Source organism: Domibacillus sp. 8LH, from assembly GCF_038806185.1.
In the GTDB taxonomy this organism is placed as follows: domain Bacteria; phylum Bacillota; class Bacilli; order Bacillales; family Domibacillaceae; genus Domibacillus; species Domibacillus indicus_A.
In genome coordinates this window covers 1-88,838 of the sequence record NZ_JAVJNG010000015.1, presented here as the reverse complement: position 1 = coordinate 88,838, position 88,838 = coordinate 1, and the positions used below count along the sequence as shown (strand labels likewise).

The following is an 88,838-nucleotide window of genomic DNA, read 5'->3' as shown; positions in this document are numbered from 1 at the left end:
TTCCAATTCGGACACATCCTCTCAAAATAATTGTAAGGACTTAATTAAACTGTGTCCATGAAACTATACTAACTCCAAGTCTTATTCCGAAAGCGCGCCTCAAAGAGTGATGTTTACAACATTAATTTGACTAAACTAGTTCTGTCCAAAGGTTAGTTTTCTCTCCGATTATATAATCCTATTCGCTTTTAATTAGCTATGGTTTAACGATAAAAAATCTTGTAAACTCTGCTTATTTTGATTTAAATGAATTTTAAGTACCTCCCCGACACTTACGGTTTCATTCTCATATGAACCTTGAAGAGGTATCCGAATGCTCTCCATTTCCTTTGATTTCCCTGCAACCAACCCTTTGCCGATTGATAACAGGGCACGAGTGTCTACGTTTGTATCAATATACGGATCCGCTGCTCCAAGCAACTTTGGGATATTCGCTAAGTTATGTATGCTCACTGCCTGTTCCTTTAGCTTAAACATCACTTCCTGCTGCCTTTCCACTCTTCCAAAGTCACTTAAACGATCATGGCGAAAGCGCACATAGGCCAATAAATCATCGCCATACAGCACTTGCTTGCCGGGCTGAAGTGTTGTTCCAATTCCATAAGACATTTTATATGGTATATCTACTTCGATTCCATTAGGCGCCATTATATCTGCTAGTTTTGAAAACCCTTTGAAATCAATAACAGCATAGTAATGAACATCTACCTCAAAATTTTTTGCTATTGTTTTTCTGACTAATTCCGGACCTCCAAACGCGTAAGCAGCATTTATTTTCTGCATTCCATGCCCGGGAATATCTACATATGTGTCTCTCATAATGGAAGCAACCTTCATATTATGAGTATTTTGATTATAGTGGGCGATCATTAAGGTATCAGCGCGTGAATGCTCTTCACCCCTCGAATCACTTCCAACCAGTAAAATATTCATCTCACCAAATTGTGGTTCGCTGCCCTCGAACTCATCAAATGTTTTTTGATCTTCTTTGTAGCTTCCATCCTCTGCCTCAGATAACCCTTTCTGGTATTGGTAAATACAATAATCCATTACAAGCGCCAATAACAAAAAAATAAGCAGTAAAAGGTTTCTGATCCGTTTTCGTTTTCTTATAGCTTTTTTCTTTTTCTCCATTTCTTAAATCACCTATATTTATTTTCTTTGGTTTAGCTCCCTGTCTTTGTTGATAAGAGACTTAACGCAAGTTTTACTGAGATGGCATCATCTAAATATCCAATTGGAAAAATATAATCAGGGATTACATCCAAAGAGACAATAAAATACATCAGTACACTGCCCATAACAGCAAGGTCTGCAGAAGTCCCTTTTTTCAGTCTATAATGTTTAAACATTTGCTCTAACTCTCCGATAAAGGGGCCGCCACTGCCGACTTTCTTTATTTTTTCTTTAAAGCTCTTAAGAATAGTGTTTCTGGCTTCTTCACTCTGCAGCTCATGTTGATATTGTTTTAACTGCTGTTCTACACGTTCAATCGTAAATGTCCCATTATAGAGATTAGAGGTGGCAAGGATGCTTTGAATACTGTCGAGAGAAGCGTGAATGTCCGACTGATGGTCTTTTTTTGCTTCATTAATGGTATAACCAGCAGCGGTAAATAAGTCAGCACTTGGAATACCTAGACAATCAGATAATGTTTGTAAGTGTTCGGGTGTTGCTCTCCTTTTACCGCTTATGATGCGTGAAATGGTTGCAGTATCTATGCCAGTAATCTCACTGAGTTTTCTCATCGATAAAGAATGTTCTTTTAATAGCTGTTTTAATAGCACACCAAGTTCATTAGTTTTTAACTCATTTCCCACTTTAAAATCCCCCTTCAGACTTTAAAATACTTGGTCTTTTAAAATAAAACTCTACTGGACTATATTAAAGTGTTGACATTTTGTCAACAAAAAGCACTTCTCGTTTTCCAAAGACAACTATTTTTTCAAGTGTTTCAGTTGAGAAACTATTTCTTTTAACACAATGAAATCATTAGGAAATAAAAAATCTGTCTATAAGTTAAAAGCCCGGAAGAATATTCTTCCGGGCTTTTTAACATAGTTTTTATAAAGTGGTTATTTATTTTTGAAGCAGTTCATACTGACGCAGCACTTCCTGGGTAATCTCACTGTTTTCATTCAGTCCGCTCACCTGTTGAAGTACTGCAGCCACTCCATTCTCTTGAATCATTTCCTGCAGTTTTACTGCTTCTTCGTCTTCGTTGTAGTCAAACAGCAGGGCTGCTGCAATGGCTTTCGCTAAGTTTGTATAGGAAAGACCTGCTTTTTGAGCTTCAACAGCTGGACGAACCAGGCGGTCATCTGGACCAAGCTTGCGAATTGGAGAACGCCCTACTCTTGTTACACCATCATTTAAATAAGTATTTTTAAAACGGTCAATGATCTTGTGAATATACTGCTGGTGCTCTTCTTCATTTAAGCCGTATTGCTTGATTAAGTAAGCGCCGGTTTCATTCAACGTCGCCTGTACCTGCTTTTCAATGGCTTCATCTGCGAGTGTTTGATCGATCGTTGATTTGTTTTCAAGGTAACCAAGATACGCAATCACTGCGTGTCCTGTGTTTACGGTAAACAGCTTTCTTTCAATAAAAGGCGCAAGGTCTGCCACGATCTTCATGCCCTCGATCGCAGGAATATCTTCTGTTGTTTCCACTACCCACTCGTGATATGGTTCCACAAGAACGTCTAGTGACCCTTGGTTGTTTTGAATCGGTACAATACGGTCAACAGCAGAATTGAAGAAGAACACTCTGCCTTCTAAACGGCTTTTTGTCTCTTCATCCAGATTTTCCAGTATATATCCTTTTAATAAGTCCGTTGCTGAAATTTGGTTTTCGCAGGCAATGACATACAGCTTTTCATCGCTTGTCTTAACTCTTTCTGTAAGTCCCTTTGCAATTAACGGCGCAATACGAGGAAGAATCGTCGGTCCAATCGCCGTTGTTAAAAAGGCAGCATGCTGGATGGCAGCCACAACTTCCTCTTCCTGCTTCATGTTATTTAAGCCGGATACGTTCGTAATAGTCATCTCATCCTGCTGGTCTGTTGCCAGCTTTACACGATATTGTTGATCTTTGTTTAGGTGATCGATGGTTTGATCGGCAATATCAACAAACGTCACATGGTAGCCGGAATCGGAGAAAAGTGCTCCGATAAATCCACGCCCGATATTCCCTGCGCCAAAATGTACAACTGTTTTCATATTCATCATTCCTTTATCAAATTAGTGTGAAGGTAATCTAAAAAAATCGATTCCATCTTTGTACGGATCATTTCTTCATTCGAAGAGGAAAAAATCATAATTGCCTCGTTGCTTTCAATCAAGCTGGTACTCAGTAAACTGATGATTTCCTGCTCTTTCGCACTTAATTTTTCCGGGGCCAGCATCAGCAGCAAACTTTTCATATACATCTCATTTCCATCCATTCCTTTGATTAAACAAGGATGATGTAAATGCGCAATTTGAAAAATAAGTCCGTGAATATGTTCGTTTCTGCAGTGAAAGAGGCCCATTCCTGTGTTAGGAATACCAAGACCGCCCTTTCTTTCACGATCCTTCAACGCCTGGAATACAACAGGTGCATTAGATAAGAGCTTATCTTTCTCTGCTTTTTCTAACATTTCTTTTATCGTTTGGTCATAGTCCTGTGCCTGAGCGATAGGGTGTACGCGAAAATGTCCGATCAACGCTTCAATACTTTGCTGCGTATCTTTAAGTTCTTTAAGCAATTCTGTTAAAGGCCGTTCTGCTTTTACAGGTGAAGCGGCCTCTTTCGGCAGTGATTTTTTATACTTTTTGTTTTTGGTTAATTTTTCGACGTTTTTCCGTAGAAAATCCTTAATTGCCGTGATGTCTTCCGTGCTCAACAGCGGATTCACCAATATATATTCGGTATGCATAAGCGGCAGGCGGACGGTAGAAATAATGACATCAAATGTATGTACGTTCTGCTGCCCAATTTCTTTCAATGATTTAATTTCCACTGAATCAATCTCAATAATTTCTTTTTTGATTCGGCTTGCCAGCATTCTCGACGCACCAATCCCTGTTGGGCAAACGACGAGCGCTTTTAGGGCAATGTTTTCTTCCTGCATGACTAGCGCCGAACCGAAGTGAAGGACAATAAATGCAATTTCATCATCAGGAAACGGTTCAATTTCCTTGAACTCTTTTTCTACACTGTTTTTTACCGCCAAAAATAAAACCGGATATTTCCGCTTGATTTCCTCTGTTAATGGATTGAAAAGCCCCATTTGCTGCTTCAGGCGAAACAAAGCGGGTTCCATATGGGCAAGAAGGCCTTGAAACAAGGAAAAATCATGTGTTAAATCAACATGGAGCTGAGAGGATACATCTTGAATCACACGCTTAATCATTTGGCCCAAAACCACACTGTCATAAGGAACAGCCGCTGCTTCCTGCAGCTTGGATCCCTTTAAAACGGTGGTTAAATACTCGACATCTTCTTTCGTAAATGAAACAGAGAAGAATTCTTCGAGCTGTGCACATATCGCCATTACCTGGCTGTGTTCATCTGTTTCTTCGCTCAAAAGCGACTCCTCTTCCAGGTAAAAGCCCGCTTCTGTTCTTTGCATCGTAATGCCAATATGAACAATAAGCCCGATATAGTCACTGTCCGCCAAGCGGGAATAACGGTTATTCATTGTTTCATTCACCAGCCGGTCAATTGCACGCACATAATGCGGAAGGAAATAATGCAGGACTTTTTCCTGCTGATATTTTCCCTCTTCCAGTAAAAAGAGACTTTCAATCATTTCTTCATTAAAATCCATGAGAAAACAATGGGCTAGAGCTTTACGCTTGCTCTCTTCGCTTCCTTTCAGTTCTACCCCGACGCCTCGTTTCCGGCTCAGTTCAATGTGGAACGGCTGGAGCCACTCGGTCAGTTCATCTAAGTACACGGATAGTGTGGTGATGCTGACACCTAAATCGGATGCCAAAGCTTGAATCTTAAATGATTCTGCTTCCTCCATCAAGACTAAAAGCAGCAGCAGCTTTCTTTCCTTCGGTGTTTGATCCACTGGATGGCTGCCTGTTAAGTGCTGAATCAGCCGAAAGATTTGTTCATTTCTGCCTTCAATGATCAAGCCTTCATTTGTATTTCTTTGCAGATGGAGATCAAAGTGCTCTAGAATTTTTTCAACCGATTTTAAATCACGCTGAATGGTTCTCACACTTACACTTAAAGAAGAGGCAATGGAAAAAGCTGTATGCTTCCCTGATGTTTTAATGATAAGCTCAATGATTGCTTTTTCCCTCGAAGTAATAAACATGCTGCCACCTCCTTTTATCTTATTCCTTGAGAAAACAGGAAGTAGAAAAGCGCACGAAGCACTTTTCTACTGAATAAAAAGCTTATTCTTTTGAACCATTGAGAATAGCGATGATTTCTTTCGCTGTTTGAGCGTTCACCAGCTTTTCGATATTCTCCATTTCCGAGCATGTAACAGCGATGCCAGACAGGATTTCTAAATGCGTGCCATCCTTACCCGCAATACCAAAGATCAAGCGGACCAGGTTGCCGTCAAAATCAACGCCTTGAGGAACTTGAATAACCGTGAATCCAGATTTTAATACTTCTTTCTTCGCTTCTTCTGTTCCGTGCGGGATTGCCACATCATTGCCCATATAAGTAGATGTGATTTGGTCACGTTCAATCATGGCTTCAATGTAGTTTTCTTTCACATACCCTGCTTTAAACAAAGCATTACCCGCAAAACGAATCGCTTCATCTTTTGTTGAGAAAGATTGATTTAAGAACACATTTTCCTCTAACAATAAACCGTCTTCTGTTCGTCCATCGTTATTTGGAACGTTATCTTCCGCATCTTCCACAATTTCCTCTACAGGGTCTTGTCCGCCGTTTTGGAGACGGTCAATTAACTTTTCATACTCAGGGCTGGACAGGAAGTTGTCAACAGATACGTGGTATGCATCTGGGAGTTTGTTTTGTGCCCGCGGCGTTAATTCTTCCTGAGTAATGACAATTTGTGCATCCGCTGGCAGGTTGCTGATCGCTGTGTTTGTTACTGACACATTCAAGCCTGCTTCTTTTACTTTTTTACGGAGAAGCGAAGCACCCATCGCACTTGAACCCATTCCCGCATCACAAGCAAAAACGATTTTGTTTACGTTTTGCGGGAATTCTCCAGGGTTTGAAGCAAATACATCGGCAACAGAGCTTTTCTTCCCTTTCATTTCCTGCATTTTTTGAGCTGCATCTTCAATGTTTTCTTCTGTCTGCTTGCCTGTTTTCAACACAAACGAAGCAACGACAAAGGACACTACTGCTGCGACAAGCACAGCTGCAAAGTTTGCAGCAAATGCACTTGCATTATGTGGCGTTACAGCAGCAATCGCAAGGATACTGCCCGGTGAAGCCGGCGCAAACAAACCGCCGCCTAAAAGAACCAATGTGAACACACCGCTCATGCCTCCAAGAATGACCGCTAAAAACAGCAGTGGACGCATTAAGATGTATGGGAAGTAAATTTCATGAATACCTCCGAGGAAGTGAATAATTGCTGCTCCCGGAGCTGATTTTTTTGCAGTGCCTTTTCCAAAAATACAGTATGCAAGCAGAACGCCAAGTCCTGGTCCAGGATTGGATTCAAGCAAGAACAAAGCCGACTGGCCTGCTTGTTTTACTTGTTCAATCCCAATTGGTGATAATACACCGTGATTGATTGCGTTGTTTAAGAAAAGTACTTTTGCTGGTTCAATCAGGATACTTGTTAAAGGAAGCAATCCTGTTGCAATCAGCCAATCCACACCGTCTACCAGCCAGCTTGTTAAAGCTTTTACCGCTGGACCAACCGCTAGAAAAGCTAAAATCGCGAGCAGCCCGCCTAAAATTCCGGCAGAGAAGTTGTTTACAAGCATTTCAAAGCCAGATTTTACTTTTCCTTCAATCCATTGATCAAACTTCTTAATCACATATCCGCCAAGCGGACCCATTGCCATCGCACCGAGGAACATTGGAATATCCGTACCGGCAATAACCCCCATGGTAGCAATAGCGCCGACAACCGCTCCGCGCTGGTCATGAACGAGCTTACCTCCTGTGTACCCGATTAAAAGCGGGAGAAGGTACGTAACCATCGGGCTGACCATTTTGGCAAGGCTTTCATTTGGGAAAAACCCGGTAGGAATGAAAAGCGCCGTAATCAAGCCCCAGGCAATAAAAGCGGAAATGTTCGGCATAACCATTGAACTTAAAAAGTTACCAAACTTTTGAACAGCGACTTTTATATTAGATTGAGCCATTTATTTTTCTTCCTTTCAAATGGGATAACATACTTTCATCTTAAAGTACGTTTTTTCTTCATTCAATAAAGAAGAAAACTACCTTTGTCGTCACACAATCGACAAATTTAGCGTTTTGTTCACTGTTTACCGTTTTGTTTTGTGCCAATCACCTCACAACGTCTTCACATTAGTACAAAGGCAGCCGATATTCCGACCGTCACGGACCTTTAGCCTTTGCTTATAAAGGTTAAACGACGGTCTCTGGATGCCCGCCCTTTCTTTTCCGCAAATGAAAAACCACTCTCATTACGACAAGCAGTCCGACCATTTCACCGAGTGAAGCAGCAATCGCACCAGCACTGCCGTTTAAATGAGGCACAAATTGAACGAGTAAAAAGCTGCTGATGGTCACAGCGGCTAAATTATATACCTGCGGGGCGACCATACTTTTTGTGTTTTTATGCAGCATAAGAATGCCCCCAAAAAAGTCCACCCAGGGAAAAAGGAATGTTTTTAAAATAAAAAACTGCAGGACCGCCAGAGAAGACTCTGCCAGGGCCAGATTTGTGCCCATCACATTCATCATAAACCAGATGCCTGCCGGACTGTAGCAAAGGAAAGCTAGAAGCAAAGAAGGCACAATGCTGAACACAATGACACATTGGATAACAGCCCGTCTGTTTTCTTTGAAAAACTGCAAAACGATTTGATGGGTATACATAAAAAAACTAAGCACTAAATTTGTAATACTGAGGGCCATGGCAAAAGAAGCCATGCCTGTCTGGGCATCTTTAATATTACCAAGAAAAGCATAAATAACCGGAATGATTACCGTTTGAAAAGATAAGTAAAAAACAAGCGGCGTGTAAAATGCGTAAATGTCTCGTTTTTCTACAGCCGGCTCCCTTCTTTTCATTTCTCTTTTGACAATTCGATGGCCCCGCCAAACGCTAATGATGCATTCAATCGCCATACCGGTTAAAAAAATAATGGCTCCTACAATGCTGTGGTTCACATGGCCGGACCAAACAAAGTAATAAGCCACTAAAAACATGCCAAAAAGCCGGACCACGACGCCAATTGTCACCCATTTTGTTTCAAAATGATTAATGATAATTCCTTGATACAAACAGCGGAGGCCTGAAAAGAAAATCACAAAGGTAATGACCCTGAATGTAGAAGTGACAGACGCCAGCATCGTTTCATCCGTATTAAACAAATGCACAAATGTAAAATGGCCGAGCGGTGTGTAGCCTATCAAGGCGCACATGACAAAAATCAAAAGCGAAACTTGAATAAAAACGCTGCTTAAAAGCCGGAAAGAAGCTTCATTCTTTACAAGAGCAGAACAGGTCTGGCGAAATACCAGGACGGGCCGTTCTATAATTCCAAATAAAGAAAGAGCGATGGCATAGCTGGCAATGACCACTTCGGCGTGATCTGCCCTGCTTAATGTCCCATTGATGATTAAGTGGGTAATAGCCGTTAAGCTGGCCGAAAAACCGAGCGGAATAAAAAAAATGAGCATATTTGTAAAGGAATACGGACTGATGGCTTTTTCCATGTATAAACTCTCCTTCTTCGTTACTGTCTCAGCTTGCGTTTTACAATCCTTCACCCTAATGTTAACGTTAACATTTTTCGGCAGTACTTCTTGGCTCAACCTGCTATGTCAGCATACTTTTCGGCATATCATATTAATAACACTTTTAACGTCCCGCTCCCTCTTGTTCACGCTTACATTTTCCAAAAAAATAAATAAGAATAGACTTACCTTTCCGCCAAATACTGGTCTTTTCCACTATTTGAATGGGTACGATTATATCATTCCCGGCATCATTAAACAATTTGAATGCTTACAGCTGTTTAAAGCGAAATCAGTTCTTTTCGTTAAAAACCCGCCCATTCCATTCAAGAAAAACGCAAATGGTTACATAAGTTTCACATAATCCCGCAGAATAAATAAAAAAAATCAGTTCATTATACATACTCTTCGCACCCGCTGGCACGTTTAACGACTTGAAATGAGGTGAATGACCATGAAAAAAAGCGATTGTGACTTTTCTCCATTAAAATTGAAATTAATCCAGCAGCTTGAAGAAATTGTTTTTCATATGAAGGAAGGTATTGAGACCTTAAAAGCGGACGATGGGTGTGCTTTAAGCAAACTTGAAGCCATTAAAGACCAATTTGAAACGGTAGAAAGAATGGCAGCTTCTTTTTACTTAAACTGTTACCTGTCTCCTTTTACAGATAAGTATCTGGATATCTCCACCTGCATTCAGCACCTGTCTAATCAGCGGCATGGAGCGCTGATCGTGATCGAGCGTAAAGACGCGGTGGACCCTTTTATTCACACCGGAACGCTCATGCAGGCAGCCCTGACTCATTCATTGCTTGAATCTATTTTCTATCCTGGCAATCCACTTCATGATGGAGCGGTGGTGATTCGTGAGAACCAAATTTTTTCAGCAGCAAATACCCTGCCCCTATCCGCGCAAAACTGGTCCGGTAAAAAGTTAGGCACGCGGCACCGTGCAGCGATTGGACTAACAGAAAGATGTGACGCACTTGTACTTGTGGTGTCTGAGGAAACAGGCAAAGTATCGTTCGCCGTGGACGGAAAACTTCATCCAATCATGACAACCAGCTCTCCTTTATAAAAGGAAGAGCCTGCTTAATAAGCAGGCTCTTCTACGTTCCATTTCACAATAAGGCCTAGATGAGTAAGCCCTCCTCCAAATCCATACAGCAGCAATGTATCTCCAGCTTTCACTTTTGCTTCTTCCACTCCCCCGTTTAAAGCGAGCGGGATGGATGCAGCCGATGTATTTCCAAAGAGTTTCATGCTCGTTAATGTTTTTTCGAGCGGAAATCCTGATTTTTGGCAAATCGATTCTATCATGCGCATATTCGCACTGTGTGGGATAAACCAGTCGATATCCTCGGCACGGACATTTGATTTTCTAAGCAGTTCTTCTATGCCTTCAGGAAGCGTGCGGGTAGCCCACTTGTACACTTCACGGCCGTTTTGAACCATTTTGCCGCTTGTATTCAGCGCTTTTCCATGGATAGAATCTGCGAGCGCGGTCCGGTACAAATGGCCGCCGCCTTCTCCCATTGTACCCATGTGTACACCCCAAAAGCTTGGCTGATCCGGATTATACTCTACGAGTAAAGCACTGGCCCCGTCTCCAAACAGTATACAGGTTGTTCGGTCGGTAAAGTCTGTTACTTTGGACAATGTTTCCGTCGCTATAACCAATATTTTTTTGTGCACGCCGGATGTAACCATTGTATTAGCTAAATGCAGGGCATAAGTAAAGCCGGCACAAACGGCATTAATATCAAAAGCACCCGTTGCTGGAATGTGAAAGTGGTGCTGCACCTGGGCGGCAACACTCGGAAAAGCGTGATCCGCAGTTGAAGTCGCTACAATAATACCGTCAACGTCATGCAGCTCTTTTTTGTATCTTTCCACGAGGTTTTCAACAGCACGAAAAGCAAGCTGGGAAGCATATTCGTCTTTTCCAGCTATTCGTCTTTCTTTTATTCCGGTCCTCTGAAAAATCCATTCATCACTCGTATCTATCATTTTTTCAAGATCATCGTTGGTTAACTTTTCCTCGGGAACATACACACCGAGAGCCGTTATACGTGCTTTAGATCCATTCATCTCTTTGCACCTCGTTTACTTTTATATACGCCTATTATAACACCTAATTATAGCACCTGGTATTAAATTAAAAGGAAATTCTAAAGTAAGCGAGGCAGCTTTAAACTAATTAGAAATAAAAGGAGCTTGATGGATATACCGCTCCCCTTCCAGCTGGCTGACAAGAAAGCGGGCAATATCCTTGTTACCAATAGTCAGCCCCGGCATATCCGCGGCGTTTACCTTCACGGCAGCTGCTTTCTCACACTCTTTCACAAACGGAAGCCGGACAAGTGTCCAGTCGAGCTCTTTCGTTTGAAAAAGCAGATCTGCCTCTTTTTTCTTATCTTGCAGCATCTCTGTATAAACTGTCTCAAACAGTTTAGCGCCCGCTTTATTGAGCAGGCTTTTTTTATCATTTCTTAACGTCAGCGAACCGCCTGTTACGCCTATGTACCGATTGATTTGAAGCTCACTCATGATCTCAAGAATCTGTTTTGTTACATTGCTGTACAACGGCACTGCCTTCGGCGGCTGACCAAATGTATTGATGACCGCCTGACAGTCTTTTAACAGCGTTTGGATTGTATCCCTGTTTTCCACGGTTCCTTCCAATATGTCAATACTGCCGTTTTGCTCATTTATTTTCTGGGGATTTCTCACAAGCATACGGACGCTGTAGCCATGTCTCACAGCCTCACCTGCTATATGCCGCCCTACTATTCCAGTTCCGCCGATCAGCGCTATTGTACCTCTTTGACTCATATCCATGCCTCCATCTCTAATCTCAGAGCCCATTTTTTCAAGAAAACAAGGTTACTTATCTCTTCGGATAAGAAAGCAGCGCAATGGCTTCTTTTAACAGCGTAATATCGCTTACTATTTGTTCTTTTATTCTTTTATCCTCACAGCGTTCATAATCGCTCGTTAAGCGAGTCATTTCTTGAATAAACATGAACCAATCGCTGTTTGTACTCATGGCGATGGTACCGTCCATTTCTGCAGCCCGGCTATCATGATTCTATTGAATTTTAGATCCGCAGCTTTGCGTCCTAACCTTTCGATTAGTTTGCCTTTAATTATTTATAAATATATTTTATCCAAATCCCCCCAAAAAAACAGCAAAATCTTTGATCTTTTAAGATGGTTTCTCCTTGTATCTTTATGCTATTTTAAGCTAGTATCGCTGTTGTTTTTCTTTCAAAAAATCAAGCACCTGTTTGTCCAATCCATGCTCACGCTGCGCCTTCATAAAACTGAAATTGGAGAAGGGGTGTTTCCTCAGGTAATGGATCGAATGGTAAAAATGATTGCAAAGGCCTCACCAAAAAGCAGCATTTTTCAGAAGGCAAGAAAAATTCGCGAAAAATTTATGAGAAATTTATTTTTGTTCATTATCCTTTCACTATACCGTGAAAGGAGTTTTGTATGAAAACATTGATGAATACAGTCAAGAAAATAGCAGCTGGATGTCTCGTTCTTGTGCTTGTTGTAACGGCCTTCGTCTATTTGTATCATCATGATCAGCTGAGTAAGGAAGCGGCACTGCTCGAACATAAAGGCAAATATGTTGAATTCGGCGGCCAAAAATTGAATATATACAGTGAAGGCAGCGGCCCGGAGACATTTGTGTTTATGCCAGGTTCCGGCATTGCGGCTCCTATTTATGAAATGAAAGGGTTATACAGCAAATTTTCAAAAGAAAGCACCATTGCTGTCGCTGAGCGTGGTGGATATGGATATAGTGATGTATTAAACGATCACCGTGATATAGATACGATCGTTGCCCAAACAAGAGAAGCGCTGCTTCAAAGCGGTCATCAGCCTCCCTATATTCTTGTTCCCCACTCTCTTTCTGGACTGGAAGCTATTTATTGGGCACAGATATATCCGGAGGAAATCAAAGCAATCATTGCGCTGGATATTGGATTGCCTCATGAATATGCGAATCATCAATGGAGTACGGCTGACTCACTGATGATAAAGAGCATGAGCCTATTAACGAAAATTGGATTTCACCGCCTGGCTCCTTCAAAAGTTTACGATCCTGAAGTGATCCATCAATCCTTTTTAACGGAGAGTGAAAAAAATCAGTTTAAAGCGCTGTCCTTTAAACAAATGTTTAATGACAATATGGCACAGGAGCTGCTTCAAAGTACGGAAAATGCACAAAAATCAATGGCTCTCCCCCCTCCGAAACAAACATCTGTCTTGCTTTTATCCGCTTATACAGAGGAAAATAAGCATTCAAAGTACACAAAAGCACAAAACAAAAGTTATCAAGCATTTGCCCGGCAGCTAGAGCACGCAGAAGTAAGAAAATTAAAAGGAAAACACTCTATCTATTTATACGCATCTGACGAGATCTACGAGCTGACTGTTGATTTTTTAACCGACATAAAAACTGATTAATCATTTCCACTATAAAATGAAAAGGTGACGGAATGAAAGGATTTACGATTTTAATTGTAGAAGATGACACCATGATTGGCGGCCTGCTGCAGAAAATTCTGCAGCGGGAAGGCTATGAGGTCCGCTGGAAAAAAGACGGAGCAGGCATATGGAACGAGCTGCGGCATATTGACCTGGTGATTATGGATATTATGCTTCCTGGCGAGGACGGGTATCAGTTGACACAAAAAATCAAAAACGCCGGGCTGAACATCCCTGTCCTCTTTCTCTCTGCCCGGCAGGATATAGACAGCAAGCTGCAGGGACTAACATTAGGAGAAGATTATCTAGTCAAGCCCTTTGATCCGAGAGAACTACTCCTGAGAATGCAAAAAATGCTCAACCATACATACGGAACCTTTATGCAGATTAACCATTTGTATATTGATGCCGAGCGAAAAAAAGTATTTAACGGAGGCTTTCATCAGGAAGTCATGTTTACAGCGACCGAGCGAAAAATCTTTTTTTATTTATACGAGCATAGAGACCGTATTTTAACAAAAGATCACTTTTTTGATTATTTATGGCCGTTGGAAGAGCGAAACCAAAATATTATAAATGTACACATAAAAAAAGTCAGAGCAAAAATTGATGACAATGAAGGCAGCATTATTCAAAACATTTATGGAGAAGGATACCGATTAAATACATGTACAAAGAAATGACATTAAAACGAAAATACCAGCTTCTTTTGTTTTTAGTCGTTATTAGTGTTCCTTTATCGTTATTTGCCATTAATTTTATCATGGTCATCATTTACCGTCTTATAGATCCAGCAGAGCTTGTTCCTTTTCATGAATCGTTTGCTTATCCGACGATGATGACCGCCTTTTGTTTATCTTTCTTTTTACTGTCTTTTTTGTTTTCCAAGTCCATCCACTCGCTGCTTCGTAAAGTAAACAAATTAAATGAAACGGTGCGGAATTTAGCCAGCAGCGAACAGCTCCCGAGCAAGCTGGAAATAAGCAAGAAAGATGAAATAGGAGAACTTATTCAGTCTGTGAACCTGTTAATTGACCGAACGGCTTATAGAGAGCTGGAACTCCAGCAGCAGGAAGAAATAAAGAAAGAACTTTTGCAAAAGCTGCAGCATGACATTAATACACCCTTAACGGCTCTTCGGCTGCAGTTGTTTTATTTAGAAAGCCAGTATCCAGATCAAGAACCCCTGTTTGAATCGCTTTATAAGCAAATCCACTATATTTCCGAATTGACGACTGAATTGGATGTACAGTCTGGAGAAACGCTGGAGGATTCCTACCTCCTAACTCAGGACATAGTGGTAAGTGACTTGTTACACAGTATGGTCACCAAATGGAGTTACTTGTACACCGTGCAGGGGATTGAACTCGTTTATCATGCCAATCATCATTCATTAATTTGGACAAGTAATGAGTTATGGCTGCAGCGTCTGTTTGATAATGTATTTCAAAACACCTTAAAACACTCAAAAGCCGCAAAGCTCGAAGTGAAGATCGAGAATCAAGTTGTTTCCCTTTGTGATAATGGCGTCGGCTTTGATGACAGCCAGGCTCAGAACGGCCTTGGATTGAAAATTATTCACGATGTGGCCCAGCTGCTTCATCTCGATTACGATCTTCAATCCAATCAGAACGGAACCTCGTTTTATTTTAAAAGCCAGGAGCCGTTACCGATCAAGGAAGAGTAAAAGAAACGAATCGTTTAGTTCTTTTGTTCTTCTATACAGAGATCATGAAGCTGCTCTGCTCCATTTCGAGTATGTAAAAGAGATACCGCCTTATGCCGCTGTATCTCTTTTTACAGTTCTTGAGATTCTGTATAATACTGTTATTTACTTTTCTCAAAGGCAGCGATATCGTATTAATTCTTTTCTCCATACATACATATACGATGGACAGGGCATCTTTTATTTTCAATAGAAAAAGGAGAAACTTATGATTCCACCCATTCGTCTTCATCCATTCACGATCACACTGTCTGCCGCCCTTCTTTGTATGGCATTATTTGTATTCTTTCAGCCTTTCTTCAAAAAAGAAGATCTCTCTTCGTCTTTTCCTTCTTCACTTCTACAGCTGAATACGATTTTTTTAAGTATCCTGATAGAAGCGATTCCGTTTGTTTTAATTGGTGTGTTCATTGCTGGTTTTATACAAATATTTATTCGTGAAGAACAAATCAAAAAGTGGATGCCGAAAAACCGGTTTACAGCCGTTTTGGCCAGCTGCCTTATCGGCGCCTGCTTTCCAGCTTGTGAATGCGGCATCGTACCGATCGTCCGGAGGCTGGTTGCCAAAGGAGTGCCCATTCACGCTGGAGTGGGGTTTCTCCTGACGGGACCGCTCATTAATCCGATCGTTCTTTTTTCAACTTATATGGCTTTCGGGCAGGATATGAAGATGGCCGGCCTGCGAATGGGAGTAGGCTTTATCGCAGCAGTTCTCATTTCTTTGCTGATCGGCCTTTTTTTCAAGCACAATCAGCTGAAGGAGCAGCCCGTAGAACAAGAGGCTTCAGCCATACCGTCTAAAATCGCCTTTGGTGCGCGCTTATGGGGCATGCTGACTCATTCAATTGATGAGTTTTTCGACATGGGGAAATACCTTGTGATTGGAGCTTTTCTTGCCGCGTTTGTTCAAACGTATGTTTCAGCGCAGTCTCTCCTGCAGGCGGGAGGCGAAAAAATTCCCGCCGCTCTTGTGATGATGGGGCTTGCTTATGTTCTCTCTCTTTGCTCAGAAGCAGATGCATTCATTGGCGCTTCTTTTCGTCATTTGTTTCCTCCCTCTTCTATTTTGGCTTTTTTAATTTATGGCCCCATGATCGATTTAAAAAATACCTTCATGCTTCTCAGTGTATTTCGGATCACCTTTGTTCTTAGTTTACTCGTTTTGATCACGGTCATTGTTTTTCTCTGTACAAACTTTTTACCTTTTCTGTAAAGGAGGCGGCTTTTATGGTATTTCAACCCCATCAAGCGTTCAAGGCTCTCGCTTTAACGGCTTTCTCTCTTTTTTTCCTGAATCTTCACACAAGCGGAACCATCTCAAAATATGTAAATCCTGACTATGCGTGGCTTAGTTTATGTGCCGCTTATCTTTTTTTCTTTCTTGTTTTTATTCAATTTTTTCGCCTGTGGAGCCCTAAAAACAAGGACAGCCCGTCCTGCCAGCATGACTGCCATCATCATTCCAGGCGGAAATATATCTCTTATTCTGTTTTAACTTTTCCCTTGGTGACAGGCTTTCTACTGCCGCCCCAAACATTGAATGCAACGATCGCGGCCCAAAAAGGAGCCGGTTTGCTTTTGCAAGCAGAGAATAAAAGCCTTCCGTCGGAACACGAAGAAATAGCCGTGGACCGAAAAGAAGTACAGCCGGCAGAATTCGACCAAAGGATCAATGCTCTTGAACGCAGCCGTGTGATTCACCTGACCGACGGGGTGTTTGAGCCTTATTACGGGCGAATAAATGCAGATCCCCAAAAGTACAATGGTCGTACGCTCAAAATGACGGGCTTTGTTTTCAAAGAAAAGAGTCTTCAAACCAACCAGCTTATTTTGTCGCGCTTTTTGATTACACACTGCGTAGCGGATGCCAGCCTGATTGGTTTTCTAGCAGAATTCGATAGAGCTGCGCACTTGAAACAGGATATGTGGGTTGAAATAGAAGGAACCTTAGCTGTCACCTCCTATAAAGGAATTTCCATCCCCGTCGTCAACATCACTTCATGGAAAGAGATTGCCGAGCCCAAAGAGCCCTATGTATATCCGCTTTACATTAAACTTGCCTTCAAGCATCATAATGCCTCTTTCTCTTAGAAAAATAGCCGCAATCCAGCGGCATTTCTTTTGCTTCTTCCTATGTATATTTTATGTACGAAGAATAATTTGCCCTTTTTATGAATAAACTAACACCAAAGTGGAAAGACTCTTCATATCTATCGCCAGTCAGTTAGATTTTACTATAACTATGAAAACGAAATGGAGTGACTTACATTGAATATTCGTCAGGATGCCTGGTCAAAAGACAATGATCTTTTCCTAGCCAATACGGTGTTAAAGCATGTGCGGGAAGGAAGTACACAACTGAAAGCTTTTGAAGAAGTAGGAGAAGTATTAAACCGCACAGGAGCAGCATGTGGGTTTCGCTGGAACGCCGTTGTCCGCCAGCATTATATTCAAGCGATGGAAACAGCCAAAAAAGAAAGAAAGCAGCGGCTGCGCGCTCAAAGTAAACAGCGGGCAGATATGAAATCAGAAAACGCAGCTCTTCCTTCCGGCAGTTCAGACAGCTATATGACGATGACTGATGTCATTCAATATTTGTCATCGATGACACCTGAAGAAAATACTGCCTCCCTTCAGGAAGAAAACAAGCGGCTCCAGCTTGAACTTGAAAGCGTCACAAAAGAGCTCGATCAGCTGAAAGAAGTGTATAACTCTATGCAGGAAGATTATGAATCTCTTATGCAGATTATGGAGCGCGCTCGCAAGCTTGTCGTATTTTCCGAAGAGTCTCCTTCTTCTGTTAAGTTTAAGATGGAGCGAAATGGTAATCTTGAAAAGGTAGCGGAATAAAGAAACAGATCACTATTTTCCTTGAAACGAAAACAAGCACATGATCCGTCATTCGAATCGTGTGCTTGTTTGGCGCTGCCGCTTTGATTCCCTCAGCGGCTGGCTTCTTCCGCCGGGAGAGCCGTTGTATCGATCAGTGTTTGGACCGTGACACGCATATGAGGAGGTATATGTTTCTTCTCCAAGCCTGCTCTTTTTCTCTTGAAAGAGTTCGGCAGATCAATATGAAACTCAGGTCCGTTTTGTTCATCTTCCGATGCCAGCCGAATAAACCCTTCACTCATCACGTAATCTAAATAGGAACGCTCTAACCGGTAGAGCTGTTTTTTATACGTATACCCCACGACCATTCTTCCTTCTTTCTCTCTTACACTCAAGATCTCATTATACCAAAAGATCCCTTTGCCGCGTAGGCTTTTTACCAAAAATAAAGTAAACTTCTTGGCTGAGAAATCCTATCTATCAGATTTTACTGAAAGAGTACCCCCGCATCAATTTCGTTAAGGGCGCAGCCCAGAAATAAGCGGTGGGGTGAATGTCAGTTTTGCGAAGCAAACGTTTTTAGTTTCATCTTTCTTTTGGTATAATTTGTATTATATCTACTAAACGAGGTGTTTAGAATGCTGGTGAACAAAGCCTATCGCTTTCGCCTATATCCAAACAAAGAACAAGAAGTGTTGATTGCGAAAACCATCGGCTGCTCGCGTTTTGTGTTCAACCGCTTCCTTTCCTTATGGAATAAAGCCTATCAGACAACAGGAAAAGGCTTAACGTACAGTGCCTGTTCAGCCCAGCTTACAAAACTCAAGAAAGAACTAGATTGGCTGCAAGAAGTTGACTCACATTCATTACAGTCCTCTTTGAAAAACCTTGCTGATTCTTTTGACCGTTTTTTCAAGAAGCAAAACAAGGCTCCGCAATTCAAAAGCAAGAAAAATAAAGTGCAGTCCTACACGACAAATATTGAAAAAAAGAATCAGCTTCCGGAGGTAAGCATTTTGCGTAATCGTATGAAACTGCCTAAGCTGGGCTGGGTTCGTTTTGCGAACAGCCGCGACGTGCAAGGCCGTATTTTAAATGCAACGGTACGGAAAAACCCTTCCGGCAAATACTTCGTTTCCTTGCTTGTTGAAACAGACGTGCAAGAGCTGCCCAAAACAGATTCTACTGTTGGTATTGATGTCGGCTTAAAAGACTTTGCCATTCTCTCGAATGGGAAAGTGTACAAAAATCCGACATTTTTTAGAGCGTTAGAAGAAAAGCTGGCCAAAGCACAACGCATTCTTTCCCGCCGCCAACGCCTAGCGATTCAGCAAAAAAAAACCTTTATCAGAAGCGAAAAATGTGCAAAAGCAGCGTATCAAAGTGGCACATATTCATGAACAGATTGTGAACGCACGGACTGATTATTTACAGGAAATCACGACCGAGATCATCAAAAACCACGATGTTATCGGTATTGAGGACCTGAACGTATCAAACATGTTGAAGAACCGTACATTATCCAAAGCAATCAGCGAAGTTTCCTGGTCGGCATTCCGCACAATGCTGGAATACAAAGCGAAATGGTACGGCAAGAAGGTGATCGCGGTTGATCCTCGTTACACTTCCCAAAAGTGTCACTCGTGCGGACATACAGCAAAGGAAAACCGTCGAACACAAGCGACATTTATTTGTGTCTCCTGCGGTCATTTCGAAAAAGCGGACATCAATGCTTCCCGGAATATCCATGATTTAGCCATTGTTTAGTCACACAATTTGATTTTCCGCAGGAGACTTGCTGCAAAGTCGTTCGTACTGCCAACCGTCGGAGTGACGGGTGTAGCCTAATGAATTAGGGGCCGATAGGTTCCTGTACTTAGGAATCCCCTATGTTCAACGAACGTAGGGAGTAACTAGGGGTAATTCAAACATTGCTCTTTCCTTCACTTTGCTTTTTATCGTATTAAAATAAAAAACGGTTTAACGAGTCAATGAACTACAGAATGAGCTTCCCGCTCGGTATGTTTAAAAAAGTACTTTTATTTTTACGAGATCTTGAATACTCCCATCTTTAGCGCTTCTTGTGAAAATACGAAGTTCTCCTGTACTTGCTGTAGGGAGTTTGTCGAACGGCAATGGACTTTTGAAATTCCCGTATTCAGGAGCTCCTGCATCGGCTGTTGTAAAACGCTCTTTAGAAACGATCACTCCATTTGCATCTCTTAGCTCATGGTGAAGAGCGGCTTCAAATGCTCTTGCTTGTCCCTGGACTTGCTGTCCGCTAACTACTTTAGCTCCGGGAAGGGGGGACCATACAGCAATATTGCGAGATGTTGGCAGAGGAAGAATCAAGTAAAACTTCGACCAAATAAGATCTTCTTGATAACCTGGTCGTCCCTGATTTGATTTGGTTATGCTTGAAAGTGAAATTCCAAATTTGCGTGAAATGCCAGAAAGCGTATCCCCGGATTTTATTTCATAGATAAACACCGGAACTTGCAGCTGTTGATCCGGTATGATTGGTTTGTTCAATTTGTTTATACCGGAAACTAGATCTGTAAATGTGCTGAATTTTGACGCGATTCCACTGACTGTATCTCTGTCTTTTACAATATAAGATACTCTCCCTGATTCTAAAATACTAGGGACAACCAACATATTCCCAGGATAAATAAGCCCAGGATCTGTCACGGGTGAAGTTAAATGGTTTGCTTCCTCAATTGCTTTAACAGAGCTTCCGAATCTGCTGGCTATTGAAAAAAGAGTGTCTCCTTTTCGTACTGTATAAATAAAATTTTTTTTCATAACTATCAATTCTGTCACCTCCGTTCTCTTGGAATTCTCTTTATCTTATGCATCTGCAACCAAACTGGCTTGGATGTTCTTATTAGAACAAAATGGAAAAGTGGCTATTAACACCTATAAACCCTTTATCATTTTGAACCATTTTCTTTTTAAAAGGTTTTTCTTTATCGGTTAGAACGACAAAAAGAACATTGCTATGATATGTATTAAATTTTCTACATATGATAACAAGATTCTTTTTAATGGTTTTAAACATTAGCGATATTCATCCTCTACGGGAGGCAAAGCCTAAAGACGAATGACGGGATGAATAACAGCTTTGCGAATTTGTTTTCCACAGCTTAAATTAGCCTTCTATTAAGAAAGCAGCCAGCTCAGTTAACTGAGCTGGCTGCTTTTTCTTCGGCTTGTACTGGCTTAATCCAATGGCCGCCTGGCTGCTCGGGTAAGATCGCACCCTGGTCATATACAATGCGCCCGCGATTAATCGTTTTCTTCACCGTGCACGGGAAAGTGTGTCCGATATACAAGCTGATTTTGTTTTTGGCAAGGAAGTTTTCTTCAGTAACGGTAAACGACTCATCCGTAGCCAATAACACAAAATCGGCGTCATATCCTTCTGCAATTTCTCCTTTGGAAGCAAGGCCAAACCGTTTTGCCGGATTCGATGCTGTCCACTGTGCTACATGTTCAAATGGAATCTTATACTGCAAGGCAAGCTCCATTATGGAAAGCAAAGAAAACTGGCCGCCGCTGATACCGCCCCATGCTTGAAACAGATTGTACGTGGCTGGATCTTTTAAATCACTTGTACATGGTGAATGATCAGAAGAAATCATATCAAACTTTCCAGCAATCAAAAGCTCAATCAGCTTTTTCTGCTCTTCTGGCAGGCGAAGCGGCGGCGCACATTTCGCAATGGCCCCTTTTTCCTGGAGAGCATGATGATTAAACATTAAATAGTGAGGGCACGTTTCAACGGTTACATTCATGCCTTTACGTTTTGCTTCTTCAATTTTCTCAATGGCTTCTGCGGAGCTGATATGAACGAAATGAAGCGGGCATCCCGTTACTTCTGCATAATAAAGAGCACGCTGTACCGCTTCTGCTTCAGCCGCTATTGGCCGTGTTTCCAGGTAATCATCTGCTGATACCTTTCCGGCCCGTTCTTTTTCTTCTTTGAGCCAGTCGGTAATCGGTCCGCTTTCAGAATGAAGAGCCAGCACCTTGCCCAGCCCCGCGATGATTTTCATTCCTTTTAAGAGTGTTACGTCATCCACGTTTTCAAATTCCTTATTTCCTGTTGTAGACAAGAAGGCTTTGAATCCAATCACACCTTCTTCTGCAAGTTCGGCTAAATGCGGTTCATTGCCTGGCACTAGTCCACCCCATAAAGCAAAGTCGATCCAGGACGTTTGATTGCCTTTTTCCGCTTTTTCGAAGAGAGCGGCTTTGTCAATTGTAGAGGGAATCCCGTTGAGCGGCATATCAAAATAGGTCGTGCAGCCTCCTGCAGCCATCATTTGAGAACCTGTATGGAATCCTTCCCAATATTCACGACCCGGGTCACTAAAATGGACATGGACATCAATCATGCCAGGCAGCACGTATTGGCCTTCTGCATCGATCATGTGCTCCGCTTCGCCGGAAAGCGTGTCGCCGATCGCGGCAACCTTCCCCTCTTTAATCGCAATGTTTGTTTTTTTCACCTCATTCGAGAAAACCACGTTTCCATTTTGAATGATCGTATCAAATTGTTTCATTGCTCACTCCCCTATCTCTGGCTCTCCAGCTTTATTTCATTTCAATGCTCGTCTTTTACAGCGGACGATCTTCCGTCACTTCTTTCACCTATGTCACGTTTTGTGACACAGTGATATTTAGTTTGATTTTACAATATTCAAACCCTTAATTCATCAGTAAATGTGTGCTTTTTTTTCTGTGATTTGTACACATTCTCCAATAAAGCTATCTATTCGTACCAATGAGTATGAGCATCTATGGTAATAACAAAGCTGCCTGCATTATCCTTAAAAATAAAAAAGTGAAAATGAGATAATAAGAAGTCATATGCTTTTTGTAGTCAAAGAGGATGTTATTTTGGGAGGTGATTTGTGCACATTCTAAACACTATTTTGCATGCCCACACTAAAAAGCAAATCCTCCCTTTAAGAAAAGATTGCTTTTCATGTTAGCTCAGGTTAGTAAATGTATTCAATATAGACGGACTGTTGATTAGGAAGAACCATTCTTTTTATCACTTTGTTTATTTTGTAGTAGTTTTATATGATCATCAAAATGGAAAGCTCCCTTATATGTTCCAGGCAGCTTTCAGTTTTTTTATCCCTTCTCGTATGTTGTCTTTAGAAGCTCCAGCGAATCCAATTAATACTGTAGTTGTCGGAGGTTGTTTTGTATAAAAAACGGATGCCGGATAAATTTTCACGCCATTCTCTCTTGCTTTCTCTATGAGCTCTTTTTCACTGAATGGCGAGTATACGTCAAGTAAGATGTGCAATCCCGAGTTTTCTCCTCGAATCTTTACGTGTTTTCCTAATTCGCTTTGTAAGGTCTCTAATAAAATGGCTCTTTTTTTTTGGTACAGCTTTCTCATTCTGTTGATGTGTTTTTGCCACCCGCCATTTTTTATAAATTCAGCCAGTGTCAGTTGACTGTGGCAGGACACCGTTTGCTTATACAAAGAAGTGATTTCACTGCCTTTTTCTAAAAGAGGTGCAGGAAGAATCATATAACTGATACGCAGTGAAGGAAGAAGGGATTTAGAGAAAGTGCCCATGTAAATGACACGGTTATGCTGATCAAGCCCTTGCAAGGACGGGATCGGCTGTCCGCTGTATCTAAATTCCCCGTCATAATCGTCCTCAATAATAAATGTTTGATTTTGGGCTGCCCATTTAAGCAGTTCTATTCTTCTGTTAATCGTCATAATTGTTCCGAGCGGAAACTGATGAGAAGGCGTTACATATAAAAGGCTTGGCCGCTCTTTTTGGATTTCCTCTATACAGATTCCTTCATGATCAACTGGTATAGGAAGAATCTTCATATGATTGACTTCAAAAATCTTTCTCGATCTCGCAGAACCCGGATCCTCATACCCTATGGTACTATTCGGGCCGAAGACTTGGCACAAGAGATGCATCAAAACAGGACTGCCGGCCCCTATGATGACTTGTTCAGGCAGACAATGGACACCGCGCGATTGATACAGGTGCTCTGCAATGAGTGTTCTTAGTTCAAGCTCTCCTAAAACACCTCCTGGACGATAGAGCACGTGCCCATATTGGTCTAAACTATTGACCATGCTTTTTCGCCAGGCGGAAAGCGGGAAGTGAGCGGAATCCACATTTCCATAATGAAAATCAATCATTTGTTCATTTTCTTGTGCTTTTAACTTAATAGATGACGTGCTTGGCATTTTAATATGAACAAAATCAGAACCATCATAATCAGCAAACCAGCCACTTCTTGGTTTGCTCACAATGTAGCCTTCGGCAGCAAGCTGTTCATAAGCACGTTCTACAGTCGTTTGACTAATAGAAAGCTGTGTTGCGAGCAGCCTTTTTGAAGGGAGTTTCATTCCTTTTTGAATACGTCCCTCGTGCATATTTTCTTTTAAAAGCTGATAGAGCTGCTGATAAAGCGGAATATCTAGATTTCGATTTAAGAAAAACGTGATATCCATTTGAGGTATTTCTCCTAACTGGCATGGTTTTATTTAAGGAAACTGGCTATTTATGAAAGATCAATTCCAGTTTATAGTCATTGTAATCCATGAAGAAAGGTTTGATAAGACAACCCAAATAAAAAATAATTTAGTCCTTTAAAGGAATTCAATCAAGTAGAAACATGATTTGGAGTGACTGGCAATGAACAAAGCAACAAATGGCTGGATGAATGGTTTTTTGGGCGTACTGATCTTCAGTGGCTCGCTGCCTGCGACACGCTTAGCTGTAGCGGATTTTGATCCGTTGTTCCTCACCGTCTGCCGCGCCGCAATAGCAGGTGTGCTGGCAGGCGTTCTCCTTCTCATCTTCCGGCAGCAGCGGCCTGCCAGCATCGACATAGGTCCACTGTTGGTGGTGGCATTTGGCGTGGTAGTTGGTTTTCCGCTTCTGACTGCGTTGGCCCTTCAATATGTCACGTCCGCGCATGCCATTATCCTTGTTGGGCTTCTTCCGCTCTCAACAGCGATCTTCGGGGTAATTCGGGGTGGTGAACGACCTCGACCCGCCTTCTGGATCTTTTCCGCAGCAGGCAGCTTTCTGGTCGCAGGATTTGCTCTCATTCAAGATGGGGAATCATCACCGATGGGCGACGCATTTATGCTTGCTTCTATTATCGTATGCGGTCTCGGTTATGCAGAAGGAGCCAGGCTCTCGCGCAGGCTGGGGAATTGGCAGGTGATCTCTTGGGCGCTCGTTCTGTCGCTTCCCCTTATGTTGCCGTTATCATTTTACTTAACACCCGACTCATGGGCGGGCATTGGTCAACCTGCTCTCTTCAGCCTTGCTTACGTCTCTTTATTCAGCATGCTTATCGGCTTCATCTTCTGGTATCGAGGTCTTGCGCAGGGAGGCATAGCAGCAGTTGGACAGCTGCAGCTTCTCCAACCTTTTTTCGGACTGCTGCTTGCCTCTATCATTCTGCATGAGAAAGTTGGCTGGGCACTTATAGTAGTGAATATTGCCGTTGTGCTTTGCGTAGCAGCCGCTCGGCGATTCGCAAAGTAGCAGACAGCCCTATTAAAACGAGCCGGAACAGAATGATGATCCTGCTCCGGCTCGTTTATCATTTTGGAGTAACCTTAAAGAGATGCAGCTTTACAAAAATATTCAAACCTCCTACAACCAAAGTCACGATTGTGTGGGCGTTGTTCATCAAATGGACCCTTATCCTATCGAAAATATGAACAGAGGCGTTGTAGGGTTTAAAATCAACGTAGATAAATTGGAAGGAAAGGCGAAGCTGAGCCAAAACTAATCAACTGAACGCCAAAACATATGATCGAACAGTTAGATCAATTAGTCACTCGAACTATCTGCCCTGACTATTCTGTTTCTTCTCTCTTGTTTTGCCCTATATAATGCTTGGTCAGTTATATTCAATAACTCTTTAAAATGAGATCCGGGTGATAGATAATGTGGCCTTTAGAATCCACTACATATACATATGAACCGCTTTCATGCTGTGGATGTTTGCCAAGTATATCAGATAGACTGTTATTTTCATCTAAATTGATGGATCCACCCACCAAGAAACCCTGCGTAAACTTCATTTTCACCATAACCCGGAAAAGAAACGAGCATAATGAGATGACCATTAAGACCTACATAAGATTCAGATATTAAAGGAACTCTTTTTTTGAGCGCTTCCCTTGCGCCGACTCTATTCGCCTTTTGACCTTCTAAATCCATATGCGGTGCTGTTGAAACAACATGGCCTGTGTCATCTATAAACCAAACAGTGTTAAAAAAACGAGTAGCATTTAAAATAGTGTTTAATGTATGTTGGATCGTTTCCGTACCTTTCGTCAGGAGTGTCTCTTCTTGTGACTCTACACGGAGATTTTGTAACATGCTTTTAAAAAGAGAATCTGTTGAAGAAGCCAGCTTTTGAGCATAAAATTTATTGTCTACTAAATAGTTTTTCTCTAAGTTGCTTTTACTACTAAGACACTAGAAACGGAACTTCCAATGGAGGTGCTCAAAATGGCAAATGTCAATAATGTCATTGACAGAATACTTATACTCAGTTTGATAGGTTTCATAATAGATATAGTATATATAATCAGCTTGTTTCACTGCAATTGTATCTTCATATGAGCCGACCGCTTTGATTCAAACTTTTCAGCGCAGCAGGCTTTTCATTCTTCCAGCGTTCACTTCTTTTTAATTATTGCTCTTCGATATGCCATTTTTTAAGCCTTCGGTCAATTCTTCAAACCATTCCTTGTCTTTCGTCATAAGGGCTAGATCAATGAGCGTGGTTTTGTCCTGTATATCATCCAGCAGTGTACCCATCGGTTCTAGACGATGCTCCTCAAATAGTAACCTCGTTGGCATTCCCCACTGCATAATACCGTTTTTGATTCTGCCGACGATTACTAACTCAATTTGACTATGGTAATAACCAATGCGACTGACATATCCAATGACCATGACATGCCCAATTTTGACTTTTTTCCACTCTCCAATCTCCAAGGCTGCCTCCCCCTTTTTGAATAAGCAAAACACACAATATATGAGGGGTAAAAAGGTGGTCATTTTATGGATTTCCCATAAAACCTGCAAATTTTACTATTGTTTCTGCGAACATAAGGTCACCGCTTCCACCTTCACTCCCCTTGTTTATATTCTATTACCGCGGCTTCCTGCCCGATCCCCTGCTCTAGAAGATTTCTCCGGAACGAGAAATCCCGTGAAGCTGCCTCGCCACCAATATCGAATGATCTAATCCCTAACTCTTACCAAGGCAAGGGCTCCATCCCTTTTCAACAAACTGTCGAGAAGAACAATGAAGTACACGCTATATTAAAGTTAAAATATAAAAACAGCGAAAATTTTTTGACTTTCCTTCGTCACTTTTCTTTGATTGGAAAAGAGAAATAGAATGTCAATCGATAGTATAAAAACGATGTTGGAAACGCTGTGTTACTATAAAGATGTGGAGATTACTCATACATTCAGCAAGGATGAACAGCCTTTATTAAAAATAAGTTGTGTGAAAAACACCGACACACTAAAAGTGGCATTTATCCAAAACGAAACGATTGAATATTATGAAAATGCAAAAGAAGCTGCATGTATCATCGGTAAACTAGTAGATTAATAGCCTTTTTTATAAATCTCTAGAAATTTTAGAGTTTTTTTTCTATTATTTCAGCCACTGGCTGATGAATCTCTGTTGTAACTCTTCAATCAGTACTTCTACTCTTGGCGATTCGCTATAGAAATTGAAACTACTCAGCGGCTGTCCTCTTTCCAGATCATCTCGTTCAGCGCATCTTTGATATTCCTCTTGACTACTTTTTCAATAAATTCATACAAAATTTAAAAAAATGGTTAATCCACTTATAATGATTACTGGAATAAAAAAACACAATTCGGTCGGCAGTCCGAATGCGTCAGTTCATTGATGTGAGTAACCTTCCCCGACATGCAAAAGACTTTTTTACGTTTTTACGAATAAACACCCCTAAATTGGCAACCATTCTAATAAAGAAAATTTTAGGAGGGGTTATCATTTTTACTCAAACAACCTTTTTTCTCATGTTTTTTGTCGTATCTTTTGTTGTTATCGCCTGGCTTCTTTACCAAGGCTTCAGCCCGAACAGCAAACTTAATAAACCTGAACCAAAAGATCAAACTAATCAACAGAATGGATCGGGAAAGCAATAATGCTCACCGCTGTCTCGGTCAACTGTTAGGAGGGAGTTCTTCTCCCCGGTTATTTAAACAGTCCTGACCTTGCCCGTCTTTCTTTTCCTGCAGTATGCCGTCGCTCCGTAAGAAACAAATCCCCACCCTTATAGTAAGCATCGCATCCTTCTTTCCATTCGCCTGTCAGCTTGCTGTTGACTGGCCGGTGTTCCTCTTGTGTATGCAAGTCGACCGGGCGGATTCAATTGTCACTACAATAAATATAACCAAATGAAAAAAGCTGTTTCAGAAACGGCCCTTCCGCCGGTTTCTGAAACAGCTTCTTATTTTCTTATTTGCGCTTTTTGACTGGATTTGTTAAATGGGGAAACCCGGTGATCCGGCACTCGATCACATCCCCTTCACGGATAATAGCCGATCCCGGTGTTCCGGTTAAAATCATATCTCCTGGCTGTAGTGTCATGATTTTCGAGAAAAACGACACAATAAAAGCCGGTGAATACATCATATTGGCAATGACGTTTTCGTGACAGACTGAGCCGTTTAGTACGGTTTCAACTTTGAGTGAGGCCAGATCCGTCACTTCATCCGCTGTTATCAAATACGGACCAACGCTGCAAAACGTATTAAAGCTTTTTGCCCGCTGAAGAAAACGGGGATTTTGATTTTGGATATCTTTCGCGGTCATATCCAGGCTGGCGGTAAAGCCCGCAATCACATCCCAAAAATCAGCTTCTTCTACATTTTCGCATGTTTTGCCTATCACGATGGCCAGTTCCGCTTCCCCCGATATATTGGGCGACTGCGGCGGAATTTGAATCGCTTCACTTGGACCGATTAAACTGGAATTTGGCTTCATAAAAATAACCGGCTCTTCTTCCGGAGGCTTGCCCGATAACTCTAATGCTTTTTCCATGTAATTCATACCGACCCCGAATACTTTTTCCGGATGGCGGAATAACGGAGCAAATGACACAGCATCCAGTGCAAAGCCATTTAGCGTTTGAAGCCGGGTACGGCCTTCTTGCTGGTACCAGCTCCTTACCTCATCCAGCTCCCCTTTTTGCAAAAGAAGAAGCAGGTCTTCACTCCACTGTTTTCCCGCAGCTTCGTTCACATGGCTCATCAAATAAACCGTTTCCTGCTCAATCAATACCGCTTTTTCGTAGCCTTCATTATAAATCGCAGCAAGTTTCATCCTTTTACTTCCTCCCCGCTGCACGCTTGGACAAAAGCAGAAGCCCATTGGATCAGCCGCCTGTCTTGATGTCTTCCAGCGATCACGGATAATCCAACTGGCAGGCCGCCGGCTTCTGTCAGGGGCAGCGTTATTTGAGGCAGGCCGGCAAGACCCGCGATACAAGTTAGCTGCATTGTCTTAGCACGGTACTGTTCCGCATCTTCCCCATGTAAATTCAAAAGCGGGGCAGGACCTGGCGCCGTTGGAATGATTAAAAGCGCGTCATCTTTTAACAGTTCGTCCATACGCTGCTGAATGTCCTTCCGCTTATGGAGCTGGCTTTGGCACTCCGCTTTCTTTAGAGTGCCGGCCATTTGAAACCGCTCCGCAATACCCGGCCCGAATACTGGCTGCTCTTTCGTAATCCATGAACCGTGTTCTTCCCAAATTTCCAGCGCTTGAATCGTCCGGAACACTTCTGCCCAGGCCGCTAACCCTTCTTCTGCGACCCGGACATGCTCCGCATGTGTCGTTTGTTTTTCGGCTGCCAGCAGCAGACGGCGCAGTGCCGCTTTCGTTTCAGTATCCGGCAGTGCCCACGTCTCTTCTTCTATTAAAATACGTTGGAATGGATTCTTTTTATCAGAAGCAGGAAGCAGGACATCGCCTGCTTGAGCAAGCAGATTTAGATCCTGTGCCATCCAGCCGACCGTATCAAAGCTTTTGGCCAGTGGAATCACACCGCTTATATCGACGGCGCCGTGTGTCGGCCGAATGCCATACAAGCCGCAGTATGAAGACGGAATGCGGACCGAGCCTCCTGTATCAGTTCCAATGGCAAAATCAACAAGCCCGGCCGCCGCGGCAGCAGCAGAGCCGCTTGAAGAGCCGCCTGGAATGCGGTCCGGCGCTTTCGGGTTCACCGGCGTTCCGTAATGCGCATTTTCACCGTTCAAGCTGTACATCAGCTCATCCGTCTGAAGAGTGCCTGTAAGGGCCGCCCCTGCATCAAGCAGTTTTCGAATCGAATCTGCTGTTTCCTCCGCCGGCCCGTGCGTCCGGAGCCAGTCTGGATTGCCTGCACTGCTTGTATATCCTTTGATGGAAAACACATCTTTGACCGCAAAAGTACGGCCATCAAGTGCTCCTTTTCCAGTCGGTACAAGCTTGACTTCTTGATCGATAAACGCATTCCATTGATCATTCATTTTGATACGCCTCCCCTTTAATAAGTTTGAAACGCCTGCTTTGTTTCCGCTTGCGTTCCTTAAAGCGGCTGTTCTCCAGCACAAGCGACAGTAAAATCCCGATCAGCAGGCCATTGCTGACGAGCGGCCGTATAAAAGCCGGAAATGAAAGAAAATATTCCGTAGGGAAAAACAGAAAAATAATACCGATAAACAGTGGCGCAGCCACCCGGTACAGGTTGGCCGGCGTCATCTCGATTTGAGCAAAGTAACCGAGCGCGGTTTGCAGCAAGCGCATATACGCAACAAGCAGCGCGGCACTGCCGACGCTTAAAGGCATTTGCGCCATTAAATGGCCCACTGCCGGAATGATCCCCATGATGATAAAGAAGATACCTCCAAGAATAAACGGCAGCCTCTCCAAAATGCGCGTTTGATGCAAAAAACCAATGGACGACACGTATGGTGCGTATGGCACCATGCCGAAGACACCGGAGACCATGGTAAACACACCTGAAATCGTGAAAGAACGGCGGTACTGCCGGTTCCCTGTTTCATCCTGATACATCGAGTCGGTTCCTTTTAAGGCACCAAATGTATTCGATAGATTCAGCATACCGGCAACGACAGCTGTCATGATAATACCAGCATCAAAAGACAGATCCCCAAGAAGAAACAAGCCAAAAGCAGGATCGCTGCTCATACCGGCGGTTTCTCCTGAAGCTGAAAATAGTGCTTCATATACAATCCAGCCGACGATAATGCTGACCAGAAGCGAATAGCGGCTGATGCTGGGATGTCCTTTTACACTGAGCAAAATCGTAAACAGGACGATGGCGCATGACAGTAAAAAAACAGGAACATCAATCTGCGGCGCGGCTTCGCCGGTGCTAAAGGGGAGCCCGAGCATCCCTTTCAAAAAAATAGTATTCAGCCGGACGGCCAGTAAAAACGTAAAGACGGCCATAACACCGGCATTGAACCACTTGGCGATATGAGCGGATAAGCCGGATAAGCCGACCAGCACCGTGATCAGTCCAGATAAAACAATGCCGGCTGAAATACTGCCTCCCAGCACTGAGAGAGGAATCCCTTGTGCGGGTGCTATGTAGCACATACTTAAAATAACGCCCCACCAAAGACCTGACTGCCCTTCCATAATCGAACGGCGATGGCCAAACAGGGCTTGTACAATACAAGCGAGTCCTGTGAAAATAAAAGAAAGCTGAAGGAGCGCTACTATTTTCCCCTGCTCCAGCTCAAATGCACTTCCAATCGTAATCGGGATGACGACTGTATTTGTAAAAAGAAAAAACAGCCATTGCAACCCTGCAGTCCAATGTTTTACCTTCATCCATTCCCGCATATCTTCACCTTCTTTTCCAAGCAAAAGAGTAAGAAGCCGGCTTCCACCATAAACAAACTATGGACACGAGCCGGCTTCTTATTACATCATAACTTTTTCAGCAGCCGCTGTCTCGTACACATTTAGCGCAGCCTGCAGTGCTTCTCCTCTTTGAACAATGGCGCCATTTCGGATCAATGCGGCTTCAAGGCCAGATAATACGGCAAATACATTTTCTTTCCGGCAGCTGTATCCCATTGCACCAATGCGCCAGATTTTTCCGTGGAGCGGGCCGAACGAGCTGGCAATTTCAATTCCAAACTGCTCAAGCAGCATAGACCGAACAGCTTCGCCGTCAATACCTTCTGGAATATTAACGCATGTGACCATTGGCAGTTTCCATGGCACATCATTGAACAGCGTCAGCCCCATGGCTTTAATTCCTTCCATGATGGCTTTTTCATGAAGGCGGTGGCGGGCAAAGCGCGCTTCAAGACCTTCTTCAAGCACAACACGGGCGCCTTCCCGTAGTGCATAAAGCATAGACGTCGCTTCCGTATGGTGGTTCAGACGGCGTGGTCCCCAGTAGTCCTGTAGCTGGCTTAAATCAAAGTAATTGCTTTGAATAGGATGCAGGACATTTTCTGCATCTTCCGCTGTCCGTACGCCTCTTTCCACTTTCTTGCGAGAAGCCAGAATTTTCTCGACCCGTTCATTGTACGTAATCGGCGCCATACCGGATGGCACGGAAAAACACTTTTGCGTGCCGCCAATGACCGCATCAAGCTGCCATTCATCCACTTTCACTTCTGTTCCGGCAATGGTCGCAACTGCATCAACGATAGAAATAATGCCCATTTCGCGGCAGGCTTTCCCAACTTTATCAAGTGGCTGCATGCATCCTGTTGACGTTTCCCCGTGAACAACAGCTAATACTTTCGGTTTTACCCGCTCTAATGCTTCAATAATTTCATCTTGGTCAAATACCTGGCCCCACTCTGTTTCAATGGTATGAATTTCAGCACCATTGCGCTCTGCAATTTCCGTCAGCAGATGGCCAAACCGTCCAAAGATCGGAATTAAAACTTTATCTCCTGGTGCCAGCACACTCGTTAATACCGCTTCAAGACCTGAGCGGGATGTTCCGTCGATCGGAAACGCCCATTGGTTTTTTGTCTGAAATACCTGGCGTAGCATATCCATCGTTTCATTCATAATGTGAGTAAAAGCCGGATCAAACTGGCCTAGAATCGGTGTACTCATGGCACGAAGCACCCGTGGATCTGCTTCAACCGGTCCCGGTGTCATGATTGTACGTAAAGGTGTATTTAATTCACGATATCCCGTCATCTTGTTTTCCTCCTTAGTAAGCTAACTCATATAACGTCTTTTTTAACAGCTGGACTCCCTGTTCCAAGTCTTCCGCTTTTGTATATTCATCCGGTGAATGACTAATCCCCCGCTGGCTCGGCACAAACAATAAAGAGGTTGGCACATACTGGCCAAACACTTGAGAATCATGTCCTGCACCGCTTGTCATCACTTTGTAAGGAATCTGCTCTCTTTCTAAAATGTCAGTCGACAGCGCACTCAGCTTCTGACACATCGGCACCGGTTTTTCATTCATCCAGTTTTCAATGTGAATACCTGTCTGGTGCACCTGACAGATTTGCTCAAAGGTTTCGAAAATAGCAGTGCTGAACGATTCCAGCAACGGTTCCTCGCTATGGCGAATATCGACTGAAAACACGACTTCACGGGCAATGACGTTTGGAATGTTTGGTTTAATCTCCATCCTGCCAACCGTGGCGACGAGGTCCGGGTCGGTTTTCTTTGCCTGCTCGATCAGCGTTTGAGTAAGCACGGCCGCTGTGTAAACCGCGTCTTTTCGGTACGGCATCGGTGTCGTGCCCGCATGATTACTTTCTCCTGTAATCGTTACGTTATAGCGGCGCTGCCCGACAATGTGGCTGACGACGCCCACTGCTTTTCCTTCCCGCTCCAGTACTTCTCCCTGCTCAATGTGAAGTTCAATAAAACAATCCAAATCATCCCGTTTTGCTTTGCAGAAGTGTCCAAGACCAAATCCCGCCGCATTCATCGCTTCTGTAAACGTTGTGCCAGATGAGTCTTTCAGTTCTTGGATATGCTCCTCTTTCCGCAGTCCTGTAATGTTTCCCGATCCCCAATATGTGAGGGGAAAACGGCTTCCTTCTTCTTCGCAAAGCGACACCACTTCGATCGTTTGCTTCGGTTGCCCGTACTGCTTAAAGAGTGACTTCAATGCCAGTATACCGGCCACAATGCCGTACGCTCCGTCATATTTACCGCCATCTGCCACTGTATCAATATGGGAACCGGTTAAAATCACAGCATCCGTTTTTTCGGACCCTTCCAAACGCCCATAAAGATTTCCGGCATCATCAAAATAAGAAACAAGTCCGGCAGCTTCCATTTCTTTTTGAAGCGCCTGTTGGGCTTCCTGCCATTTTTGATCGTATAAAAGGCGGGTAACGCCGCCTCTTTCGGTCTGCCCGTAACGAGCCAGCCATTCCGTCATTTCATAGGCCGTTTTCATTTCGATAGGCGGATCCGTTTTAATCATATCCATCCCCCCGCTCTTTTCTTGTGTGATTTTATTGTAATCGAACGATAAACGAAAAACATTCATAAAAATGTAGAAAATTCTCTCGTTTTATTGTTTAATCTAACTAAAAGAACAGACTATTCGAACATCAAGGAGAGAACGAACATGTTCATGAAAGATTTACTGAATCTCCCTGTCTTCTCCGGCGCGATTGTGGCCGGAGGACGGGAAGGACTGGACCGTGAAGTGAATACGGTTAACATGATGGACGCGCCCGATATCGTTTCTTATTTGAAACCTAATGAGCTGCTGGTTACGACGGCTTTTCATTTAAAAGACAACCCTTCTTCCCTGTCGGAGCTGCTGGAGGAAATGCACAAGCAGGGCTGTGCCGGCCTCGGCATTAAAACAAAACGCTTTTTACATCATATCCCAGAAGAAGCGGTTGAACTTGCCGACCGATACGAGATGCCACTGGTTGATATACCTTTTGAAACATCTCTTGGAGATATTGTCCATCAATCCTTAAGCTGCATTTTGGATATGCGGACAACCGAACTTCACCAGGCGATGAAAACACACCAGCAATTTACCAACTTTATTCTGAACGGGCAGGGGCTCGATAAAATTCTTCAAAGCCTGTCCGGGTTAATCGGGGGCCAGGTTACCTTGCTTAATCACCAGCTGCGCCCGTTTTACAGCACAGGCCATTTAGGAGATTCTTTTTACTCGTTGTTTGCCGGCATGGGTGCTCATTTGCCGAAAGCCGGTTTAACCGCTTTTTCGCTTCGAGACAGCGAAATCCAAAAAACCTTTACGCTGTTTCCGATCTACACGCATAAAAAACAGCCGAGCTACCTTGCTGTTCATCGGTTTATCCCGCCGACAGACCGTTCTGCGGTTTTAACGGTGGAACAAGCTGCCAACGTGATTGCATTTGATCTCATGAAAGAAAATGCGCTCAAACAAAAAACACAGCGGCTTCGTAATGAATTTTTTACAAACTTTATAAACGGGGCTTTTTCTTCGTCTGAAGAAATCCTTAACCGGGCGAAAGAGTTTGGTCTCTCGAACGAAAACCGCTATTTTTGTGCAGCCGGCCGTATAGATCAATCAGAAAAAAGCTTTTCTCTTGCCGAGCACCAATGGGAATCCGAGCTGATTTACGATACGATTGATGAAGACATACAAGGAACAGGGGAAAACATGCAGCTGTTTGCTTCAGAGGATAAGTTTGTGATTCTGATGGAGGCGAGAGGAAATTGGAAGAACTGTGAAGAAAGCTTCGTTTCTTTTTTAAAAGCGGTCCAGTCATCGGTTGGAACGCTGCTGCAAAAAACGATTTCTTTTGGCATCAGCACATATGCCGAACAGCTGCTGCGGCTTCCAGAAGCCCATAAAGAAGCCGTAAATGCGCTTTATTACGGGGCTATGCTCGGCAGCACTGAATTTATAGAGTCCTATCAGCCAAAAGAAGTATCCGAGATTTTGCGGATGATTCCGTACGAGCAAATGAAGCAGTTTTACCACAATACATTCCAAGCACTCGTGGACGAACCGAAAAAAGATTATGATCTGTTAATGCAGACACTGTCGGTTTATTTAGAGTCGCACTGCCAGCTGTCCGAAACCGCGAAGCGTTTGTTTATCCACCGCAACACGGTTATTTACCGGCTGGAAAAATGCGAGGAGCTGCTCGGCCGCAGCTTAAAAGACCCCGAACAGACGCTGTGCCTCCGGCTTGCTTTTCGGATTAAGACACTGCTGCAAAACAGCTAGCGGACTGTTATTTTATTCAATTTGTTCTTTAATTCAAAAAAGCCTATGGATTTTGACATCCATAGGTCTTCTTTACATATTCGTATAAGTGTCCTCTGTCGTCCCGATAAGCTTACAGCTTTAAACGTCTAAAGTACTTCTATTCCCATCTGCTTTGGTATTCCTTCTTCACCCTTGGTCCATAACATTTTATTCATTATTTCCTTCTTTTCATTCAGGTGCTTTTTCATGTTACATTTGTTTTTATACCTTTTTAAAAGCAACTAATCATCATATTTAGTTTGATCAAAACATTAATACTAACATTGGTACTAACCATGATTGTACGGGACCCGTAAAATGACTATCCATTCACAGCCTGGCAAGCTTTCTTTACTGACAGCGGGCTTTGCCGCGTCAGGAGCGCCGTGAAATCATACAACGAATTGGAATATGCCTATTACAGAAAGGATGTGTAAATCCAAATAACAGAAACCTAAACCATGAACAGAAAAAGCGCAGACGGGTATCTGCGCTTTTTTTCCTATATTTTAGTTACGATCCATTCGATCAGCTTAAGTCGACTTTCGTAATGTCACTCAAATAAATGTCATTTAAAATCCCATCTTCATGCGCGACCACATATTCAATGACAGTCGGGCTTATGGTTCGAATGAACACAAAAGCGGAATCATCTACATGCTCAATACGAAACTTTTTCCGCTGAGCCTGCTTAATATCGAGCTGGCTGGTGCCGGCTTCCGGCAGGCTTGTATAATATATTTCAAAATCTTCTTCTGACGCATCAATAAACAAATGCCACGTATTATACTTTTCTTCCTGATCAATGACCGTTTTGAACTTTCCTTTTTTTCCTCTGCCAAGGAAGTACTTGAACTTTGATTCATCATTGATCATATTGCGGTCAATTACTTTGATGCTTCCGCCTTTTCTGCTTTGAACAAGCCCAAAGGCCACGCCTGTTTTTCCAGTCGGAGCGGTTAACACATCCCGGTTCACTGCTTTATGTTTTTCTTCCTGTTTTGCATAGGCTGCTTCTGTCCCGAGCGGCGGAAAAATCTCAAATGAATTTTCAGACGTCTCGCCCCAGTTTTGACTGTTCTGTTGTTCCTTTTCCATCCATTTGTTAAATAGATTCATCACCACTGGCGATTTACATGAGTTTCCTGCAAGCAGAATGTTGATCTTATCGATTTTGCCGATTTCCGGACGGGCAAAAGCGCGTCGTAAAGACTCAAAGAAGTTTTTAATGCCTTTTTCAATTCTTTCTTCAATAAGCTGTTCGAGTTCATTTTGATCAACCAAAAGTTCAACATTCAATTTTGCCTGGCCGGTTTTGTCAAACAGGTCTGCCCGGATCATCCCTTTTTCGAACTTCTCTTCATACTGGTCATGTTTTTCCCACAGAGGTCTTAATTTTTCCACCAGCTGCTTCATGTTTAAATAGGACTCCTGCGACTCATTAATCAGCGTCTCACTTCCCGGGAACCTCATACATTCTGCCGGAAGAATAAAAGAGATATTCAATTCACGCATCGTTTTTTGGTTGTTTTTAAACACTTGGAAGGCTAAAAACTCCAGCAGGTTCTCACCGCCTAAATAACGGTCACCGCCCGCTGCAAAATGCTCGATCACATAGTCATATCTTGTTTCTTTCGGGCCTGCTTCGCGCCAAATACCAAAGTCAAAATCGGTCGTACCCCCGCCAAAATCAAACACGCCGTAATACGTTTTTTCATCCTCTTCCGGTTCAAACCCATACTCTTGCAAGGCACAAATGGCGTAGGCGGCTGGTTCACTCGCGCCGCTTGTCACGCGAAATCTTCTCATCACTTCTTCATCCTCCTGAATCGAAACAGGAAGGGTCTTTTTCAATCCGCGCTGGAAGCTCTTTAGAATTTTTTCTCTGACCGCTTTTTCGTAAGTGACCGGGAAAGACAAGATGTAGTCCAGATAAATGCCATTATGCTGGTTGTTAATATACAAACCGAGGTAGTAGGCATATAACTCAATCGGGTTGATTTCCTGCTCTGTTAAATCCGAGAAGGAACGCAGAACCACATCATATCCTCTTTTGTCTTTTAAACGCAGATGTTTTTTCTTTTCTCCAGCCCATTGCTTAAGATTATTCAAGATAGAGTAGTAATGGTCACTCTTTCCGTTCATTAAACTATTAAAAGCCGTATGGGAAACCGTTACATCCTGCCATTTCGTATCCGGCCTGCCTTCTTTTTCCCGGTAAAGCTCCAGGAAATGTTCTAAATCAATAAATTCAATGACGGTTGGATTTTCGTAATGCCAGTCCTGCACTTCTGTGTTAAAGTAGCCAACTCCCACACGCATTGGAAGCGTAAAGTCACTTTTTTCCTGGTGGACGACTACAGTGCTTTTCGTACCAAAATCGATTCCCACTACGCCGTCTTCCCGAATATCCATTTTTGGGTTTCGGGCCATGATTTCAGCATTCAGCTTTATCGTTAAAGGCTTTTCTTCATCAAGAACCGGCCACAGGTCCCAATGGCCTCGATTCGGATCTGTCAGCATCTTTTCGTCATATGTATCTACTTCCGCTCTTACTTTTTCAGAGTTTAACAGCTTCTCAAACAGCGACTTGGAATCAATTGCGATAGACGGCAGTTCTTTTTCAAAGTTTTCATGGTCTAAACCCTTTAATTGATGCAGTGCAAGCAAATACTCATATTCGTGCTGGCGTTTCGCACTTAATCCACTTGGCACCAATCCATTTTCCAGCCATAAATGAACAGCGGTCCGATCATCGGTCCCGAAGGCATTCTCTCCTTTTAAACGGAAGATCGGCACGAAAAAGCCTTTCCCCTGCAAATCGGTTTTTTGATTGACCACATCAAAGCTTTGCATCTCATACTCATTAAATTTAAAGGCGATGGATTTAGTAGAATGTGCAGCCGTGTTCGCAAATATCCTTGAAACGGGCGGATTCTTACTTGTAGATCCATCATCTAAAGCGGCTATTTTTTGAAATACAGGGTGATCGGTTGTATCAAAGCTTTTAACCGTTTCTTCCTGAGTCATCGCATCACCTTTAAAACCGGACACATCCAGATGCTTTTTATAGTCAAAATCTTCATCCGCTAATTTATAATGTTTTCTGTAAGGAAATAGAGCTGTAACATTGTGATCGTATACAACATTTACGTTATTCATGAATACCCATCTAGAACGAAGCATCTGTTTAATATCTTGGAAGAAACTTGTTCCCTCCTTGAAAAAGTCTGCTTCTGCTCTTTCATACAAATGGCTGATTAGTGTTTTTACTTCCTTGTATGTCATGGAAATGGACGTAACCGGAATCGTTTGTACATCTGTTGAAAATAAAACCGGCTTGTCATTCTTGTCCATTAAGTGAATCGAGCTGTCCTTCACACTGTTTGGCTCTGGGATTGTTACACTTTCGGAAGGCTTTTCGTCTTCAGCAGTTTCTTCCTCTTCTGCGGCGGACGGCTCTGCTGACGGTGAACTGCCAGAGTCCATCTCACATATGACATCACCAATTTTGACTAACGTGTCTTCCGTTACAAATAACTCTTTAAGCGTACCTTCTGTTTCTGAAAAAAGGTCAAATTCAATACCATCACTGTTGAATTTGGCCAGCGTATCGCCCACCGTTACATAATCACCGGGCTGTTTATACCACTGTACCAGAAGGATTTTTTCAATCTCTTCTCCAAGCTCTGGAATCGTAATCGATGTCATGTCTATTTCTCCTTTGTTAAATCGCCTGCTATACTCTCACGATTGATTTTTTGATAATTTTACCATTAATGCTTGTATATCCTGGCAGCAGGATTTCTGATATATTCCCAGATATATGGCTGTTGACGCTTCTTATGTACAAGTCTTCTCTAAAAACTTCATTTATTTTTACTTCCTGCAGTTTATATAAAGGGGTATCATATGTTTTGCTGTATTCTCGAAAGAAAAACTGAAACAGAGCGAGCAAAACGTCTCTTTCCTCCTCCCGCCCCTCCATCAGCTCATTTTTGATAAAATCCCATAAGGAGGAGATGTTTTCATACTGCACGCCACAAATGATAAATTCCTGTACGGTTTGCCCCTTAAAGATTCCTTTTAAAGACTCTTTTGTGGTTTCGGATAACTGCTGAACAGCCCTATAAAGCTCTTCTGCCTCCCGATAATCCGCTCTTCTTTTTTGCAATTCATCCAAGTAGGCATCCGTTTTCTGCTTTAAATCATGGATTTTTACTTGGTACTCTTGAATTTCCTGTTTTTTGAACTCAACTTCCTGCCGGAGCCTGGCAATTTCTTTTTCCCTTTCTTTTAGCAGCTCCTCTGACTCCTCCATCGGGCCAGACGCGCCTGCTTCAGTAATTTCTTTTATTCTTTCGATGATTCTTTCGTCTTGAAGAGAAACGATTAAGGCATCGATAAAATCATTATTGAATTCTTTGTTCACCTGGATACTCCTTTCAACACGTTCACCCGTACGAATCTCCTATGAAGTAAAGTGTTTCAAATTCAGTTATATGAACGTATTGTCTGGTTCGCTGTTTCTTCCTAAAACAGTCACTAGACAAATCATGCTGCCACGCTCTCGCTGACCTTGTTTATCCGCACATCCGATTCATATTTTTCACTCTTACATTTTATCATTTTCGGCGAGAACATCCTCACTTCAACTATCAGGTAAGCGGGCGGCAGCTTCTAAATTAGATATTAATTAAAGCATGTTCGTGATTTTCGAGTCAACGAATCACAGAAAGATAGGTTGTGGAAGTATATGGTTAAGATAGAAGCGAGCGGGAACGACGTACTTCGCAAAAACTTTGTTGAGTACAGCTGTAACACCCTATGTGTTTATTCGCCGGAGAAATCTGAAATGCTTATCCCTTTCTTTGTTTACAATTCTGCATACCTATTATGTGAATGTAACTCTTTTTTCCATTTAAAACAAACAGGGGCTCCACAAACAAGTATGGTTATCGTTAAGTTCATGTTCCTGGAAGTAAGCAGATGGTTGCTCCTCAAAACCAATTAGATATGCTGTACTGATAGAGAGAAAGCTAAAATAAAACAAGCGCTATCCCTTATATATCAGGGGGGTAGCGCTTGTCTTTAAAAAGGTTTTTGAATGTAGTCCGCATTCTAGACGTTAAATAGTAAAAACCAGCCGGCTGATCCTATGAGCACCGTCCTGTTCAAACCCGTTTACAGGCTCATTGATATATGTCAACTAACGAAGCCGCCATCCACAAATAATGTCTGTCCGGTCATAAAGCGGCTCCAATCAGAAGCAAGGAACAAGACCGGACCGGCAATGTCATCAGGAAGAGCGATCCTGCGAAGCGGTGTTTGGGCAATAATCATGTTCTTGACTTCTTCCTTTGTATGCCTGCTGGAGCTTGTGGGATATACAAGGCCGGGTGCTACACAATTGATCCGGATACCAAACGGGCCAAGTTCAGCTGCTAAGTTGCGGGTATACCCCTGCAGGGCGGATTTGGCTGTATTGTATTCATGATAAGGAATAATAGGCCTTTCCACCAAATTGCTAATCATATTAATAATACTGCCTCCGGACTGCTTTTTCATCAAAGGCAGTACTGCCTGGCACATATAATGAGCAGCGCGGAGAGAGCCGTCTATTTGCTGCTGGTAATCATCCCATGACAGCTCCCATGCTAATTTTCGCTCTTCGGGGTTAAACGCATATGGTGCAAAGGCGTTGTTGACGACCACGTCGATTTTCCCCGCTTCCAGCACGATCTGCTCGACCATTTCCTGTACAGCGTTTTGCAAGGTTACATCTGCCTGAATAGCCCATCCATCACCGCCTAACTCCTGGCAGGAAGCCGCAACCTGTTCGGCAGCTTCTTTGTTTTGCAGGTAATTAACAATGACAAAAGCTCCCTCAGAAGCAAAAGCACGAGCAATCGAGGAACCGATTCCCCGGCTGGCCCCCGTTACAAGCACCACTTTTCCTTGAAATTTTTTCATTGTCTCCTCCATTATTTGGCCGGTACCATTTCTTCTTCTACTGCATCTTCCATATTAAGCTGGTTTTTCACCAGTCCTAATTCTTTATACGTATCTGCGCCCTGCTGCAGGATATCCGTATCAAGAGCGCCGAGACCTTTCTCTTCAGTCAGGCTGGAAACAGCTGAGGCGTTGCGGAGCTTAATAATATCAAGATTTTGCTCTTCATTTTTTCCGTCGATTGCATAGTCAACTGCTAATGAAGCGGCTTCTTCTGGATTGTCGATCATCCACTGGGCACTCGACTGATAGGCCTCCAAGAAATTCTTCAGCTCATCCTGTTTTTCTTCATATGTTTTTTCTGTTACAACAAAAACGTCGCTTGGAACGTTTAAATAGTCTTTTACTTCAAGGACATTCACATCACCAAGCCCTTTTTCCTTGCCGATAACAAGCCCTGTATCGGTGGCTGCTGTAGCATCCACTTGCCCCTGCATAAGAGGAGCAAAGTTTAAAAGGCCTGTTTCAACAATGTTTACATCTTTTTCAGAAAGACCCACCTGGTTCAGCATAACAAGCAGATTCTGACGAGTTCCACTTGACAGGCTGTAAACGCCAATGGTTTTGCCTTTTAAATCTTCGGGCTTGGTAATGTTTTTTTCTTTTAGCGACACAATATTAAAAACGTTCTGCGGATAGACATTATACAAAACTTTTAATTTTTCCCCTTTGTCGAGAGCAAAATAAAGAGAGCCCGGATCAGTAAAAGCAATGTCTGCTTTTCCAGAAAGGATATTTTTAATGGCATCTCCCCCGCCGGCCCCTGGAATCACTTCCACATTCAGACCATTATCTTTAAAAAATCCTTTTTTCTCATCTACAAGCAGGTTGGTCTGTTCAGTGATCGGCTGGCTCCAGCTTGCAACCTTGATGTCAGCAACTTTTTCTGGCTCCTCAGCCGTTTCTTTTTTCGTCCCTTCTGCTCCGCAGGCCGCCAAGAATAAAGCCGCGGATAAAAATAAAGCGGATCGTTTTTTCATTTTCATTTTTTGTTCTCCTTCATAGATGATTTTGTCCATCGCTTTTCAGCCAGGTATACGAGCTGATATAAAACCATGCCGATAACGGTCAGAATGATTAAAGACGCAAACATTAAGGGAGTATCCATCATGCCCTGCGAGGCAATAATCAGCGCTCCAAGCCCTTCGCTTCCTCCGATAAATTCGCCCACAACAGCGCCGACCACAGCGAGAATAACCGCAACACGCAGTCCGGCCAAAATACTCGGAAGACCTGATGGAATTTTCAAGTAAATCAATGTCTGCCACCGGCTGGCTTTCAGCATGCGGAACAATTCAAGTTTCTGCTTATCTGTATATTGAATAGCTGACACGGTGTTTTCCAGTAGCGGAAAAAAGCAGATAAGGGCAGTAATAATCACTTTAGACGTCATCCCAAAGCCGAACCACAAAATAAACAGGGGCGCAAGAGCCAGTTTCGGTACAGCCTGACTGGCGATCACATATGGGGCAAAAAGTTTGTACAAAAATTTGCTTTCCCCCATTAAAATGCCGGCTGTAAATCCTAAAAAGCCGCCTAAGAGCAGGCCTAGCAAAATTTCCAGCATCGTTTGGATAATATGGCCTGTGAAATAACCGCTTAAAAGCCCTTCTACTAACGTATGAAGAATAATAGAAGGAGCCGGCAGAACCAGTTCTGACATACTGCCTGCGGCCAGCTGCCATACAACGATCAAAATCAGAAACAGGAGCAGTGAGTACAATTGAGTATATTTCATGGGCGCCCCTCGCTCATTTTTTGCCGCAGCGTTAAACAAAGATGATTAAAATACGGTTCATATCGCATATTGATAAGCCGCGGCTTTTTTAAAAGAACCTTCTCTTCATAGATAACGCGTCCCCTGTCCATAACAGAAATACGGTCAGACAAATAAACCGCCTCGGAAATATCGTGGGTAATGAACAAAACTGTCGTTTGATGAAGCTGACAAATTTTCAGCAAGTCTTCTTGTAATTCCTCTCTAGTGATCGCATCAAGTGCTGCGAACGGCTCATCTAAAAACAGCATGGATGGATGTTGAATCAGTGCCCGCGCAAGGGATACGCGGCTCTGCTGTCCTCCTGAAAGCTGTGCCGGATAGCGATTGTGATGCTCAGACAAGCCTACCATATCCAGCAAACTGGCTGCGTGCTCCCGATCTTCTTCAGTCACCTTCCGCTTCAAGAAAATAGGAAGGAGAACATTATCTATAACCGTTTTCCATTCAAGTAAAGTAGGAGACTGGAACATAAAGCCACATTCCTGATAAGGTCCGTCAAGTTCTTTTCCATCCAGCTGAATGATCCCTTTATCAGGCTGAAGCAGTCCTGAAGCCAGCTTTAACAGCGTTGTTTTCCCGCAGCCGCTTTTTCCCAGCAGACAATGAAATTCCCCTTTTGTAATATCCAAATTCACGTCCGAAATAACAGCCTGCTTTCCTTGATACGTAAAGTCTGCATTTTTTATCGTTAAAAATCCCATTTTTGTTCTCCTCATCTAGTCGACGTAAGGGGCAAATTGCTCGCTTGATGCCTCTGCCGCTGCTTCTATGTCGACCATATACACTAAATCCAATAGATTAAACCGGCCGTCGTGGTGCCAGCCAGCTTCTGGTGATGTCATGGATCCGAGGGCGGCAATGCGTGTAACCCCGATTTTCGCAAGCTGTTCAGCCCATCGAAACAGTTCAGCAGGACTGGCAGCCACTCCTACTGTCTGAAGAAAAGAACGATGGGGCGCAATGATTGGAAGAATGTCTTCAATGTCGCGGAAAGCAATGACTTTTACCACCCGGTTTAGCGCACTTGGCAGAAAAGAAGAGGGGTTTTCTTCATAAACCACGGTCCAGTCATTTGCTCTATTACCCAGCACTTCATGGCCAGGTTTTGAAAAAAGCGCTATTTCCTCTTTTTGGCGCCATGCTGCCGCCGCTGCGGATTCCTCCATCGAAAGCTCCCGCCGTGGATATCTTGTTTGAAAGTTCTCCAGTTCATTTGCCAAAAAGCGCGCGAAATCACGCGGCGAAACATGTCCGCCTTCTTGGACATAAAAAAGGTGAGGAGAATAGCAGCCCTGCTGATCATATCGGATCACATCAAGCGCTGCCGAATGGACCGTGGTCCACCCTTTTCTTGAATCAAGGCTTGATTTTGATACAGCCCCAAAACTGATTTTATGGCCAAAAGGTAAAAAGCGCGTTGTCACCGGCATCCGGTTTTGCAACGATTGCAGTGACTGATTGCCTCCATAGCCTATAACTACCTCTGACTGCTCAAAGAGCCGCTGCTCCCTCTCTTCGTCGCCGCCCTTCCACCACACAACCGCAAAACAGTCTGCAAGCCGGGGTTCAATTTCCACCAGCAAATGGGCAAACCATCCAGAAAAGAACGGTTCTGCACTAGACACTTTACCGACTGCTCCTGCTTTCACAAGCAGTCCTGAAATAAAACTCCACAAAGGAAGAGCCGGAACATTCCCGGCCCAAATATGAGTGATCAGGTTCGGACCTATGGCTTTGGAAAAACCTCCTTTTATGCGGGGCTGAAAATCATCCAATAACAACGGATTGCCGAAATCTTCAGCCAGAAAACGCTGCAGCCCCTTTTTTCGGAACGTTTTTAAATAAGATGTCAGGCCAAGCCGGATGATTTCTTCATCATAGCCCGTTACAATAGGCAGCAGTTTTTCTGCTTTTTGCCGATAAGGTGACTGGCGGTCCAGCAGCTGCTCAATGGCCCTGTCAATAATGCAGATCATATCTGAAACAGAAAAACTTTTCAGCACTTCCTCGCTTGCTTTTTTCACTTTCTCAATCACTTTATTTATTTGTTCCTTTGTTAATAAAGGAATCTCCGCTTCAACCGTCTCTCCTTTTTTAGAGAACGTTAACACTTTCATTTCCAATGTGGTCTCGCCTATATCCGGCAGGTATCCTGCAATTTCCCTCATTCTGATGCACCTTTTGAAGCCGTTTTGATAAATTCTTCTGCTGCAATGGAGCATCCTTTTGCTTCCGTGCCTTGAACGCGGCCCAGAAGCAAAAAGCCATTCTCTGTTTCCATCCCCATATCTTCCGTCAGAATGGTCGTAACCGAATTGAAATTGCCCAAATCACAGTGGACGAGAACGCCCTGTTCACCTTTAGGCAATTCTTCTCCTGTTAAAGGATTGATCACTCTTGTGCGGATCCATTGAGGGCCAGATTTGACGGAAGGTATAGTTTCATTCCCGCTGTCATAAAACTGCGTGCTGAGTTCTGTCATACCGTACATATTGATACAGGCTGAGCATTCAATTCCAAGAGCAGCTGACAGCAGACGATAAAACTCTGACAGCTCCATTTCTTTGGATTGATTTTTAAACCCGCCTGTATCAAGCACTCTGCTTCCTGGAGGAAGAGAGAAAGTTTTGCCTCGGCGTGTCAATTCTTCAAGAAGATGCACAAAGCTGTAGCTTGCGCCCAAAAGGGCATAAGGCTCGCCCGTTTCCTCAGCACGGTTCAGATCATTTAAAAGACGGTCTATATCGATTCCTTGTTGCGTCAAAAGATAATGGCTTTCGGCTGTGCCGAATTCCCGGACTGCCAATGCCAAATAATGAGCAAGTGAGGAATTGGGCATTTCCTCTTCCGTCGGGAAAAGAATTCCCATACGGATGCGGTCTCCCCCCTGCATAAAGCGGTTTTTAAAGTTTAAGGTCATAGATTGATCGTAAATACGCAGATCCGGATGGAAGTGCTTCCCTTTCACACCCTGTGTCGTTCCGCTCGTCATAAAAACGGCTTCCGCTTTTTCAGGATCGATACAGCTCAGTGTAATGTTTTTAAACGCTGTAATGGGCACAGCTGGTATGTCTTTCCACGACTTGACCATTCGTGGTGTTTTCCCTTTTTGTCTGCAAAATGACTGGTATGGAAGATTGTTTTGATATTGATAGGTGTAGAGACGGAGCGCCAGTTCATTAAAATCCTGCTCTTCGGACGAATCTTCCTGCATAAATTCCATTACATATTTTATAATGTTTTGCTGTTGGTCCATATTCTTTCATTCACCCTTTTTGTATAAATATAAAATAAAAAAAACACTTTGCGCAGGCAAAGTGTCGATAGGTATTATTCTTCCCACTTTCCCTACGCTGGCATTACCCAACAGGTTATCACGGTCTACAACAGATTAGTTGTACTCTCAGCCTGATCCCACAGACTCCCGACGGTTTTATTTGGTTCAAAGTCTACTCTTTCTTCTCTTATAATGCAACTAAATTTTACTTCTGACTTTTTCAAACACTATTTTTTTTGATTACTATCCCTCTCAGAGATTAGTTTAATTATACATTAAATTGAATATTTGTTTACAAGTGTTTAATACTTCCATGGAGAGAGGATGGATAATCCGGCGAAAGTCCGGAGCAGCCTCCTCTGTTGTAGTAGAAGTTGACCCTACCACAGTGAGCAGTACCATAGGAATGAAGAAGGATCAGATTATACAAAAACCCCCCCTTATAGGAAGGGTAAAAAGCACAGCTTATAAGCTGTGCTTTTTCAGGCAGCTATGTGCCTTTGATTTAAGTTAGGCTTTGATTTTGTTAGATAGATTTCTGTATGGGCAGCGGTAAAAAAAATGACCTGCATTTAACGGGAATGCAAAAGAGCATGCATGTTCCTCGCAATAGATTCAATTAAATAAAGCACAGGCAGCTGTGTGGTAATGTTTGTATAATGATGACGTTCTTCCGTAATGTAATAAGCGATATTAATTTCAGACATTTTAGCAAGCGCACAGTCTTTATTATTAGTAATGCTGACGATGCGGCTGCCCTCTTTTTTGAGTTTTCCAGCTAAATCTACCGTGTGCTTGTGTTCACCGCTGATCGACAGGGCAATCGTTGTCGTCTCTCGCAAATCGTCATAGACCGGAAAAAAAGGATCGCTCATATATGTGGAGAATTTTCCTAATCCAGAAAAATAATGGGATCCATATTGAGCGAGAATACCGGAGCTGCCGCTGCCTGCAAAAATCACGCTTTTAGAGAAAGCAGCCAGTCTGGAGATTTCTTGAATGTCTGCTTCAAACCGTCCCTCAAACGCTTTTTCTGCAAATTCCGCAAAGGTATAATGCGAACTTTTAATATTCTTTTTCTTATCCATTTCCAGGTCAATTTTTAATTTCGCTTTTAATTCTGCGAAGCCTTCGCAATCTACTTTCCGGCAGAAACGTGAAATGGTCGAAGGCGAAACATGCGTAGCATCCGCCAGATCCCGGGCACGCATATGGATGACTTTCTCTCGATTAGAGGCAATATATTGGTATAAAATCGTTTCCAATTCATTAAACGATAAAATGTGTTCATAAGTAAACAATCCGATCCCTCCACCACACAATCTTAAAAAAATTATAACACGGATAAGACTGCTGCACTTCCTTGTTTGATTATTCTTAATTTCGAAAAAGGATGAAGTCTTCAATGGCGGCCTTTCACTAGCTTTTGCATTGCGTGTAACACTATGTTACTAACTTGCAACAGCCGCCTTCTGCTGGAATAAAAAACGCAATAGCCCGAACACCTTCCCTCCCTACCTTGATCACGTTACCATAAATATATCAAAAGTGGAGGTGCAAGAAATGACAAAAGGAATTAAAATTGCCACTATTGGCGGCGGATCGAGCTACACCCCTGAACTGGTTGAAGGATTTATTAAGCGGTATAAGGAACTGCCTGTACGCGAACTCTGGCTTGTGGATATTGAAGCCGGGAAAGAAAAGCTTGAAATCGTCGGCACTCTTGCCAAACGAATGATCCAAAAAGCCGGGCTGCCAATTGACGTTCATTTAACACTTGATCGCCGGGCCGCTTTAAAAGATGCTGACTTTGTTACAACACAGTTCCGTGTCGGCCTTCTTGATGCACGGTCAAAAGATGAACGCATCCCTTTAAAATATGGCGTGCTTGGGCAGGAAACAAATGGGCCGGGCGGCTTATTCAAAGGACTGCGCACGATCCCAATTATTCTGGATATTTGCAAAGACATGGAAGAGCTTTGCCCGAATGCCTGGCTCATTAACTTTACCAATCCAGCCGGCATGGTAACTGAAGCCGTTCTGCGTTATTCCAATATCCAAAAGGTGGTCGGGTTATGCAACGTGCCGATCGGCATGGAAATGGGCATTGCCAAACTGCTTGATGTGGACCACTCACGTATTCGGATTGATTTTGCCGGTTTAAACCATATGGTGTATGGACTTGATGTGTTTGTAGACGGGGAAAGTGTCAAAGACAAAGTCATCGAGCTCTTAACAGACCCGAATAACAGCAGTTTTGTGAAAAATATTGAAGGACTTGGCTGGGAGCCGGAATTTATCCGATCATTGAATGTCTTAACATGCCCTTACCACATGTATTACTACAAAACGAAAGACATGCTGGAAAAAGATGCAAAGAACGCACAAGAAGAAGGTACACGGGCAGAAGTTGTGCAGAAACTGGAACAGGAATTATTTGAGCTTTATCGAGATCCACAGCTCGATATCAAGCCGCCACAGCTTGAAAAACGCGGCGGTGCGTACTATTCCGATGCAGCGGTTCGTTTGATCACCTCTATTTATACGGATAAAGGAGACATCCAGCCGGTGAATACGCGCAATAACGGCGCCATTGCCGGCATTCCAGATGATTCGGCTGTTGAAGTAAGCTGCGTGATTACAAAAAACGGGCCAAGACCGATCGTCATGGGAGAACTGCCAGTTGCGGTACGCGGCTTGGTGCAGCAAATTAAATCGTTTGAACGTGTAGCAGCAGAAGCTGCTGTAACAGGTGATTATGAAAAAGCCGTATTAGCGCTTGCGATTAATCCATTAACCCCTACCGATACCATTGCCAAAGAAATTGTGGATGAAATGCTCGAAGCACACAAAGAACACCTTCCACAATTCTTTCAAAAAGTAAACGCCTAAAAGAAAGCAGAAACTGGCCCGCTTCCGTTTACTGACAAAGGTACGTTTAAAAAAGCACAGTGCTTCTGCTGTGCTTTTTTACAGAAATATTCGCTTTGTAGAGAGCTTATAAATCGTTCAGGATGATGATTTCTTTTTTTCTTCTATAACCGATAAAACCTGAGCTTCTGCTCCGTATTCTAACCGAATGGTTTTTCTCGCATTCGCGGGTGTTCTCGCAGTGACAGGCTTGATTTGCTTCTCTCCCTTTATTTCCATTTCAACGAGGAAGCATTTTGATCCACACCTCACGCATATTCCTCCTTTTCGGCCTTCAGTCTTTTTGGCATTATTGTAAAGTAAACTATCTTTAAAAGAAAAGCAGGAAGTATTTTATGATTTCTTATAATGGCGGAGATAAGGATGTAGAAAACACCTCTATAGTGGGGCAGATGGAAACAGAGAGAGTATAACAGCTGATAATCATACCAGTCCTACCCGCAAAATAAAAAGCGCAGAATGCACTGCGCTTTTTATTCTGCAATTTTCTCTAAATGATCGTTGTTTTCAAGCTGCAGGGTGGATTTTCGGGCTGATTCATCACCCAACACGACCATTTTTCTCGCGCGGTCCATGATTTTAACTAATTCTTCATAGTCTTGCTGCATCGTGAGCGCTCTTTTTTCAAGCTCCTCATATTTTGTTTCTATCGCCGCTTTCTCACGTTTGATCATTTCAAGTTCTCTTTGAAGGATTTCGCAATCTGCTTCAGATGTATTTATATTTTGCAGGAAAGCAATAATCTCTCTCATCGTAAGGGCTGGAGAGCCTATAGCTGCATTTGTGTTTTCACCCGCAGATGGATCTTCTAAGATAACTTGTATGCCTGAAGCCCGTTCTTTCTTCTGGAGGCTACGAAAATATTGTTTCCTTTGTTTGCGCGCGAGTCCCAATGCTTTTTCATACTGCTTCCGAATCACAGCATTCCAGCGGAACCCGCAGGCTGCTGCCGTTCTGTTCAGTGTATCTCCTACTTCTTCAAACGCTTTCAGCTGGGTACTTCCCTCGCGCACATGACGTAATACCGTTTCCGCAAGGAGCAAATCATTTTCTTCTGACCAGGCATCTTGTCTCATTTTCATTGGTTATCTCCCCTTTTGTTCGAATTGTTCTTTCAACAAGATGGCCGCTTCCACCTCCTTTTATACAAAAGCACTTAAAAATTATGTATTCCATTTATATTCTGGTGAACTTTAAAATATTTATGAAAATGAAGAGAACAACGACTCTTTTCTTGAGGTGGTTAACTGGCATGCAATCTGCTTGCGTATTTAACTGCTTAGGGGTTGATTAAGCACAAACAGGCACTATCTCCTGCTTAAAAGAAGTAGTAGTTTTATTTCTTCAGGGAGTATTTCTAACAATTTTGAACGATATAGATGTGCTAAAGGTGAAAGTATTTCTTCATTCCTTAAAGTGTTTTAAAAAATACCCATGCTCGCGAACAATAAATTGCTTTATTTTTTAGACGTACTGTTGATTAAATTCATTTTCTGGCTTCCCCTCTAATTATTGGTAAAATTGTATATGGAGGGATATAAATGAGAGTGCTTTTTTATTTAATTGTCGGGATGATCCCTGGCTTCATATTTGGTGGTCCACTTGGTGTGTTAATTGGGTTAATTGGCGGATTACTCTTATACGTAATTGACCAGTTAAATGCAATTAATGAAAGACTTGATTTGCTACGAAAGGACATAGAGAAAACTGAAAAACAATAGTCTTCTTTCCTCAACAGTTTCGGTCAACCACTGCTTAACCTAAGAGCAGCGTTTCTTTACTCCTTCTGCAACTAAACACCGGTTGCAGAGGATTAATCCATATTTTCGGCAATCTTTTTCAGTTCTTTTGCACGAGAAATAATAAATGCTCTCATATACTTTTCCAAAAACAACTTGTCGGCTGCAACGCCAATTAGACCAAACGGCGATTTGTATTGGAATGTATCTATCATGATGGTTCCGCCTGCTTCTTTAATAAACTGATGGGTATGAACAAAGGATTGGAAAGCTCCTTTCACCATAATGTCTATAAACTTATGAGGTTTTTCCATTAATGTGATTTTGGCTGTCAATCTTTGTTTAATACCAAAGTGAATGGCTTCCCAGGTAACAGTATCTCCCTGCTCTAATAACCCTTCTGTCACTCCACCAACAGCTCTTTCCTTTGTTTTAGAGGTCGTTTGAGTATGAATATCTACATTTCTTGCAAGGTCAAAACATACTTCGGCAGGTGCTTTAATAAACTGCTGATGCTCAATAACAGGCATTTTTTATTCTCCTTCCAAAAGCACTTACTAACACACCAATAATTATAATTTGTCGCAGTTAGTATTAACTACTTCTTGTTCAACTTACCTGCCCGACAGTTTAACATAAAAATTTACAGTATCCTTTGACGAGCCTTTCTTTAACCCGGTTACCGAAAAAGCTTTTTACTTAACAGTTTTGGTCAACTACTCAATAAAATTTACGGTCCGCCTCCCGATTGGCATGACCAACCTTTCTCACAGGTAAAATTTTTTATTTGTATAAGGTCATTCATCCAATCCTTGCCTGAGTTTCTCCATACTATATAAAAGCAGGAGGTGATAGCTGTGAGCTACGAAAACAAAGGTGGCTATGAAAACAACGGTGGATACGGGTCTGGATTTGCGCTTGTTGTTGTTTTATTTATTCTTCTTATTATCATTGGTGCCTCTTACGTGAAAGGAAACTACGGATATGGTGGCGGCGGATACTACTGAGTGTCCTGCTTTTCTGTAAGAATGAACCCAGCTTCTTTGTAAACTCTTACTTTAGCTCCTGTTTGAATGTGTAACGTGACTATATTCAGTAGATATCGGGCACGGATTCACATTTAATCCAGTTCAAGCCGAATCAACTGTTTTACCTTGGCTCTTCTTGAACTATAGGCTGCCCATAATCACAGTTCATCCGCATTTATCCGGTTAAAATGTGATTTTCATGTGATTTTTTCATACTCAATTTTAAATCTTTTGGTTTTTCTTCTTCCAAAGTCAAATACCTCTATACCCCCGGCCAAAACCGGGGTTTTTTGTTATGTAAAATATTATTTTTCAATGTAATTCCAGTTGTTTATACTGAAGGATAAAACAAGAACGTACATTCCAATAAAAAGGAGTGGTGTGGATGAAGAAATTATATCCGGATCGCGGCAAACTGAATTTGTTTCGCTTGTCACATTAAATCAGCTGCTGAAGGATCGGTCATTACACCGATAATTTCTTGTGTTTCATTTGGTAGAAACTTGGAGAATAGTACGTACTATAGAGCTGCTTTGTTGCGTTTCAGAAATTTTGTAGAAGGCTTGGATTTCCCCTGTTGCCCGGTTGTCCACCATGCTTTTTCCTGGTTACATCCTTCTGTTGAGTAGCTGTAACCTTTTCACTTTTGATTGCATCCTTTTTCGTTCGATCCCTCGACCATTCTTCGCGGCTTTTTAAGGTACCGAGTTTTGTACCATACTTTTCCGCTAATGCAGAAAGCGTGGTCTTGGTTGTTTCCCATTCTGATCTGATATCACCCCAGTTCGCTACTTCACATCACCACCATCTCCGAGATTGTTTTTAAGCAAAGAAAAAAAGCACCCGCTGTACGGATGCAACTGTTTCTTCTTCTCTTTTTCGCTCGGGCGACTTAGTTTAATAAAAGTTTTTGTGCTAATACTACGCCCTCATCTTCAAGTTCTTGCATAATCGGTATAACATTTTTATGAATACCGGTCGTCTTCTCTAATTCTTTTGCATACTCTTTAAACTGTACATCCATTAGAAAAACCCAAGTTGTGTTTTCTTTTTTTTCAAATGAAAAGTTCTTTGACTCTAGGTGAAACTCTTCAAATTTTCTTCTGAGTTCTTGTAAAAATACTTCCTGATCATTAAAGTTTATTTGATATTTAAATTGCACTTTTCCACTCCCCTTTTACCTTATATTTGGACAAAAAGCTTGGATTTCCTGCTCCTCGTTCGACATAAAATCTGTTATCATATTCAATTGACTTCAAAGGAAAGAGTGTACAACATGGAAACAGAGCAAGAAATTGACTTAAGTATCACGTACAATATCAGTGAATACCCTTATACTAAAAGCGGCCATTGTGATAACTACGGCAATGCTCATTTTAAGAGCTCAATTAAAAAATAGTAACCGTAAGAAAGGTACACCCACTGGCATCAGTGAGTGCACCTTTCTTTTTAGGATATTTATAAAGAAGCTTATAAATCAAAAACTTATTCAGTAATTGGGAAATATGCCGCTACAGACACCTTTTCTCCTTCATTCATCGATGGATAAAATGTATGACTGACTCTGTATTCTCCCGCTGTGATCAATGTTCTAAAGTCACCAAACCAAAAACCCTTTTTTTGAGTTTCATCAGCTTTCACTAAGCAAATTAGACACGGCCATAATATGCGGCGATATGCTGCTCAATTCCTCTATCTGTTCAACGTATCTTTTCAATTCTATTTGTTTTTCACTCATCTTACCATTTCCTCCATCCTATATATTGCAAGAGGAAGCAATAAAATCCTATAAAATTCGTTCGTCAAATTTCGACAAAAGTAAGTGATCCCCTGGTTAATTCTATATATTAGGCGCTCTCTATATTTGGTCATAAAAAATAGCACCGGTTTGGGTGCTGTTTATACAACTCTACTTATAATAAACCGCCAATCTTCATCCACTTTGCGGAAATCGCCATGCATGAATTCTTTTAACCGAAAATAAACAGCCATATTCCTTATAACGCTTAAGTGAAGTCGAAAATATACTTCCTGATACAGATGTCTAAAGCTTCGTTATATTCATACATATTGAAATTGAATACTTTACTATCTTTAGCTGATCTATACGAGTATCTAGTTTGCGGATTGTAATAAACATAACTACTCAGGATTACATAAACTTCTAGGTAGAGATCGAATTGGTGAGTTTTTTTGAAAACATCCTTTAAACTTTCAAGATGCTGTACTCTGCTCCTTTTGGGCTTCCCTTCGAAGTGAGCCTCTCCCCGATCTTCACCTTACCCTCACAGACCACTACCACACATGTATTCGGTATTTCCATTAAATCCAATTTCATCTTCATTGTGGAAGGAGCAATTACAATATCTTTTATAGTCGAGAAGCCCCCAGTCTGTTAAAATAGAAATGCGAATACTATTTAAAGACCCCGGGGCTTTTTTGTTTACTACTTCTGAAAATGGGTACATGTTCATTAACCACTCACCTGAACTTGCCCATTCTCTCATTTTGCCGAGTTTATCTCGGCTTTTTTATTTTGTCTGTATGAAACTTTTTGAACTTGCCCATAATAAATGGTATGAGAAGACCCCCATTTTCTCATCCGATAACCCATAACACTGTGCAGCCGGAGCCTCCTCTGGCTGTTTTTTGCATATTTTTCTTGAAATGCGGGAAATAACCAGTATCAAGGCGTTAAGGAGATCCCCTCTAATTAGCGCTCTTGATGCTCCTTATAGCCTGGGAGCTTGAAAAACTCCTTGGCTTTTTGTATAAATTTTTATTGAATGGTCCATAATAGTTGCTGTTAATTCCAAACCCCATTCCCATGAAAGCAACCATTCCTTTAGCCAGGTTCCTCACACCTGGCTCTTTTTTCTGTGTCCAGTTCCTGCTTGTGATGTAATTATTTGTGACACAATGAAAGGAAGAAAGATTTGAAAAGATCATTTAATTTGACCAGCTTAAGTCTGTGCTTCGCCGCTTGCAGCCATTCTGTTAGCAAGTACGGATAGCGATGAATAAAGTTCTCATCGGTTAAACCTTGTTTCAAATAACGCTTGTATTGTTGCTTGTTTGGTCTTGCCAGATATAAATCCTTTCTTTTTCGTTAATTGATTTTTTGAAAAATGAAGAGTGTTATCCTGCTCAATGACTGCTCCACGATACGCCACTTTTTAATCCTCCCGTCAATTCTTCAAACCATTCCTTATCTTTCGTCATAAGGGCTAGATCAATAAGTGCTGTTTTATCCTGAATATCATCCAGTAGTGTGCCAATGGGTTTTAGACGATGCTCCTCAAATAGGAATTTCGTTGGCGTTCCCCATATCAATTTGCCTTTTATGATTCTTCCGACTATCGCTAGCTCAATCTGGCTGTGGTAACAACCGGTCCTGCTGACATAACCGATGACTATAAGGTCCCCGATTTTGGCTTTTTTCCACTCTCCGATCTCCAAGGCTGTTTCCCCCTTTTTAATAAGCAAAAATACAAACTACATTAGGGGGTAAAAAGGCGGTAAATTCATAGATTTCCCTATAATACATGCAAAATTTTGGACTCTATTATATTTGTCTTAACTGAAAAAGTGAGACGGGAATAATACGCGAAACTTCATTATTCAAAACTACATTTCACTTCCTCTATCGTTGCAACATATAATACATTTACCCAGATACCTTTTTGCACCTATCTAGAAACTTTTGAAATAACTATTCTTGGTTGGAATAGTTACTTTTTTCATCTATTCATGCTCCTCAAAATTCTATTCTTCCACCTTGCAAATGTTCACTACTGTTCCTTTAAACTTAAGGTCAGCGCTTCCGCCTTCACTCCCCCTCTTTATATTCTATTACCACTGCTTCTTGCCCGCTCCTCTGCTCTAGAAGCTTTCTTCGGAGCAGGAAATCCCGGGAAGTTGGCTCACCTTCAACATCGAAAATGACCTAATCTCTCTCTGAAAATCTCAAGGCTGCCAACTCTTTTATTCAATACTTGCTAGCAAATACAACACGAAACAAAAGACCAACCTTTCTAAGCAAACAATTTCTATACTTAATAAACCTGCCGAAGATTAATTAAAAGATTTTGAAGAGGCCTCTTAATCAACGGTAGCGTCTACTACAAAATTTCGATTACCTCTCCTGAACAGCTGAATGTAGAGCTCATTGCCAGGAGGCTCAATTTAAGATGGGGTATAGTCGTAAGAAAGTATGCAGAGATCGGCGGCCTCTTGATGATCATGCTTCTTTTATTATCTTACCCTCGACGTGGTACTTTTCTTTGCTGGTCCCTCTTACTTTTTAAACATTTCTCATTTATAAAAATAACTTGGGAATGAGTATGATACTGTTTTACGTGCCTTGAGCTTCACCTGTCTCCTTTAGCTTGCCCCATAACAGCTCCATTTGTGAGCTCCAAAACCCTCCCGACAAAATTCGACACTTTTATTTTTTATCTTTTTTCCATTATAATGAAAAATGATAAAGGCAAACTTATCGAAAGGTAAGGACGCAAAGCCACGGGTCTACCATTCTTTTGAATCATGACAGCCGGGCTGCCAAATAGGGACTCCTTCCTTGTTTGGACCATTATTTAATAAAGGAAGGGATTTAACGTGCGGTCTATATCTAATGAATCAAAGACTAAAATCGTTCTTATTGACGATCAACAACTATTTCGAGAAGGGATAAAGCGCATTCTTAATTGTGAAGAAACCTTTGAAGTACTTGCTGAAGGAAAAGACGGTGTTGAAGCAATTGAATTAGCAGATCGTTATAAACCAGATGTTGTAATCATGGATATCAATATGCCAAAGACAAACGGTGTTGAAGCAACTCGTAACTTAATCAGTAAATACCCGAATATAAAGGTTATTATTTTGTCGGTCCATGATGACGAAACTTATATTATAGGCGCGCTCCAATCAGGTGCTTTTGGCTATTTACTGAAAGAAATGGACACAGAAAATCTAATAGAAGCAGTAAAAGCTGTTGCAAAAGGCGAATCGTACCTGCATCCACGTGTCACACACAAGCTAATTACTGTTTACCGCCGTTTATCAAGTGCGGCAGCTCGTAAAAAAGAGTTTCAACAGCCACCAGTCCGTCTGCCGCTGCATTTGCTCTCCCGCCGTGAAAGTGAAGTGTTACAGTTGTTAGCGGACGGTAAAAGTAACCGGAGTCTTGCAGAAACGCTTTATATTAGCGAAAAAACGGTCAAAGGCCACGTTTATAGCATTCTTCGAAAAATGGACGTCAATGACCGCACACAGGCTGTTATCAAAGCTATTAAAAATGGCTGGGTTGAAGTCAGATAGATACCTCTACTTCTAATTATCCTAAAAAACAAACAGCAAAAACCACCCCGTTTTTTTAAAGCCGTGGTGGTTTTTTATCATAAAAGTCATAAACGAGTTTACGCAGCGCTATTTTTTTGTTTAAAAAACATGCAAAAGACTCTATAATGCGGCGCAGATAACTTCCTGTTTTGTTAAAATTTAAACCGCCTGGACCTATGCCCGGCGCTTTAAACCTAAATGGATAATTACTCCGCGATCTTTTCCAGATTACCGTTCTTCTCCATTTTAAAAGCAGGAGACGGGTCATTATCAGCTAATAGTACCGTTTGTCTGGCACGATTCATGATCCGCATTAAGGTTTCATAGTCTTCCTGCATCGTAATGTTTTCCTGCTGAGTTTGTTCTAATTTTTTCTCCAATTCAGCTTTTTCTTCTTTTATTATTACCAGCTCTTTTCGAAGCTGTTCAACTTCTGCTGAGGAGGCCGCTTTACTCTCTAAATTAGTTAGAAAAGAGATCACCTGAGCTAAAGAAATACTGAGATTTGTGGAATTCCCTGCTGGTGTCTCAACTGTATGATCTGCCACTTCAATATTTTTCTCTCTTCTAGCGAGCATGTGGAAATAATCTTTTCGTTGTTTTTTAGCTGTGCCCATTTCCCTTACATACTGTTGTCTAACGACTGCATTCCATCGGAACCCGCAGGCTGCAGCCGTTCTGTTCAACCTGTCTCCAGCTTCTTCAAACGCTTTCAGTTGGGTACTTCCCTCACGCACATGTCGTAATACCGTTTCAGCAAGCAGCCAATCATTTTCTTCTGACCAGGCATCTTGTCTTTCTTTCATTGGTTATCTCCCCTTTTATTTAGATATCCTTTTCACGAAGATGGCCGCTTCTCCCGCCCTTTATAGAAAAGTACTTAAAAATGAAGTATTCCAAGTATATTCTGTTCAACTTTAAAATATTTGTGAAAATAAAGAAGATAGCCAAGTTTTGTTTTAGATTATTAATTTCGTGCAATCTGCTGATATCTTTATAAAACCTAAGACTGCTCTAAATCCCTCTGGATATAGGCGGGTAATAATTTTATGATTGGGAACCTAGACATAGCGATGAACTGTGGCCTGAAAACAAAAAACTGGACCCGATCTTGGGTCCAGTCTCACCTTTTCTATCTATTGTTCCTCTTTTTCATTTGTTCAATTAGCTTTTTGTCATCAAGTCCTGGCTTCTCAATAATTTTACTGGGCAATGTACACGCCGTCTCTTACTTCTTAATCCAGCCGCCTTGTGGCTCATAGATATTTCTCTTTGTTTTAAATTATTATTTTTCCCTATTTTATACCAAATATTCAATTGTAACTTTTCTGTAATGCCAAATTAATATGCCTGTGATTTTCTTTTCATCATTTCCGAGTAAAATATATCTATCAAATACAAACTTAGCTATCTAGTTAAATATTTAGTTATCTAGTTAATATACGGAGGTTTCATTTTGAAGAAAGTAATCGTCAGTTCTATGACAGCAATCACACTTTTGTTTGGCAGCATGACAACATCATTCATTTCTCAACCACACGCGGTAGAAGCCGCTTCAAATTATAAACAAAAAGCAATTAGCGAGGGTAAAAAAGTACTTGGCACGCCATATAAATGGGGTGGAACAACAACAAAAGGTTTTGACTGCTCTGGCTTTATTGGATACGCATTTAAGAAAGCAGGCAAAACGTTACCTAGAACAACTGCTGAAATATATAAAAAAGGGAAAGCCGTGTCTAAATCTAACCTTCAAAAAGGAGATTTGGTATACTTTCAAACCTATAAAAAAGGCCCCTCTCACATGGGAATTTATTTAGGCAATAATGAATTTATTCACGCTTCTTCTTCGAAGGGTGTGTCCATTACTACTTTGAGTAACAGCTATTGGAAAAAAAGATACATCGGAGCAAAACGGTTATAAATTAGCTTTTCACAACTCATAGGCAAAAACAACATACCAAAAACTGTTTAAGCGGGGCGTAGGATCTTCTACGCTCCGCTTGCCATTTTCTTAAGGTGTTGTAAGGATGGCCTGATAATCATTCCCTAATGCAAAATAAGTTATTTCCATTCAGACGACAGTTATGAATACTTAGAAACGAAAAAGGCTCATGATTACGCACGAAGTAATCATGAGCCTTTTTCTTCTTACATGTCTTGATTCGTTACAAAAGCTGCTTCTTTTTAAAATATCTCCACATTCCAAACGTCAAAAGGATGAGCGCCAAAAAGATAATAACAGTGGCGAAGGGAGAATCCTGATAAGGCAGAGGCACATTCATCCCGAAAAAACCTGTTACAAAGGTTAAAGGCAGCATAATGGTTGAAATCAATGTAAGAACATTTAATTTTTCGGAGGATTTTGCATTGATGATGGAATAATACGTATCCAATGCGCTGTTAACCAGATCCCTGAATGTTTCAGTCGCATCGACAATCCGCTCCAGATGATCAAGCAAATCCGTGTAAAATGGAACATTTTCTTCTCTAATATCGAACTTCCATTTACCATTAACTGTTAAAAATATCCTGCGCTGCGGTAAGATCACCCGCCGGATCAATATAATTGTACGTTTTAGGGCTAAAAACTCTTCCGTGACACCCCTGATGGATTCATCATAAATCTCGTTTTCTAACTCATCGATACGAATACTAATTCGGTCTAGAATAGGGAAATATTCATCTGTAATCCCATCAATTAAAGCGTATAAAAGAAAGTCCGCCCCTTTATCCATATATTTCGTACTTCTAGAACAGATCGCATCCATTTGTCCAAGCCATCTTAACTTGTGCTTATGAATGGTTACCACATAATTTGGGCCAACGAAAACGTTAAGCTCAAGAGTTGTAATTTCATTATCACTTTCCTCGTTATACCGCAGGGCATGGAGAACGAAAAACTGATAATCCTCGTAGTTATCCATCTTCGCCCGCGGGCTGTCATGAAGGCAGTCCTCAATGGCCAAAGGATGAAAATCAAAAATCTTGGCTATTTCATATAATTCACGGCTTTGTACATCATAGATATCAATCCATAATAAACTATCGGCATGGCTTAAATGCTTATGAACATCCGATAAGTTGATATTGGAGACCATTTCTTGTTTATCATTTCGATAAAGATATGTTTTAATCATTGATCATTCACCTCGTTTAATTTATCCGAGGCATTTAAAAGCTGCTGGATTCCTCCTGGATGGTATATGAGGAATAGAAACACCTTGGATGCCTCACTTTGGTGCTGTTCTTAAAATGGCTTATCGAATGCGGGTCGTCAGTGCCCATTTCTTCCTCACCTCCAAGACAAATAAAAGGCCCCTTTCCAACAGAAAGGGGCCGTAAAAAGTCTATTTACGTTTTACATGTCCCCCCTTGTTGAGTTTTAGCACTGTATAGCATAGGCATGAACCAGCTGCGTTAAGAAAAACCTTAATCCGATCTTTCCTGTTGACCCATTGGCGTCTTTCGACATTTTTGGGCAGCAGCGTATCTCTATACAGGAGCCTCACCTAACAGAAGACGTATTGAACTATTAATACTATATGCAACCAGCCACTTTGCGTCAAATGATTTTGCAATCAAAATCCAAACTTTTTTATTCGCTGTCAAACCAGCCTTTAGACTTAAACCAAATAAACATTCCGAATCCAATAAAGAACATCATGCCTAAGATTATATAGTATCCAAAATGCCATTTTAATTCGGGCATATTTTCAAAATTCATTCCATAAATCCCGGCAATAAAAGTTAAAGGCATAAAAATCGTCGTAATCACGGTTAGGGTTTTCATAATATTGTTCATCCGAAAAGAGTTTAACGATATGTAATTATCTCTTATATCCGAGGTCAGCTCCCGGTTTGATTCAATCATTTCACTCAGCTTGAGGAGATGATCGTATATATCCTGAAAATAAGCCCGCTTTTGTTCCTGAATAATAAACCTTTTTGATTCTAGTATCCTGTATATTAACTCTCTCATTGGCATGATGGTGCGCCTTAGTTTCAGCAAATCTTTTCGAACTCCAAATACTTTGTTAATGAGCGTATCCGTAGCATTTTTTGATCCGTAATAGTTTTCAACAGATAGTAGATAATCCTCCAATTCCTGAACCATCGGAAAAAAACTGTCTACAATTTTATCCATAATTTTGTAGCCTATTTCAACAGGTCTAAAACGATTAACATCTGTAGCCTTCTCAAACATTTCCCATACAGCATTCATTTCTTTCAGGTCTTGAAAATGAAAAGAGACGATGAAGTTCTCTCCCATAAACAGGTCTACCTCATGTGCTTCTAGTGTTTTTTTATTCAATGCATGAATAACAAGAAAGCTAAGGTTTTCATAGTACTCCAGCTTGGGACGCTGAAGAAAATGTACGCAGTCTTCAATCGCAAGTGGATGAAACTGAAAATGACTGCTAAGTAAGAGAATTTCCTCTTTAGTCGGCATGTTAAAGTCTACCCAATACCAATCCATTTCAACGAGAGCATCTAATGCTGGGTTAATGAGCAGCTGCTTTTCTTTGTCCACAGCAAGTATTCTAATCATAAGATTCTCCTGACCTCTGTTTATGTATTCTTTCTGTCTATCAATATCTTTATCTTATTATTCTTGGCTGCACTTTTCACACTCTTCCTCCGTGTGTTCGGTATGTATAAACAGATAGTTAAAGAAGTTTAAAACAGTTTTTAACGAGAACTTCTTTTTCCTGGCTCCCGCTCGGCTCAAAATGCATTTTCCTCAAACAGTTTAGTGATAAGGGCAAACAGAAAAACTGAATTCCCTTTATTGTACAACAGAGATTTCAGTTTTTCTTTTTTATAAACCGTTTAACTTTATTTTAATCCATTTAAAACACCGGATAATGGTCATTGAATACTTCAAAACCTGGCTAGACTTTCCCCTTCCCCCATTACCACTAATAGATCTTCTTTATGAATAATTTGAGCTGGAGACAGGGATACGATAACATCGTGGCCACTTACAATGGCCATGACACTGATGCTATATGTAGCACGGATATCAAGTTCCTGCAGCCTTTGCCTTTCTTTTTCTTTCCTGTAATCTTAAAGAAATAGACCGACAATTGTTGCAGAAAGAACAGAAGCCATCGTGGCCACCAAAAGCATTTTCAAACCAAAACCAGCCACTCTTGCTCCTTGCTCCTGGCTAAAGCTTTGCACGGTTCCTTGGATGATTCCGATTGATGAGAAATTTGCGAAACTGATCAGGAATACAGATACGATACCGACTGTTTTGGCAGTTAAAGTATCAAGTAGCGGAGCAAAGCCCAGCATTGCAACGAATTCGTTTGCCAATATTTTCGTTGCCATAACGGCCCCTGCTTGAACAGATTCCGCAATCGGAACTCCCATTACGATTGCAACTGGTGATAACACATAACCAAGGAGGGTTTCAAGCTTCATGCCTGTCACCCCTTCAATGCCATAGTTAATCAGCGCAAGCAATGATACATAAGCGATCAGCATAGCGGCAACGATACCAGCTACTCTAATGCCATCCACCGCGCCATTTCCAATTGCCTCGAACAGGGACTGCTCTCTGACCATTTCACTAATATTAACATCTACATTCTCTTCTTTCACTGGTGCAACGATTGTGGCTAAAATCAAACCGCTCATAATGTTAAGCGGAAGCGCGACTAACACATACTCTGCCGGGATCATTGTCATATAAGCAGCAACAATGGAAGCAGACACAGAAGTCATCGAGGCTGTCGTCGCAACAAATAATTGGTTTAAATTAAAACCAGGAAGGTGGTTTTTGATCGCCACAATAGCACCGGTATCTCCAAAGATTGAAGATGTGACGACAGAGAATGACTGGATGCGTGGAAGGCCTGTTAATTTTGCAATCGCCCCGCCCAGGTACTTAATGGTCAAAGGCAAAACGCGGATGTAATTTAAGATCGACAGCAATGTTGATGTGAAAACGATCAGCAGCAGTACATTGATAAAGAATACAGTCTGACCTTCAGGAACTAACCCACCAAGGACAAAGTTAATTCCTTCATTACCAAACATCATTATTTTTGCAAAACCTGCCGCAACGGCTTTAAGTATTTGTCCGCCGATGTTTGTATTAAGCATAAATGCTGCAACGGCCAACTGAAGTACAAACAGAATTCCGATTGCACGATAATTGATATTCTTCTTATCGTTTGATAACAAGTAAGCTGCACCAAACGTAAGAATAATGCCGATGACTCCCACTAAAATACTTGTCATGTTAAGTCTCCATCTTGTTGTTTTTGCCTTGCACGAAAAAATACGAGCAGTCGAACGGTGAAAGTCATTCACTGCTGAAAAGAAAACGAACTAATAATCCTGCTGTTTTTCAGGCCTCTTCCGTATTATGGACAACAGCAGGAATAACCATGCGTCCCAAGTGTCTGTTGGTTAAGGATCTTCTGCTTCTTAACACCAAAGGTGAAGTTCTAAGGTCTGATTGTATAGTGAAAGAAATACCGAGGGTTAATAGCAAAATTCCTAATACATAAAAACATATTTTAATTTACCCGGCCTCTTTATCATTGTTTTTTATTGCAAACGCAACAAAGTTAGGTTAAATTTAATATGTGCTATTTTTATTGCATTTGCAATAAAAATAGCACTACGAAGTTAATTATGAAGGAAATTCTTCTTGAAATTGGAATGATAGCAAGGGTATCAGATTCTTTAAGTAATATAGGGAAAAATGTTTATCCTTTTATAAAAGAGAAAATGATCATTCGAATAGTGTCGCATTAGCGATATTTTCTGAAAGAGAAGTAGAAACCATTTTCAACCTTCTTCAAAGAGTAAGAAAAAATATAAAAAAAGACTGGGAATCTGCAAAAAGAAGGAAACAAGAGAAATTATTGATTGTATAAAGGAGCGACATATTCAAATGACTATAAATATAAAAAAGTGCACCCTTGAAGATTCACGTAAACTTCAAGAGATTAGTTATGAAACATTTAATGAGACATTTAAGCATCAGAATTCACCCGAAAATATGAATGCCTATTTGGAAAGAGCATTTAACTTAAAACAATTAGAAAAAGAATTATCCAATGTTTCTTCGCAATTCTTTTTTGTTTATTTTAATCATGAAGTCGCTGGATATTTAAAGGTCAATACCAATGATGCTCAGTCTGAAGAAATGGGTGATGAATCACTTGAAATCGAGAGGGTTTATATAAAGAAAAAATTTCAAAAACATGGGCTTGGTAAGCATCTGCTAAATAAAGCGATGGAAATGGCGATGGAACGTAGTAAGAAGAAAATCTGGCTGGGCGTATGGGAAAAAAACGAAAATGCTATTGCCTTCTATAAGAAAATGGGCTTTGTTCAAACTGGAGCCCACTCTTTTTATATGGGTGATGAAGAACAAATTGATTTTATCATGACCAAAACACTGATATAGCTTTAATAAGAGCGGATTGTTAAAGTAACGGGTGCATGAGTTTAAGAAGAACTTTTCAAAAAAAGCCTGTATCAATGATTACTTCGTAATCTACGATACAGACTTTATCTATCGGTAACTAATTGCCCTTGTATATATTTAACAGTTGGCTCTCTTTTTTGTTACTCTTGCACAGTTCTTACTTTTAATGCATTTGCATTTAAAGGTGCAGGCAAGTTGGCTTCATCGTATTCAACCATAACCTTTTTCCCAACGTTTAAGGATGATTTTATTCTTTCATCCATTTTATTTAAGTTAAATACATAACCCTTGCCCTCATATTTTTCTTTTAGAAGAGAATCTATTTGTTCCTGGTTCCCCATTATTTCTTCTTTCTTTATTTCCGTAATTACCCGTATTTTATCCTCGGTTTTTTTCACAATATATCCTTCTGCCACATAGCTTTCTGGTGCCTGTGTATCTTCATTTTTAAAAAGCAGCTTTTTTAATTTTTCACTTTGCGCTTTGCTTAACGTTCCGTATCCTTCTTCCTCGCTTTGAAGGGAGATGATTCCATCTTTCAGATAGACTTCGTACTCAAATAACCGTTCAGGCATGTTTTTTTCATAGGTATAAAAAAAGTGGATTCTACCTTTCTATCCGGTTGAATGTCTGCCGTTGCACCCGGTTCCCATTGGACTTCCTTAAATGTTTCTCTTATGATATCTAGATCTTTCTCTTCCGTAATAGTGGAAAAATCAGTCTCTGATTGTGGGATTGCTTCCTGTATATCTACTCTGGTAAGCTGGTTTAAATCAAAATCTTTTGGTGCTTCATTGGAGCAGCCGATTAAAAAAAGTGCAATAAGGCTGATAAAAAGGCAAACGAGTCTTTGATGCAATGAGTTTTCCCCCTGAGGTTTCTGGAATAATGATACATTTAAGTTTAACACAGGAATTTATTCACAGAAAATAGAGAGCCCCCATCTTTTGGCCAATCTTTTTTTATGCCCTCGATGCTCATAAGCTTATTATGTAAAATCGCGAGGCCATTTTATAGTTGACCATCTTCGGTTAAACTCTTCTTTGCGGTAAAGTATTTTTAAAAAAATAAACATCGATAATTGATTATTTAATGGGCTTCTCAAAGATAAAAACAGAGATTGCCAGGTCCTCTTCTATTTTAATATCATTAAATAAATGCAGTAATTTAGATCCAACCAATTCTTCTAAACCTTCAGGCATATTTTCTTTGTATAATTCTTGTATCATAACCGTTCGTGCATTATGAATCATTTGCTGCCCTTCTGCTGTCTTTGAAATGAATTTTTCCGATACGGTCAAATTTCCATGCATTTTGGTGACAGCCATATTTTCAACGAAATAAGTATAAATTTTTTCTGGTCCTTTTCCGAATAAATCTTTTCTTACTTTTCGAATAATCTCATTGAAAGCGGCTTCTTTTTTCATCATCCCTCATCCCTTCTACCAACTATTATACGGTGAAAAACAAAAAAACGAAAAATAAATTCCTTGCCATCTTGTCTTTTCAACTAGGGGAGGTATAATTGTCTCTATAAATAATGAAAATACAATGGAATTCTTAATAATTTTTTGTTAAGGCTCTATTACATAATTTTATGGTGGAATGGCACATTAGTAGGCATATGCTAATTGGTTAATCCAGCACAATAAACACCCTAGAGGTGTTTGCTGTGCTGGATTTTTTTATTCCCTGATAAAAAGGAGAGTACTGCAATGAATCAGGAATACATAAAAATTTATTTGGATCGTCAAGAGTACCGCGTACAGCCTGGTACAAGTATTTTAGAAGCCGTTAACCAGGCTGGCCTTACTCTTCCGCAAGTGTGTTACGTGCCGGAAGTGGATCCTATCCAAACCTGTGATACATGTATTGTCGAAGCAGACGGGAAATTGGTGCGTTCTTGTGCCACACCTGTATCTCAAGGGATGACTATCTCGCTTTCGTCTGACCGGGCGAAGGCTGCCCAGACAGAAGGAATGGACCGGCTGCTTGAAAACCATATGCTGTATTGCACAGTATGTGATAACAATAATGGAAACTGCACACTGCACAATACGGTCGAAATGATGGGCATTGAGCATCAAAAATATCCCTTTACACCAAAAGCAGACCCAACAGAAGTAGACATGACCCACCCCTTTTACCGCTATGACCCAAACCAGTGTATTGCCTGCGGCCAGTGCGTGGAAGTATGTCAAAACCTCCAAGTTAATGAAACTCTCTCGATTGACTGGGAAGCAGAACGCCCACGCGTGCTATGGGATAAGAAGGGTACGACCATTAATGACTCTTCCTGTGTGGGCTGCGGCCAATGTGTTACGGTCTGCCCTTGTAATGCGTTAATGGAAAAATCAATGCTCGGTGAAGCGGGATTTATGACAAAAATGGAACCTAATTTATTAAATCCGATGATTGATCTTGTAAAAGACGTGGAGCCTGGCTACAGCGGCATTTTTGCTGTTTCTGAAATTGAAGCGGCCATGCGTGAAACGAGAACGAAAAAAACAAAAACCGTATGCACATTTTGCGGTGTCGGCTGCTCCTTTGAAGTATGGACAAAAGGCCGGAAAATTCTTAAAGTACAGCCAACGTCCAAAGCACCTGTTAATACGATTTCAACTTGTGTAAAAGGCAAATTCGGCTGGGACTTTGTGAACAGCGAAGAACGGATTACCACTCCTTTAATCCGCCAAGGCGATGAGTTTGTAGAAGCGACATGGGAAGAAGCATTGAATCTTGTTGCAAGCAAGCTTGGAAGCATTAAAGATCAGTACGGCAGCGATGCCCTCGGCTTTATCTCTTCTTCTAAAATGACCAATGAAGAAAATTACTTGATGCAAAAAATGGCCCGCCAAGTATTTGAAACAAATAACGTCGATAACTGCTCACGCTATTGCCAGTCTCCTGCTTCCTGGGGATTGCAGCAAACGGGAGGCATCGGCGGTGACTCCGGCACCATTAAGGATATTGCGTCTGCAGGACTTGTTATTTTAGTCGGCTGTGCGCCTGCTGAAGGTCATCCGGTGCTGGCGACACGTATTAAACGCGCACATAAACTGCATGGGCAAAAATTAATTACGGTCGACCTGCGCAGACACGAAATGGCGGATCGTGCAGACCTGTTTGTCCGCCCAAAACAAGGAACGGATTATGCATGGCTTGCCGCTGTGGCGAAATATATGATCGAACAGGGCTGGCATGACCAGGAGTTTGTGGACGAAAAAGTAAACTTCTTTGATGAATACGTTAAAGGGCTGGAGCGCTTTACGCTTGAATTTGCCGAAAAAGAAACAAACATCCCGAAAGAAACATTGATTCAAATCGCAGAAATGATCCGTGACGCAGATGGAACGGCTATTTGCTGGGGCATGGGTGTCACGCAAAACGTAGCTGGCTCTTACACATCCGCTGCTATTGCAAACCTGCTTCTCGTTACCGGCAATATGGCGCGTCCGGGTGCCGGCGCGTATCCCCTTCGCGGCCATAATAATGTCCAGGGTGCAGCGGACATGGGCACAATGCCAAACATCTTCCCTGGATACCAGTCTGTTACAAACGATGAGATCCGCGCTAAATTTGAACAAGCATATGGCGTTGCCATTTCCCCAAAACCAGGCCTTGATAACATTGAAATGCTTGCCGCAATTGATAAAGGCGATTTGAAAGGCATGTATATTGCAGGTGAAGATATGGCATGGGTAGATGCGGACTCTAGTCATACGCAGGATATGCTAAAGAAATTAGATTTCCTCGTTGTGCAGGAAATTTTCTTCACGACAACCGCTCAATTTGCCGATGTGATTTTGCCAGGCGCGCCGTCATTGGAAAAAGACGGAACCTTTACAAATACAGAACGCCGTGTGCAGCGTCTGTACCAATCGCTTGAGCCGCTTGGAGACAGCAAGCCGGACTGGTGGATTTTTATGCAGATGGCAAAGCGGTTTGGCTATGAATGGAACTATTCTCACCCGAGTGAAATTTTTGCGGAAATGGCGGGCTTAACACCATTTTTCAGCGAGTGTAATTACGATGTATTGGAAGGCTGGAACAGCTTTAGCTGGGGTTCTCCAGACGGAACAGATACGCCAGTTCTTTTCTTAGACGGTTTTAATTTCCCGGACAAAAAAGCGCGTTTTGCCCTATTTGATTACGTACCGCCAGTGGAATATCCGGCAGAATTTGATTTAACACTTAACAATGGCCGGCTGCTGGAACAGTTCCATGAAGGAAATATGACCAACAAATCAAACGGCATGAACAAAAAGCTGCCAACCGTTTTCGTCGAAGTTTCACCGGAACTCGCAAAAGGGCGCGGTGTAGAAAGCGGCTCACTCGTCCGCCTTGTGTCACCATACGGTTCCATTAAGCTGAATGTCCTGGTAACCGACCGTGTTCAAGGCATGGAAGTGTATGTGCCTATGCACTCGACGAGCCATGAAAATGCAGTGAACCTTCTAACCGGAAATGGATTTGATATCATCACCCATACACCGGCCTATAAACAAACAAAGGTACGAATGGAAGTATTGAGCGTCACCGGAGAAAATCCGCTGCCGAAAACAAGCCCAAGAAACAAAAAACGCTACCCTCAAAACGGAGTGGAAGTTGAGCGCAAGTGGAAACGGCCAGGATATGTTTCACTGGTTGACTAATTAGAGGAGGCAAAAGAATGGCAAGTCCAATCCGCACACTTAAAAAGCGCGAGTGGAGTGAAGAAGAAAAAAAGCAGCAATCACTTCATAAGCTGACAGACAGTTTAACAGAAAACGAAGAAGCGCTTCAAAAAACAATAGCTGTCGTCTGCGAACTGCATGACAGCGGCATTCTTGAAGCGGCAGAATCCATGCTGAAAGCGAAAGAAAATATTGCAGAGGTAGCATTAGGCCAGGTAAGCCGGAAAGAAGTCACCTCCCTCATCAACAATGTAATGGCTGCGGCCGGCATTTTAACCGCCATTGATCCGGAACAAACGAAAAAGTTATTAGCAGGTGTCGCCAGCGGGCTGGAAGAAGCAAAAGAAAACAATGATCAAAAAGTCCGCCTGTTTGATTTAATAAAGGCATTGAAAGACCCGGATGTGAACCGGGCAATGAATTTTGGCCTTCATTTTTTAAAGGGTTTAGGAAAAGGAATAAAAGAATAATTCATATATGGGGAAGGACGTGCTCCCCCTTCCCCATATATATGTAAGAGCTATAAATCCAGCAGCATGCTGGAGTGTTTCGAGTACATTATACATAAAGGGATGGAATGACCGTGGCTCTAACTGAAACAAATCGGAAGATTCTCCGATTCAGCAGCGGAGAGGCTGAGTATAAAGAGGATCGTATTGTCACTGAATACCCCGTAACTGTAAAAATTAATAATGAGGAATTTGTTACGATGGTCTGTACACCAGAGCATGTAGAAGATATGGTGATTGGCTATTTAGCTTCTGAAGGGGTTATCCGCAAGTACGAAGATATTCAAGAGATATGGCTGCAGAAAGAAGAAGGATACATCCATGTAAAAACGGCCAGAATCAATTCTTACTATCAGCAGTTTCATAATAAGCGCTATATTACCTCCTGCTGTGGGGCAAGCAGACAGGGGTTTGTTTTTGTAAATGATAAATTCACCGCAAAGAAGATGAAGAATAGGAACGTTACAATCTCAGTGGAAGATTGTTTCCGCTTAATGAACGAAATGCAAAGTTCTGCGCAAACGTTCCAGCAGACGGGCGGCGTCCATAACGCAGCTCTCTGCGACCGTAACGGGATTGTTCTAAGCAGAATAGACATTGGGCGTCACAATGCGCTTGATAAAATTTATGGGTATTGTTTAAAAAACCGAATTACGATGCTTGATAAAATTCTTGTTTTCAGCGGCCGCCTTTCATCAGAAATATTATTAAAGGCAGCTAAAATCGGCTGTGAAGTGGTACTTACTAAATCTGCTCCAACAGAATTAGCCCTAAACCTAGCAGAGGAGCTGCACATCACAACGGTAGGTTTTATCCGCAGCCAATCTTTAAACATCTATACCTGTCCGGAACGGATTTATAACGGTTAAAGCTTGATTTAGAAGTGCCCTGTTCCTTTACTGCTAAAAACCGATGGACCGTTCAATGCCCGATTAAATGGTGCGCCGGTTGGATTAGCCGGCTTCATCAGACATTCAACTAAGCAGGGGTGTGTTCGATATGTTTCGAAATAGGACACGCTCAGCATTGAATCTCAAGGGGAGCTGCGAAAATACTATCAATTAACCATATAACTTTCAATAAACGGCTCTGTTAAATGAGAATGTTCATTCTCGTTAGACTAACAGTGCCGTTTCTTTTGCGTTCTTTCGTATTAAACACAAAAAGAAGGACCTAACCTCCCCTTCTTCTGTATTTCATTATGTAAACATCACGATTATAAAGCTTAGTTACCAATGATATTCGATATTTATGGTAAGCTTGAATAGGAAAAAATATTTGAAGAGAGGAATTATATGAGTAAAATCAAAAAGCATAAGCCCAGTAAACTTAAAATGATGATGCGAGGATTATTAGTCATCCTCGGGGGATTTATCGCTGCATACGGACTAGAAACCGTATTGATCCCAAACAACGTATCAGATGGAGGTGTGACAGGCCTTAGTATCGTCGGCTCACAGTTATTTGGCTTGCCCTTAGGCATACTTATTGCGGTTCTGAACCTTCCTTTTATCTGGTTAGGATATAAACAAATTGGAAAAAGCTTTTCCATTTTTTCAATTATCGGAATCACTTCACTCGCGATTGGCACAATCCTCATGCATCATACTCCTGCTATTATTGAAGGTGATACATTATTAGTGACAGTCGTTGGTGGTATTATCCTTGGTTTCGGGATGGGGTTAGCCTTGCGTAATGGCGGCGCACTAGATGGAATTGATATGCTTGCCGTACTCCTTTCTCGAAAATTACCGTTTGGGACCAGTGATCTTATACTTTTCTTAAACATCTTTGTATTTATTATCGTTTCCACTGTATTCGGCCTGCAAGGAGCTATTCTTTCGGCCATTGCTTACTTTATTGCTTCTAAAGTCATACACATTGTGGAAGAAGGTTTAAGCGGCTCTAAAACCTTCCAAATTATCACCACTGAATCTGAAATAATGGTAGAAACCATACGTGACCGCTTGGGCCGTAGTGCCACGTATAAAGAAGCGTATGGCGGTTTTTCCCATGAAAAATTCAAAGAAATTACATGTGTTATTAACCGCTTAGAAGAAACCAAACTAAAGGAAATCATCAATGAAATTGACCCAGGAGCTTTTGTTACTGTGTATGATGTAGCAGAAGTGAAAGGCGGCAATTTCAAAAAGAATGATATCCATTAAATAGATACCGGTAAACGTTTCACACAAAAAGACTGAATCTTTCTCGATCTTTCCTTCTGAGTAAAAATCAACCATAAAATGTAAGAGAGCCAAATAAAAGATTAGCCATTGACGGCTAATCTTTTTATATCTTGGCCTGTTTTTCTTTTCGTTTAGCCTGAACACACCATACAATAAAATAGGTTACCCAAAAAGAGACAATCACAATTGGAGCAACCCATTGTCTTATAGGTGATTCAAGCGGCAGTACTTCCTGCAAAAAGAGACCAGCTAGAAAAAAGGACTCATTAGCAAAAAACGATTCTTTAGTGACACAATATCTACTCCTTTAATACATTCTCTAATCAACCTTAATATTACCTTTAATTGCAAATTAAAGGTGCGGAATCACCCTCAAAAATAGCTCGTTACAGTTATTTATAGCGCACACTCCCTACATAATGAACACGGCTCGATTGATGGCTTCCCTTTCCACTGTACTTAAAATGATAAAACAGAATCATGCTCTTAACCGGGTAAGGCAATTCCTCTCCCTTCAGTTTTATAAAATGAGGAATAACCATTTCTTCGTAGGAACCGCCTTCCAATAATACGGAAAGCTGGTTTGAGCCTTCTTTAAAGTATTCAGCTTCCCTAAAATCTGAATCGTGACCTTCAATCCTGTATTCTTCTTCAAACATCGAAGCAGCTGCCTCTCCATCTTCATCATAAAAGTTCAGCAGATAATGTTGGAGTTCTTCATTAGAGGCGAAATTGCCCACCCATAATGATACATACCCTTCTCGTTCCATCAGCGGATGACCTCCCTTTTTTTACAGAAATACTTTTTTAAAGATCAAGGTAATGCTTGCATATTTCATAGCAGGAACCGTGCAAGGTTTTACATTTAAAAATCACTTTTTCAAGGTAACCATCCATCATCTCGCAAAGCAAGGTTAGCTTTTCTTTCGACTCAGCACAAATTTCTGGCAATACCACAATAAAAAGCCAAAGAAGCTGTGTGCCAGCGCTTTTCTTCCCCCGTGTCAAAAACGCGGCTTATACGTAAAGGTTTAAGGGAATGGTACTTTATGGTACCGGGAACCGACCCTACTTTCAAAGAGCTGCTTCGGTTTCCCTCTCAGTCGATATGAAGGACTGGCTGCGAAAAAAGGCGAACAGACAGGAAAAGTATCCAGGACATAATCTTTGGGATTCTTGAAAAAGTGTATCCGCGAGAAAGAAGTTGAACTCTCTATTTTGTATGTTTACACCAAGTCATATCAGGAATGTATGAACTATAACATAGAAAGGAGAAATTACATGATTGAAGATAATAAAGTGGCACTGATAACAGGGGCTAACTCTGGTGTTGGATTGGAGCTGGCAAAAAAAATATTATCAAAAGGCTGGGAAGTAGCTGCCTTGATCCGATCTGACTTTCCTAGCCATGATCCACTTATCCTACAAGCGCTTAAAACGCGGCATTTAAGGATATATAAAGCTGATTTAGCCGACTTTTCCAGCCTTAGGAACGCACTTAACCACATCAAGACCCATGAATCCCGTATCGATTTACTTTTCAACAATGCAGGGGTCTATTTTGATGAATACAAATATTCCAAACAAAAACGTGAGATGCATTTCGAGATGAATACATTGGTGCCTTATATTATAGTGATGGAACTTAAAAAACTGTTATTAAAGGGCAAGATAAAAACGGTGATCAATACTTCTTCAAATACTTTACTAGTTTTAAAGAAATTGAACTTAGATACATTAATGAAGCCTGGGACAACTCGTTTTAGAAAAATCATCGGTCCTTACGCACACAGTAAGCTGGCTCTCTCTCTTTGGACAAAAAGAATTGCTTCAAACCTATGGATGGAAGGGATAAAGATTCGCAGTGTGTGCCCTGGCCCAAGCAGAACGAAATTGACTAAAGCTAAAGGGCTGCCCATCTTTATGAAGCCCATCCGGAATTTGATTTTTGCGCCTACCAGCAAAGGGGCTTCCCACTTATACGATGCTGCCTTTAACTTTGAAGAGGAAGCAACTGGGATTTTCATAAACAAGGGCAAAGAAACGAAAATAAAGTTTTCAGAGCATGAAGAATTGGTGCTCACTAAACTACATGATATTTACAGAAATGAATTTGTTGTTTAGTTTTTCACTGCATTAGTGTGACTGTTTTTGGCTGCGGCTACGTACTGGTAAACTAAGCCGCTGTAAACAATGAAAATCATGAAAATAATATCCACTACAGAATCCATTTGAACAGTCTGGAATTGGTTTCGAGAGAATACTGAATATTGAATTCGAAGAAGAGATGCTGTCGGTTTCCCTGCCCGTGAATATTAAGGATGGGCTGTGAAAAAAGTAAAAGCATGCAGAATATTGCCGCAGAGACCCTTGAGGAAGTATATCAGCGAGAGAGAAACTAAAGTGGGAATCAACTAATTTACAATAATACTCTTAGCAAAAAGGAGTTGATTTGGGAAGATCAGCTTCTTTCTGCTGTAAATCCATTATTAAAAAGAATGCTTTTTTCAGCTCCTATTGCCAAAAGAATGGGCAAACGGCATGTTATTTATTCAATCGGTGGCGGATAAAAGCAATCAGCAGCATTACAACAGGCAAAATAATAAGGAGCGGGATTGCAGCATACATGATATATACGGTAGCACCCTCTTCTGTGTGTTCAGCCATATCCTCTGCCATCATTACAGAAAGAAAAGCGAGAATAAGACCTGCCGGAAAAATCATTTGCCGATGGGTTTTTAAGCCGAACAAATCCACCATTCCAATGACCGAACAGTATAAGTAAATGCCTGCTTTAAAAAAAACGGTAATTAATAACGTAATGACTACAAGTGCATCCAAACGCTGGATAAATTCTAAAAAATTAATCTTTCCTACTGTAGCCAGTAAAGGAAAAGGAGATCTTAGTACTTCACTGACACCCAGTACCGCAACATTTAGAGCGGCGTTATAACTTAAAATAAGGCCGCTGACGATTAGCGAAGCCACTCCAATTTTTTTCACTGCATCTGCACGATTTAAATAAGGAAAAAGCATGGCAAAAACGAAGGCTTCTCCAAATGGAAAAATTAAAAACGCCGGAGAATAAAAAGCCGTTTCCAATATAGGCTTCCATCCATATTCTAAAACAGGCTTCAAGTTGCCAGGATCTACGGTGCCGGTTAAATAAACGAAAAGATTTCCGATGATTCCTATAAAAATCAAGAAAATCCCGAGTATCTCTGCTGTTCTTGCAAATACTTCAATTCCGAGGTAAAGCACATAACATATGGTGAATACAAAAAGCATAGCCACAACAAGTAAAGGAATCTCCGGCATCGTTGCCGTAATCAATACTTCACTGAATTCACGCACATTTCTGGCAGAAACATATAAAAAAAAGATCGTATACAGCAATCCAACAATCCATCCTATATATGGGCCAAATATTTTTCTGGCGTATGCTGTAAGCGGTAAGGAAGGGTAATAGCGGAACAGCCCATAGGAAACAAAAAATAAAACCAGTCCCCCGCCCATGCCTAATAGAAGGGATAGCCAGGCATCCTTTTTTGCTGTTACCATATGGCCTACCACTACCGCAGTTCCCATTTCGAACATAAAGAGTAAGAGAAAAAATTGAATACTGCTTACTTTCGCTCTTTCCATGAAAAAAGGTCCCCTCCCCTTGCTAAAATCTTCCCTTATTCCAAGCAGAGATTTGTTCGCAGTATTCCAAAATTCTTAAATTATTATTCGTACAGTTGCTGGACTTCTTCACATCTATTATTAAATGTTCGGCTAAACAGGTGCACGTATGGTATGTTTGAGAGCATGAGGCACTCAGCATTAAATCGGAAGAAGAATTGCTGCAGTTTTCGCTGCCTGTGAACATTAAGGATGGCTGTGGAATAAAGGAAAAGCAGACCGAAGCCTGGATGTTCGATGCTCAATCTGCCTATACCTTCTTACAAAAAAGTGTACCTGCTAACTCCTGCTTACATTTCTTCCGGAGCCTTAACACCCAATAAGCGCAAACCTTCTTTTAGCACAATTTTTACCGCAAGAACAAGTGATAATCTTGCCTGCTTTAATTCATCATTATCTAAGATGCGAACATGACTATAAAATTTATTAAATACCTGTGAAAGATCAATAACATACTTTGCAACCTGTGACGGGTCATATTCTGTAAAAGCACGTTGAACTACGTCAGGAAAAGACATTAAAGCCGTAATAATAGGCCAGGCTTCCTTATCATCAACAAAAAAGGCAGCGCTTGTTTCTTTATACGCTCCCTTTCTTAGAAGAGAAGCAGCGCGGGCATGGGTATATTGCACATAAGGACCTGTTTTCCCTTCAAACTTCAGCATGTCCTTCAAAGAAAATTCAATATCATTTTGGCGGTAATGCTTCAAGTCATGAAATATGACTGCGCCCGTTCCTACCTGACGGGCAACTTCCTCTTTTGATGATAACCCCGGATTTTTTTTCATAATTTCATCTAACGCTAAATCTATTGCCTCACGCACTACATCTTCTAATAACACGACTTTTCCTTTGCGTGTTGACATTTTTTTGCCTTCTTTTAATATCATGCCAAAAGGTACGTGAACAAGATCTTTATGCCACTCATACCCCATTTTCTTTAACACCATAAATAATTGTTTGAAATGAAGAGCCTGCTCGTTCCCTACTACATACATTGATTTTGCAAATTGATATGTTGTTTTGCGGTAAACGGCTGCCGCTAAATCACGTGTGGCGTATAAAGTAGTTCCATCTTTTTTCTTTATTAAACAAGGAGGCAGACTTTCATCGTTTAGTGAAACAACCTGTGCTCCTTCTGATTCCATCAACAAGTTGTTGTCATTAAGAAGCTGGACAATGCTCTCCATTTTATCATTGTAGAACGCTTCCCCATCATAAGAATCAAATGTGATGCCTAACAGATCATATATCTTAGAGAATTCTTTTAATGATTCTTCTCTAAACCATTTCCACAGCTCAAGAGCTTCTTCGTTAGAATCTTCTAACATCTTGAACCATGCGCGGCCCTTGTCATTTAATTCCGGGTGTCTTTCTGCTTCATCATGAAATTTAATATATAGCTTTAGGAGCTCTTTAATAGGATCTTTTTTGATTTCTTCTTCGTTTCCCCACATTTTATAAGCGACGATCAACTTACCAAACTGAGTGCCCCAGTCGCCTAAATGATTAATTCTAACGGTGGAGAATCCATTCTTTTCTGCAATTAACGTTAAAGCATTTCCAATCACCGTCGAACGTAAGTGTCCCATTGAAAAAGGTTTGGCTATATTGGGTGAAGAAAAATCGAGGGTTATGGTTTCTCCATTTCCATTATTCATATTTCCATATTGACCTTTTTTGGAAAGAACATCTTTTATGACCTCTGAAGAAATCATTTTCTTATTTAAAAATACATTTACGTACCCATTCACCGCTTCTACGTTTTCAAAAATGCTCGTTTGAACTTTTTCAGAAAGCTCTAATGCTATGCTGTGGGGGGCCTTCCGAAAAATTTTCGACAACTCAAAGCATGGAAATGCCATGTCACCCATATGTTCAAATCTGGGCTTTTCGATCATGCCTTCTAACTTATTTTTCTCTAATTCACCATTTAAAGAAGAAAACAACACTTCAGCAAATTCACTTTTAAAATTCATTTTTATCCCTCCAAATAAAAAACTCCCGCCTCTTTCATAACTGAAAGAGACGAGAGTTTAGATTTATCCCGCGGTACCACTCTAATTGTTTTTATTAACATAAAAACCCCTTATTTTGATAACGGGGTTTTCCCCGGCTGTTCCTACTAAGACGTTCAGAACAGCATCTCCAAAGTGCGCTTCATTATTTGATCTGTACCGGGCTTTCACCGTCCCCGGCTCGCTTTAACTTCACAAAATAACTACTCTCTTTTTCACAGATTTTATTCATGACTTAAATTAAAAAATACCATCATACTTATTTTTAATAAATTTACAAATAAGGAAAATGTTATTCACGACTGATTATCAGTCATTATAATCTTTATCCGAATAGTTGTAAACAAAATTTTTCCATAAGAACACTAAACAGTTGCAGAAGAGATGGAGTTAGTTTCGTCCATAAGCTGTCTTATTAAGACACTGCCTTTAATCCAGAGACACCTATTACGATAATGACAATACTTATAATACGCCAGAGACTTTTTGATTCATTAAAAAAAATCATGTTGACCAAAACAGCTGCCGCAGTTCCAGTTCCAATCCATACTGCATATGCGACACTTACCTGTATATAGTGAAAAGATAAATATAGTAATACAAAGGAGGCGGCTAATCCCCCAAAGAAAAGGATAGAATTTCTAAATGATTTTTTTTCATTAAACTTATTTAATCCAACTACACCCACTACTTCGAACACAGCTGCCGAAAAAACAAACAACCAGCCCATTTACGATATAACTCCCTCATCTTTTTGATCTTCACTGTGGTTATCCGCTATCTTTAAAGAGATCACACCAGCTATTAAAATTCCTATAAATACACCCTTCGGAACACTAAACGGTTTATTAAAAATAAAAATATCCATCAAAGTGGTTCCTATCGTGCCTGCAGCTGCAAAAATAGCGTACACTGTACCAGTAGGCAGCGACTTGCATGCTACAGATAAAAAGTAAAAGTCCACTACAATTGTAGCGATCACGATACTCCAATGCCACCATGTTTCTGCAACACTAAAACCATAGACCCAGCACAACTCACATAAACATGTGAGTACAACAAAAAACCAAGCATTCCTCAAAATATCTCTCCTTAAATGAGTGACTGTCATTCATTATATCACAATAAATCTTCTTTTTCAAAGCAATCATGGTAAACTTTCTCAAAATAGAATAAGCAGCAAAAGTTTTAAATTCTCCCCAAAAACAAAACGTCATTAATGATGATCATAAGTGCTGCCCCTTATTTCAGATCACCTTATAAATATTGTTGATACTTCTTAAGCTTGTACATAACAGAAGGCTGACTGATTCCTAAGTAGTCCGCCATTTCGTAGGTTGTTTTGCATTCCTTATAGGCTTTCGCAATTAACTGTATTTCCAGCGCTTCCAATGTCTCTTTTAAACTTTTCTTTTCGCTCATTTCTTGTACGATCAATAAAGGTCTTGATATTTCTGCTTGTGTTGTCTGTCCCGAGATAGCGGCTGGAAGATGTTTAGGATATATGGCCGGTTCTTCAACAACAAGCACTAATCGCTCGATTAAGTTTTCTAATTCACGAATGTTGCCTGGCCAATTGTATTGGATTAATGCTTCATAAGTGGATGAATGTAATTTTTTGTTTTGGCTGTACTTCTCATTTGATTTCTGAATGTAGTGTTGTAAGAGTACCGGGATATCTTCTTTACGTTCATGAAGTGATGGAATATGAATAGGCACCACGTTTAAACGGTAAAACAAATCCAGCCTAAATTTCCCTTCCTCTACCATCGTTTCTAATGGCTGATTTGTTGCGGTCAAAAGACGAAAATCAATATACTTTTCTTTTTTCCCGCCCACACGCATCATCTTTTTTTCCTGAATCACTTTCAGCAATTTTGCCTGCATCGATAACGGCAATTCGCCGACTTCATCAAGGAAAAGCGTGCCGCCGTCTGCTTGTTCTATTAACCCTGGTTTTCCCTTTGCATGTGCACCTGTAAAAGCACCCGGCTCATAACCGAATATCTCCGATTCAAATAAGCTTTCTGGGATCGTGCTGCAATTCACCTCAATAAAAGGTTCTCTATGCCGGTCACTTTTTTTATGGAGAGCCCGGGCAAATGTACTTTTCCCAACTCCTGAAGAACCCAGCAAAAGAATGGTTGCATCCGTTTTGGCAACGTGATAAATCGTTTTTAAAACCTGCTGCATCTCACTGCTTCTAGCAACAATCGAGTGATCCAATTCCTTTTCCCTAAGATCTTCTACCTCCGTTTGGTATCCTTGCAGTTTTCGCTGCAGCTGCTCATACTCCTCTTGCAGCTTCCAAATTTCTGTCTGGTCCTGGCTATAGCTGATCACACGTACCAATTGTCCATCCTGATTAAAAATAGGATATCCAGTAGACATGACCACCCGCCCTGTTTTTGTATGCTGCAAAATGCGTGAGAACTTCTTTTCTTTTAAAACAATCGCATTAATGGAAGGAGCCAGTAACCCTTCTTCCTCCAGTTCATACACTGATTTTCCTACATATGATCCTGGTTCCATTCCGTAAATCTTCCAATGTTCTGGATGCGAGCGAAGAATAATACCGTTTTCATCAGTGACGGTGATATTGTTGTTCGATGTCTCAATAATTTTACTTAACTCTAATTCTGATAGCTCGCCCATCAAGAACCCTCTTTTCTATTTAGTATCAATACATAATTAATTAAAAATTAAATCAAAAACCATCGTTAATTCAATTTTAAATCAAAATATTTATTTTTTGATTCATTTTTAAATTAAAGGACGCTGTAAAAGGCGTACTTTCTTTCAATTACTTTATAAAAAAAGCTGGCATGTTACTTGCATTAATAAAAATAAGGGGCGCGTTAGAAGTATGTACCTAATTATTATGAAGCAAAAGAAGTCTTTTTGAAATCGCTTAATCCAAAAATTTTTAAAAGCAAGAAATCAAAAGCTGAAAAAGAGAGTTGGCATGATACTTGCAAAAAGTTACATGAGCGGCATTTTTGTCACATTAACAAGAACTTATTTTATAAAGAAAGGTTGTTTATCTATGACACAATCAGAAAAATTAGTTGAAGAATTACGAGATCTCGATAAAAAACATTTTTTTCATCCTACTTCGCCCATTCAACAGCAACAGGATCAGGGACCTGCTTTTGTTTTTACTGAAGGAAAAGGAATTTATCTTCACGATATCACAGGCAAAAAAGTCATCGATGGCATGTCATCTCTTTGGAATGTCAATATAGGCCATGGGCACGAAGAACTGGGCAAAGCAGCGATGGAACAAATGAATAAGCTTGCCTTCAGCTCAAGTTTTGCAACGTTCAGCAACGAACCGGCTATCCGGCTGGCAGCCAAGCTTGCTCAAATTTCGCCCGGGGATTTAAGTGCTACATTTTTTACATCCGGTGGATCCGAAGCAAATGACACAGCTTATAAGCTTGCCCGCCATTACTGGCTGTTAAAAGGACAGCCAGTAAGAAAGAAAATTATCTCCAGAACAAAATCCTATCATGGGGTATCAATGGGTGCTACAAGTGCAACAGGCTTAAAAGCTTTCCGTGATTTTACCACTTCGTTAGCTCCTGATTTCTTATATGTCGATCATTTTTCAACAGAGTCTCTTCGCTCCTTAATTGAAGCTGAAGGCCCAGAAACGATTGCCGCTTTTATTGCAGAGCCTGTTCAAGGAGCGGGAGGCGTTCATGTAGCGCCGGAACATTACTTTAGTGAAGTCCGGCAAATCTGTGATGACTATGGCATTTTATTCATTACCGATGAGGTGATAACGGGGTTTGGCCGGACAGGAAAGTATTTTGGAATGGAGCATTATGGTGTGGCGCCTGACATGATGTGCTTTGCAAAAGGGGTCACAAGCGGATACGCCCAGCTCGGTGGAGTCATGATTTCCAACAAACTACACCAAGAATTTATCGATCTCTCGGTTGGAACGCTTTTACACGGATACACATACAGCGGTCACCCGATGGCATGTGCCGTTGCTTTGAAAAACCTAGAAATTATTGAAAAGGAGAACTTCATTGAAAACGCTGAACAAAGAGGCAAAGAGCTAAAAGAAGGGCTCGAGTGGATTCAAAATGAAAGAAACATTATTGGCAAAGTAAAAGGATTGGGCTTAATGTGCGGCATTGAAATTGTGAAAGATAAGCAAACCAATGAAGGATTTGAGACACCTCTCTCCCCTTCTATTGTAGCAGAAGCCGCAAAACAAGGGCTTATTTGCCGATCAGTCGTTTTAGATGGCCAGGATATTGTTGTATTCTCCCCTCCTTTATCGATTACAAAAGAAGAGATCACAGACCTCATTCGCATGTTAAATGAAGCAATTCGTATTGTTGAAACAGCAGCTTTCCAAAAACTGCTGCCAAATACGTAAATATTTTGATCAATAAGTAGATGAAAGGATGTTAAACATGAAAGAACTAGTAAAAGAGACGTTAAAAAAAGACCTGTTTATAAACGGAGAATGGAAAACGGCAAACCATTATACTCCTCTGTATTCACCATACAGCGGTGAATGTATTGCAGAAGTCCCAGCGGCAACATTAGAAGAAGTGGAATTCGCTTTACAATCCGCTTATGAAGCAAGAAACATCATGGCCTCTATGCCAAGCCACCAGCGTGCAAGCATTTTAGAGAATCTAGTTAAACTGTTGGAAGAAAAAGCAGACGAAGCTGCTCAAATCCTTGCTTTAGAAGCAGCAAAACCTATTACGACAGCGAAAGCTGAGATCGCACGTACCATCCAGACTTATAAATTCGCTGCAGAGGAAGCAAAACGAATTCATGGTGAAACCATTCCAGTTGATGCAGCACCCGGCGGCGAAGGGAGAATGGCTTATACTGTCAGAGAACCTATTGGCGTAGTAGCAGCAATAACGCCTTTCAACTTCCCGTTGAACCTTGTAGCACATAAAGTTGGACCGGCAATTGCCTCGGGCAATACAGTCGTTTTAAAGCCTGCCCAACAAACTCCCCTGTCGGCTTTTTTCCTTGCTGAACTGTTGCAGGAAGCTGGCCTGCCTGCTGGAGCATTAAATGTCGTAACAGGAAGCGGCTCATTAATCGGTGAAAAGCTTGTCACCGATGAGAGAGTGCAAAAAATTTCTTTTACAGGCAGTCCAGAAGTGGGAATTGGCATTCGAAACAAAGCAGGTTTAAAGCGGGTCACGCTTGAACTTGGCTCTAATGCCGCAGTCATCGTTGATAAAGATGTGGATGTTGACAGCATTATAGCAAGATGCGTTTCTGGAGCTTTTGCTTTTCAGGGCCAGGTTTGTATCTCGTTACAGAGAATATACGTACACGAAGAACTTTACTCCGCATTTGTAGAAAAATTTGTTGCTGCCACACAAAAACTAGTGATAGGTGACCCACTCGTTGCTTCAACAGATGTTTCAGCATTGATTAGTTCTAAAGATGTTCAGCGTGCTCTTGGCTGGATTGAAGAAGCAAAGCAACAAGGAGCCAAACTAGCAACAGGCGGACAGACCAAGAATAATATTTTGTATCCAACTGTACTTCTTGAAGTTGATCCAACATTAAAAGTTTCCTGCCAGGAAGTATTCGCCCCTATCGTTTTGATCAATAAGTTTTCATCCGTTGATGAAGCCATAGAACTTGTAAATGATTCAAAATATGGACTGCAAGCAGGCATTTACACACAAAATATCTATACAGCACTTAAGGCTACACAGCAGCTTCATGTCGGAGGCGTTATCGTAAATGACATTCCAACTTTCCGTTTAGACCATATGCCATACGGAGGAGTAAAAGAAAGTGGAATTGGGCGCGAAGGTGTGAAGTACGCCATTGAAGAAATGACCGAGCAAAAATTAATTGTATTCAATCAAAACTAATTCATCTGTTTAAATGACCAAACTCATAGATTAAGCAAAAGCTTAAACAACGGGAAGGAAGACTCAACATGATTGTCGGTGTGCCACAAGAAATGAAAGATAACGAAACCCGCGTAAAAATTGTGCCAACTGGGGCTGCTGCATTTCAAAGAAATAACTACGAAGGCTGGGTTGAAACGTGTGCAGAGTTAGGCAGCAGATTCATGGACCAGGACTGCCTAGAGGCCGGTGCTTCAATTGTTTTCACAGCTAAAAAATCCTAATAAACCAACACATATAAAATAAATTGAAAAACATAAAGGGAGAGAATAAATATGATTATCGGTGTGCCAAAAGAAATTAAAAACAATGAAAACCGTGTGGGGATTACGCCAGCAGGTGTTGTAGCATTTAAAAAGAGCAACCATGAAGTTTGGGTAGAAACCGGCGCAGGACTCGGCAGCGGATTTACCGATCAGGACTATATGGACGCTGGTGCGTCCATTGTGTCTACCGCTGAGAAAGCCTGGTCTGCGCAAATGGTGATTAAAGTAAAAGAACCCATTGCAGAAGAGTATCAGTATTTTTACGAAGGGCTGATTTTGTATACGTATCTGCACCTTGCACCGGAACCAGAATTAACAAAAGCGCTGGTTGACAAGAAAGTAACAGCTATTGCCTATGAAACAATCCAGCTGGAAAACGGGGCCCTTCCTTTATTAACACCAATGAGTGAAGTAGCGGGAAGAATGTCGATCCAGATCGGTGCTCATTTCCTTGAAAATCCGAAAGGTGGAAAAGGCGTGCTGATGGGCGGCGTGCCAGGCGTATCTCCAGCAGAAGTCGTGGTCATTGGCGGAGGTATTGTCGGAACCAATGCAGCGAAAATGGCTGTTGGACTTGGCGCAAATGTAACGATTTTGGATGTCAATACAGACCGTCTGCGCCAGCTCGATGATATGTTCCAGGGCCGCCTCAAAACACTCGCTTCCAACAGCTACAATATCGCAGAATCGGTAAAGAAAGCAGACCTAGTAGTAGGCGCTGTATTGATCCCAGGCGCCCGTGCTCCTCAGTTAGTGACAGAGGAGATGATCAAAACGATGCAGCCGGGTTCTGTCGTTGTAGATGTTGCCATTGACCAGGGCGGATCCATTGAAACGATTGACCATATCACAACACACAGCGATCCAACGTATGAAAAACACGGAGTGGTTCATTATGCAGTTGCCAATATGCCAGGCGCAGTCGCTCGTACCTCTACCATGGCGCTGACCAATGTGACGATCCCTTATGGTGTTCAGATTGCCAATAAAGGCTATAAGCAGGCTGCCGCTGATAATCGTGCGCTTGCAAAAGGAATTAACGCTGTAAATGGATTTGTAACGTATAAAGCTGTTGCTGAGGCTCATAACTATTCTTATACGCCAATTGCTGAAGTCTTACATGACCAATCTGCAGAAAAAAGCTTTGCTTCATGGTATCAAGCTTAATGATGTTTTAGAAGGAGGAAATATCATGCATGAGCAAAATAAAGAACTGGAAGTGCTAAGATTTCTATTTAACAGAGACGTTAAAAAGAAAGAGATTGGCACTAACAGTTTAAGTTTTCAAAAAGAGGACAGGATCCAAGAAACAGCTTATTACTTGAAATCTCTAAAAGAGCAAAGCTATATAGAGATTGTCCACGATGCTTTTTCTAAAGGAGGGATTTTCCACCCGGTTTACAATAATAATGTAACTAGGATCTGGTGGGGTAATATTCATTTAACTGATCTTGGAGAGAAATATGTATTAGAAAATGAGCTTGTCTCTGAATGTGGAGAATAACGATACCAAAAAGGAACAAACACAATAAAGTGTTTGTTCCTTTTTTATGTTGCAAGTAAGGTCCTTATATCTTATTTAAATGATAATGAGCGGCTAAGCAATATATTATTTTTAAGGCAGTACCCCGCCCTCTAACTGCTCGGTATTATTTTAAATATGGTCACCTGCCTAGCTTTTTAACAGTAAAGACCTTTTGAGGAATTCGAAAAGCTCTTTTTTCGTTTCTTCTAATCCCATGTTTTGATCCTTTGCTATATAGAAACGCTCTGCAGCATTCTCTACCAGATTAATAATCATCTTTGCTGTCCACTCTACATTAAAGTTACCTATAATTTCTTTTTCTTCAATAGCATTATGTAAAATTTCTTCAAACCATTCATAATACGGTTTATAAATAGCTTCCCATGTTTCTAATGAGTAATCAAATGCAAGGCCGGAATAACATAGTACCAGCACATCTCTATATTCATCTGTAATATGGTATGTTTCACTAATAAAAACCTCTAACTTCTCCCAAAAGTCAGATGTACCAACCACTTCCTGCTTTATTTTTTTAAGCGAATGAGTCAGCAGGTTTTCAGCAATTGCTGGAATAAGCGCATTTTTAGAACGGAAATAAAGATAAAAGGTACCTTGTGCAATGCCCGCCTTTTTAACAATATCGGAGACTGTTGTTTTGTCTAGGCCCTTTTCGGAAATGACTTCTATCGCAGCCTGCAAAATTTTATCGTACTTTTCATTTAGATGAGCCATCGTTACCTCCTATAAGCGAATGAGCTTCATTCATTTTACTATATAAAATTTAACATGCGCAAACTAAGATGTTTATTAAAAAAATACTTTGATTTGTATGATTATTCCTTTTTAACTATATGCCTCCTTTCCTCATACAAAAAAGAGGGTATATACCCTCTTTTTTGTATTATCTATTCTTTTCTTTTATTTGTAACGCAGCCAGGCTCGCAAAGTCATGCACAATAGTGGCCGCTAATAGGGCTGTAATTTGTGACTGGTCATATTGCGGCAGCACTTCCACTACATCAAATCCAATATAGTTGAACCCAGTCAGTGAGCGGATCATTTGTAGCGTTTCTCTGCTGTTAAACCCTCCGACTTCCAATGTTCCCGTTCCAGGTGCACAGGATGGGTCCACAAAATCAATGTCAAAGGTTAAAAAGACGGGAGTATCTCCGATGACTTCTCTCATCTCTTTCAGGACACTATCGAAACCTCTTTTTTGAAGTTCATTTGTGGTGATTACGTTATAACCTAAATCACGGCTTTCAGTGACATCTCCCGGATGATTTAATGTTCCTCTAATGCCAATCTGAAATACCTTTGCAGGGTCAAGCAGCCCTTCCTCGTGAGCACGGATAAAAGGAGATCCATGCCAGTACTTTTCTTCATAATACGTGTCCCATGTATCAGTATGAGAATCAAAATGAATCATAGCAACTGGTCCATACACTTTTGCGGCTGCACGCAGACTGGCAAGTGTAACAGAATGGTCTCCACCCAGCCCAATAGGGATTATGCCTTTCTCCATTAGTCCTCGTACTGCCTCTTCCATAAGCTCATAGCTCTTGTGAATGTTGTGCGGAATTACCGATACATCTCCGATATCAATCGCATTTGTATCTTCAAACGGGTATACTTCATGGATTGGATGATATGGAAATAGTGTCATCGACGCCTGGCGAATCGCTTGAGGAGCAAAGCGTGCCCCTACCCGGAAGGACGCCGCGGTGTCAAACGGCATGCCAAGGATGGCAAGCTTCGCGCCTTCTTTCTTTTCAGGAAGTCTGACAAAAGAACCGGTTGTACAAAATTCGGGTTTTACTTCTGGCGATAGTGGATATTTCATTTTTTATTCCTCCAATAATTTTAAATTTTGATCTGCGTACTTACTCAAATCAAAATTAAAATCATTGAAAGAAGAACTGGGATGAGAAATAACATACTATCCATCATGTAACCTCTACTTTCCAAGTAAAGCCACCCAGTACAGCGAGTCTGCAGTGTACCAGGCGGCTGGATCAATAGCTTTAAAACAAAATTCTTTTTAAATACATCAGATAAAAACAGCTAAATTTACAGTGTATTTAGGACTTTCTTGAATGTAGCGACTACCTTGTCTACCTCTTCTTTTGTGATGGTCAATGGCGGCTCAATCCGGATTGTTTTTGAGTTCACCAGGGTGCCGGCTACAAGGATTCCTTCATCAAACATTCCCTTGGACAGGGCATAGCCGACTTCATCTTTATGGAACTCAATCCC

The 88,838-nt window shown here is 41.4% G+C and carries 78 protein-coding genes, 4 pseudogenes, 3 riboswitches and 1 other annotated feature; of the genes and pseudogenes, 29 read left to right on the top strand and 53 right to left on the bottom strand.

Annotation, left to right across the window (positions count from 1 at the left end):
* Positions 1–192: 192 nt before the first annotated feature.
* From RG959_RS16415 to RG959_RS16390, 6 genes are all read right to left on the bottom strand, one after another.
* Positions 193–1,134 (bottom strand): LCP family protein, encoded by a 942-nt coding sequence (locus RG959_RS16415; RefSeq protein ID WP_342798035.1) that lies wholly within the window; start codon positions 1,132–1,134, stop codon positions 193–195.
* 32 nt (positions 1,135–1,166) lie between these two features.
* Positions 1,167–1,820, bottom strand: a complete 654-nt coding sequence (locus tag RG959_RS16410) for a helix-turn-helix domain-containing protein (protein ID WP_342798034.1) — start codon at positions 1,818–1,820, stop codon at positions 1,167–1,169.
* Between the two features lie 259 nt (positions 1,821–2,079).
* Positions 2,080–3,222 carry a mannitol-1-phosphate 5-dehydrogenase gene (locus tag RG959_RS16405; RefSeq protein ID WP_342798033.1) on the bottom strand — a complete coding sequence of 381 codons (1,143 nt, stop codon included), beginning with the start codon at positions 3,220–3,222 and terminating at the stop codon, positions 2,080–2,082.
* Between the two features lie 5 nt (positions 3,223–3,227).
* Positions 3,228–5,315, bottom strand: coding sequence for a BglG family transcription antiterminator (locus tag RG959_RS16400; RefSeq protein WP_342798032.1), 2,088 nt, complete (start codon positions 5,313–5,315; stop codon positions 3,228–3,230).
* 82 nt (positions 5,316–5,397) lie between these two features.
* Entirely contained in the window at positions 5,398–7,308 is a 1,911-nt protein-coding gene (locus tag RG959_RS16395) for a PTS mannitol transporter subunit IICBA (RefSeq protein WP_342798031.1), read from the bottom strand.
* 229 nt (positions 7,309–7,537) lie between these two features.
* Positions 7,538–8,854 carry a multi antimicrobial extrusion protein MatE gene (locus tag RG959_RS16390; protein ID WP_342798030.1) on the bottom strand — a complete coding sequence of 439 codons (1,317 nt, stop codon included), beginning with the start codon at positions 8,852–8,854 and terminating at the stop codon, positions 7,538–7,540.
* A 475-nt stretch (positions 8,855–9,329) separates the two neighbouring features.
* Here RG959_RS16390 and cdaS point away from each other — a divergent pair, with 475 nt between their 5' ends.
* Complete coding sequence (cdaS, locus tag RG959_RS16385) at positions 9,330–9,953, top strand: sporulation-specific diadenylate cyclase CdaS (RefSeq protein ID WP_315691278.1); 624 nt, start codon at positions 9,330–9,332, stop codon at positions 9,951–9,953.
* 14 nt (positions 9,954–9,967) lie between these two features.
* On the opposite strand, the gene RG959_RS16380 is transcribed toward cdaS, so the two are convergent.
* The 3 genes from RG959_RS16380 to RG959_RS16370 form a co-directional block, all read right to left on the bottom strand.
* Positions 9,968–10,966: a ketoacyl-ACP synthase III gene (locus RG959_RS16380; RefSeq protein ID WP_342798029.1), complete on the bottom strand. Its 999-nt coding sequence runs from the start codon at positions 10,964–10,966 to the stop codon at positions 9,968–9,970.
* Between the two features lie 105 nt (positions 10,967–11,071).
* Positions 11,072–11,710, bottom strand: coding sequence for an NAD(P)H-binding protein (locus RG959_RS16375; protein WP_342798028.1), 639 nt, complete (start codon positions 11,708–11,710; stop codon positions 11,072–11,074).
* A gap of 55 nt (positions 11,711–11,765) precedes the next feature.
* A complete protein-coding gene (locus RG959_RS16370) occupies positions 11,766–11,942 on the bottom strand; it encodes a hypothetical protein (protein WP_342798027.1) in 177 nt (58 codons plus the stop codon).
* Positions 11,943–12,029, bottom strand: a riboswitch (cyclic di-GMP riboswitch).
* A 344-nt stretch (positions 12,030–12,373) separates the two neighbouring features.
* Between RG959_RS16370 and RG959_RS16365 the strand changes: the two genes are divergently transcribed.
* From RG959_RS16365 to RG959_RS16340, 6 genes are all read left to right on the top strand, one after another.
* On the top strand, positions 12,374–13,357 hold the full coding sequence (locus tag RG959_RS16365) for an alpha/beta fold hydrolase (protein WP_342798026.1): 984 nt from the start codon (positions 12,374–12,376) through the stop codon (positions 13,355–13,357).
* 32 nt (positions 13,358–13,389) lie between these two features.
* The gene (locus tag RG959_RS16360) at positions 13,390–14,061 is read left to right on the top strand and encodes a response regulator transcription factor (protein ID WP_342798025.1); all 672 of its coding nucleotides are present in this window, start codon (positions 13,390–13,392) and stop codon (positions 14,059–14,061) included.
* Complete coding sequence (locus RG959_RS16355) at positions 14,058–15,065, top strand: sensor histidine kinase (protein ID WP_342798038.1); 1,008 nt, start codon at positions 14,058–14,060, stop codon at positions 15,063–15,065. Before RG959_RS16360 ends, RG959_RS16355 begins: the two co-directional genes overlap by 4 nt.
* Before the next feature lie 307 nt (positions 15,066–15,372).
* Positions 15,373–16,317 (top strand): permease, encoded by a 945-nt coding sequence (locus RG959_RS16350; RefSeq protein ID WP_342798037.1) that lies wholly within the window; start codon positions 15,373–15,375, stop codon positions 16,315–16,317.
* Between the two features lie 14 nt (positions 16,318–16,331).
* The gene (locus RG959_RS16345) at positions 16,332–17,195 is read left to right on the top strand and encodes a TIGR03943 family putative permease subunit (protein ID WP_342798024.1); all 864 of its coding nucleotides are present in this window, start codon (positions 16,332–16,334) and stop codon (positions 17,193–17,195) included.
* Between the two features lie 177 nt (positions 17,196–17,372).
* The gene (locus tag RG959_RS16340; protein ID WP_342798023.1) at positions 17,373–17,954 is read left to right on the top strand and encodes an RsfA family transcriptional regulator; all 582 of its coding nucleotides are present in this window, start codon (positions 17,373–17,375) and stop codon (positions 17,952–17,954) included.
* A gap of 92 nt (positions 17,955–18,046) precedes the next feature.
* Here RG959_RS16340 and RG959_RS16335 read toward each other — a convergent pair whose 3' ends face one another.
* Positions 18,047–18,298 (bottom strand): hypothetical protein, encoded by a 252-nt coding sequence (locus RG959_RS16335; RefSeq protein WP_342798022.1) that lies wholly within the window; start codon positions 18,296–18,298, stop codon positions 18,047–18,049.
* A 276-nt stretch (positions 18,299–18,574) separates the two neighbouring features.
* Between RG959_RS16335 and tnpB the strand changes: the two are divergent.
* Positions 18,575–19,703: pseudogene (tnpB, locus tag RG959_RS16330) on the top strand (IS200/IS605 family element RNA-guided endonuclease TnpB).
* Positions 19,704–19,961: 258 nt separating this feature from the next.
* Here the strand turns inward: tnpB and RG959_RS16325 are convergent.
* From RG959_RS16325 to pdxR, 3 genes are all read right to left on the bottom strand, one after another.
* Positions 19,962–20,741, bottom strand: a complete 780-nt coding sequence (locus RG959_RS16325) for a LysM peptidoglycan-binding domain-containing protein (RefSeq protein ID WP_342798036.1) — start codon at positions 20,739–20,741, stop codon at positions 19,962–19,964.
* A 374-nt stretch (positions 20,742–21,115) separates the two neighbouring features.
* Positions 21,116–22,504, bottom strand: coding sequence for an allantoinase (locus RG959_RS16320; protein WP_342798021.1), 1,389 nt, complete (start codon positions 22,502–22,504; stop codon positions 21,116–21,118).
* Between the two features lie 548 nt (positions 22,505–23,052).
* Positions 23,053–24,444, bottom strand: coding sequence for a MocR-like pyridoxine biosynthesis transcription factor PdxR (gene pdxR, locus RG959_RS16315; RefSeq protein ID WP_342798020.1), 1,392 nt, complete (start codon positions 24,442–24,444; stop codon positions 23,053–23,055).
* A 184-nt stretch (positions 24,445–24,628) separates the two neighbouring features.
* Here pdxR and RG959_RS16310 point away from each other — a divergent pair, with 184 nt between their 5' ends.
* Positions 24,629–25,492, top strand: coding sequence for a DMT family transporter (locus RG959_RS16310; protein WP_342798019.1), 864 nt, complete (start codon positions 24,629–24,631; stop codon positions 25,490–25,492).
* A gap of 495 nt (positions 25,493–25,987) precedes the next feature.
* Here RG959_RS16310 and RG959_RS16305 read toward each other — a convergent pair whose 3' ends face one another.
* Together RG959_RS16305 and RG959_RS16300 are read right to left on the bottom strand one after the other, a co-directional pair.
* The gene (locus RG959_RS16305; RefSeq protein WP_342798018.1) at positions 25,988–26,338 is read right to left on the bottom strand and encodes a PDC sensor domain-containing protein; all 351 of its coding nucleotides are present in this window, start codon (positions 26,336–26,338) and stop codon (positions 25,988–25,990) included.
* A 312-nt stretch (positions 26,339–26,650) separates the two neighbouring features.
* Positions 26,651–26,962, bottom strand: coding sequence for an IDEAL domain-containing protein (locus RG959_RS16300; RefSeq protein WP_342798017.1), 312 nt, complete (start codon positions 26,960–26,962; stop codon positions 26,651–26,653).
* Positions 26,963–27,371: 409 nt separating this feature from the next.
* Here RG959_RS16300 and RG959_RS16295 point away from each other — a divergent pair, with 409 nt between their 5' ends.
* On the top strand, positions 27,372–27,590 hold the full coding sequence (locus RG959_RS16295; protein ID WP_342798016.1) for a hypothetical protein: 219 nt from the start codon (positions 27,372–27,374) through the stop codon (positions 27,588–27,590).
* A gap of 882 nt (positions 27,591–28,472) precedes the next feature.
* On the opposite strand, the gene RG959_RS16290 is transcribed toward RG959_RS16295, so the two are convergent.
* The 5 genes from RG959_RS16290 to allC form a co-directional block, all read right to left on the bottom strand.
* A complete protein-coding gene (locus RG959_RS16290; protein ID WP_342798015.1) occupies positions 28,473–29,339 on the bottom strand; it encodes a fumarylacetoacetate hydrolase family protein in 867 nt (288 codons plus the stop codon).
* Positions 29,336–30,529 carry an amidase gene (locus tag RG959_RS16285; RefSeq protein WP_342798014.1) on the bottom strand — a complete coding sequence of 398 codons (1,194 nt, stop codon included), beginning with the start codon at positions 30,527–30,529 and terminating at the stop codon, positions 29,336–29,338. Before RG959_RS16285 ends, RG959_RS16290 begins: the two co-directional genes overlap by 4 nt.
* Positions 30,522–31,874 carry a uracil/xanthine transporter gene (locus RG959_RS16280; RefSeq protein ID WP_342798013.1) on the bottom strand — a complete coding sequence of 451 codons (1,353 nt, stop codon included), beginning with the start codon at positions 31,872–31,874 and terminating at the stop codon, positions 30,522–30,524. The genes RG959_RS16285 and RG959_RS16280 overlap by 8 nt, the downstream gene beginning before the upstream one ends.
* Before the next feature lie 81 nt (positions 31,875–31,955).
* Entirely contained in the window at positions 31,956–33,203 is a 1,248-nt protein-coding gene (locus tag RG959_RS16275; protein WP_315691296.1) for a pyridoxal-phosphate-dependent aminotransferase family protein, read from the bottom strand.
* A gap of 13 nt (positions 33,204–33,216) precedes the next feature.
* A complete protein-coding gene (allC, locus tag RG959_RS16270) occupies positions 33,217–34,458 on the bottom strand; it encodes an allantoate deiminase (RefSeq protein WP_342798012.1) in 1,242 nt (413 codons plus the stop codon).
* Between the two features lie 147 nt (positions 34,459–34,605).
* On the opposite strand from allC, the gene RG959_RS16265 reads away from it, so the two are divergent.
* Positions 34,606–36,219: a PucR family transcriptional regulator gene (locus RG959_RS16265; RefSeq protein WP_342798011.1), complete on the top strand. Its 1,614-nt coding sequence runs from the start codon at positions 34,606–34,608 to the stop codon at positions 36,217–36,219.
* Positions 36,220–36,768: 549 nt separating this feature from the next.
* Here the strand turns inward: RG959_RS16265 and RG959_RS16260 are convergent.
* From RG959_RS16260 to RG959_RS16220, 9 genes are all read right to left on the bottom strand, one after another.
* Positions 36,769–39,951, bottom strand: a complete 3,183-nt coding sequence (locus RG959_RS16260; protein ID WP_342798010.1) for a biotin/lipoyl-containing protein — start codon at positions 39,949–39,951, stop codon at positions 36,769–36,771.
* Between the two features lie 28 nt (positions 39,952–39,979).
* Positions 39,980–40,672 carry a hypothetical protein gene (locus tag RG959_RS16255; protein WP_342798009.1) on the bottom strand — a complete coding sequence of 231 codons (693 nt, stop codon included), beginning with the start codon at positions 40,670–40,672 and terminating at the stop codon, positions 39,980–39,982.
* 773 nt (positions 40,673–41,445) lie between these two features.
* On the bottom strand, positions 41,446–42,213 hold the full coding sequence (locus RG959_RS16250) for an SDR family oxidoreductase (protein ID WP_342798008.1): 768 nt from the start codon (positions 42,211–42,213) through the stop codon (positions 41,446–41,448).
* A gap of 11 nt (positions 42,214–42,224) precedes the next feature.
* A complete protein-coding gene (locus tag RG959_RS16245; protein ID WP_342798007.1) occupies positions 42,225–43,238 on the bottom strand; it encodes an ABC transporter substrate-binding protein in 1,014 nt (337 codons plus the stop codon).
* Entirely contained in the window at positions 43,235–43,990 is a 756-nt protein-coding gene (locus tag RG959_RS16240) for an ABC transporter permease (protein WP_342798006.1), read from the bottom strand. Before RG959_RS16240 ends, RG959_RS16245 begins: the two co-directional genes overlap by 4 nt.
* The gene (locus RG959_RS16235; protein ID WP_342798005.1) at positions 43,987–44,733 is read right to left on the bottom strand and encodes an ABC transporter ATP-binding protein; all 747 of its coding nucleotides are present in this window, start codon (positions 44,731–44,733) and stop codon (positions 43,987–43,989) included. Before RG959_RS16235 ends, RG959_RS16240 begins: the two co-directional genes overlap by 4 nt.
* A gap of 15 nt (positions 44,734–44,748) precedes the next feature.
* The gene (locus tag RG959_RS16230; RefSeq protein WP_342798004.1) at positions 44,749–46,200 is read right to left on the bottom strand and encodes an acyl-CoA reductase; all 1,452 of its coding nucleotides are present in this window, start codon (positions 46,198–46,200) and stop codon (positions 44,749–44,751) included.
* Positions 46,197–47,288 carry a LuxE/PaaK family acyltransferase gene (locus RG959_RS16225; RefSeq protein ID WP_342798003.1) on the bottom strand — a complete coding sequence of 364 codons (1,092 nt, stop codon included), beginning with the start codon at positions 47,286–47,288 and terminating at the stop codon, positions 46,197–46,199. The genes RG959_RS16230 and RG959_RS16225 overlap by 4 nt, the downstream gene beginning before the upstream one ends.
* A 593-nt stretch (positions 47,289–47,881) precedes the next feature.
* Positions 47,882–48,610, bottom strand: coding sequence for a MurR/RpiR family transcriptional regulator (locus RG959_RS16220; protein ID WP_342798002.1), 729 nt, complete (start codon positions 48,608–48,610; stop codon positions 47,882–47,884).
* Between the two features lie 262 nt (positions 48,611–48,872).
* Between RG959_RS16220 and RG959_RS16215 the strand changes: the two genes are divergently transcribed.
* Positions 48,873–50,201 carry a 6-phospho-beta-glucosidase gene (locus tag RG959_RS16215; protein WP_342798001.1) on the top strand — a complete coding sequence of 443 codons (1,329 nt, stop codon included), beginning with the start codon at positions 48,873–48,875 and terminating at the stop codon, positions 50,199–50,201.
* Positions 50,202–50,318: 117 nt separating this feature from the next.
* Here the strand turns inward: RG959_RS16215 and RG959_RS16210 are convergent, their stop codons facing one another.
* Together RG959_RS16210 and RG959_RS16205 are read right to left on the bottom strand one after the other, a co-directional pair.
* Positions 50,319–50,492, bottom strand: coding sequence for a hypothetical protein (locus tag RG959_RS16210; protein WP_342798000.1), 174 nt, complete (start codon positions 50,490–50,492; stop codon positions 50,319–50,321).
* Positions 50,493–50,713: 221 nt separating this feature from the next.
* Positions 50,714–51,322, bottom strand: coding sequence for an RsfA family transcriptional regulator (locus RG959_RS16205; RefSeq protein WP_342797999.1), 609 nt, complete (start codon positions 51,320–51,322; stop codon positions 50,714–50,716).
* Positions 51,323–51,781: 459 nt separating this feature from the next.
* On the opposite strand from RG959_RS16205, the gene RG959_RS16200 reads away from it, so the two are divergent.
* Positions 51,782–51,961, top strand: coding sequence for a hypothetical protein (locus tag RG959_RS16200; protein ID WP_342797998.1), 180 nt, complete (start codon positions 51,782–51,784; stop codon positions 51,959–51,961).
* A gap of 92 nt (positions 51,962–52,053) precedes the next feature.
* Here RG959_RS16200 and RG959_RS16195 read toward each other — a convergent pair whose 3' ends face one another.
* Entirely contained in the window at positions 52,054–52,509 is a 456-nt protein-coding gene (locus RG959_RS16195) for an SRPBCC family protein (RefSeq protein ID WP_342797997.1), read from the bottom strand.
* Between the two features lie 327 nt (positions 52,510–52,836).
* On the opposite strand from RG959_RS16195, the gene RG959_RS16190 reads away from it, so the two are divergent.
* On the top strand, positions 52,837–52,986 hold the full coding sequence (locus RG959_RS16190; protein WP_342797996.1) for a YjcZ family sporulation protein: 150 nt from the start codon (positions 52,837–52,839) through the stop codon (positions 52,984–52,986).
* Between the two features lie 913 nt (positions 52,987–53,899).
* Here the strand turns inward: RG959_RS16190 and RG959_RS16185 are convergent.
* The gene (locus RG959_RS16185) at positions 53,900–54,169 is read right to left on the bottom strand and encodes a hypothetical protein (RefSeq protein ID WP_342797995.1); all 270 of its coding nucleotides are present in this window, start codon (positions 54,167–54,169) and stop codon (positions 53,900–53,902) included.
* 114 nt (positions 54,170–54,283) lie between these two features.
* Between RG959_RS16185 and RG959_RS25610 the strand changes: the two genes are divergently transcribed.
* Positions 54,284–54,406, top strand: a complete 123-nt coding sequence (locus RG959_RS25610) for a DUF8096 family protein (protein ID WP_483298898.1) — start codon at positions 54,284–54,286, stop codon at positions 54,404–54,406.
* A 1,630-nt stretch (positions 54,407–56,036) separates the two neighbouring features.
* On the opposite strand, the gene RG959_RS16180 is transcribed toward RG959_RS25610, so the two are convergent.
* Entirely contained in the window at positions 56,037–56,180 is a 144-nt protein-coding gene (locus RG959_RS16180; RefSeq protein WP_342797994.1) for a hypothetical protein, read from the bottom strand.
* Complete coding sequence (locus tag RG959_RS16175; RefSeq protein WP_342797993.1) at positions 56,155–56,466, bottom strand: IDEAL domain-containing protein; 312 nt, start codon at positions 56,464–56,466, stop codon at positions 56,155–56,157. Before RG959_RS16175 ends, RG959_RS16180 begins: the two co-directional genes overlap by 26 nt.
* A gap of 1,019 nt (positions 56,467–57,485) precedes the next feature.
* Positions 57,486–57,572, top strand: a riboswitch (cyclic di-GMP riboswitch).
* 52 nt (positions 57,573–57,624) lie between these two features.
* Between RG959_RS16175 and RG959_RS16170 the strand changes: the two genes are divergently transcribed.
* A complete protein-coding gene (locus tag RG959_RS16170) occupies positions 57,625–58,326 on the top strand; it encodes a response regulator (protein WP_342797992.1) in 702 nt (233 codons plus the stop codon).
* 227 nt (positions 58,327–58,553) lie between these two features.
* Here RG959_RS16170 and RG959_RS16165 read toward each other — a convergent pair whose 3' ends face one another.
* Positions 58,554–59,153: an RsfA family transcriptional regulator gene (locus RG959_RS16165; RefSeq protein ID WP_342797991.1), complete on the bottom strand. Its 600-nt coding sequence runs from the start codon at positions 59,151–59,153 to the stop codon at positions 58,554–58,556.
* Between the two features lie 650 nt (positions 59,154–59,803).
* On the opposite strand from RG959_RS16165, the gene RG959_RS16160 reads away from it, so the two are divergent.
* On the top strand, positions 59,804–60,268 hold the full coding sequence (locus RG959_RS16160; RefSeq protein WP_342797990.1) for a C40 family peptidase: 465 nt from the start codon (positions 59,804–59,806) through the stop codon (positions 60,266–60,268).
* Positions 60,269–60,512: 244 nt separating this feature from the next.
* Here RG959_RS16160 and corA (RG959_RS16155) read toward each other — a convergent pair whose 3' ends face one another.
* The 5 genes and pseudogenes from corA (RG959_RS16155) to RG959_RS16140 form a co-directional block, all read right to left on the bottom strand.
* A complete protein-coding gene (gene corA, locus RG959_RS16155) occupies positions 60,513–61,484 on the bottom strand; it encodes a magnesium/cobalt transporter CorA (RefSeq protein WP_342797989.1) in 972 nt (323 codons plus the stop codon).
* A gap of 224 nt (positions 61,485–61,708) precedes the next feature.
* A riboswitch (M-box (ykoK) riboswitch) is annotated at positions 61,709–61,871 on the bottom strand.
* Positions 61,872–61,942: 71 nt separating this feature from the next.
* Positions 61,943–62,896 (bottom strand): magnesium/cobalt transporter CorA, encoded by a 954-nt coding sequence (corA, locus tag RG959_RS16150; RefSeq protein WP_342797988.1) that lies wholly within the window; start codon positions 62,894–62,896, stop codon positions 61,943–61,945.
* 332 nt (positions 62,897–63,228) lie between these two features.
* Positions 63,229–63,384 carry a cation:proton antiporter regulatory subunit gene (locus RG959_RS25185; protein WP_369335186.1) on the bottom strand — a complete coding sequence of 52 codons (156 nt, stop codon included), beginning with the start codon at positions 63,382–63,384 and terminating at the stop codon, positions 63,229–63,231.
* Positions 63,385–63,414: 30 nt separating this feature from the next.
* Complete coding sequence (locus tag RG959_RS16145) at positions 63,415–64,596, bottom strand: NupC/NupG family nucleoside CNT transporter (RefSeq protein WP_342797987.1); 1,182 nt, start codon at positions 64,594–64,596, stop codon at positions 63,415–63,417.
* A 199-nt stretch (positions 64,597–64,795) separates the two neighbouring features.
* A pseudogene (locus tag RG959_RS16140) lies at positions 64,796–64,882 on the bottom strand (YitT family protein); the annotation flags it as partial.
* Between the two features lie 176 nt (positions 64,883–65,058).
* On the opposite strand from RG959_RS16140, the pseudogene RG959_RS16135 reads away from it, so the two are divergent.
* Both RG959_RS16135 and paiA read left to right on the top strand, forming a co-directional pair.
* A pseudogene (locus RG959_RS16135) lies at positions 65,059–65,232 on the top strand (MarR family transcriptional regulator); the annotation flags it as partial.
* Between the two features lie 25 nt (positions 65,233–65,257).
* Positions 65,258–65,776 (top strand): spermidine/spermine N(1)-acetyltransferase, encoded by a 519-nt coding sequence (paiA, locus tag RG959_RS16130; protein WP_342797986.1) that lies wholly within the window; start codon positions 65,258–65,260, stop codon positions 65,774–65,776.
* 161 nt (positions 65,777–65,937) lie between these two features.
* Here the strand turns inward: paiA and RG959_RS16125 are convergent, their stop codons facing one another.
* From RG959_RS16125 to RG959_RS16115, 3 genes are all read right to left on the bottom strand, one after another.
* Entirely contained in the window at positions 65,938–66,372 is a 435-nt protein-coding gene (locus RG959_RS16125) for a DUF3221 domain-containing protein (protein WP_342797985.1), read from the bottom strand.
* Positions 66,336–66,656: a hypothetical protein gene (locus RG959_RS16120; RefSeq protein WP_342797984.1), complete on the bottom strand. Its 321-nt coding sequence runs from the start codon at positions 66,654–66,656 to the stop codon at positions 66,336–66,338. Before RG959_RS16120 ends, RG959_RS16125 begins: the two co-directional genes overlap by 37 nt.
* 226 nt (positions 66,657–66,882) lie before the next feature.
* Positions 66,883–67,227: a Na-translocating system protein MpsC family protein gene (locus RG959_RS16115; protein ID WP_342797983.1), complete on the bottom strand. Its 345-nt coding sequence runs from the start codon at positions 67,225–67,227 to the stop codon at positions 66,883–66,885.
* 285 nt (positions 67,228–67,512) lie between these two features.
* Here RG959_RS16115 and fdhF point away from each other — a divergent pair, with 285 nt between their 5' ends.
* From fdhF to RG959_RS16095, 4 genes are all read left to right on the top strand, one after another.
* On the top strand, positions 67,513–70,452 hold the full coding sequence (gene fdhF / locus RG959_RS16110) for a formate dehydrogenase subunit alpha (RefSeq protein ID WP_342797982.1): 2,940 nt from the start codon (positions 67,513–67,515) through the stop codon (positions 70,450–70,452).
* Positions 70,453–70,469: 17 nt separating this feature from the next.
* The gene (locus RG959_RS16105; protein WP_342797981.1) at positions 70,470–70,943 is read left to right on the top strand and encodes a helical membrane plugin domain-containing protein; all 474 of its coding nucleotides are present in this window, start codon (positions 70,470–70,472) and stop codon (positions 70,941–70,943) included.
* A gap of 140 nt (positions 70,944–71,083) precedes the next feature.
* A complete protein-coding gene (fdhD, locus tag RG959_RS16100) occupies positions 71,084–71,851 on the top strand; it encodes a formate dehydrogenase accessory sulfurtransferase FdhD (protein WP_483298899.1) in 768 nt (255 codons plus the stop codon).
* 426 nt (positions 71,852–72,277) lie between these two features.
* Positions 72,278–73,150 carry a YitT family protein gene (locus tag RG959_RS16095; RefSeq protein WP_342797979.1) on the top strand — a complete coding sequence of 291 codons (873 nt, stop codon included), beginning with the start codon at positions 72,278–72,280 and terminating at the stop codon, positions 73,148–73,150.
* Positions 73,151–73,563: 413 nt separating this feature from the next.
* Here RG959_RS16095 and RG959_RS16090 read toward each other — a convergent pair whose 3' ends face one another.
* Positions 73,564–73,941 carry an immunity 22 family protein gene (locus RG959_RS16090; protein ID WP_342797978.1) on the bottom strand — a complete coding sequence of 126 codons (378 nt, stop codon included), beginning with the start codon at positions 73,939–73,941 and terminating at the stop codon, positions 73,564–73,566.
* Between the two features lie 511 nt (positions 73,942–74,452).
* On the opposite strand from RG959_RS16090, the gene RG959_RS16085 reads away from it, so the two are divergent.
* Positions 74,453–75,295: an SDR family NAD(P)-dependent oxidoreductase gene (locus tag RG959_RS16085; RefSeq protein ID WP_342797977.1), complete on the top strand. Its 843-nt coding sequence runs from the start codon at positions 74,453–74,455 to the stop codon at positions 75,293–75,295.
* 420 nt (positions 75,296–75,715) lie between these two features.
* On the opposite strand, the gene RG959_RS16080 is transcribed toward RG959_RS16085, so the two are convergent.
* The 5 genes from RG959_RS16080 to RG959_RS16060 all read right to left on the bottom strand — a co-directional run bounded on the left by RG959_RS16080 (position 75,716) and on the right by RG959_RS16060 (position 81,528).
* Positions 75,716–76,816 (bottom strand): GerAB/ArcD/ProY family transporter, encoded by a 1,101-nt coding sequence (locus tag RG959_RS16080; protein WP_342797976.1) that lies wholly within the window; start codon positions 76,814–76,816, stop codon positions 75,716–75,718.
* A gap of 329 nt (positions 76,817–77,145) precedes the next feature.
* A complete protein-coding gene (gene argS, locus RG959_RS16075) occupies positions 77,146–78,834 on the bottom strand; it encodes an arginine--tRNA ligase (RefSeq protein ID WP_342797975.1) in 1,689 nt (562 codons plus the stop codon).
* 42 nt (positions 78,835–78,876) lie between these two features.
* Positions 78,877–79,101, bottom strand: a binding site (T-box leader).
* Between the two features lie 187 nt (positions 79,102–79,288).
* The gene (locus RG959_RS16070; RefSeq protein ID WP_342797974.1) at positions 79,289–79,603 is read right to left on the bottom strand and encodes a DMT family transporter; all 315 of its coding nucleotides are present in this window, start codon (positions 79,601–79,603) and stop codon (positions 79,289–79,291) included.
* Positions 79,604–79,954, bottom strand: coding sequence for a DMT family transporter (locus RG959_RS16065; protein ID WP_342797973.1), 351 nt, complete (start codon positions 79,952–79,954; stop codon positions 79,604–79,606).
* A 176-nt stretch (positions 79,955–80,130) separates the two neighbouring features.
* Positions 80,131–81,528, bottom strand: a complete 1,398-nt coding sequence (locus RG959_RS16060) for a sigma-54 interaction domain-containing protein (RefSeq protein ID WP_342797972.1) — start codon at positions 81,526–81,528, stop codon at positions 80,131–80,133.
* 391 nt (positions 81,529–81,919) lie between these two features.
* Between RG959_RS16060 and RG959_RS16055 the strand changes: the two genes are divergently transcribed.
* The 5 genes from RG959_RS16055 (at position 81,920) to RG959_RS16035 (ending at position 86,561) form a co-directional block, all read left to right on the top strand.
* On the top strand, positions 81,920–83,269 hold the full coding sequence (locus RG959_RS16055; protein WP_342797971.1) for an aminotransferase family protein: 1,350 nt from the start codon (positions 81,920–81,922) through the stop codon (positions 83,267–83,269).
* 37 nt (positions 83,270–83,306) lie between these two features.
* Entirely contained in the window at positions 83,307–84,752 is a 1,446-nt protein-coding gene (locus tag RG959_RS16050; RefSeq protein WP_342797970.1) for an aldehyde dehydrogenase family protein, read from the top strand.
* Between the two features lie 68 nt (positions 84,753–84,820).
* A complete protein-coding gene (locus RG959_RS16045) occupies positions 84,821–85,015 on the top strand; it encodes a hypothetical protein (protein WP_342797969.1) in 195 nt (64 codons plus the stop codon).
* A gap of 51 nt (positions 85,016–85,066) precedes the next feature.
* Entirely contained in the window at positions 85,067–86,224 is a 1,158-nt protein-coding gene (ald, locus tag RG959_RS16040) for an alanine dehydrogenase (RefSeq protein ID WP_342797968.1), read from the top strand.
* 25 nt (positions 86,225–86,249) lie between these two features.
* The gene (locus RG959_RS16035; protein ID WP_342797967.1) at positions 86,250–86,561 is read left to right on the top strand and encodes a hypothetical protein; all 312 of its coding nucleotides are present in this window, start codon (positions 86,250–86,252) and stop codon (positions 86,559–86,561) included.
* A 168-nt stretch (positions 86,562–86,729) separates the two neighbouring features.
* Here the strand turns inward: RG959_RS16035 and RG959_RS16030 are convergent, their stop codons facing one another.
* From RG959_RS16030 to RG959_RS16020, 3 genes and pseudogenes are all read right to left on the bottom strand, one after another.
* Positions 86,730–87,314: a TetR/AcrR family transcriptional regulator gene (locus RG959_RS16030; protein WP_342797966.1), complete on the bottom strand. Its 585-nt coding sequence runs from the start codon at positions 87,312–87,314 to the stop codon at positions 86,730–86,732.
* A 169-nt stretch (positions 87,315–87,483) separates the two neighbouring features.
* Entirely contained in the window at positions 87,484–88,425 is a 942-nt protein-coding gene (speB, locus tag RG959_RS16025; RefSeq protein ID WP_342797965.1) for an agmatinase, read from the bottom strand.
* A gap of 227 nt (positions 88,426–88,652) precedes the next feature.
* Positions 88,653–88,838 (bottom strand): annotated as a pseudogene (locus RG959_RS16020) (putrescine aminotransferase); the annotation flags it as partial.

Bases quoted from the DNA above. Each gene is read 5' to 3' on its own strand.
- RG959_RS25610 (WP_483298898.1), top strand. From the start codon at position 54,284: ATGGAAACAGAGCAAGAAATTGACTTAAGTATCACGTACAATATCAGT.
- RG959_RS16350 (WP_342798037.1), top strand. From the start codon at position 15,373: ATGGCATTATTTGTATTCTTTCAGCCTTTCTTCAAAAAAGAAGATCTC.
- RG959_RS16215 (WP_342798001.1), top strand. From the start codon at position 48,873: ATGACAAAAGGAATTAAAATTGCCACTATTGGCGGCGGATCGAGCTAC.
- RG959_RS16225 (WP_342798003.1), bottom strand. From the start codon at position 47,288: ATGGACCAACAGCAAAACATTATAAAATATGTAATGGAATTTATGCAG.
- RG959_RS16310 (WP_342798019.1), top strand. From the start codon at position 24,629: ATGAACAAAGCAACAAATGGCTGGATGAATGGTTTTTTGGGCGTACTG.
- RG959_RS16050 (WP_342797970.1), top strand. From the start codon at position 83,307: ATGAAAGAACTAGTAAAAGAGACGTTAAAAAAAGACCTGTTTATAAAC.
- RG959_RS16320 (WP_342798021.1), bottom strand. From the start codon at position 22,504: ATGAAACAATTTGATACGATCATTCAAAATGGAAACGTGGTTTTCTCG.
- RG959_RS16285 (WP_342798014.1), bottom strand. From the start codon at position 30,529: ATGAATGATCAATGGAATGCGTTTATCGATCAAGAAGTCAAGCTTGTA.
- RG959_RS16165 (WP_342797991.1), bottom strand. From the start codon at position 59,153: ATGAAAGAAAGACAAGATGCCTGGTCAGAAGAAAATGATTGGCTGCTT.
- RG959_RS16415 (WP_342798035.1), bottom strand. From the start codon at position 1,134: ATGGAGAAAAAGAAAAAAGCTATAAGAAAACGAAAACGGATCAGAAAC.
- RG959_RS16260 (WP_342798010.1), bottom strand. From the start codon at position 39,951: ATGACATCGATTACGATTCCAGAGCTTGGAGAAGAGATTGAAAAAATC.
- RG959_RS16095 (WP_342797979.1), top strand. From the start codon at position 72,278: ATGAGTAAAATCAAAAAGCATAAGCCCAGTAAACTTAAAATGATGATG.
- RG959_RS16090 (WP_342797978.1), bottom strand. From the start codon at position 73,941: ATGGAACGAGAAGGGTATGTATCATTATGGGTGGGCAATTTCGCCTCT.
- ald (WP_342797968.1), top strand. From the start codon at position 85,067: ATGATTATCGGTGTGCCAAAAGAAATTAAAAACAATGAAAACCGTGTG.
- cdaS (WP_315691278.1), top strand. From the start codon at position 9,330: ATGAAAAAAAGCGATTGTGACTTTTCTCCATTAAAATTGAAATTAATC.
- RG959_RS16115 (WP_342797983.1), bottom strand. From the start codon at position 67,227: ATGATGAAAAAAGAAGCCGCTTTCAATGAGATTATTCGAAAAGTAAGA.
- RG959_RS16035 (WP_342797967.1), top strand. From the start codon at position 86,250: ATGCATGAGCAAAATAAAGAACTGGAAGTGCTAAGATTTCTATTTAAC.
- corA (WP_342797989.1), bottom strand. From the start codon at position 61,484: ATGATTAAAACATATCTTTATCGAAATGATAAACAAGAAATGGTCTCC.
- RG959_RS16245 (WP_342798007.1), bottom strand. From the start codon at position 43,238: ATGAAAATGAAAAAACGATCCGCTTTATTTTTATCCGCGGCTTTATTC.
- RG959_RS16105 (WP_342797981.1), top strand. From the start codon at position 70,470: ATGGCAAGTCCAATCCGCACACTTAAAAAGCGCGAGTGGAGTGAAGAA.
- RG959_RS16070 (WP_342797974.1), bottom strand. From the start codon at position 79,603: ATGGGCTGGTTGTTTGTTTTTTCGGCAGCTGTGTTCGAAGTAGTGGGT.
- RG959_RS16365 (WP_342798026.1), top strand. From the start codon at position 12,374: ATGAAAACATTGATGAATACAGTCAAGAAAATAGCAGCTGGATGTCTC.
- RG959_RS16325 (WP_342798036.1), bottom strand. From the start codon at position 20,741: ATGAAAAAAAATTTTATTTATACAGTACGAAAAGGAGACACTCTTTTT.
- RG959_RS16060 (WP_342797972.1), bottom strand. From the start codon at position 81,528: ATGGGCGAGCTATCAGAATTAGAGTTAAGTAAAATTATTGAGACATCG.
- allC (WP_342798012.1), bottom strand. From the start codon at position 34,458: ATGATTAAAACGGATCCGCCTATCGAAATGAAAACGGCCTATGAAATG.
- pdxR (WP_342798020.1), bottom strand. From the start codon at position 24,444: ATGGATATCACGTTTTTCTTAAATCGAAATCTAGATATTCCGCTTTAT.
- RG959_RS16275 (WP_315691296.1), bottom strand. From the start codon at position 33,203: ATGACGGGATATCGTGAATTAAATACACCTTTACGTACAATCATGACA.
- RG959_RS16085 (WP_342797977.1), top strand. From the start codon at position 74,453: ATGATTGAAGATAATAAAGTGGCACTGATAACAGGGGCTAACTCTGGT.
- RG959_RS16290 (WP_342798015.1), bottom strand. From the start codon at position 29,339: ATGAAACTTGCTGCGATTTATAATGAAGGCTACGAAAAAGCGGTATTG.
- RG959_RS16235 (WP_342798005.1), bottom strand. From the start codon at position 44,733: ATGGGATTTTTAACGATAAAAAATGCAGACTTTACGTATCAAGGAAAG.
- RG959_RS16360 (WP_342798025.1), top strand. From the start codon at position 13,390: ATGAAAGGATTTACGATTTTAATTGTAGAAGATGACACCATGATTGGC.
- RG959_RS16345 (WP_342798024.1), top strand. From the start codon at position 16,332: ATGGTATTTCAACCCCATCAAGCGTTCAAGGCTCTCGCTTTAACGGCT.
- RG959_RS16305 (WP_342798018.1), bottom strand. From the start codon at position 26,338: ATGTTACAAAATCTCCGTGTAGAGTCACAAGAAGAGACACTCCTGACG.
- argS (WP_342797975.1), bottom strand. From the start codon at position 78,834: ATGAATTTTAAAAGTGAATTTGCTGAAGTGTTGTTTTCTTCTTTAAAT.
- RG959_RS16080 (WP_342797976.1), bottom strand. From the start codon at position 76,816: ATGGAAAGAGCGAAAGTAAGCAGTATTCAATTTTTTCTCTTACTCTTT.
- paiA (WP_342797986.1), top strand. From the start codon at position 65,258: ATGACTATAAATATAAAAAAGTGCACCCTTGAAGATTCACGTAAACTT.
- RG959_RS16280 (WP_342798013.1), bottom strand. From the start codon at position 31,874: ATGCGGGAATGGATGAAGGTAAAACATTGGACTGCAGGGTTGCAATGG.
- corA (WP_342797988.1), bottom strand. From the start codon at position 62,896: ATGATTAGAATACTTGCTGTGGACAAAGAAAAGCAGCTGCTCATTAAC.
- RG959_RS16230 (WP_342798004.1), bottom strand. From the start codon at position 46,200: ATGAGGGAAATTGCAGGATACCTGCCGGATATAGGCGAGACCACATTG.
- RG959_RS16240 (WP_342798006.1), bottom strand. From the start codon at position 43,990: ATGAAATATACTCAATTGTACTCACTGCTCCTGTTTCTGATTTTGATC.
- RG959_RS16030 (WP_342797966.1), bottom strand. From the start codon at position 87,314: ATGGCTCATCTAAATGAAAAGTACGATAAAATTTTGCAGGCTGCGATA.
- RG959_RS16200 (WP_342797998.1), top strand. From the start codon at position 51,782: ATGAGAGTGCTTTTTTATTTAATTGTCGGGATGATCCCTGGCTTCATA.
- RG959_RS16405 (WP_342798033.1), bottom strand. From the start codon at position 3,222: ATGAAAACAGTTGTACATTTTGGCGCAGGGAATATCGGGCGTGGATTT.
- RG959_RS16400 (WP_342798032.1), bottom strand. From the start codon at position 5,315: ATGTTTATTACTTCGAGGGAAAAAGCAATCATTGAGCTTATCATTAAA.
- RG959_RS16380 (WP_342798029.1), bottom strand. From the start codon at position 10,966: ATGAATGGATCTAAAGCACGTATAACGGCTCTCGGTGTGTATGTTCCC.
- RG959_RS16195 (WP_342797997.1), bottom strand. From the start codon at position 52,509: ATGCCTGTTATTGAGCATCAGCAGTTTATTAAAGCACCTGCCGAAGTA.
- RG959_RS16370 (WP_342798027.1), bottom strand. From the start codon at position 11,942: ATGGACGGTACCATCGCCATGAGTACAAACAGCGATTGGTTCATGTTT.
- RG959_RS16205 (WP_342797999.1), bottom strand. From the start codon at position 51,322: ATGAAAATGAGACAAGATGCCTGGTCAGAAGAAAATGATTTGCTCCTT.
- RG959_RS16145 (WP_342797987.1), bottom strand. From the start codon at position 64,596: ATGACAAGTATTTTAGTGGGAGTCATCGGCATTATTCTTACGTTTGGT.
- fdhF (WP_342797982.1), top strand. From the start codon at position 67,513: ATGAATCAGGAATACATAAAAATTTATTTGGATCGTCAAGAGTACCGC.
- RG959_RS16355 (WP_342798038.1), top strand. From the start codon at position 14,058: ATGACATTAAAACGAAAATACCAGCTTCTTTTGTTTTTAGTCGTTATT.
- RG959_RS16390 (WP_342798030.1), bottom strand. From the start codon at position 8,854: ATGGAAAAAGCCATCAGTCCGTATTCCTTTACAAATATGCTCATTTTT.
- speB (WP_342797965.1), bottom strand. From the start codon at position 88,425: ATGAAATATCCACTATCGCCAGAAGTAAAACCCGAATTTTGTACAACC.
- RG959_RS16395 (WP_342798031.1), bottom strand. From the start codon at position 7,308: ATGGCTCAATCTAATATAAAAGTCGCTGTTCAAAAGTTTGGTAACTTT.
- RG959_RS16125 (WP_342797985.1), bottom strand. From the start codon at position 66,372: ATGCCTGAACGGTTATTTGAGTACGAAGTCTATCTGAAAGATGGAATC.
- RG959_RS16250 (WP_342798008.1), bottom strand. From the start codon at position 42,213: ATGAAAAAATTTCAAGGAAAAGTGGTGCTTGTAACGGGGGCCAGCCGG.
- RG959_RS16295 (WP_342798016.1), top strand. From the start codon at position 27,372: ATGTCAATCGATAGTATAAAAACGATGTTGGAAACGCTGTGTTACTAT.
- RG959_RS16265 (WP_342798011.1), top strand. From the start codon at position 34,606: ATGTTCATGAAAGATTTACTGAATCTCCCTGTCTTCTCCGGCGCGATT.
- RG959_RS16375 (WP_342798028.1), bottom strand. From the start codon at position 11,710: ATGAGTCAAAGAGGTACAATAGCGCTGATCGGCGGAACTGGAATAGTA.
- RG959_RS16045 (WP_342797969.1), top strand. From the start codon at position 84,821: ATGATTGTCGGTGTGCCACAAGAAATGAAAGATAACGAAACCCGCGTA.
- RG959_RS16055 (WP_342797971.1), top strand. From the start codon at position 81,920: ATGACACAATCAGAAAAATTAGTTGAAGAATTACGAGATCTCGATAAA.